This is a genomic window from Streptomyces sp. NPDC059166 (assembly GCF_042755185.1).
In the GTDB taxonomy this organism is placed as follows: Bacteria; Actinomycetota; Actinomycetes; order Streptomycetales; family Streptomycetaceae; genus Streptomyces.
Window position 1 is genome coordinate 1 of sequence record NZ_JBHZCI010000021.1, and the last position, 91,954, is coordinate 91,954.

Consider the following 91,954-nt stretch of genomic DNA (forward strand, 5'->3'; position numbering starts at 1 on the left):
CCCACTCTTTCCGCCTGTGGTGGTGGGCGCCCCGGGGGGGGGGCCCCCCCGGGGGGTGGTTTGCGGTGGGGGGGTGTGCGCGGGGGGGGGGGGCGGCCCCGGGGCCCGCCCCCACGGGCGGGTCGTCCTACAGGTGCGTCGGCTCGAACATCCTCAGCAGCGCCGGGAGCACCACCACCGAGGGGCCGGGGGAGGCGAGCGCCTTGCCGAGGTCGGCGGCCAGGGAATCGGGCGTCGTACGGACGGCGGGGACGCCGAAGGACTCGGCGAGCGCGACGAAGTCCGGGCGGGACAGCTCGGTCGCGGTGGCCTCGCCGAAGGCGTCCGTCATGTACTCGCGCAGGATGCCGTAGCCGCCGTCGTCGACGATCAGCCAGGTCACCGGCAGGTCGTACTGGCGCGCGGTGGCGAGCTCGGCGATCGAGTACATCGCGCCGCCGTCGCCGGAGACCGCGAGCACGGGCCTGGTGCGGTCGGCGGAGGCCGCCCCGATCGCGGCCGGGAAGCCGTAGCCGAGGCCGCCGGCGCCCTGTGCCGAGTGCATGGTGTTGGGGTGGCGGGCGTCGAAGGCGGACCAGGCCCAGTAGGCCAGGATCGTCATGTCCCAGAAGCTGGGCGAGGTGTCGGGCAGCGCCTCGCGTACGGAGGCCAGCACCTGCTGCTCCAGGGTGAGGTCCTGGGCGGCGATGCGGTCGCGGACCTTGCCCAGCAGGGTGCTGACCTGCTCGGCGGCCTGCGGGTCCTCGCGGCGCTCGACGGTCTCCAGCAGGTCGGCGAGTGCCTCGCGGGCGTCGGAGTGGATGCCGAGCGCGGGGTGGTTGGACTCAAGCTTCCCGGCGTCGGCCTCGATCTGGATCACCCGGCCGCGCGGGGCGAAGGTGTGGTAGTTCGAGGAGAGCTCGCCGAGTCCGGAGCCGACGACCAGCAGGACGTCCGCGGACTCCAGGAAGTCCGTGGTGTAGCGGTCCTCCAGCCAGGACTGGAGCGAGAGCGGGTGCTCCCAGGGGAAGGCGCCCTTGCCGCCGAAGGTGGTGACGACGGGGGCGTCGAGCTTCTCGGCGAGGGCCAGCAGCTTTCCGGCCGCGTCGGAGCGTACGACTCCGCCGCCCGCGATGATCGCCGGGCGTTCGGCCTTCGAGAGGAGGTGAGCGGCCGCGACGGTCAGCTCGGGGCGCGGGTACAGCTCGCGCGGGGTGGCGTCGAGGGCGCTGACGACGGGCAGGGTGGTCTCGGCGAGCAGCACGTCCTGGGGGATCTCGACCCAGACCGGCCCGTGCGGGGCGGTCAGCGCGGACTCCCAGGCGGCGGCGATCGCGGAGGGGATCTGCGAGGCGGTGCGCACGGTGTGCACGGACTTCACGATGTCCCGGAAGGACGCCTTCTGGTCGCGCAGCTCGTGCAGGTAGCCGTGGCGTCCGCCGCCGAGCCCTGCGGTGGGGATCTGGCTGGAGACCGCCAGCACGGGGGCGGAGGCGGCGGCCGCTTCCTGGAGCGCGGCCAGCGAGGTCAGTGCGCCGGGGCCGGTGGAGAGCAGCAGCGGGGCCACCTCGCCGGTGATCCGCCCGTAGGCGTCGGCGGCGAAGCCCGCGTTGTTCTCGACGCGCAGCCCGACGTAGGAGAGGGAGGAGCGGCGCAGCGCGTCGAACATGCCGAGCGCGTGCTGGCCGGGCAGTCCGAAGACGGTGGTGGCGCCGAGGCCCTGGAGGGTCTCGACGACGAGGTCGCCGCCGTTGCGTCCGGGCGGAGGGTTCAGCGCGGCCTCCGCCTGGGCGGCGGTGAGCTGAGGCCGGTCGTCGTGGTCGTGGCTCACTTGGTGCGGCCTTCCGCGATCTGGCGGGACATGATCGTCGTCAGCTCGTACGCGGTGTGCGAGGCGGCGACGGAGGTGATCTCCGCGTGATCGTACGCCGGGGCGACCTCGACGAGGTCCGCCGAGACGAGGTGGCAGGAGGAGAGTCCGCGCAGGATCTCCAGGAGCTCGCGCGAGGTGAGGCCGCCTGCCTCGGGGGTGCCGGTGCCGGGGGCGTGCGCCGGGTCGAGGACGTCGATGTCGATGGAGATGTACAGCGGCCGGTCGCCGATGCGCTGACGCAGCTGGTCGGCGATCTCGTCGACGCCGCGCCGCATGACGTCGGCGGAGGTGACGATGCCGAAGCCCATCTTGGCGTCGTCGGTGAGGTCCTGCTTGCCGTAGAGCGGCCCGCGGGTGCCGACGTGGGACAGCGCCTCGGTGTCGAGGATGCCTTCCTCGACGGCGCGGCGGAACGGGGTGCCGTGGGTGTACTCGGCGCCGAAGTAGGTGTCCCAGGTGTCCAGGTGGGCGTCGAAGTGGAGCAGGGCGACCGGGCCGTGCTTCTTGGCGACCGAGCGCAGCAGCGGCAGCGCGATGGTGTGGTCGCCGCCCAGGGTCATCATGCGGGCGCCGGTGGCCAGGAGGTCGTCGGCGGCGGCCTCGACGGTCTCGACGGCCTCGTTGATGTTGAACGGGTTCGCGGCGATGTCACCGGCGTCGGCGACCTGGGCGAGGGCGAAGGGTGAGGCGTCCTGCGCCGGGTTGTAGGGGCGCAGGAGCCGGGAGGCCTCGCGGATGGCGTTGCCGCCGAAGCGGGCGCCGGGGCGGTAGGAGACACCGGTGTCGAAGGGCACACCGACGACGGCGACGTCGGCGGTGCCGACCTCGTCGAGGCGGGGCAGCCGGGCGAACGTGGCGGGCCCGGCGTAGCGCGGGACGCGGGAGGAGTCGATGGGGCCGCGCGGCGCTTCGTTGCTGCTCATGGGTGCGGGTGCCTTTCGTTCAGCCATGCACGCCGGGTGGGCGTTCATACGTTGATCAGTCTGTCAGGAGCCGCCTGGTGGCCCGGGTCGGCCGAGTGACCACGAGGCGGCGCGGGTGCCGGGGTCAGGCGGTGACCGGGGTCAGGCGGTGACCGGGTCCGGGGTGGCCGGGTCCTCGGTTCCGCGTCCGGCCAGCCGCTCGCGCCAGGCGCTCAGCACGGCCGGGTCGGTCGGCTTCGTGGCCAGTGAGACGACGACGTACGTCGCGAGCGAGGCGAGCAGACCGTAGTAGATGGGCTCGTTGGCGAGGATCCCGTACCCCGCCATCAGCCCGATGACGGCGACGCCGCCGACGGCCACGGAGGCCAGGGCTCCGGCGGCCGTGCCCCGGCGCCACAGCAGCCCGCCGAGGATCGGCACCAGCAGGCAGCCGACCAGCAGGTTGTAGGCGACGGTCAGGGCCTCGACGACGTCGTTGAGCGCGATGGAGATCACGATCGTGGCGGCGCCCATCACCAGGATGAAGGCCCGGTTGCCCTTGACCTCGTCCCGCTCGGCCTCGCCGTGCCCGTCCTTCGCGACGACGCCCCGCAGCCGCGACCAGATGTCGTTGTTGGCGACGGTGGCGCAGGCGATCAGCGCGCCGGACGAGGTGGACATCACCGCGGCGAGCGCGGCGGCGAGCACCAGCCCGCGCACCCCGACCGGGAGCTCGTCCTTGACGATCGTGGCGAAGGCCGCGTCCGCGCTGGGCAGCTTCGGGTACATCACCTTGGCGGCGGTGCCGATGACGGCGCCGGCGATCGCGTAGACCAGGCAGTAGGTGCCGGCGACGGTGCCGCCCCAGCGGGCCGTGCTGTCGCTGCGGGCGGTGAACACCCGCTGCCAGATGTCCTGGCCGATGAGCATGCCGAAGGTGTAGATCAGGACGTAGGTGAAGATCGTCTCGCCGCCGATGCCCAGCGGGTCGAAGTACTCGGTGGGCAGCTTCGCCTTCATCTCGCTGAAGCCGCCGGCCTTGACCACGGCGATCGGCAGGAGCAGGAGCAGGACGCCGATCGTCTTGACGACGAACTGCACCATGTCGGTGATCGTGATCGACCACATGCCGCCGAGCGTCGAGTACGCGACGACGATCGCGCCGCCGAGGATGATCGCGACGGTCCGGTTCACGTCGAAGAGCACGTCGAAGATGGTCGCGTAGGCGATCGTCGAGGTGACCGCGAGCATCAGGGTGTAGGCCCACATGACGACACCCGAGATGACTCCGGCCCTGCCGCCGTAGCGCAGGTCGAGCATCTCGGAGACGGTGTACACCTTCAGCCGCGCGATGCGCGCGGAGAAGAAGACGGAGAGCGCGAGCAGCCCGAGGCCGATCGTGAAGACCATCCACGCGCCGGAGAGCCCGTACTGGTAACCGAGGCCCACGCCACCGATCGTCGAGGCACCGCCGAGGACGATCGCGGCCATGGTGCCGGAGTACATCCAGGGGCCGAGCCGCCTGCCGGCGACCAGGAACTCGCTCTTGGACTTGGCGCGGCGCATGCCCCACCAGCCCATGGCGAGCATGCCGGCCAGGTAGACCACGATCACCGCGTAGTCGACAGCCATGGGCTTTCCTCCGTCTCGTTTCTGCTCAGGGGTCGGGGGTGTCCTGAAGACGGTAGGTGGCCTGAAGCCGACGCTGAAGTGTACGTTTTCTCCATCCTCACCCCGACGAATGGATGGATCGTCCATGCCCGACTCCCCTGCCGGGCCGCCCACCCCGCCGGTCTCCCTGGCCGAACTGCTGGGCAGCCAGGAGCTCGGGCTTCGGCTGCTGGCCGGCCCCGGTCAGGCGGAACTGCTCTGGGTCCACACCTCGGAGATGGCCGACCCGTACCCCTATCTCCTCGGCGGGGAGCTGCTGCTGACGGCCGGCGTCCAGCTCAGCGACGCGGACACCTACGTCGCCCGGCTCGTCGAGGCGGGTGCCTCGGCACTGGGCTTCGGGGTGACCCCGGTGTACGACACCGTGCCCGACACCCTGGTGGAGGCGTGCGAACGGCACGGCCTGCCGCTGGTCGAGGTGCCGCCGGAGACCCGGTTCACCGCGATCGCCCGGGCGGTCTGGCGGCTGATGGCGGAGGCCCGCCACCGCGAGCTGCGCCGGGTGACCCGGGCGCAGCAGGCGCTGGCCACGGCGGCGGCCCGCCCCGACCCGGTGCAGGCGGTACTGCGTCAGCTCGCCGTGCACCTGGAGGGGCGGGTCGCGCTGCTCACCGCGGACGGCGGGGTGCTCCACGCGGCGGGCGGCCGCACCGCCCCGGACGTGCAGACCGCCCTGGCCAGGCTGGCGCGGGTGGTGGTCCCGGCGCCCACGCAAACCGGCGCGGTGGCCGGGACGCCCGGCGGCCGCAAGCCCAGCCCGTCCTCGGCCGCCGAGTCCCGGGACGGCGTCCACCTCTTCGCGTACGCCCTGGGCGGCGGGCAGGGGCTGGCCCTCGCCCTGGCGACACCCCGGCGCGACGCGGGCGACCACACCGTCGCCGGGATCGCCGTGGTGCTGCTCTCCCTCCTCACCGCCCCTCACCAGGGCGCGGACGCCGCGGGCCGCTCGGCGGCGCTCGTACGGCTGCTGCTCGGCGCCGCACCGGGGGAGGTGGCTCCGCTGCTGGGCGACGAGGACTCCTGGACGGTGGTGCACGCCCGCCGCGCCGACGGCACCCCGGCGGACCGGCTGACCGCCGGCGCACTGGCGGCCGCCCTGGGCTCGGCCCTGTCCGACGCCGACCGGGAGACCGTACGGATCCTGCTCCACGGCCCTCGTGCGGTGCCCCCGCAGTCCGGCTGGAGCATCGGGGTCTCGGAACCGGCCGCCGTCACCGCCCTGCCCGACGCCGACGCGCAGGCGGCGCGCGCGCTGGGGCACGCCGAGGCCACCCGTGTCCCGGTGAGCACGCACCGCCCGGGACTCGGCGGGCTGGCCGGCCTCGTGGCCCCCGACCGCGCCGAGGCGCACGCCCGCGCCCTGCTCGCTCCGCTCACCGTTCCCCTGGCCGAGACCCTGCGCTGCTGGCTCGGCCTCCACGGCAGCTGGGACCGTACGGCCGTGGCGCTCAGGATCCACCGCAACACGGTCCGCCAGCGCATCGCCCGGTGCGCGGCGCTGCTCGACATGGACCTCGACGACATGGACGTGCGGACCGAGCTGTGGTTCGCCCTGCGGAGCCGCATGTAACCCGATCCGGGATGCGCCCCTCCCGTCCGGCCCCCTCTCACCTCCCTCCCGACCTTCCGCCCCTCGCTCATCCGTGCGAGGGGCGGAAATGTATCCGCCGTGTATGCCCGGCCCCTTGAATCGCCGCGTCACCCGACGACGGGTCGTCCGACGACAAGGGGAGCACCATGCACAGGAATGTCCGCCGTGCCCTGACCGGCCTGAGCGCGTTCGCCGCCGCCATGGTCATCGGCCCGGTCGCGGTCGCCGCGCCGATCGTGGGCGCCTCGGAGGCCGCCGTGGCCGCGCGGCCCGCCTTCAAGATGCCGTTCGACTGCGACCAGGTGTGGACCGGCAGCAACTGGGACGGCCACAGTCCCGCCCACTCGATCGACTGGAACCACTACGACGCCAACGGCACCCCGGACGACCTGGGCCGCCGGGTGTTCGCCAGCGCGGGCGGCACCGTCCTGGAGTCCTACTACTCGACGGGGGCGGGCTACGGAAACACCATAGTCATCGGCCACGGTGGCGGCTGGCAGACCCGGTACGCCCACCTCCAGACCCGCGAGGTGCAGGCCGGTGACACGGTGAACGTGGGTCAGCTGATCGGCAAGGTCGGAGCCACCTCCGCCCTCTACGACCTCTCCCCCCACCTGCACTACGAGCAGAAGCTCAACGGTTCGGTCGTCGTCGCCGTCGTCCAGGGAGTGACGTGGAGCGACTTCACCAAGCGCACCCAGAAGAGCAACAACAGATGCTGACCCGTGCCCGGTCCACCACCGGACCGGGACGGCGTTGAACACGGGTGCGGGTGCGACGGCGGTCGCACCCGCACCCGTGTGTCGCACCGGCTCAGCGCAACGCGCGTAGCTTCGCGTCCATCAGCCCCGCCTCATCGGGTACGTCGAGCCGCCGCCAGGTCGCCAGCGAGCGGTGGAAGTAGTGCCGGGCCGTCTGCGTACGCCCCGTCGCGTCGTGCAGCTCCCCCAGCAGACCGGCCACCCGCGCCTGCGCCCGGCGGTCGCCCAGCTGCTGCTGCACCGCCAGCGCGCCCACCAGCAGCGCCGACGCCTCGCCGGACTCGCCCTGCCGCAGGCACAGTTCGGCGATGCTCTGCTGCACGTACGCCGCGCAGTGCAGATCGGCGAGCTCGTCGAAGATGCCGAGCGCGTGCTCCAGTTCACCGCGCGCCGCCTGCGGCTCACCCCGCAGCTCGTGCAGCACGGCGACCCTGCGTCGTACCTGCGCCTCCCGGTGCCGGTCGCCGACGACCAGGGACAGCTCCAGGGCGCCTCGTAACCAGTCGGCCGCGACCTCCGGGTCCTCCCGCTCCAGCCACACGGAGGCGATCGCGTTCCGCGCCACCGCCTCGCCGTGCGGGTCGCCTGTGGCCGCGAAGTGCCGCAGGGCGACGGTGAACATCTCCAGCGCGGTACCGAGTTCACCCACCACCCGGTGCACCGAGCCGGCCCCCACCGCCGCGACCGCCTCCCCCGTCCGGTGGCCGAGCTCCGCGAAGAGGGCGCGGGACCGGTCGAAGGAGGCGAGCGCGTCCTCGTAGCGGTCCTGGTAGAGGTGGAGCTGACCGAGGTTGCGCAGCAGGGCGGCCGCCCCGGATCCGTCGTGGGACGGCATGGCGTCGAGGACGAGCCGGTGGGTGCGCAGCCAGTCCCCGTAGTAGCCGCGCATGTCGAAGAAGCCGGCCAGTTCGACGGTGAGCGCCGCGGCCAGGTCGGTCCTGCCCAGGCGCACCGCCGCGTCCACGGCGGCCACCAGGTTGCGGTGCTCGCTCTCGAACCAGTCCACCGGCCGCTCCCGCACCAGGGCGGCCACCGCGGCCGGCGGACGTCCACCCTGGCCGCCGGGGTCACCCAGCACGCCCAGGAAGCGGGTGGGCATCGCCGCGTTGGCGGTACGGGCCAGAGCCGTCAACGCCTCGATGACCGCGAGGCGGCGCCGCATCCGGGTCTCCTGGTGGTCGGTCAGGGCGAGTTCGCGGGCGTAGGACCGCAGCAGGTCGTGCATCCGGTAGCGGTTCAGGCCGAGATCGTCCCTGCCCACCACCTCCACCAGATGCTCGTCGAGCAGGGTCTCCAGCCCTCCGGCCGCCTCCTCGCCCGCCTGGCCGCCGCTGCCGGTGGCCACCGCGACGAGCCAGCCGGGGACGGCGTCGTCGGGCAGATCCCCGAAGCTCCGGAAGGCGAGGGCCGCGGGCTCCGGGAGATGGCGGTAGCTGAGTTCGGCGCCCGCGCGTACCTCCAGCTCACCGGAGCGGACCGCCCCGAGCCTCCCGCGTTCGTCACGCAGCGAGTCCGCCAGGGTGGAGACGCTCCACCCCGGACGGTTGACCAGCCGGGCGGCGGCGATCCGCACCGCCAGCGGAAGCGATCCGCACTCGGCGAGGACCCGGTCGGCGTCCGCGCCCTCCCGGAGCAGCCGCTCCGCGCCGACGATCGCCCCGAACAGCGCACGGGCGTCGTCATGCCGCATCAGCCCCAACGGGCAGGCGTACGAGGGCAGTCCGGGCATCCGCCGCCGCGAGGTGACCAGCACGGCCGAGCCGCCGGTACCCGGCAGCAGAGGGCGCACCTGGGTGTCCCCCACCGCGTCGTCCAGCACGATCAGACAGCGCCGCTGCGCGAGCCGGGAGCGGAACATCGCGGCCCGCTCACCGGGTTCGCCGGGTATCGCGCTGTCGATGACGCCCAGACCACGCAGCAACTCGGCCAGCACCTCGGCCGGTTCACGCGGGCAGTCACTCGTCCCTGCGAGGTCGGCGAAGAGCTGCCCGTCGGGGAACGCCGTACGCACCCGGTGGGCGACGTGCACCGCCAGGGTCGACTTCCCGGCGCCCGGCGGTCCGGAGACGGCGGCCACCACGGGGTGCCGTCCGGCGGTGGACAGCAGCGCCTCCAGGTCCGCGACCTCGACCGCACGCCCCGTGAAGTCCGGTATGTCCATGGGTAGTTGGCACACCGGTGCCGGGGCCGCGGACCGACGGTGGCCGGCATACCCGTTGACCTCGGCGCCGACGGCCCGCAGCGGCGCACTCGGCTCCACCCCGAGCTCGGCGGCTATCACCCTCTCCGCCTCCGCGTACGCCGAACGCGCCTCGGCGCTCCTGCCGGAGTCCCGCAGCGCGTGCACCAGCATCCGCCACAGGTCCTCCCGCAGCGGGCTCTCGGCGAGCCGGGAGCGCAGCCCGGAGACCAGATGGGCGTAGTCACCCAGCCGGAGCCGGACCTCCAGGCACTCGTCGGCCGCCAGGGACCGCAACTCCTCGATCCTTGCGACGGCCGGGTCCCACACCACGCTGGACCGCACGTCCTGGAGCACCCCGCCGCGCCACAGCCCGAGGGCCGCCTCGTAGGCGCGCACCGCCCCGGCGTCGTCCGCGCCGTCGCGCGCGGCACGGGCCTGGGCGAGCCGCCGCTCGAAGAGCAGCGAGTCCAGTTCGCCCGGTGCGACGTCCAGCGCGTACCCGCCGGGCTCGGTGCGCAGCCCGGCGACCGCAGCCGGTGGCAGCAGTTGCCGCAGGGTGCGCACATGGGTCCGTACGTTGGCGACGGCGGAGCGTGGTGCACCGCCGGGCCAGAGCACCTCCGTCAGCAGGTCGACCGAGACGAAACCGTTCGGCTGGAGCAGCAGCGTCGCCAGTACGGCACGGGGCTTGGCCCCTCCGACCCGTACGGCCGCTCCGTCCGCCTTCACCCGCAGCGGCCCCAGGACCCCGAACACCGGCTCCCCCACAGCGACCCTCCGCGACTTCTCATGACTCCGCGAACACTCGGCAACTGCGTTGCAGCGTAACGATGTCCGAGTCCCGTGAAGCGGAAACCGATCCACCGCCACCGCCCGTTCACGGAAGCGTCCGGCAGGGCCTCGCCGGCGTACGAGGCGCACCGTTATTCGGAGGCGACGGCGAACGTCCCCTGTGAGGATCGGAGCCGCCCCACCACCAGCCCACCCCGAAGGACGTGCACCATGGCCCGCCGCGCCGTCACCCTCATCCGCTCCGCCACCCTGTCCGACGTCGCCGACTACGCCTACGCCGCGACCGCCCCCGCCGAGGCCCGGCTGATCTTCCTCGCCGGGTCCTGCCCGCTCGACGAGGACGGTGCGACGGTGGCGGTCGGCGACTACGCCGGCCAGGCGGCCAAGGCCCTGGAGAACCTGCGCACCGCCCTGGCCGACGCGGGAGCGGACCTGGAGGACGTCATCAGCACCCGGGTGCTCGTCGCCTCCACCCGCCAGGCCGACCTGGTGACCGCCTGGGACGTGATCCGCGCCGGCTTCGGCGACCACGACGTGCCCAGCACCCTGCTGGGGGTCACCGTCCTCGGCTACCACGACCAGCTGGTGGAGATCGAAGCCGTCGCGGCCGTACTGGACTCCTGACCGGGGTCGCCCGGCCCGCGCGCCGTCCGGGGAGTCCTGCCGAGGCCGGCGACACCACGAGGCTGATCACGGCGGGCGTCCATGCCACACGTGCAGCACCGGCAGGTGGTGCGGAGTCGGTTGCCTCACGTGCGGAGTCGGTTGACTCAGGTGCGGACGTCCTTGACGGTGAGCTGACTGAGCCTTTCCCGCCCTGGCCGGTCAGTAGTGGTCGCGGGCCTGGATGATTTCCAGGCCGCCGGAGTCGGTGACGCGGTAGACCAGTCGGTGTTCCTGCGTGATGCGACGGGACCACCAGCCGGACAGGTTCCCCTTCAGCGGCTCGGGCTTGCCCCTGCCTTCGAAAGGGGTCCGTTTGATCTCCTTGATGAGGTCATTGACCCGGCGGAGCGTTTTGCGGTCGGTGTCAGCCCAGTGGGTGTAGTCCTCCCACCCGTCGTCCGAGAACGACGTCTTCACACGTCCTCCGTGTCGATCAGGTCTCGCACGGTGCCGCGTCCGGCGTCCATCTGCTCGATGGAGCGCATGAGGCGGGCTGCATTGCGGGGGGAACGCATCAGGTACATCGTCTCCTCCCAGGCGTTGTAGTCCTCCTCGGACATGATCACGACGGTGCCCGCCTTCGACGTGACACGCTCCGGCGCATGATCCTCGGTGACGCGACGGATCAGACCGAAGAAGTCCTTCCGCGCTTCACTTGCGTTGATGGTCATGAGTTCCTCCCACGCATATCACTAACGTACTGAAAACGGTACCACAAGCGTACGCTATTTGGTACGGTCAGCCGCCCCGGGCCGTTCAGGGCTTCTCGCTGGTTCAGGAGCGTGACTCCGCCGCACACCCCCCGGCCCGATGCGACCAGGCCGCGCGCGAGCTGCGCCCGATATGCCCCTTCCTCCAGCATGTGCAACCAGGGGTTGACCGATCCCAGATGCGCACCTAGGTTTCTCGCAACCCACTGGTACATCGATTAACCACCCTGGTTAACGTCCTGGTTGGAGACATCCCGCTGTGCGCTCACCGTTGAGTCGGCGCGGTTTCCTTGCTGCTGGTTCCGGCTTGGCCGCCGCTACCGCGCTGCCCGCAATGTCCGGCTGCTCCACCCTCGCCTCGGCCGATTCCGACCCCGGCACGCTCGTCGTCCACACCCAGCTCGGCACCACCGCGCCCGGCTCGCCCACCTACACGGCCGCCGTGAAGGAGTTCGAGAAGGAGAACCCGGGCCTCCGGGTGAAGAACCTGGTCAACGGCGACGACCTCCCGCAGGTGTACGAGACCTCGCGGCTGGCCCGCAAGGAGCCGGACGTCGTCATGGTCAACCTGTACGACAAGACGCTGGCCTGGACCGATGTCGGCGCGACCGTCGACGTCAAGGGCTATCTCGACGACTGGGGGCTCAGGGACCGCGTCCTGCCCCAGGCGCTGAAGGAGTGGACCGACGACAAGGGCAGGCTACGGGCCTTCCCGTACTTCGCCACCAACTGGCCGGTCGCCTTCAACACGCATCTGCTGGACCGTGCCGGTGTCGGCTCCGTCCCCACCACCGGGGACCAGCTGATCGGGGCGGCGCGGAAGCTGCGGGCCAAGGGCATCGCGCCGGTCACCGTCGGCGGGAACGACTGGACCGGGCAGAAGCTGCTGGCCCAGATCATCCAGACCTTCCTCACCCAGGACGAGGCCCGGCAGGTCTACACGACCGGCGACTTCAGCGGCAGCCGCGGCGCCCGCGAGGGCATCGACTACTTCGTGTCGCTGCGGGACGCCGGGGTCTTCGCCGACAAGGCGCAGGGCCTGACCTCCGACACGATGACCACGCAGTACAACACCGAGCAGGCGGCCGTGCAGTCGGCGATGTCCTCCGCGCTGGCCAAGGTGCCGGCGAGGACCGCCGGGCACACCGAGGTCGGTGGCTGGCCGCTCGCACCGGGCGCGTCGCACGGGAAGCCGACCATCCTGCGCTCCTACACCCTGGTCGCCTTCTGGATCAGCCCCAACGGGGTCCGGAAGCTGGAGCAGGTGGAGAAGTTCATCCGCTTCATGTACCGGCCGGAGACCGTGTCCCGCTTCATCACCGAGAGCGGACGTGACATGGCTCTGGTGACCGACACCGTCAGCAAGGACTTCCCGCTGGTGGCCGACGCCCAGCGGCTCGGCGACTCGGTCGGCCAGGTGCTGCTGCCCGACCTGTACGTCCCGCCGACCGCGACCCAGCCGCTGATCACCGCGACCAGCACCGCCTTCACCCGGGGCAAGAGCGCCGCAGCCGTGCGCTCGGCCCTGGAATCCGCCTACCGCACGGCCTGATCCGCGCGCCCGAGCCTTAGCGAGTACTTCAATGACGATGCTCTCGTCCGCCCAGGGCGGCGCCTCGGTCCGTGGGCCGGCCCGTCCCCCGCTGCCCGGACGCGGCGAGGCGGACACGACCGCCACCACCAGGCGCCGCACGCAGGGCGGGACGATCCTCGCCCTGCCCGCGCTGGCCTGGTACCTGATCTTCATGGTCGGCCCGCTGGTCGCCATCTTCGTGATCGCCCTGCTGCGCTGGCCCGGCATGCTCCAGCCGGTCTCCTTCGCCGGAACCTCCAACATCAGCGCGGTCCTCGGCGACCCGGTCTTCTGGGACGCGGTGCGCAACACCGCCGTACAGCTCGCGGTGGCCCTGCCGCTGATGATCACCGGCGCGTACATGCTCGGCTACTACGTCGCGCAGAAGCCGCCCGGACACCGCGTCCTGCGCTATCTGCTGTTCATCCCGGGACTGATCTCCACCCCCGCGAAGGCGATGGTGTTCTACGCGGTCCTCTCGCCGGACGGCCTCCTCAACGGCGCCCTGGACAAGGTGGGTCTGGGGTCGCTGACCGACGCCTGGCTCGCCTCCCCTTCCACCGCGCTGGCCTCGCTGATCGTCCTGGACGTGTGGAGCGGTATCGGTTTCACCGCCGTGCTGTTCGCCGCCCGGCTCGGGAGCGTGCCGGACGAGATCGGTGAGGCGGCACAGCTCGACGGCGCCGGGCACTGGCGGACGATGTGGCGCATCCACTTCCCCGTCATCCGGGACTTCGTGGGCGTGACGACGATGCTGCAGTTCCTCTGGACCCTGTTCGGCTCCGCCCAGAACGTACTGCTGCTGACCCAGGGCGGCCCGGGGAGCTCGTCGACGACGCTCTCCTTCCTCGTCTACCAGAAGGCCTTCATCGCGGCCGACCTCGGCTACAGCCAGACGGTGGGCGTGGTGCTCTTCCTGGTCGGTCTCGTCGGCCTGCTCACCATCCGCCGCGTCTTCCGCCAGAACTACTGATCGGAACGGTTCCATGAAATTCGGAAGGTCCTGGCTGCCGGCGCACATCCTCGCCTGGCTGTACATGGTGCTGCTGGTCGTCCCGCTGTACTACCTGCTGGTCTCCGCGTTCAAGACGAACGACCAGATATTCGGGAGCCCGTTCTCCCTGCCCACCTCGCTCTCCGCGCACAACTTCACCGAGTCGTTCTCCTCGGCGCACCTCGGTCCGGCGATCCTCAACTCGATGCTGGTGACGGCGCTCGCGCTGCTGCTCACCCTGGTGCTGGCGATACCCGCGGCCTTCGCGATCGCCCGCGCCGAGGGCCGGATGGGGGCCTTCGTCGAGCGGGTCTTCTCCCTGGGCTTCCTGATCCCCACCTTCGCCGCGCTCTTCCCCACCTTCCTGCTGGCCGCGGCGACCGGGCTGTTCCACACCCGGGCTTTCATGGTGCTGTTCCTGCCGGCGACCGCGATGCCGCTGTCCGTGGTGATCCTGGTGCAGTTCATGCGGACGATCCCGCGGGAGATGGAGGAGGCCGCCCGGATGGACGGCGCGTCCACCTTCGCGGTGCTGCGGCACGTCTACACCCCGATGTGCATGCCCGGCATCGCGACGATCCTGCTGCTGAACTTCCTGACCTTCTGGAACGAGTACCTCTACTCCCTCGTCATCGTCGGCCCCGACCCGGACGTGCGGACCGTGCAGGTCGCGCTGCCCACGCTGAAGTCCCTGACGGGGACGGACTACGGCATCCTTACGGCGGGCACGGTGCTGACCCTGGTCCCGGTCTGGGTGGTCTACACCGTGCTCCAGAAGCGGATGCAGCAGGCCCTCGTCAGCGGAGCGGTGAAAATGTGACCCAGTCCCAGGAAACACGTGCGGCGGTTCGCCCCACCATCAAGGCCGTAGCGGCGGCGGCCGGTGTGTCCACGGCGGCCGTGTCCCAGGCCGTCAACGGCACGGGCCGGATCTCGGAGGCGACCCGGCGCCGGGTGCTGGAGGCGGCTGCCGAGCTGGGCTGGTCGCCCAGCGCCTCCGCGACGGCGCTGCGCCGGGCCCGTACCCGCACGATCGCGCTGGTCGTCCGGCGGCCCACCGATGTGCTGGGCTCCGACCCGCACTTCAGCGAGCTGATCACCGGTCTGGAGGGCGAACTCGCCCCGCGCGGCTACGGTCTGCTGCTCCACCTGGTCGCCGGCATGGAGCAGGAGAGCGCGCTGTACGAGCGGCTGGTTGCCGAGGGGCGGATAGACGGCGCGGTGCTGACCGACGCACGCGCCGACGACCCGCGCCCCGCCCTGCTGCGGGGTCTGGGGCTGCCGGCGGTGCTGCTGGGCGCTCCCGACGCCGCGTCCCCGGTGCCCCGGGTGGGGCTCGGCCGGCAGGACGCCGGTGTACGGGAGGCCGTCGCGCATCTGCTGGAGCTCGGCCACCGGCGTATCGCCTATGTGGCGGGCCCGGCGGAACTGCTGCACACCCGGCTGCGGCTGAGCGCGTTCGAGGACGCGCTGGCCGGGGCGGGGCTCGTCCCCGCGGCCGTACGGCACAGCGACTTCACCGAGCGGGCGGCCGTCGAGGTCACCGAGGAGCTGCTCGCCCTGCCGGACCGGCCGACCGCGCTCGTCTTCCCCAACGACTCGATGGCGGTGTGCGGCATCGGCACCGCGCAGCGCGCCGGACTGCGGGTGCCGGACGACCTGTCGGTGGTCGGCTACGACAACCTGCCGCTCGGCCGATGGCTGCACCCCCGGCTCACCACCGTCGACCAGCAGGTGCAGCAGGTAGGCGCGGCAGCCGCCCGCGTCCTGCTCGCCGGGTGCGGGGAGGACGTTCCCCCGCCCGCGCTCGACGGACGCCCCCGGCTCGTCGAGCGGGAGTCCACCGGGCCCGCGCCCTGCCCGCCGCCCTGATCCACCCGTACCACGCAGCACACCCCCGCACCGCGAAGAGGAACCCGGAAACACCATGCGACGCCACAGCGCCCAGCTCACCCACGACTCCGCCGTACTCCCGTGGCTCGGGACCAACTTCTGGTCCCGTACCGGTGGTCCGCTGATGTGGCGGAACTACGAGCCGAAGACGGTGCGGGAGGAACTGGCGGTGCTCCGGGAGCACGGTCTGAACATGACCCGCTCGTTCTTCTACTGGCCGGACTTCCACCCAGAGCCGGGCAGGATCGACGAGGAGCTCTGCGACCGTTTCCGGGACTTCCTCGACGCCCACCGCGAGCTGGGCATGGGCACGGTCCCCACCTTCATCGTCGGCCACATGTCGGGCGAGAACTGGGACCCGGTCTGGCGTGGTGACCGCGACCTGTACGAGGACGTGTGGCTGGTCGGCCGGCAGGCGTGGTTCGTCTCGCAGATGACCCGCCGCTTCAAGGACCACCCGGCCGTCACCGGCTGGCTGATCACCAACGAGATGCCGGGCTACGGCCGGATCTACCAGGTGGACCCGCCCTCCAGCGATGTCGTCACCGCCTGGGCCCAGTTCATGTGCGACGCCGTGCGCGCCGCGGGCGGCACCCAGCCGGTGTCGCTCGGCGACGGTGCCTGGGGCATCGAGGTGACCGGCCGGGACAACGGCTTCTCGCTGCGGGAGACCGCCGAGTACGTCGACTTCGTCGGCCCGCACGTCTACCGCTCCGACACCGACCGGCCGCGCCAGCACTACCGGGCGGCGTTCGAGTGCGAGCTGGCCTCCGTCACCGGGCAGCCCGTCGTCCTGGAGGAGTTCGGGCTCTCCACGGACACGGTGTCGGCGGCGAACGCCGGGATCTACTACCGCCAGACGCTGCACAACTCGCTGCTGGGCGGGGCGACGGGCTGGATGGCGTGGAACAACACGGACTACGACGACCTGTGGGAGCAGTCGCCGTACGACCACCACCCCTTCGAGATGCACTTCGGGATCACGGACAGCGCCGGCCGCCCGAAGGAGCCGCTGCGTGAGCTGGCCGCCTTCGCGAAGGTGCTGGAGCAGGTCGACTTCGCGCGCTGCCGCCGCTCCGACGCGGACGCGGCGCTCGTGGTGCCGGCCTTCCTGGAGCGGGGCTACCCGTACAGCAGGCCGGCCGACCGCCCGCTGATCTTCACCTCGTTGCACCAGGGGTACGTGGCCGCGCGCGGCGCGGACCTGCCGGTGGCGTTCGCCCGCGAGGCGGACGGGCTGCCCGGCGACGCCTCGCTGTATCTGCTGCCGTCGACCCGGCAGCTGACCACCCGTACCCGCCGTGACCTGGAGCGCCGGGCGCGGGAGGGTGCCACGGTCTACCTGTCGTTCTGCTCGGGCGAGTACCCGACGACCCGCGGCCCCTGGTTCCATGACCTGGACGGGCTGTTCGGGGTGGAGCTCCAGCTGTCGTACGGGGTGGCGGAGCCGATCGAGGACGACGTCCTGGAGATGACGTTCACCGAGGACTTCGGCTCGATCGCGGCGGGCGAGGTGCTGACCTTCCCCGTCGCGGGCAACGAGGACAGCCGGGCCTACCTGCCGGTCGTCCCGGACGGGGCCCGGGTCGTGGCGACCGACGCGCACGGCCGTCCGGCGCTGCTGCGGTACGAGACCGGCGCGGGACGGACGGTCCTGGCCACCTACCCGCTGGAGCACATGGCCGCCCGTACGGCCCGGGCCAACCCGGAGCAGACCCACCGGCTGTACGCGGCGCTCGCCGAACTGGCCGGGGCGGCGCGACCGGTGACGGTGGACACCCCGCACGTCGCCGCCGACTCCCTGGTCCGCGAGGACGGCGCCCGCTTCGTGTGGCTGGTGAGCCAGTCTGACGAGGAGCTGACCGTACGCCCGGCGGTGGACGGCGAACTGCGTGAGCTGTCCGGCGGGGCCCCGGTGCGGGACGTGACGCTTTCCCCGTACGGGGTGCGCGTCCTCGAACTGCGCTGACCGCGCCCGCCCGTCCCGCCCTCCGTCCTTGAGAAATGAGCCGCCGCACCATGTCCGAACCGCTGTTCCGTGACCCCGCGATGCCCGTCGCCGACCGGGTGCGCGACCTGCTGTCGCGGATGACGCTCACCGAGAAGGTGGGCCAGGTCAACCAGCGGATGTACGGCTGGGACGCGTACGAGCGCACCCCGTCCGGCCACCGGCTGACGGACGCGTTCCACGCGGAGGTGGCCGCGTACGACGGCATGGGCGCGCTGTACGGGCTGCAGCGTGCCGACCCGTGGTCCGGGGTGACCGCGGAGACGGGCATCGGCGCCGGGGACGGGGCGGGGGTCTCCGACGCCGTGCAGCGGCATGTCGTGGAGAACACCCGCCTCGGCATCCCCGTCCTGATGGTGGAGGAGATGCCGCACGGACACCAGGCGCTGGACGGGACGGTCCTGCCGGTCAATCTGGCGGTGGGCGCCACCTGGGATCCGGAGCTGTACGAGGAGGCCGCCGCCGCGGCCGCCGCCCAGCTCCGGGCCCGGGGCGGCCACGTCGCCCTGGTCTCCGCCCTCGACCTGGTGCGGGATCCGCGCTGGGGCCGGGCGGAGGAGTGCTTCGGCGAGGATCCGTATCTGGCCGCGCGGTTCACCGAGGCGCTGGTGCGCGGTGTGCAGGGCGGTCCGGCCGGGGAGGGCATCGGTCCCGGCCGTGCGGCGGTCGTCCTCAAGCACTTCGCGGGTCAGGGCGCCACCGTCGGCGGCCGCAACAGCGCGGCGACCGACCTCGGGCTGCGGGAGCTGCACGAGATCCATCTGGTGGCGGCGCTGGCGGGGGTGCGGGCGGGGGCCGCCGGTGTGATGGCGGCGTACAACGAGTTCGACGGTGTGCCGTGTGCGGCGAATCGTGAGCTGCTGACCGGGATCCTCCGGGAGCGGTGGGGTTTCGACGGCCTGGTGATGGCCGACGGGCTCGCGGTCGACCGGCTGGTCCGGCTGGCGGGTGATCCGGCTGCGGCCGGCGCGATGGCGTTGCGGGCCGGGACGGACCTGAGTCTGTGGGACGACTGCTACCCGCGGCTCGCGGACGCGGTCCGGCGCGGCCTGGTCGACGAGGCGACGCTGGACCGGGCGGCCGGACGCGTCCTGGCCCTGAAGTTCCGTCTCGGGCTCTTCGAGCAGCCGTACACCACCGCGCGTCCCCCGGCGCCGGAGGACGTGGAGCGGCTGAGTGAGCGGGTGGCCCGCGAGGCGGTCACGCTCCTCACGCACGACGGTGCCACGCTGCCGTTGGCCGGGCGGGGACTCGGGACCGTGGCGGTGATCGGCCCGAACGCCGACTCCGTCCCGCAGCAGATCGGTGACTACACGGCCCCGCAGCGGCCGGGAGCCGGCCGCACCGTGCTCGCCGGTGTCCGGGCGGCCGCGCCGGAGGGCACCGAGGTGACCCACGCCCGGGGCTGCGAACTGGTCGGCGGCGACACCTCGGGCCTTCCCGAGGCGGTGGCCCTCGCGACCGCGGCCGATGTGGTGGTCCTGGTCCTCGGCGGCTCCAGTGCGCGCGAGCCGGACACCCGCTTCGACGCCAACGGCGCCGCGGTCGTCTCCACCGGCAATCCGGTGGGGATGACCTGCGGCGAGGGTGTCGACCTGGCCGAACTCGGTCTGCCGGAGGGCCAGTCGGCGCTGCTGGACGCGGTCGCGTCGACCGGCACCCCGGTCGTGGTGGTACTCGTCCAGGGGCGTCCGCACGCGTTGCCGGATCTCACCGGCCGGGTGTCGGCGGTGCTGTCCGCCTGGTATCCGGGCCCGTGGGGCGGGCAGGCCGTCGCGGACGTCCTCTTCGGAGCGGCCGAGCCGCAGGGGCGGCTGCCCGTCTCGGTGCCCCGCTCGACGGGCCAGCTGCCCGTGTTCTACAACGTCAAGGACCACGGGTACCGCGGCTACGTCGACCGGCCCGCGACCGCCCGCCACCCCTTCGGCCACGGGCTGAGCTACACGTCGGTCGAGTACGGCGCCCCCGTGCTGTCCCGCTCGGAGGTGGCGGCCGGCGAGTTCACGCCGGACGGCGCCACCGCGCCCGTCAGTTGCGTGGTGCGGGTCGCCAACACGGGGAGCCGTCCGGTGGCCGAGACCGTCCAGCTCTACGTACGCCGGGTGCTGGGCGGGACCGCGTGGCCGCGGGTGCGTGAGCTGCGCGGCTTCGCGAGGGTGGACCTGGCGCCGGGTGCGGTCGTCGAGGTCACCTTCGCTCTGGACGCGGGGACCCTGGCGTCGTTCACGTACGAGGGCGAATGGGCCGTGGAACCGGGCGAGTTCGCCATCGGCACCGGCCCGTCGTCCGACCGGACGGAGACCGCCGGGCTGCTGGTGAGGGAGTCCGGCGGGCGCTGACCGCGGGCCGGACGGGGTGCGCCGGCGCCTCGGTGGAGGGGCGTCCGGGCGCGCGGCTCACCGCACGCGTGCGGTCGAGCCCTCGTCCTCCTCGTCCTCGTCCTCGTCCGGGACGTGGACGTCGAAGACGTTGATGTTGATCTCGACGACCTCCAGGCCGGTCATCGACTCGACCGCGTCGGTGGCGTTGGTCCTGATCCGGTCGGCGAGCTTGTGGATCTGGACCCCGTACTCCACCTCGACGTCCACGTCGATCGCCGTCTGCTTCTCGCCCACCTCGACCTTGACGGCGCGTCCCGCCCCCGAGGAGCCGGAGCGGCGTCCGGTGACCGCGCCTATCGCCTTCGACGCCCCCCGGCCCACCGAGTGCACGCCTTCGGTGTCGCGGATGGCGATTCCGGCGATGGTGGCCACGACCCCGTCCGCGATGGTCGTCGTGCCGCGTCCGGTCTGTTCCGTGTTACCGCCCACATCAGCCATGACTGCCTCACAGAGAGTTCGGTGCGACGGGCCGGCCCGTTCCTCACCGGCCCCTCGTCTCACTGTGCGCCTGCCCGCGCCGTGCCGCCATCGGGGTGACAGGGCGCTCCGGACCGGCACTCTCCGCCACCTGGCTTCCTGGCCGGACCGCCGGGAAGCGGCACCCTCCGCCACCTGTAACCCGGTCCGGACCTTCGGCCGGAGCCGGACGGAACCGCCGCGCGCGACCCGGACCAATCCGGTGCCACGTCGGCTCCGAATCATCGGTGAGGGTCCGGAACCAGCCCTCACCTCCCTGTCCTGGGGCGTGGTCCGCCCACGCCCCAGGACAGCACCTGGAGCGCGCGGTCCCGCCGCTCCCCGTCGCCGGCACGGCCGCCTCCACCGTCCGCAGCCTCCATGCCGTGGGCCGGGGTGAGTGAGCAGTAACCCTCGGCGGACTCGTGGTGAGCCACCCGCACCGCTCCCTCCCGGGCTCCGCCCGCCTCGCGTGGGCGGCGGCGTGCTCAGCATCACCCTGGACAGCCACCATGACCGCCGGGTAACTTCGGAAGGGTCTGAGCAAGCGCTTAGCCACCGCGACCGAAGCCGAAGCTGACACCAGGAGGCACCCCGTGCGCCGTACGGTTTACAACGAGGACCACGAGGCGTTCAGGGAGACCATCCGCGCCTTCATCGAGGCCGAGGTCGTCCCCGTCTACGACGAGTGGTTCGCCGCCGGCCAGGCGCCCCGCGACTTCTACTACAAGCTCGCCGAGCTCGGCATCTTCGGCATCGAGGTGCCCGAGGAGTACGGCGGCGCGGGCATCGACAGCTTCAAGTTCGAGGCGATCCTGTACGAGGAGACCGCGCGCGCGGGCATCTCCTTCGGCGGCTCCGGTGTGCACGTCCTGCTCTGCCTGCCCTACATCAAGGCGTACGCGACCGAGGAGCAGAAGAAGCGCTGGCTCCCGGACTTCGTCTCCGGGAAGACGATGTACGCGATAGCCATGACGGAGCCGGGCACCGGTTCCGACCTGGCCGGCATGAAGACCACCGCCAAGCTCTCCGAGGACGGCACGCACTACGTCCTCAACGGCGCCAAGACCTTCATCACCGGCGGTGTCCACGCCGACAAGGTCATCGTCTGCGCCCGCACCGACTCCCCCAAGCCCGACGACCGCCGCCACGGCATCTCGCTCCTGGTCGTCGACACCAAGTCCGAGGGCTACTCCGTCGGCCGCAAGCTCGACAAGCTGGGCCTGAAGGTCTCCGACACCGCCGAGCTGGCCTTCGTGGACGTCAAGGTCCCCGTCGAGGACCTGCTCGGCGAGGAGAACAAGGGCTTCTCCTACCTCGGCCAGAACCTCCCCCAGGAGCGCCTGGGCATCGCCGTCGGCGCCTACGCCCAGGCGAAGGCCGCGATCCGCTTCGCCCAGCAGTACACCCAGGACCGCACGGTCTTCGGGAAGTCCGTGGCGTCCTTCCAGAACACCAAGTTCGAGCTGGCCGCCTGCAAGGCCGAAGTCGACGCCGCCGAGGCCGTCTGCGACCGGGCGATCGAGGCGCTGGACGCCGGCGAGCTCACCCCCGCCGAGGCCGCGTCCGCGAAGCTCTTCTGCACCGAGGTCGCGCACCGGGTGATCGACCGCTGCCTCCAGCTGCACGGCGGCTACGGCTTCATGAACGAGTACCCGATCGCCCGCCTCTACACGGACAACCGGGTCAACCGCATCTACGGCGGCACCAGCGAGGTCATGAAGTCGATCATCGCCAAGTCCATGGGCCTCTGAGAACGGCTACGTTTCTCCTCCATGAGCGAAGCACTCGACTCCCTGCTCGATCTGCTCGACCTCGAGCGGATCGAGCAGGACATATTCAGGGGTCAGAGCCGTTCCGCGGTCGTGCCCCGCGTCTTCGGCGGCCAGGTCGCCGCCCAGGCCCTGGTCGCGGCCGGGCGGACCGTCCCGGCCGACCGGGGCGCGCACTCCCTGCACTCCTACTTCCTGCGTCCCGGCGACCCCGGGGCGCCGATCGTCTACAACGTGGACCGGATCCGCGACGGACGCTCCTTCACCACCCGGCGGGTGGTGGCCGTCCAGCACGGTAAGCCGATCTTCCATCTCTCGGCGTCGTTCCAGGTCCACGAGGAGGGCATGGACCACCAGAGGGTCATGCCGCACGCCCCGGACCCCGAGACCCTGGAGACGACCGAGGAGATGCTCCACCGGTACGTGGACCGGTTCGCCGATCCGCGGCTCGCCGACCGGCTGGTGGAGGCGCGGGCCGCCGTCGACCTGCGCTATGTGGACGCCCCGCCGTTCGCCACCGCCGGCGAACCCCGCGAGCCCCGCTCGCAGGTGTGGTTCAGGACGCGCGGCAAGCTGGCCGACGACCCGCTGCTGCACGTGTGCATGGCGACGTACGTCTCCGACATGACGCTGCTGGACTCCGTGCTGCTCGCCCACGGGCGCGGCGGCTGGTCGGTCGGCGACGTGGTGGGCGCCAGCCTGGACCACGCGATGTGGTTCCACCGCCCCTTCCGGGCGGACGAGTGGCTGCTGTACGACCAGGAGTCGCCCTCCGCGTCCGGCGGGCGGGGTCTCGGCCAGGCCAGGATCTGGACGGCCGACGGGAAGCTGGCCATCACGGTCATCCAGGAGGGGCTGGTCCGCGTCCCGAGGGCCTGACGGTGCGTATTCGGACATACTGCCCGTCATGAGTGACGACCGGTCAGGCGGCAGCGAGTCCACGTTCACCGTCGTCGTCGCGGCGGCAGCCAATCTCGGCATCGCCGCCGCGAAGCTGGTGGCGGGTCTCATCAGCGGTTCGAGCGCGATGCTCTCGGAGGCGGCGCACTCGGTCGCCGACACCGTCACCGAGGTCATGCTGCTGACCGCGCTCAAGCGCGGTGCGCGGCCGGCCGACGAGGACCACCCGCTGGGCTACGGCCCCGAGCGGTACATCTGGGCGATGCTCGCCGCCGTCGCGACGTTCGTCGGCGGGGCGGTGTTCTCGCTGTACGACGGCATCCACACCCTGGTGCGGGGTGAGGAACTGGGCGATCCCCTGGTCTCCTACGTCGTCCTCGCGGTGGCCTTCCTGCTGGAGGGCTTCTCCCTGCGTACGGGGCTCCGCCAGGTGCGCGGGGAGGCCGCGCGGCTGCGCGTCACGGCGCCGCGCTATCTGCGCCGGACCCCCGACACCGCCGTCAAGGCGGTCGTGCTGGAGGACTCCGCGGCCCTGGCCGGACTGGTGCTCGCGGCCGGCGGCCTGCTCGGCGGGCAGCTCACCGGTTCCGGGGTATGGGACGGCGTCGCCTCGGTCCTCATCGGCGTCCTGCTGGTGTACGTGGCCTGGGTGCTCTGCCGCTCCAACGCCCAGCTGCTGATCGGCCGGCCGCTGCCGGCCGGGATGCGCGCCGGGGTCCGCGAGGAACTGCTGTCCGTGCCGCACGTCCTGGAGGTCCTGGAGCTGACCACGCTGATCCAGGGGCCCGAGGAGGTGCTCGTCGCCGCGAAGATCGACTTCCGGGACGCCGCCACGGCCGGCGAGATCGAGTGGGCCTGCGAGGAGGCGGAGCAGCAGCTGCGGGAACGCTACCCGGCGATCCGCCGGGTGTACCTCGACCCGACGCCGGGGCGCGGCCGGAGGGCGCCCGGGAGCGACGTCGGGTCGTAGACATCCGGTGCCGGGTCGGACGGTGGGGCGTCCGGGGCCCGGAAGCTGGGTAGCCCGGTCTCGCACACCGAACCCGACCCGGGAGTGACGCCGTGACCGAGCAAGCGACGCCCATCGTCCTCGACCCCACAGCCCGCGACGCGGACGCGGAGCACGAGCTGTTACGCGCCCAGGGGCCGGCGGTGCGCGTCGACATACTGGGGGTGGAGGCCTGGTCCGTTACGGATCCCGCCCTTCTGAAGGAACTGCTGACCAGCCCCGCCGTCTCGAAGGACGCGCGCCGGCACTGGCCCGGCTTCGACCGTGCCGTGCGGAGCTGGCCCCTGGCCCTGTGGGTGGCGGTGGAGAACATGTTCACCGCGTACGGGGGCGACCATCGCCGCCTGCGCCGGATCGTCGCCCCGGCGTTCGGCGCCCGCCGGATGTCCGCGCTGAGACCGACGGTCGAGGCGATCGTGGAGAAGCTGCTGTCCGGCCTGGAGTCCTCCGCCCCCGGCGAGGTCACCGATCTGCGGGACACGTTCGCGTATCCGCTGCCCATCGCGGTCATCAGCCACCTGCTGGGAGTGCCCGACGAGCGGGCCGTCGAGTTCCGCACCCTCGTCGACGGTGTCTTCGACACCACCCTGGACGCCCAGGAGGCCGCCGCCAACACCACGCGGCTGTACGCACTGCTCGAAGGTCTCATCGACGCGAAACGGGCGGCCCCCGGCGACGACCTGGCCTCGGTGCTGATCGCGATGGGAGAGGAGGGGGCCCAGGGGCCGGGGCTGTCCGCGCAGGAGCTGCGCGACACCCTGCTGCTGGTGATCAACGCGGGATACGAGACGACGGGCAACCTGATCGACCAGGCCGTACACGCCCTGCTCACGCGGCCCGGCCAGCTCGCACACGTCCGGGAGGGCCGGGCGTCCTGGGCGGACGTCGTGGAGGAGACCCTGCGCCACTCACCGCCGGTCAAGCACCTGCCGTTGCGGTACGCCGTCACCGACATCGCCCTGCCCGACGGGCGGACCATCGCCGAGGGCGAGGCCATCCTCGCCTCCTACGCGGCGGCCAACCGCCATCCGGACTGGCACGAGGACGCCGGCACCTTCGACGCCACCCGGGTCACCAAGGACCATCTGGCCTTCGGTCACGGCATCCACTTCTGCCTCGGCGCCGCTCTGGCGAGGATGGAGGCGGAGGTGGCGCTCGGCGCCCTCTTCGACCGCTTCCCGGACGCACGGCTCGCCCCGTCGGAGGGGGACATGGCGCCGGTGGCCTCGCTGATCAGCAACGGCCACCGGACCCTGCCCGTCAGGCTGCGTCCCTGAGGACACCGCCCGTGAGGTCGACCGCCCGGACCGGCCTCGCGGGGCGCCGTCCGCCTCAGCGGAGGCCGGCGAAGAACTCCCGTACGTCCTCGGTCAGGAGCTCCGGCTGCTCCAGGGAGAGGAAGTTGCCGCCCTCGTCGAACTCGGTCCAGCGCACCACGTCGTGGTCGCGTTCGGCGAAGCGGCGGATCGCGACGTCGGAGGGCAGGGCGACGGCCACGGCGGTGGGGACGGTGCCGCGCTCCTTCGGAGCCCAGGCAGCGGGGTCGTGGGCCATCTCGTAGTAGAGGTGGGCCGACGATCCCGCTGTGCCGGTGAACCAGTACACGCTCACGTTGGTGAGCAGGGTGTCGCGGTCCACCGCGTCCTCGGGGAGGTCCTTCGCCGGGTCGGTCCATTCCTTGAACTTCTCGATGATCCATGCGAGTTGGCCGACGGGTGAGTCGTTCAGGCCGTAGGCCACCGTCTCGGGGCGGGTGGACTGGATGACGTTGAAGCCCATCTTGTCGTCGCGGAAGTGCTGGAGGCGCTCCAGCCGGGCCTGCTCGCCCTCGGTGAGTCCGGCGAAGTCGGCCGGGTCGTCGGAAGGGAAGGTGACCAGCCCGTTGACGTGGACGCCGATGACCTGTGCGGGGGCGATACGGCCCATCTCGGCGGCGGTCCAGGCGCCGCCGCCGTTGCCCTGGACGCCGTAGCGGTCGTAGCCGAGGCGGGACATGAGCTCGGTGAAGGCTTCGGCGATCCTGCCGGTGTTCCAGCCCTGCGACGACAGCGGGCCCGAGAAGCCGACGCCGGGTGTGGAGGTGACCACGACGTGGAAGTCGCGGGACAGGGGCTCGATCACGTCGGCGAACTGGACGAACGAGCCCGGCCAGTCGTGGATCAGCAGCAGCGGGGTGGCGTCGGCCCGGTCACTGCGGACGTGTGCGAAGTGGATGTCCTGGCCGTCGATCTCCGTGAGGTACTGCGGGAACGCGTTCAGCCGGTCCTCCGCCCGGCGCCAGTCGAAGCCGTCCGCCCAGTACGCGGCGAGTTCCTTCAGATAGCCGGAGGGCACACCTCGCGACCAGTCGTCGAGCCCTCGCACCCCGGTGTTCCAGCGGGTCCGGGCGAGACGGTCGCGGAGGTCGTCGAGGTCGGCCTGCGGGATGTCGACCTTGAAGGGGCGGACGGACGTGTCTGCTGCGGTCTTGCTGCTGTGCTCCATGGGTGAAACCATAGGAGGGATATAGGCACGGTTCATTCCTATCGGGACGGCGGGTCGCGAGCGATGCTGGAGACGTCGGCACGTCTGCTACGCCTGCTGTCCCTGCTGCAGACCCCGCGCGAGTGGCCGGGCTCGGAGCTCGCCGAGCGGCTCGGGGTGAGCGGCAGGACCGTACGCAACGACATCGAGCGGCTGCGCACCCTGGGGTATCCGGTGGACGCCACCCGCGGCACCACGGGCGGCTACCGGCTGGCCGCCGGCAGTGCGATGCCTCCGCTGCTCCTGGAGGACGACGAGGCCGTCGCGGTGGCTGTCGCCCTGCGCAACGTACCGGGGAGCGCCCTGGCGGGGGCGGAGGAGACCGCGCGGCGCGCGCTCGCGAAGCTGGAGCAGGTGCTGCCGTCACGCCTGCGGCGACGCGTCCGCACCCTCCAGGAGTACGCCGTGCCGGTGCCGGCGGACCGGCCCGCGCGGGGGGCGGACACCGAGCTGCTGATGACGCTGACCGCCGCGTGCCGGGACCACGAGCGGCTGCGCCTCGACTACCTCGGGCACACCGGGGCGTCGTCACGCCGGCTGGTGGAGCCGCAGCGCGTCGTCAACTGGGGCCGCCGCTGGTACCTGGTGGCCTGGGACGTGGACCGCGAGGCCTGGCGCACCTTCCGGGTGGACCGGCTCACTCCCCGGCTCCCGGCCGGCCCCCGGTTCGCCCCGCGCGAGGACCCGGAGGGCGGAGCCGCCGCGTACGTCGCGGGGAACGCGTCGGCGGCGGCCTGGCGCCACCGCGCACGGGTGACGGTGCACGCTCCGGCCGAGGCGGTGCTGGAGCGGATCAACCCGGCGGTGGGCACCGTGGAGACCGTCGACGCCGGCACCTGCGTCCTGGACACCGGGGCCGATTCCCTGGAGTCGCTCGGGGTGCACCTGGGGATGCTGGGCCTGGACTTCACGGTGACCGGCCCGCCGGAGCTGGTCGGGCACCTGCGGGAGCTGGCCGGGCGCTACGCGCGGTCGACCGAGGGCGCCAGTCCCGCCGCGTCCAGCAGGTAGTCCGTCATCGGGTCGTAGTAGCGCGGGTCGATGACGTGGTCGTCGAGGGGCACGGTGACCTGGAGGGTGCCCTCCGCCTCCCCGAGGAAGAGCGCGGGGTCGTTGCAGTCGGCGTATCCGACGGAGTCGACGCCGTACCGGCCGGCGCATCCGGCCCAGCCGTGGTCGGCCACCACGAGGTCGGGGCGGGGCCGGCCCTCGCGCTCCATGGCGTCGAGGATCGCGGCCATCGGCGCGGGCGAGTGGGTGTGCCACAGGGTGGCGCCGCGCTCCAGCACGGCGACACCGGCGAACTGGAGGACCCGGCCCTCGTCGGTCGTCAGGCCCTGGGGGATGCGGACGATCTCGCACCCGGCGGTCCGCAGCGCCTCCGCGGTCTCGCGGTGCACGTCGAGCAGTCCGCCGGGGTGGCCGGTCGCGAACAGCACCCGCTCCCCGCCGGCCGCCGCCTTGCGCAGCCGGGCCGCCATCCGGTCGAGGGCGTCGACGGTCAGCTCCGGGTCGATGGTGTCCTGCCCCTGCCGGTGCTCCGGATCGTCGTTGACCCCGCATCGCTCGGCCATCACGGCCAGGACGTCCTGCTCGTCGGTCCACCGGTCGCCGAGCTCCAGCCCGAGCCAGAAATGGCGGTTGCCGTTGGCGAGCTGGCGGTAGTGGGAGAGGTTGTTGTCGCGGGGGGTGGCGACGTCGCCCGCGATGCGCGTACGGACGAGGTGCTCGACGAGGGCGGCGCGGCTGGGTATCGGCATGCGCCCATTGTGCCGTGGGCACCTCGCCGCGCGCCCGGCGTCTCGTACGGCGGAACGCCCGCGGGCCCGCCCGCGGCGCGGCGCGGCGTCCTGCTCACGGGCCGCCGCAGGGTGTCAGCCCGCGCGGCCCGCCGCCTCGAACGCCCCCCGCGCCAGCCGGTGCAGCAGCGCCGCCGTGGCGGCGCGGTCCGGGAGGGCACCCGGACGGGTGAGGTGGGGGGTGGAGTTCAGCAGCCCGAACACCGCGTGGACGGTGACCCTGGCCTCACCCTCCGGGAGGGAGGGGTAGAGGGCGCGCACGACGTCCACCCAGACCTCGACGTACTGGCGCTGGAGCTGGCGGACGCGCTTGCGGTCGGTGTCACGCAGGCGGTCCAGCTCTCGGTCGTGCAGGGTGATCAGGGGGCGGTCGTCCAGGGCGAAGTCGATGTGCCCCTCGATGAGCGCGTCCAGGAGGGCGTCCGGGGAGTTCCCGGAGGCGCCGTCCTCGGTGACGCGCAGCCTGCCGCCCGCCAGCAGGCGCTCGCTGATACCGACGAGCAGCTCGGCGAGCATGGCGTCCTTGCCGGGGAAGTGCCGGTAGAGACCGGGACCGCTGATACCGACCGCGGCCCCTATCTCGTCGACCCCGACACCGTGGAAGCCGCGCTCGGCGAAGAGCCGGGCAGCCTCCCGGAGGATCTGCTCGCGGCGGGTGGGAGCCGCGACACGGGCGGCGGCATGGGTGCTCATGGGGATTCATTCTAGACAGGGGGGTTAGCGCTCGTTAACCTGAGCCTCACACGTTAACGCTCACTAACGTCATCCGACTACCGCGGTACGGGCAAGGGGGCTCGACAGGATGCAGCAGGCACCGGTCCTGGTGAGTGCGGCCGATCCCGCCTCGGAGGCCTGGCAGGCCAACGAGGCGGCGCATCACGCGCTCGCCGAGGAGCTGCGCACGCGGCTCGCCACGGCTCGTCTCGGCGGGGGTGAGAAGGCCCGCGCCCGGCATGTGGCGCGCGGCAAGCTGCTGCCAAGGGAGCGGGTGGACGCCCTGCTCGACGCGGGCTCACCCTTCCTGGAGCTGGCGCCGCTCGCCGCCGAGGGGCTGTACGACGGAGCCGCGCCGGCCGCCGGGGTGATCGCCGGGATCGGGCGGGTCAGCGGCCGGGAGTGCGTGATCGTCGCCAACGACGCGACCGTCAAGGGCGGCACGTACTACCCGATGACGGTGAAGAAGCACCTCCGGGCCCAGGAGGTCGCGCTGGAGAACCGGCTGCCCTGCCTGTACCTGGTGGACTCGGGCGGCGCCTTCCTCCCGATGCAGGACGAGGTGTTCCCCGACCGGGAGCACTTCGGCCGGATCTTCTACAACCAGGCGCGGATGTCGGGCGCCGGCATCCCGCAGATCGCGGCGGTGCTCGGTTCCTGCACGGCGGGCGGGGCGTACGTCCCCGCGATGAGCGACGAGGCCGTCATCGTCCGGAACCAGGGCACGATCTTCCTGGGCGGTCCCCCGCTGGTGAAGGCGGCCACCGGCGAGGTCGTGACGGCGGAGGAGCTGGGCGGCGGCGAGGTGCACTCCCGCGTCTCCGGGGTGACCGACCACCTCGCCGAGGACGACGCGCACGCGCTGCGGATCGTGCGCAACATCGTCGCGACGCTTCCGGAGCGCGGCCCCCTCCCCTGGTCGGTGGAGCCGGCCGAGGAGCCGAAGGCGGACCCGGCGGGGCTGTACGGCGCGGTTCCCGTCGACCCGCGCACGCCCTACGACGTGCGGGAGGTCATCGCACGGGTGGTGGACGGCTCGCGCTTCGCCGAGTTCAAGGCGGAGTACGGCCAGACGCTGATCACCGGCTTCGCCCGGATCCACGGCCACCCGGTCGGCGTCGTCGCCAACAACGGCATCCTCTTCGCGGAGTCCGCGCAGAAGGGCGCCCACTTCATCGAGCTGTGCGACCAGCGCGGCATCCCGCTGGTGTTCCTCCAGAACATCTCCGGCTTCATGGTCGGCCGCGACTACGAGGCGGGCGGTATCGCCAAGCACGGCGCCAAGATGGTGACGGCCGTGGCGTGCACCCGGGTCCCGAAGCTGACGGTCGTGGTGGGCGGGTCCTACGGCGCGGGGAACTACTCCATGTGCGGCCGGGCCTACTCGCCCCGCTTCCTGTGGATGTGGCCCAACGCCAAGATCTCCGTCATGGGCGGCGAGCAGGCCGCCTCGGTGCTGGCCACGGTCAAGCGCGACCAGATCGAGGGCCGGGGCGAGGAGTGGCCCGCCGCGGAGGAGGAGGCCTTCAAGGCCCCGGTCCGCGCCCAGTACGAGCAGCAGGGCAACGCCTACTACGCGACCGCCCGGCTCTGGGACGACGGAGTGATCGACCCCATGGAGACCCGGCAGGTGCTGGGGCTCGCCCTGACCGCGTGTGCCAACGCCCCGCTGGGCGAGCCCAGTTTCGGCGTCTTCCGGATGTGATGTGAGGACTTCCATGTTCAGCACTGTTCTGGTCGCCAACCGTGGCGAGATCGCCGTCCGGGTCATCCGGACCCTGCGCGAGCTCGGCGTGCGGTCGGTGGCCGTCTTCAGCGACGCGGACGCGGACGCCCGGCACGTGCGCGAGGCGGACACCGCGGTACGGATCGGCCCCGCGCCCGCCGCGGAGAGCTACCTGTCGGTGGAGCGGCTCCTGGAGGCCGCCCGGCGTACGGGCGCGGAGGCCGTCCACCCGGGGTACGGCTTCCTCGCCGAGAACGCCGCCTTCGCGCGGGCCTGCGCGGAGGCCGGGCTGGTCTTCATCGGCCCGCCGGCCGAGGCCATCTCGCTGATGGGCGACAAGATCCGGGCGAAGGAGACCGTCTCGAAGGCCGGTGTCCCGGTGGTACCGGGCTCCTCCGGGAGCGGCCTGACCGACGGCCAGCTGGAGGCGGCGGCGCGGGAGATCGGCATGCCCGTGCTCCTGAAGCCGTCGGCGGGCGGCGGCGGCAAGGGCATGCGGCTGGTGCGGGAGGAGGCGCTGCTGGGCGACGAGATCGCGTCGGCCCGGCGCGAGGCGCGCGCCTCGTTCGGCGACGACACCCTGCTGGTGGAGCGGTGGATCGACCGGCCCCGGCACATCGAGATCCAGGTGCTGGCCGACGCGCACGGGACGGTGCTGCACCTCGGCGAGCGCGAGTGCTCGCTGCAGCGCCGCCACCAGAAGATCATCGAGGAGGCGCCCTCGGTCCTCCTCGACGAATCGCTCCGGGCGTCGATGGGAGAGGCCGCGGTCCAGGCCGCCCGGTCCTGCGGATACGTGGGCGCGGGTACGGTCGAGTTCATCGTCCCGGGCGACGACCCCTCGTCGTACCACTTCATGGAGATGAACACCCGCCTCCAGGTGGAGCACCCGGTCACCGAGCTGGTCACCGGGCTCGACCTGGTCTCCTGGCAGCTGCGGGTCGCCTCGGGCGAGCCCCTGCCGTACGCGCAGGGCGACATCACGCTCACCGGGCACGCCGTCGAGGCCCGGGTCTGCGCGGAGGACCCCGCGCGCGGCTTCCTCCCGTCCGGCGGCACGGTGCTGGCGCTGAGCGAGCCGCAGGGCGGCGGGGTGCGCACCGACTCGGGGCTCAGCGAGGGTGTGCCCGTGGGCAGCACCTACGACCCGATGCTGTCGAAGGTCATCGCCCACGGCCCCGACAGGGCGACCGCCCTGCGCAGGCTCCGGGCGGCACTGGCGGACACGGTGGTGCTGGGCGTCCCCACGAACGCGGGGTTCCTGCGCCGGCTGCTGGCGCATCCGGCGGTGGCCGCGGGTGAGCTGGACACCGGTCTGGTGGAGCGCGAGGCTGACGGCCTGGTGCCGGACGGGGTCCCGGAGGAGGTGTACGCGGCGGCGGCGCTGCTGCGGCAGGCGCGGCCCGCGCCCACCGGAGGCTGGGTCGACCCCTTCTCGGTGCCCAGCGGCTGGCGCCTCGGCGGCACGCCCGCGGAAACCTTCCACCACTTCCGCGTGCCCGGCCTCGACCCGGTGCGGGTGGGGGTGCGGGCGGAGCCGGGTGGCACCGCAGCGCTGACCTTCGGTCACGCCGGGGACCGGGAGGAGCGCGACGACGCGTGCGGCCCCGTGCCGCCGCTGCCCGGCCCTTCGTCGTCCCGGCTGGTGGAGGACTCCGGTATGCGGGTGGTCGTCGAGTACGGCGGTCTGACCCACACGTTCAGCCGGGCCGGATCCCCCGACGGCGTCTGGCTCGGCCGGGACGGCGACACCTGGCACGTCCAGGACCACGATCCGGTGGAGGCGTCCCTGAGCGGGGCCGCCCGGTCCGGGGCGGACACCCTCGCCGCGCCGATGCCGGGGACGGTCACGGTGGTGAAGGTGGCGGTCGGCGACGAGGTCGTGGCCGGGCAGAGCCTGCTGGTCGTCGAGGCGATGAAGATGGAGCACGTCATCTCCGCCCCGCACGCCGGCACCGTCACCGAACTGGACGTCTCGGCGGGCAGCACGGTCGCCATGGACCAGATCCTGGCCGTGGTGGACCGGAAGGAGGAGTCGTGAGCGGTACCGGACTGCCCATGACCGTGCCCGCGCGGGGGCTGCCCGCCCGGGTGCGCGTCCACGAGGTCGGCGCCCGCGACGGTCTTCAGAACGAGAAGGGCGTCGTCCCCACCGAGGTGAAGGCGGAGTTCGTCCACCGCCTCGCGGCGGCCGGGCTCACCACGATCGAGGCGACCAGCTTCGTGCACCCGAAGTGGGTGCCCCAGCTCGCCGACGCCGAGGCGCTGTTCCCGATGCTCGACGGCCTTGCGGCGGCCGGGGAGGTGGAACTGCCCGTGCTCGTACCGAACGAACGCGGCCTGGACAGGGCGCTCGCGCTCGGCGCGCGCGGGATCGCGGTGTTCGGCTCGGCGACCGAGACGTTCGCCGCCCGCAACCTCAACCGCACGGTGGCCGAGTCGCTCGCGATGTTCGAGCCGGTCGTGGCCCGTGCGAAGGACGCCGGGGTGCGGGTGCGCGGCTATCTGTCGATGTGCTTCGGCGATCCGTGGGAGGGCGCCGTGCCCGTCCCCCAGGTGGTGCGGGTCGCGAAGGCGCTGATGGACCTGGGCTGCGACGAACTCTCCCTCGGGGACACGATCGGCGTGGCCACCCCCGGCCACGTGGGCGAACTCCTGACCGGGCTGAACTCCGAGGGGGTGCCCACCGACACGATCGGGGTGCACTTCCACGACACGTACGGCCAGGCGCTCTCCAACACCCTGGCGGCGCTGCAGCACGGGGTGACGACGGTCGACGCGTCCGCCGGCGGGCTCGGCGGCTGCCCCTACGCGAAGAGCGCGACCGGAAATCTCGCCACCGAGGATCTCGTGTGGATGCTCGACGGCCTCGGCGTGGAAACCGGGGTCGATCTCGGCGCACTCACCGCCACCAGCGTGTGGATGGCCGAACAACTGGGCCGCCCGAGCCCGTCCCGTACCGTCCGCGCGCTGTCCCACAAGGAGTGAAGCACCCATGTCCCTTGACCACCGGCTGACCGCCGAGCACGAGGAACTGCGCCGCACCGTCGAGGAGTTCGCACACGATGTGATCGCCCCGAAGATCGGTGACTTCTACGAGCGCCACGAGTTCCCGTACGAGATCGTCGCCGAGATGGGCCGGATGGGCCTCTTCGGCCTGCCCTTCCCCGAGGAGTACGGCGGCATGGGCGGGGACTACCTCGCCCTGGGGATCGCCCTGGAGGAGCTGGCCAGGGTCGACTCCTCCGTGGCGATCACCCTGGAGGCCGGGGTCTCGCTCGGCGCCATGCCGGTCTACCGCTTCGGCACCGAGGAGCAGAAGCAGCGGTGGCTGCCGAAGCTCTGCTCCGGCGAGGCGCTCGGCGCGTTCGGCCTGACGGAGCCGGACGGCGGTTCGGACGCGGGCGGCACCCGGACGACGGCCGTGCTGGACGAGGCCGCGGGTGAGTGGGTGATCAACGGCTCGAAGTGCTTCATCACCAACTCGGGCACGGACATCACCGAACTGGTGACGGTGACGGCGGTGACCGGGCGCAAGGAGGACGGCTCCCCGCGCATCTCCGCGATCATCGTCCCGTCCGGCACCCCCGGCTTCACGGTGGCCGCCCCCTACTCCAAGGTCGGCTGGAACGCCTCGGACACCCGGGAGCTGTCCTTCTCCGACGTCCGCGTCCCCGCGGCGAACCTGCTGGGCGAGGAGGGCCGCGGCTACGCGCAGTTCCTCCGGATCCTGGACGAGGGGCGGATCGCCATCTCGGCGCTGTCGACGGGCCTGGCGCAGGGCTGCGTGGACGAGTCGCTGAAGTACGCGCGGGAGCGCCACGCCTTCGGGAAGCCGATCGGTGCCAACCAGGCCATCCAGTTCAAGATCGCCGACATGGAGATGCGGGCGCACATGGCCCGGATCGGCTGGCGCGACGCGGCCTCCCGGCTGGTGGCGGGCGAGCCCTTCAAGAAGGAGGCGGCGATCGCCAAGCTCTATTCGTCGACGGTCGCGGTGGACAACGCCCGCGACGCGACGCAGATCCACGGGGGCTACGGCTTCATGAACGAGTACCCGGTGGCCCGGATGTGGCGGGACTCCAAGATCCTGGAGATCGGCGAGGGCACCAGCGAGGTCCAGCGGATGCTGATCGCCCGGGAGCTGGGCGTGGGCGCCTGAGGCAGGAAGGGGGACGGGTATATACTCGACGCTACACGTATATACCCATCGGCCCCAGGAGGTCCACCATGACGAAGACCCTCGTGGATGTGGACGACCGGATGCTGGCGTTCGCCCAGCAGCAGCTCGGCACCTCGACCAAGCGGGAGACGATCAATCGGGCGCTGACGATAGCTGCCGCGGTGAGCGCGGACGACCGGGCCCGGGCCTTGCGCTGGCTGCAGGACAACGCGGACCAGTTCCTGGACTTCGACATCCTGGAAGAGCGGGAGCGGTCAGGGCTATGACGTATCTCGCCGACACATCAGCGGTCTGGCGACTGCTTCGGCGTCAGGTGGGCGAACCCTGGCCGAGGCGCGTCGCCCAGGGTCTCGTGTCGCTGTGCCCGCCCGTGGAGTCCGAGCTCATGCTGGCGCTTCGGTCGGACCGGGACCATGAACCGTTCTTCACCATGCTCGGCCAGACCTTCGGATGGGTCCCCGCGCTCGAAGATCCCTGGCCGAGGATCATCGAAGTCCAGCGAGAGCTCGTGCGGATCGGTCACCACCGGGGGCCCTCGCCCATCGACATCCTCATCGCCCTCACGGCCCGTCGGCACCGGCTCACCGTGCTGCACGTGGACGACGACTTCGGCGCCATCGCGAAGGTGTGCCCGGACATCGACATGCTGCGCCTCCAGACGGCAGCGGGCTGAGCCCGACGCCGGCCTGACAGCCGCTCTTCCCGGCAGGGGAGGGCGGCTGTCGTTCGCCCGGGTAACGGATCAGCCGCTCCCCCTTGCCCCGCCCACCAGCGGTGTGTGAAGTTAGGCTAGCCTTCCCTTTGAATCGGCATCGGTTACTTCGGCGCGCACGAAAGCAGACACACTCATGCCCAACCTCCGGACCAGCCCCCTCTCCCGCCGCGGCCTGCTGGCCGCCGGTGGCGCCATCGGCCTGGGCGCCGCCCTCACGGCCTGCGGCGGCAGCGACGAGAAGGGCTCAGCCTCGGATTCGGGCGCGAAGGGCTCCGGCCCCTGGTCCTTCGAGGACGACCGCGGCCAGACGGTCAAGGCCGACTCCGTACCGAAGAACATCGTCGCGTTCGTCGGCGTCGCCGCCGCGCTCCACGACTACGGCGTCGAGGTCAAGGGCGTGTTCGGCCCGACGAAGACCTCCGACGGCAAGGCGGACGTCCAGGCCGGCGACCTCGACGTGAACAAGGTCGAGGTGCTCGGCAACGTCTGGGGCGAGTTCAACGTCGAGAAGTACGCGGGCCTCGCCCCGGATCTCCTCGTCACCGCCATGTGGGAGAAGGACGCCCTCTGGTACGTGCCGGACCAGTCCAAGGACAAGATCCTCGCGCTGGCACCGAGCGTCGCCCTGTGGGCCGCGCAGACCACCATGCCGAAGGCGATCCAGCGCCACGAGGACCTGGCCGCCTCCCTCGGCGCCGACGTCAAGGCCAAGAAGGCCACCGACGCGAAGGCCGCCTTCGAGAAGGCCGCGGCCCGGCTGCGGGCGGCCGCCAAGTCGCAGCCGAACATCAAGGTCATGATCGGCTCGGCGAGCCAGGACCTCTTCTACGTCTCCCTCGCCAAGACCTCCGCCGACACCCTGTACTTCCAGGAGCTCGGCGTGCAGTTCGTCGAGCCGAAGGTCAACTCGGCCGGGTTCTTCGAGGAGTTGAGCTGGGAGAACGTCGACAAGTACGACGCGGACATCATCATGATGGACAACCGCTCCTCGGCTCTGCAGCCCGGCGCCCTGACCTCCAAGCCGACATGGGCGAAGCTCCCCGCGGTGAAGGCCGGCCAGGTCATCCCCCGCACGACGGAGCCCATCTACTCCTACGACAAGTGCGCACCGATCCTCGACGCCCTCGCCGAGGCCATCGAGAAGGCCAAGAAGGCCGGCTGACACCTCCGGGTCCGGCCCGGGTCGTCCTCCGGGCCGGGCCTCCGCCGTTCAGGTTCCCGGGAGGACCCTCCGCATGACGACCGCCGCCGCACCCGCCGTCGCCCCTTTCCGGTTCTTCGACCTGACGGTCCTGAGAACCGCCCGGCTCAGCCCGTCGATGCTGCGCATCACCCTCGGAGGCCCGGGCGCCGACGGGTTCACCGCGGGAGGCCGTGACCAGAGCCTCTCGATCTTCCTCCCGCATCCGGGCCGGACCGAGGCCGTCGTGCCGGTCGACGAGAACGGCGAGTGGTTCCCCGCGTGGCGGGCCCTGCCCCCCGACGTCAGGGCGGTCATGCGCTCGTACACCGTGCGGGCCCAGCGCCGCGCCGCCGACGGCTCGACCGAGGTGGACATCGACTTCGCCGTGCACGAGCACGGCGGACCGGCCTGCCGCTGGGCGGAGGCCGCCGCGCCGGGACAGCGGCTCAAGGTGCTGGGCCCCACCGGCGAGAACAACAGCGGGCTCCGCTTCAAGCCCCCGCAGGACACCGGGTGGGTCCTGATCTGCGCCGACGAGACGGCCCTGCCGGCCGCGTCGGCCGCCCTCGAATGGCTGCCCGCGGGCACGAAGGCCCACGTGTGGCTGGAGGTTCCGCACGCCGGGGACCGGCTGGAGCTGAGCACCGAGGCCGACGCACGCGTCACCTGGCTCGTACGCGACGAGGGTGCACCCTCGGCCGTGGAGGCCGTGCGCGCCGCCGAACTGCCGGACGGCACCCCGTACGCCTGGCTCGCGGGCGAGGCCTCCGGAGTCCGCGCGCTGCGCCGCCACCTGGTCGGTGAGCGGGACTTCGACCGCAGTCGCGTCACCTTCGTCGGCTACTGGCGTCGGGGCATGAGCGAGGAGGAACTGCGGGAGGAGGCGGCGCGGGTCTCCTCGTGACGCCCTCGCGCGTCTTGTGGGGTTCGTGTGACGGTCCCCAGGGGGGCGGGAGTCGCGACTTTTATTAGGTTAGGCTTACCTAACCAAACGTCGCGCCCCCGTCCCCCTCGCTGTACCCGGAGGGCGCGACGACGCCCTACCCGGGAGGCCCCCCACATGCGTTCCCACCTGCTCAATCGCACGACGGCGGAGGACTACCGTCACTCCGTCCACGCGGGCGTGGACCAGGTAGCCGCCAGACTCACCTCCGTCACGCGGCCGTTCAGCGGCACGGACGCCGACGCGCTCACCCCCGTCGTCGGCTCCGTCGATCTCGACCGGCCGCTGGGCGACACCACCGCCGCCCTGGACGAACTCGAGGACGTCTACCTCCGTGACGCGGTCTACTTCCACCACCCCCGCTACCTCGCCCACCTCAACTGCCCGGTGGTCATCCCCGCCTTGGTCGGCGAGGCGGTACTCAGCGCCGTCAACTCGTCCCTGGACACCTGGGACCAGAGCGCGGGCGGCACCCTGATCGAGCGCCGGCTGATCGACTGGACCGCCGGACGCATCGGGCTGGGCCCGGCGGCGGACGGCGTCTTCACCAGCGGAGGGACCCAGTCCAACCTGCAGGCCCTGCTGCTCGCACGCGAGGAGACCAAGCTCCGCCCGGAGGAGTTCGGCCGGCTGCGGATCCTCACCTCCGAGTGCAGCCACTTCAGCGTCAGCAAGTCGGCGAAACTCCTCGGCCTGAGCCCCCGCGCCGTCGTGTCCGTCCCCGTCGACCGCGAGAAGCGCATGCAGACGGTCGCCCTGGCGGCGGCCCTGGAGCGTTGCGAGGCCGAGGGCTCCGTACCGATGGCGGTCGTCGCCACGGCGGGCACCACCGACTTCGGCTCCATCGATCCGCTCCCCGGGATCGCCGCCCTCTGCGAGCGGTACGCCACCTGGATGCACGTGGACGCCGCCTACGGCTGCGGACTGCTCGCCTCCCGCACCCGGCGCGCACTGCTCGACGGCATCGAGCACGCCGACTCCGTCACGGTGGACTACCACAAGTCCTTCTTCCAGCCGGTGAGTTCGTCCGCCGTGCTGGTCCGGGACCGGGCCACGCTGCGTCATGCGACGTACCACGCGGAATACCTCAACCCCGAGCGGGCCGTCACGGAGCGCATCCCCAACCAGGTGGACAAGTCGCTCCAGACCACCCGCAGGTTCGACGCCCTCAAACTGTGGATGACGCTGCGCGTCATGGGCGCGGACGGCATCGGTGAGCTGTTCGACGAGGTGTGCGAGCTGGCCCGCGAGGGGTGGCGCCTGCTCGCGGCCGACCCGCGCTACGACGTCGTGGTGGAGCCCCGCCTGTCCACCCTGGTCTTCCGCTACGTCCCCGCGCGGGTCGCGGCACCCGGCGACATCGACCGGGCCAACCTCCACGCCCGCAAGGCCCTCGCCGCCTCGGGGGAGGCTGTGGTCGCGGGTACGGAGGTGGGGGGCCGCCAGTACCTCAAGTTCACCCTGCTCAACCCCGGGACGACCACGGCCGACATCGGCGCCGTCCTCGACCTGATCGCCGGCCACGCCGAGCAGTACCTGGGAGACTCCCTTGACCGCGCTTCCTGAGACCACCGCCACCACGTACGACTTCATCGGCATCGGGCTCGGCCCGTTCAACCTCGGACTCGCCTGCCTGACCGAACCCGTCGACGAGCTGAACGGCTTGTTCCTGGAGTCCAAGCCGGACTTCGAGTGGCACTCGGGCATGTTCCTGGACGGCGCCCATCTCCAGACGCCGTTCATGTCCGACCTGGTCACGATGGCCGATCCGACCTCGCCGTACTCCTTCCTCAACTACCTGAAGGAGCGGGGCCGCCTCTACTCGTTCTACATCCGGGAGAACTTCTATCCGCTGCGGACCGAGTACAACGACTACTGCCGGTGGGCCGCGGCCGAACTGAGCAGTATCCGTTTCAACCAAACCGTACAGTCGGTTACGTACGAGGAGCGCGAGGGCCTCTACACCGTCCGCACCGCCGACGCCGCCTTCCGGGCCCGCCACCTGGTGCTCGGCACCGGCACCCCGCCGCACGTCCCCGAGGCGTGCCGGGGCCTGGGCGGGGACTTCCTGCACAACTCCCGCTACCTCCAGGAGAAGGCGAACCTGCAGGCCAAACGGTCCATCACCCTGGTGGGCAGCGGGCAGAGCGCGGCGGAGATCTACCAGGACCTGCTGTCCGAGATCGACGTGCACGGCTACCGGCTGAACTGGGTGACGCGCTCCCCGCGCTTCTTCCCGCTCGAGTACACCAAGCTCACGCTGGAGATGACCTCCCCGGAGTACGTGGACTACTTCCACGCCCTGCCCGAGGACACCCGATACCGGCTGGAGTCCGGCCAGAAAGGGCTGTTCAAGGGCATCGACGGGGAGCTCATCGACTCGATCTTCGACCTGCTCTACCGGAAGAGCCTGCCGGGCCCCGTCCCCACCCGACTCCTCACCAACTCAAGCCTGGAAAGCGCGCGTTACGAGGAGTCGACCGGCACGTACACCCTGGGACTGCGCCAGGAGGAGCAGGGCAGGGACTACGAGATCGACACCGAGGGCCTGATCCTCGCCACCGGCTACCGGTACACCACGCCCGCCTTCCTGGAACCCGTCATCGACCGGATCCGCCACGACAGCCGCGGCAGGTTCGACGTGGCGCGCAACTACAGCATCGACACCACCGGACGCGGGATCTTCCTGCAGAACGCCGGGGTGCACACCCACTCGGTCACCTCGCCCGACCTCGGCATGGGTGCCTACCGCAACGCGTACATCATCGGCGAGCTGCTCGGCCGCCCCTACTACCCGGTCGAGAAGTCCGTCGCCTTCCAGGAGTTCGCCGTATGAGCAGCAGTGAACCGCTCGGGACGTTCAGCGTCCGCCCCCTGGACCCCTCCCCCGCCCGGCCGGGACACCGGTCGGACGCGGAGCTGGTGCACGAGTGGGTGACCCACCCCAGGTCCTCGTTCTGGATGATGGAGGACGCGCGGCTGGAGGACGTCGAGCGGGAGTACACGGGGATAGCCGCGCACCCGCACCACGACGCCTTCATCGGCCTGCACGACGGCCGGCCGGCCTTCCTTATGGAGCGCTACGACCCCACCGAGGTCGAGCTCAAGGGCCTGTACGAGGCGGAGCCCGGCGACGTGGGGATGCACTTCCTGGTCGCCCCGCCCGAGACCCCGGTGCACGGATTCACCCGGGCCGTGATCACGACCGTCATGGAGACGCTGTTCGCGGACCCGGACGTGCGCCGGGTCGTCGTCGAGCCGGACGTCACCAACACCGCCGTGCAGGCGCTGAACGAGGCCGTCGGCTTCGAGGTGGTCCGTGAGATCACCAAACCGGAGAAACAGGCGCTGCTCAGCACCTGCACCCGCGAGCAGTTCGCGGCCGCGACCACTGGAGAGGACCGATGACCACGACGACCCCGCACCCCGCCACCGCTCCCGAGGCCGCCGCGACCGGGCATCTGGCCCCCGGGCACTGGGCGGCGGCCGGCCGGCTGCTGATCCGCAAGGCCCTGGCCGAGTTCTCCCACGAGCGGCTGCTGACCCCCGAGCCGCTCGGCGACGGCCGGTACCGCGTGCACGGCGACGACGGAAGCGTGGAGTACCGCTTCGCCGCACGCCGGTTCGCCCTGGACCACTGGCAGGTGGACGCCGCCTCGGTCACCCGGCACCGGCACGGTACGGAGCTTCCGCTGGACGCGCTGGAGTTCTTCGTCGAGCTGCGCTCCACGCTGGGGCTGTCGGCGGAGATCCTGCCGGTGTACCTGGAGGAGATCTCGTCCACCCTGGCCGGAACCGCGTACAAGCTGACCAAGGAACCGACCACCTCCGCGCAGCTGGCCGTGGCCGGTTTCCAGGCGATCGAGACCGGGGTGACCGAGGGTCACCCCTGCTTTGTCGCCAACAACGGCCGTCTCGGCTTCGGCGTCGGCGAGTACCGGGCGTACGCCCCCGAGGCGGCGTCCGGGGTCGCGCTGGTCTGGCTGGCCGCCCGGCGTGATCGCGCCACCTTCACCGCGGGCGCCGGACTGGACTACCCCACGCTGATCGCCGGCGAGCTCGGCGAGGAGACGCTCCGCCGGTTCGCCGCGCGGATGACGGACCTCGGCCTCGACCTCGACGACTACCTGCTGATCCCGGTCCACCCCTGGCAGTGGTGGAACAAGCTCGCCGTCACCTTCGCGGGCGAGGTGGCGCAGCGGTATCTGGTCTGCCTGGGCGAGGGCGACGACACCTATCTCGCGCAGCAGTCGATCCGGACCTTCTTCAACACCGACCACCCGGACAAGCACTATGTGAAGACGGCTCTGTCCGTGCTGAACATGGGGTTCATGCGAGGGCTGTCCGCCGCGTACATGGAGGCCACCCCCGCGATCAACGACTGGCTGGCAGGGCTGGTCGAGCGGGACGGTCTGCTGCGGGGAACGGGTTTCTCGGTCATCCGGGAGCGGGCCGCCGTCGGATACCGCCACCGGACGTACGAGGCGGCCACCGCCAAGGGCTCCCCGTACCGGAAGATGCTCGCGGCGCTCTGGCGGGAGAGCCCGGTACCCGGGCTGTCCGGCGGGGAGCGCCTCTCGACGATGGCCGCGCTCATCCACACGGACGCCGAGGGGCGTTCGGTGGCGGGCGCGCTGATCGCGGAGTCGGGGCTCGCGCCGGCCGAATGGCTGCGGCGCTACCTCGACGCGTACCTGGTCCCGGTACTGCACTGCTTCTACGCGTACGACCTGGTGTTCATGCCGCACGGCGAGAACGTGATCCTGGTGATCGAGGACGGTGTCGTGCGGCGGACGGTGTTCAAGGACATCGCCGAGGAGATCGCGGTGATGGACCCGGAGGCGGTCCTGCCGCCCCAGGTCGAGCGGATCCGCGCCGACGTCCCCGAGGACATGAAGCTGCTGTCGGTCCTCACCGACGTCTTCGACTGCTTCTTCCGCTTCCTGGCGGCGGACCTGGCCACGGAGGGCGTCCTGGACGAGGAGGTGTTCTGGCGGACGGTCGCCGAGTGTGTCCGGGGCTACCAGGACTCGGTGCCGTACCTGTCGGAGAAGTTCGAGCGGTACGACATGTTCGCGGAGGACTTCGCGCTGTCCTGCCTGAACCGGCTGCAGCTGCGGAACAACCGGGAGATGGTCGATCTGGAGGACCCCGCGGGCGCGCTCCAGCTGACCGGGAGGCTGCGGAACCCGCTCGCCGGGCTCTGAGGCCCCCGTCCGCCCGCCCCGGGGCGCGGGGCGGGCGGACGGGCGGACCGGCGGACGGGAGCGAAAGGGGGCGCGCGAAGATCTCGATATTCGCGACAATTCCGCCATATCAACCCAGCCACGCTGGGATCCTGCCCGAAATCGGGCAGATTTCTTGCGTAACCCACGCCGCCCACGCAGTATCGACGGGTGCTCGAACGCCGCCAGCCGCATGACGACCTGATCGACCACCTCGTGCGCTCCACCACGCTCCAGCGCGGGGAAGCCGCCCGGGTGGTCCTGGACGTGCTGGCGTACTTCGACGAGACGGCCGAGGCCTTCGTCCGGCGCCGCCACCGCGAACTGCAGGCGGGCGGCCTGGTCAACACGGAGATCTTCGAGCGGATCGCGGCCGAGCTGCCGCACCGCGCGGTCGCGCCGCAGGAGCTCTCGCTCCGCCAGCTGCGCCGCATCGTCTACGGCTGAGCCGTGCGGACGGGCACACGGGACACTTGTACGTCGTCGGAGGGGCAGAGACTCTATGTGCGGGATCGTCGGATACATCGGCAGGCGTGACGTGGCTCCGCTGCTGCTGGAAGGACTGCAGCGGCTGGAGTACCGGGGTTACGACTCCGCGGGCATCGTCATCACGGGCAAGGCTGCGGCGGGCAAGCCGGGCGCCCTGAGGACCGTCAAGGCCAAGGGGCGGGTCCGCGACCTGGAGGCCCGGGTCCCCAAGCGTTTCGCGGGCACGACCGGCATCGCCCACACCCGCTGGGCGACCCACGGCGCCCCCAGCGACGAGAACGCCCACCCGCACCTGGACGCGGAGGGCAAGGTAGCCGTCGTCCACAACGGGATCATCGACAACGCCGCGGAGCTCCGCGCCAAGCTGGTCGCGGACGGCGTCGCGTTCCTCTCCGAGACCGACACCGAGGTCCTGGTCCACCTGATCGCCCGCTCGCAGGCGCTCACCCTGGAGGAGAAGGTCCGCGACGCGCTGAAGCTCGTCGAGGGCACGTACGGCGTCGCCGTGCTGCACGCCGACTTCAACGACCGCATCGTCGTCGCCCGCAACGGCTCGCCCGTCGTGCTCGGCATCGGCGAGAAGGAGATGTTCGTCGCCTCGGACGTGGCCGCCCTGGTCGCGCACACCCGCCAGATCGTCACGCTGGACGACGGCGAGATGGCCACCCTGAAGGCCGACGACTTCCGCACGTACACCACCGAGGGCTCGACCACGACGGCCACGCCGACCACCGTGGAGTGGGAGGCCGAGTCGTACGACATGGGCGGCCACGACACGTACATGCACAAGGAGATCTCCGAGCAGGCCGACGCCGTGGACCGGGTGCTGCGCGGCCGGATCGACGACCGTTTCTCCACCGTGCACCTCGGCGGCCTCAACCTGGACGCCCGCGAGGCCCGCGGTGTGCGCCGGATCAAGATCCTCGGCTGCGGCACCTCGTACCACGCGGGGCTGATCGGCGCCGGCCTCATCGAGGAGCTGGCCCGCATCCCCGCGGACGCGGAGCCCGCGTCCGAGTTCCGCTACCGCAACCCGGTCGTCGACCCCGACACCCTGTACGTCGCCGTCTCGCAGTCCGGCGAGACCTACGACGTGCTGGCGGCGGTGCAGGAGCTCAAGCGCAAGGGCGCACGCGTCCTGGGCGTCGTGAACGTCGTCGGCTCGGCCATCGCCCGCGAGGCGGACGGCGGGATGTACGTCCACGCCGGCCCCGAGGTCTGCGTCGTCTCCACCAAGTGCTTCACCAACACGGTCGTCGCGTTCGCCCTGCTCGCCCTGCACCTGGGCCGCATCCGCGACCTGTCGGTCTCCGACGGCAAGCGGATCATCGAGGGGCTGCGCAGGCTTCCCGCCCAGATCAGCGAGATCCTGGAGTCCGAGGGCGAGATCAAGAAGCTCGCCGAGGAGTACGCGGGCGCCCAGTCGATGATGTTCATCGGGCGCGTCCGGGGCTACCCGGTCGCGCTGGAGGCCTCCCTGAAGCTCAAGGAGATCTCGTACATCCACGCCGAGGCGTACCCCGCCTCCGAGCTCAAGCACGGCCCTCTCGCCCTCATCGAGCCCGCCCTGCCGACCGTGGCGATCGTCCCCGACGACGACCTGCTGGAGAAGAACCGGGCCGCGCTGGAGGAGATCAAGGCGCGCAGCGGACGCATCCTCGCCGTCGCGCACCGTGAGCAGGAGAGGGCCGACCACACGATCGTCGTCCCGAAGAACGAGAACGAGCTGGACCCGATCCTGATGGGCATCCCGCTGCAGCTGCTCGCCTACCACACGGCGCTCGCCATGGGCCGCGACATCGACAAGCCGCGCAACCTGGCGAAGTCCGTCACCGTGGAGTAGCCGCACCCCTCCCCGTCCGCGCGGACGGCCGCGCGAAAGACCCCTGACGCCTCGTCAGGGGTCTTTCGCGGTTCAGGGGATGACGATGACCGGGCGCTGGGCGCGACGCGCCAGACGGCCGGCCACGGATCCGAAGATGCGGCCGACGATGCCGTGCGTCGAACCGACCACGATGGCGTCGGCCGAGTACTCCCGGCCGACCTCCTCCAGCTCGTGGCAGATGTCGCCGCCGCGCTCCACGAGCACCCAGGGCACCTCGGCGAGGTAGTCGGCGCACGCCAGCTCCAGGCCGAGGACCTCGGTGCGGTGGTCGGGTACGTCGACGAAGACCGGCGGCTCGCAGCCGGCCCAGACCGTTGTCGGCAGGCGGTTGGCCACATGGACGATGATCAGACCGGCACCGTGGCGGTGGGCCATGCCGATCGCGTAGGCGAGAGCTCGCTCGCTTGACATGGAGCCGTCGAAGCCGACCACGACGCCATGCCGGAAGGCTGGATCGCAGGAAGGGCGCGACTCTCCGACCGTCAGCGGTTCCGACCCGGGGTCGGCTACCTGCTTGCGGTCTGCGGGTTCAGGGATTTCGTGACCGGCCATCGGTGTCTCGGCGAAGAGAGTCCTCGTGAGGAGGGAGCGGTTTGGAGGTGTACCTGTGTGCGGCGAAGCTGTGTCCGGGAAACATCTTCCCAACCCCTTACCCCCAAGGGTACGGCGCCACTCCTCAACTGCCCAGCCTTCGCACGGCGCCTCCGGTGATGGAGGGAGCATGCCGGACGCCGCCCCTCATGGCAATGCCGGTTGCGTCGTACATCCAGCTGGTGCCCCCACCGGTCCGGAGGGGACGGCTCCGGACCGCCGCCTCCGCCGGCCCGCCGCAAGACGGCCGAATCCGCCACCCGCCCGCCGGGCCCGAGGCGGTCACACACCGCCAGCGGGTCGTCGCGCGCCGTCCATCACCGGAGTCCGGACGCTCGTCAGGGGCATCTGAGGCGCGTGGAAGCTTGTGGGCTCACGGGGCGCACGCCGGTCGTATGACTTGAATGTGCGCACGCGACCGTCGGTTTTCAGCCAACTTCATTCACCCCCCGTCCCCTTGGCGTCACGGCCGCTCAACCCGCATGCCACCAGGCAGGAATAGACCGCGCGGTACGCTTTGACCCTATGGGGACGGGCCATGATCGCGACGCGCACTTCCCTGCGGCGCCCGCGGGTGAAACCCTTCGTGATCGAACGCTTCGCGCCAAGTTGCCTTGTCGACATAGTGCCGGTGGGGGAACGTGTCACGTCGGCGTCACGGGACGCAGTAGATTCGATCATGAGTGTCGAGGACTGGGGACGCGTGCGAGACCGAGGGGAAACGTGCAGGAGCGACAGGCCCGTAGGGACCAGGAAGACGCGAACACCGAGGGGGGCTTAGCGTCATGAGCCAGGACTCCGCCACCGCGACGGAGGCTGCACGGAAGCTGACCGGGCGGCGACGGCGGGAAGTCGTAGCCGTACTGCTGTTCAGCGGCGGCCCTATCTTCGAGAGCTCCATTCCGCTCTCGGTTTTCGGAATCGACCGGCAGGACGCGGGCGTTCCCCGCTACCGGCTGCTGGTCTGCGGGGGCGAGGAGGGCCCGCTGCGCACCACGGGCGGGCTCGAACTCAGCGCACCCTACGGCCTGGAGGCGATCAGCAGGGCCGGCACCGTGGTGGTGCCCGCCTGGCGGTCCATCACCTCTCCGCCGCCCGCGGAGGCACTGGACGCGCTGCGCCGCGCCCACGAGGAGGGTGCCCGCATCGTCGGTCTCTGCACGGGCGCCTTCGTCCTCGCCGCGGCCGGACTGCTGGACGGCCGCCCGGCCACCACCCACTGGATGTACGCGCCGACGCTCGCCAAGCGCTACCCGTCGGTGCACGTCGATCCGCGTGAGCTCTTCGTGGACGACGGAGACGTGCTCACCTCGGCCGGCACAGCGGCCGGAATCGACCTGTGCCTCCACATAGTCCGCACCGACCACGGCACGGAGGCGGCCGGGGCACTGGCGCGCCGGCTCGTCGTGCCGCCGCGGCGCAGTGGGGGGCAGGAGCGCTACCTGGACAGGTCTTTACCGGAGGAGATCGGCTCCGACCCGCTCGCGGAGGTCGTGGCCTGGGCGCTGGAGCATCTCCACGAGCAGTTCGACGTGGAGACGCTGGCGGCGCGCGCCTACATGAGCAGGCGGACCTTCGACCGCAGGTTCCGTTCGCTCACCGGCAGCGCGCCGCTCCAGTGGCTCATCACCCAGCGTGTCCTGCAGGCACAGCGGCTGCTGGAGACCTCGGACTACTCGGTCGACGAGGTGGCGGGACGCTGCGGCTTCCGGTCGCCGGTCGCGCTGCGCGGGCACTTCCGCCGCCAGCTGGGCTCGTCCCCCGCCGCGTACCGGGCCGCCTACCGGGCCCGCCGCCCGCAGGGGGCGGGGCTGGAGAGCGTCACGGCTGTGCTGGAGACGTCCGTGCCCACCCAGGGCACGCCGTCGAGCCGGCGTGCGGCGGCGGCGTCCTCCCCCGGGCCCTCACCGGTCACCGCGTCGGCCGTTCCGGGCGGCCACACGGACCGGCTCGCGGCGGGCTCCGAGGCGTATGTTCCGGGGCGCCCGACCCTGCCGGGGCAGCGCAGCGCCCCGTAGGGTGGGGCGCATGAACGACCGCATGGTGTGGATCGACTGCGAGATGACCGGGCTCTCGCTGACGGACGACGCACTCATCGAGGTGGCCGCGCTGGTCACCGACTCGGAACTGAACGTGCTCGGTGAAGGGGTGGACATCGTGATCCGCCCGCCGGACGCGGCCCTGGAGACCATGCCCGAGGTGGTGCGGCAGATGCACACCGCCTCGGGCCTCCTCGACGAGCTGGCCGGGGGCACGACCCTGGCCGATGCCGAGGAGCGGGTCCTGGCGTACATCCGCGAGCACGTGAAGGAGCCGGGCAAGGCCCCGCTGTGCGGGAACTCGGTCGGTACCGACCGGGGCTTCCTCGCGCGGGACATGCCTTCCCTGGAGGGTTACCTCCACTACCGGATCGTCGATGTGTCCTCGGTCAAGGAGCTGGCGCGCCGCTGGTACCCGAGGGCGTACTTCAACAGTCCGGAGAAGAACGGCAACCACCGGGCGCTGGCCGACATCCGCGACTCCATCACGGAGCTGCGGTACTACCGGGACGCGGTCTTCGTGCCGCAGCCCGGCCCGGACTCCGCGCACGCCAAGGAGATCGCGGCCCGCCACTCGGCCCCTACGGGGCAGTAGCGGACACCCCCTGGTCACGGGCCCCTCGGGGCCCGTGCACCGCGCCCGGGAAACGCGTGCGCGAGCACCCTCCCGGACCCTGTACACTTTTTCTCGGCCGGTCAGGAAAAAGACCGGGCGACTTGGTGGGTATAGCTCAGATGGTAGAGCACCTGGTTGTGGTCCAGGATGTCGCGGGTTCAAGTCCCGTTACTCACCCTTTCAGGGAAGCCCCTGACCTGCGGAAGCGCAGGTCAGGGGCTTTTTGTCGCCAGAGCACGGGCTGCATCGACCCGAACACCTCCGTCGTGCTGAACCCGTCGATCTGCCCACCCCCCCGACGACGTGGGGCAGAGCGACGGGCCGCCCTTCAGCTCACTCGCCTCCGGCTACCGCCTCCGCCGCGTGCCGGCGCAACGCCACACGGGCCGGCAGCACCGTGGCCGCCATGGCCAGACCGGCCGCCACGGCGAGGACCGCCGCATAGGTGGCCGGGGGAATGTAGGGGGCGGCCCCCGTCATCCCGCTGCTGAACGCCGTCAGGGTGATCACCGACAGGGCCGTACCGAGCACAGCGGCGATGACCAGTGCCGTCAGGGTCTCCATGCGCAGCATCCGCAGGACCTGCCGTCGTGTGGCGCCCACCAGCCGCAGCAGCGCCAGCTCGCGAGTGCGGTCGCTGATCGACATCGCGAGGGTGTTGACCACGGCGATCGCGGTGAAGGCGATGATCAGCCCCATGGCCACGTAGTTGACCTCCGAGTCCGGGGCTGCCGCCTCGACTGCCTCTGCCCGGTCGAGGACCGAGGCTCCCGGCACGGCCGCCGTCAGGTCCTCACGGCTCAGCTTCGGCGCGGCGACGAGCAGCGTGCCTGTCGGATCGTCCACGTGGCGCGCCATGAGCCCGTGATCCAGGGTCAGGTCACCGAATCCGAGGCCCCGTGCGTACGCGGCGATCACCCGCATCCGGACCGGGGTGCCGTCTCCGAGGGTCAGGCTCACCTCGTCGCCGACGGCGACATCCAGCCGGCGGGCCGCGTTCTCGCTCACGGCGACCGTGTCCGGGCCGAGCTCGTCCAACGATCCAGAGGTCACGCCGAGGTCCGACGTCCGGGTCAGGCCCTGCCGGGTCACTCCCTGCGCCCCGTACTTCGTCAGCCCCACACGCACCGACGTGTGCAGTACCTCGGTCACCGCCTCGACCCCGGCCCGCTCCCGCAGCCTTGCCGCCGACACGGAAGGGACATGCGGGCCAAGCACGAAGTCCGCACGGTTGCCCGCCTCGGCCTCCGCCCGCGAGGCGTGCCCCGTCGTCGTCGGCACGAACAGGATCGTGCAGCTCACTCCGATCATCAGGGTCAGCGGCGCCACCACCGAAGCGAGCCGGCGCGCCCGCGCCCGCAGATTCGCGGCAGCGAGGTAACCGCTCGTCCGCGAGGCCCGCAGTGCCACCCCGAGCAGTGCCACAGCCGCCCGCACCACCAGCGGTCCCAGTACGGAGACCGACACGGTCCACAGCAGAGCGGTGACCATGGTCAGGGGCCCCGATGCCGCCTCGGTCGTCAGAGTGGACAGGACGATCGTCAGCGTCACGGCCCCTGCCGTCACCAGGACCCCCGCCAGCAGCCGTGACCAGGGCAGCCGGGCGGTCGGCATCGCCGCTTCACCGAGCGCCTCGACCGGCCGGATCCGCGCCGCCCGCCGGGCCGACAGACGTGCCGCGGCCCACGACGCCACCAGCGTGGCCAGCACAGCGGCCACCGCCGGGAACGGGCTCACGACCAGCTGCAACTGCTCCGGCATCGCCCCCAGCTCCACGAACTTCGACCGCAGCCAGAATCCGACCCCCAGCCCGGCCCCCGCTCCGCACACCGAGGCAACGGCGGCGACCAGCAGCGCCTCGCCGCCCAGCAGTCTGCGCAGCTGCTTCGGTGTCGCCGCGACGGCCCGCAGCAGCGCGATCTCCCGCTGCCGCTGCTGCACGGACAGGGCGAACGTGCCGACCACCACGAGCACAGCCACCAGCAGCGCCGTCCCGCCCAGCGCGCCGCCCAGACTGATCAGCTTGATCCGTGCCTGCTCCGCGTCGAAGAACTCGGCCTTGCCCCGCTCCTCGCCCGAGTACGCGACCACCTCGCCGGACCGCTCGATCTTCGAGACGTTCACCCGAGGGAAGACCCCGAACGCCGTGACCTGCCCGGGCCGCCCGGCCAGCAGGGCGGCCCGCGCCGGGGAGAAGAACACCGTGCGCTGACTGCTCAGGTGCTGCCGTGTCACCCCCACGACCCGGTACGAACCGGGGCCCGCCGGAGTCTGCGCCTCGAGTCGCGAACCCACGCGCAGCCCGGACGCGGCGTCGACGACGACCTCGTCGTCGGCTCTCGGGGCCCGGCCGGCGGCCAGCGTGAACGGTGTGAGGACCGCGGAATCCCATCCATGGCCCAGCGCCTCACGCCCGCCGCTCCCATGAACCGGAAACGTCACCTCGGCGACAACCTCCTGGACGCCTGGCAGCTTGCGCAACTCGTCCGCCAGCGAGGCGGAGATCCAGCGCCGCTCGGCGATCTGCTTCGCCTTGTGCTTCTTCTTGCCCTTCTTCTTGACGGTGGTCTGGTGCACATACTGATCACCCGCGACGACGACCGGTGCGCCCGCGTACCGCTCGGGTGCCACCTTGCCCCGCATCCCGGTCTCCAGCAGCATCCCGCAGCCCGTGACCAGCGCCGCGGCGCACAGCAGGGTGACGAACGCACCCACGAACGCTGCCTTTCGGTGCCGCAGCGTCTTCAGAGCGAAACCCGCCATCATGTCCATGCCCCCAGTCGCGTCATCCGCTCGGCCACCCGGTCCGCGGTCGGTTCCGTCATCGCGTCCACGATCCGGCCGTCGGCCAGGAACAGCACGGTGTCCGCGTACGAGGCCGCCATCGGGTCGTGCGTCACCATCACGACCGTCTGCCCCATCGCATCGGTCACGCCGCGCAGCAGGGTCAGCACCTCCCGGGCGGTCACCGTGTCCAGCGCACCGGTCGGCTCGTCACCGAAGACCACTTCGGGCCGGGTGACGAGCGCCCGCGCGATCGCCACACGCTGCTGCTGACCGCCGGAAAGCTGAGCGGGACGATGTTCCACGCGGCCCGTGAGGCCGACCCGCACCACGATCTCGTCCAGCCATTCACGCTCCACGCGGTTCTTGGCCAGTCGCATCGGCAGAGTGATGTTCTCCAGCACGTTCAGCGACGGGACGAGATTGAACGACTGGAAGACGAACCCGACCCGGCGGCGCCGCAGTTTCGTCAGCCTCGTCTCGTCCATACCGGCGAGCTCCGTGTCGCCGAGCCGCACCGACCCCGACGACGGGGTGTCGAGCCCGGCCGCACAGTGCAGAAACGTACTCTTGCCCGACCCTGACGGTCCCATCACGGCCGTGAACGAACCCGCGGGGATCCGTACAGACACCTCACGCAGAGCGGCCACCGCGCCCTGCCCCTTGCCGTAGACCTTGCTCACGGCCTCCAACTGCACTGCGTTCGTCATGGGTTCAACTCTGCTGACCTGCGGGGATCACCACCATGGACGACGTCCGGGATCTACCATGATCTCGTCATGATCCGGACACTGCCGCCCGTCACGCCCCGCCGAGGAGAGGTCCGAAGGTGATCCGCGTACTGCTGGCCGAAGACCAGCACGTGATCCGCACCGCGCTTGCCATGCTGCTCGGCATGGAGGACGACATCGACATCGTCGCGGAAGCCGACACGGGCGCCACCGCCCTCGCCAAGGCCATGGTCCACCAGCCCGACGTGGCGGTGCTCGACATCGACATGCCCGGCGACATGGACGGCCTGGACGCTGCGGCCCGCATCACAGCGCAGGTCCCCGGCTGCCGGCTCCTCATGCTCACCGCGTACGGCAAACCCGGGCACTTGCGCAGGGCGCTCGCCGCCCAGGTCCACGGGTTCGTCCTGAAGACCGCACCACCCGACGAACTCCTGACCGCCGTCCGCAAGGTCGCGGGCGGCGAACGGGTACTCGACCCCTCGCTGGCGGTCACCGCCTGGGATCTGGCCGACAACCCTCTCACCGCCCGTGAGGCAGCCGTGCTCCGTCTGGTGGCGGCAGGCGCGGAGGCCACCGAGGCCGCCGCCCAGCTGCACCTCTCAGCCGGCACCGTACGCAACTACCTCACCGCGATCGTCGCGAAACTCAACGCACGCAACCGCACGGACGCAGCCCGCATCGCCTCGGAGGCAGGCTGGATCTGACGGACGAGATGCCCCGCATCGCACCTCACTCACGATCCGCGGCGGCCGGAAGCCTCGCTTCCAGCGTGAACCAGCCGTCCGCCGCCCCAGCGCTCAACGTGCCGCCCCGAGCAGCCAGACGCGTCGTCAGGTTCCCGATTCCGGACGATCCGGGCCGACCGCCGAGGCCGGACGCCCCGTCGTTGCGGACCCGCAGCACAGTGGCCCCGTCCGTGCACTCCGTACTGATCTCGCAGAGCGCGGCGGAGCTGTGCCGCAGGACGTTCGTCACCGCCTCGCGTAACCCGGCGCTCAGCACTGTCTCCGCTGCCGGGGGCAACACACCGTGCCGCAGGCACACCTTCACCTCGATCTCGGCCGCGTTCAGCACCGCCTTCGCCGACTCCGCCTCCGAAGCCAGCGCCATCCACACCTCCCCGCCCGAAGCCGACCGCAGATCCGCTTCCCCACGCGCCGTCATGGCTACCACGTCGGCCAGTTCCACCCGCGCACGCTCCCACGGCAGCCGACGGGCCAGTTCGCACTTGAGGAGAATGGCCGCCAGGCTGTGCCCCAACAGATCGTGCAGGTCACGGGCTGCTCGCAGCCGCTCCTCGACCAGAGCGGCCCGCACCTGGCGACCCTGGTCCCGGTGCAGCTCCCTGATGATCTGCGCCTGCCGCAGCAGCCCGTGCACCACCAGGCCCGTCACCACGCACGACACCGTGAAGTTGACTACGGCTCCCGTCGAAAGCCCGAGGCGCACCGCCATCCAGGCCACGGCTCCGGACACGGCGACCACCGACGGCCACGCCAGCCGCCAGGGCAGAGCGAGCAGCAGAGGTCCCACCACGAATCCGGGAACACCCAGCCAGGCCTGGCCGAACACCGGCACGGGAACGAAGGCGAGCAGCGTCATCACCGTCAGCTTGTAAGGGTGGCGCCCGTGCACCGAAGACATCTGGAGGTACACGATCAGCGCGAACACACTCGCCGCGGGCAGCATCAGCCGAGGCGCATCAAGCATCAGCAGCGACTTGACACAGAACCCGGTGAGGACGACCGCGAGCAGGACGATCGACAGCCGGTACGCCCAGCCGTCGTTCCCGGGCTCCGGCACGCCGGAGACCGCTCCAGGAAGGACCGCCTCGGTGAAGTACCGGCCCTCCGGGGTCAGCCCGGTCCTCACACTGCCCCCGGCCTCGGCCACACGGAGTGGTATGTCCCCCAGGATCTCGTCATCGGCTGTCCGCACGGAGTCGCTGACGACGCGCAACCCCACCCGCCCATGCCCCGCCCAGGTCTCGATACGGCATGCGGTGGCACCCCGGCGCACCACACCGGTCACCGCCTCACGCAAGACGTGAGCCAGCAGAGCGCCGGAGGAACCCAACGGCTCCGCATGGCCGGTGAGCACGTCCACCTCGATACCCGCGGCCTCCAGCAAGGCGCGAGCGGTTGTCAGTTCCGGGGCGAGCGACATGGCTCTGTACGACGCTGCCGACTGCCGGGCGGACGCGAGGCAGGCCCGTGCCGAATCGGTGACCTCGGCGAGCACTGCAGCAGCGCGGTCGGGGCGGTCCAGCACGGCCCGCGCGCCGGTCCCGATCTCGGCGAGACCGCGTCCCAGACCGTCACCGAGTTCGACGGACATCTGCAGCCGCTCCTCGGCGACGGCCGACACCACACCGCCGACACGCGCGGCATCCGCCTCCTCGGCTCGAACGGTGAGCGTGGTCAGCCCGTACACCACCAGGCTGATCAGAACCATGCTGATGGCTTCGTCCGCGGAGCCGAGAAACACCGCGCTCGCCACGACCGGCAGAGCCATCAGCGGCCAGGGACGACGGCACAGCAGCAGCGAACCACCGAGGAATCCCAGAATTCCCACGGACGCCCCGGAGCCCAGCACCGCACCGTAGCCGGCGCACGCCTGTGCGAGCAGCAGCCGTCGGCCCCGGTACCGGCCCAGCGCGTGCGGGAGTTGCAGCCCGAACACGAGGACGGCCACGACGGAGCCCGCGAGCACGTAGATGGACGCGAAGGCGGCCAGCACGGCCACCGTGCTCGCCCTTGCAGATCTCGTCACAGCGCCCCCGCCCCCAACGACCCAGCGCATCCTACGTCGGCGCCATGTCCTGGTTGTCCGGCACCGCCGGCTCGACCACCCACCGTGGCTGACGGATCGGAATCGTGGCCGGCGCCGTGAGTAGCCGGCAGCCACTCGCGGATCCCACCGGACCCCGGCACGCCACGACCCTGTCCTGGTCGAGGCCGGGCGCAGCCGATGCACGATCCGGCGTCGGCTCGGCATGCGGCACCGCACCGTCCGGCGTCTCGCCGACGCGACAGAATGAGGTTTGGGTGGAGTGCAGCACGGAGGGACGTAGCCCTGGCGCGCCCGCTCGACGCGGCTCCGCCGGGCCGGGTGCCGTGCCCGGTCCTCGGGTGTCGGCGCACACCCGTGTCGATCCATCGGCGTCCCGGAGCCGGGACCTCGCGAAGGGAGCACCAAGGCATGTCGACGTTCATGACGCTGCCCGATGACTGGCGTTCTGTACACGGCAGTTGGGATGAGCTCAGGCACGGGTATCACGCCGGGGACAAGGACGGCACGGTGCGTGCCTGCGCCCGTCGACTCGATACGACGACGCCCGGGTCGGACAGCGATCCCGTCCTGTTCTGGACGCTGGGTCTGCTGACGCTCGCCCCCTACGTGGCATTCGGCTCCCCCGGGCCGGGAGTCGAGGACGAGGTCGTTGCCGTACTGAGCCGGGTCGTGCGGCGCGACGACGGCGGAATGTGCGCGCACGGATGGCATCCCTACGAGGCCGACGTGGACGACGTGATCGAGCGCCTTCCCGCCTACCTGGAGGTACTGAGTTCCCCGGTGGACCAGGCTCTCGACGACCTGCTTCCGGAGGATCTGCTTCCGGAAGACCATGTGGACGAGTTCGACGGGAAGGCCGAACCCGCGAACCTTTCGGGGCCCGAGGTCCTGGCCCGCTGGCAGTGCCCGCGTACCGCCCCGGGATTCGCCCGCGCGGCCCTCGACTACCTGGGCGCGGAACCGTCCACCGAACGCGACGGCTCCTCGGGAGTGAGCCGTTGAGCGGCGTCCACCAAGTGCGGCCTCCGCCCTGTTGAGGCGGGAGGTCGATCTCCCGCTCCCCCGGAGCTTCGGCCGTCCCGTACGCGGACGGGTGCCGGTCGGCCCCCGTGCGGGAAAGGGCCGCGTGTCGCCGGGACCCCGGGACACGTGCGATGCGGCGCACATGTCCCGGTTACCGAACGCCCTACGCCTGGTTGCCCATCGGGAGGTTCGCGCCGCCCGTGCAGTCGAGTACGACTCCGGTGATGAATCCGTTCGTCGCCAGTGAGTGGATAGCCCCCGCCACGTCGGTGGCGCGGCCGACCCGGCCCGCCGGGGTCGTCTTCGCGAGGCCGTCGAAGAGTGCCGTGCGTTGCTCCACCGGGACGCGGTCCCACCACGGGGTGTCGACCACGCCGGGAGAGACAGCGTTGACCCGTAGAGGGGCCAGTTCGACTGCGAGGGGCGGAACCATCGCCTCGAGGGCGCCGTTGATCGCGGCGAGGCCGGACGTGCCCGGGAAGGCGGCGCGAGCAGAGGCGGCCGTGATCAGAGTGACGGAGCCGTGCCGGCGGTCGAGGCGCGGGAGCGCGGCCTGGAGGATGCGGACCTGGGGCCAGAACTTAGCGTCGAAGCCCGTGGCGAGGTCCGCGAGGTCCAGTTCCGCGAAGGGACCGCTGCCCGCGGCGCCGCTGACCGCGATGACCAGATGGTCGATGGGGCCGGACACGGCGAAGAACTCCGCGATGTCCTCCTGTGACGTGGCATCCATCCGATGGGTGAGCGTCTTGCCGCCGATACGGGTCGCCGCCTCGTCCAAGCGGGCCTGCGAACGCCCGGTGATCGTCACCTCCGCCCCTGTCGCGGCGAAGAGCGCCGCTGTGGCCTCGCCGATACCGGAGCTGCCGCCCATGACGACGACGCGGGGGGCGGGTGTGTGGTCCGTGGTCATGATGGCGTCCTCCGTAAGCGTTGTGCGCGGTTGTCGTTCATGCCTTGCCTTCGGTCTTCCGCGAGCTTTGACGAGACCACTGGTCTCGGTAAGATGAGTCTTATCGAGACTGCCGGTCTCGTCAAGTGGTTCGAGTCCAGGAACTCGGAAAGGATGTGTCCCATGGGTCAGCCGGAAGCGGACAAGGACGCGGACGCGGGCATGGGTGGTGCGCGACCGCACACCGGGCGCCGGCGCAATGAAGCGGCCCGACGGGCCATCCTCGACGCCGCGCTGCGGCTGCTCGGCGAAAGCGACGGGGACCCTGTGACCGTCGAGACCATCGCGCGGGCGGCCGGGGTCGGCAAGCAGACGCTCTACCGCTGGTGGCCCTCGAAGGGTGCCGTGCTCCTGGAGGCCCTGGCGGAACGCGCCCAGCAGACCGTCCCCGCACCGGACCGCGGGAACCTGCAGGGTGACCTCCGGACGATGGTCGCCGACACCTTCGCCGGGGCTCAGCGGCCCCCCGTGGGCCCGGCGCTGCGAACACTGGCCCTGGAGGCGGCGCGCGACCCCCAACTGGCCGCGCTCATGCGTGAGTTCACCGAGTCCCGCCGCGCCGCCCTGCGGGCGGTACTGGAGCGGGGGCGGGAGCGCGGCCAACTGGAGCCCGGACGGGACCTCGACTTGATGGTCGACCAGATCTACGGGGTCTTCTGGTACCGCTTCCTGCTCGGCCACGCACCCCTCGACGACGCCACCGCCACGGCCCTCGCGGACTCGCTGCTGCGGTGACGTCGGCTCACGGGTTGGCACGTACGCCGGCGCCGAGGCCCCGCGCGACCCGGCATCCACGGTTACGGAGCCTCGAACGGCGACACCGCCCACGCCCCGACCACGCCGGACGGAGGTGTGGCATTTCAACGGCTGATCCTGGTTGTTGAGGCCCAGTTGACAAGGCCTCGGCCTCCGAAGGGAGGCGCCCCGGGCCGCGAACGGCCTGGCTTGTCCGCGCGTCGAGGCTCTCGATCGCGTTCGTCGAGCAGACGGCCTCGCGCACCTCGACGTCGCAGGAGAGGAAGGGCGCGCAGGGCTTCACCCACCCGCCCGTGACGCGCCCCGCAGCCGTGACGCCCGACACAGTTCCGGTCGGACCGCATGGACCGACCGGTGCCGGGCACCCGACAGGACGGCCCCGCCGCGCATTCCCCCGACGCGGCGGGGCCGTCCTCTCGCATCTTCAGGCCACCACCGGACGCTCCTGGAGGCCGCGGGCGAGTCAGCGGGCGGTATCCGCCCTTCCCCCGGCACGGCGCGCTCCACGCGGGTCCAGTTGAGCGACCACCAGGGCGTGGAAGCGGTCCACCGCCTCGTCCACGCTGCGGATGAAACCGGATTCGGCACTGCCGCGCCCGTTGCCCATTCCCTTGAACAGTGAGAGACGGAAGCCCACGATCTCCGCGCCCGTCGCGAGCCCCCTGGGCACGGGGCGGTGCCGGGCCGGGGGAAACCCTGCCGAAGCCACGCCGGGCGGCCCACCGGTCACTCATGCGGGCTGCGGGCCCCAGCGCGGCTCAGGACGACTCCCGCACCACCAGCTCCGTCGGCAGGACGATCCTCGGGCGTTCGCGGGCGGTGTCGCCCGAGGAGCGGTGGGCGATCTCCTGGAGGAGGACCCGGGTCATGGTGCGGCCCATCTCCTCGATCGGCTGGCGCACGCTCGTGAGGGGCGGGTCCATGTGCCGGGCCACGGCGGAGTCGTCGAAGCCGATCAGGGCGACGTCGTCCGGGATGCGCCGGCCGGACTCACGCAGGACCTGGCGGGCACCGGCGGCCATGACGTCCGAGGCGGCGAAGACCGCGTCCACGTCCGGGCGGCGCTCCAGCAGCTCGCGCATGGCGCGTGCGCCGCCCTCCTCGCTGAAGTCGGCGGGCGCGATCAGCCGTTCGTCGGGGTCGAGCCCTGCCGCGGCGACCGCCTTGCGGTAGCCGTCGAGACGGCGCTGGGCGCCGTAGACGTCGAGCCGGCCGGTGATCGTGGCGATGGAGCGGCGCCCGCGCGCGATGAAGTGGTCGACGGCCGAGCGGGCGCCCTCGAAGTTGTCGGAGTCGACGGAGGGGAGCGTCTCCGTGGCGTGCCTGCGGCCGCTGATCACCGAGGGCATTCCGAGCTGCTCCAGCAGGTCCGGGAGCGGGTCGTCGGCGTGGACGGACACCAGGATGACGCCGTCGACACGATGGGCGGTCAGGTACTGGGCCAGCCTGCGCCGCTCGCGGTCGTTGCCCGCGAGGGTCAGCAGGAGCTGCATCTCGGTGTCGGCGAGGGCCGCGCCGACACCCCGCACGATGTCGGAGAAGTAGGGCTCGGCGAAGAACCGGGTCTCGGACTCGGGGACGACGAGGGCGATGGCGTCCGTACGGTTGCCCGCGAGCGCCCTCGCCGCACGGTTGGGCACGTACCCCAGCTCGGCCACGGCGGCCTCGACGGCCTCCCTGGTCTGCGCGCTGACCCTCGGCGAACCGTTGATGACGCGCGAGGCCGTGCCCCGCCCCACCCCTGCCCGGGCCGCCACCTCTTCGAGCGTGGGCCGCCCGCCACTCCGTACTCGTGCTGCCGCCATGGCTGCCTCCCGTTCGCGGTCAATTTCTCACAGCGCCTCGGCCAGGCCAAGTCCCGCCGTCCGATCCCTCGACGCCCGTCCGGCCTACCGGCTCCATGAACGCCATATATTTTTGGGAGCGCTCCCAAGCGTACGGGCCGAGGCCCCGGGACGGTGAGGCGGGCAGCAGAAAAAAGCGGGACCCGGCGTGTGCCGGGTCCCGCTCCTCGTACGAACAGGTCAGACGGTGCCCTCCGCGGGCAGTGCGTTGCGGCGGATCACGTCGGAGTACCAGTGGGCACTCGACTTGGGGATGCGGCGCTGGGTGGCGTAGTCGACGTAGACGGCACCGAAGCGCCTGCCGTAGCCGTACGCCCACTCGAAGTTGTCCATCAGCGACCAGAGGAAGTAGCCGCGCACGTCGGCGCCGTCGGCGAGGGCCCGCTGGACGGCGTCGAGGTGGCCGTGGAGGTAGGCGACCCGCTCGGGGTCCTGGACCTTGCCCTCGGGCGAGACGTAGTCGTCGAAGGCGGCGCCGTTCTCGGTGACCATCAGCGGCAGGCCCGGGTGGTCGCGGGTGACGTCCATGAGCAGGTTGTAGAGCCCGTCGGGGTCGATCGACCAGTCCATGGCGGTGCGCTCCTTCCCCTCGGCGAGGTGGAAGGCGACGTGCTCGGAACCGGGCCACGGGGAGTGGTCGCTGGCACCGTGAGCGTCGCTGCGCGCGTAGTCGGCGCCGTCGACCGGGGTGGAGACGAGGGTCGGCGTGTAGTAGTTGATGCCGAGTGCGTCGACGGGACGGGAGATGGTGGCGAGGTCGCCGTCCTTGACCAGCTTCGACCAGTCCACCAGGTGCGAGGTGTCGGTGATCAGGTCCTCGGGGTACTCCCCGCGCAGCATCGGGCCGGTGAAGACCCGGTTGCCGACGGCGTCGATGCGGCGGGCGGCGTCCGCGTCGGCCTCGCTGCCGGTGAGCGGACGTACCTGGTGGAGATTGAGGGTGACCGAGGTCTGCGCAGCAGCGGGGAGTTGGGCGCGCAGTACCTCGATCGCCCGGCCATGGGCGAGGTTGAGGTGGTGGGCCGCCTGCAGCGCCGCCGCGGGCTCGGTGCGGCCGGGGGCGTGCACCCCTGAGCCGTAGCCGAGGTAGGCCGAGCACCACGGCTCGTTGAGGGTGGTCCACATGCCGACGCGGTCGCCGAGGGCGCCGGAGACGATGGCGGCGTAGTCGGCGAAGCGGTCGGCGGTGACGCGCTCGGGCCAGCCGCCGGCGTCCTCGAGCTCCTGGGGCAGGTCCCAGTGGTAGAGGGTCGCCACGGGCATGATGCCGGCGTCGAGCAGCTCGTCGACGAGCTTGCGGTAGAAGTCCAGGCCCCGCTCGACGGCCGGTCCGCGGCCCGTGGGCTGGACCCGGGACCAGGAGACGGAGAAGCGGTAGGCCTTCAGCCCGAGCTGCTTCATGAGCGCGACGTCGTCGCGGTAGCGGTGGTAGTGGTCGGCGGCGATGTCGCCGGTGTCCCCGTTGCGGACCTTGCCGGGGGTGCGGCTGAAGGTGTCCCAGATGGACGGTGTGCGGCCGTCCTCTGCGGCGGCGCCCTCGACCTGGTAGGAGGCGGTCGCCGCTCCCCAGATGAAGTCAGTGGGGAACTGGACCCCGGGCGCCTGCTTCGGGGTGGTGTCGGGTCGTACGGCAGTCATGCGGGAGCGCTCCCATGGGTGGAGGGACAAGGACGGGAAGTGCGGGGGCCCCGGCCCCGTACGGCCTGTGGTCAGGTACAGGCCGTACGGAACGGCCGGAGGCCGGACCGGGGGAGGGACGGGCGGGCCGGAGTGGGGCCGGGTACCGCGCAGCCGGGTTCGGACCGGGGGTCGCGGCGGTCCGGGGTCAGCCCTTCACGGCGCCGGACATGATTCCCCCGACGATCTGCTTGCCGAAGATCACGAAGACGACGAGCAGCGGGAGGGTGCTGATCAGCGCGCCGGCCATCACGATGCTCTGGTCGGGCACGTAGGACGCGCTCAGCTGCCCGAGGGCCACCTGGAGCGTGGGGTTCTGCTGGTTCAGCGCGAGGTAGGGCCAGAAGAAGTCGTTCCAGGCCTGCACGAAGGTGAGCATGCCGAGCACCATCATCGCCGGGCGGGCGACGGGGAGCACGATGCTCCAGACGATGCGTAGGTTGTTCGCGCCGTCCATGCGGCCGGCCTCGATGAGTTCGTACGGCAGCGCCTCGATGAGGTACTGGCGCATGAAGAACACACCGAACGCGCTGACCAGGGTCGGGAAGATCACCGACTCCAGCTGACCGCCCCAGCCGATGTCGGACATCATCATGAAGAGCGGTACAACGCTCAGCTGCGGGGGGATGGTCAGGGTCGCGATGACCATGGTCATCAGGACGTTGCGGCCCTTGAAGCGCATCTTGGCGAAGGCGTAGCCGGCCAGGGTGCAGAAGAACAGGGTCGCCAGGGTGATGCTGGCGGAGACGATGAGCGTGTTGACGATCGCCTTGCCGAGGTTGGCCTGCTCCCAGGCCGCCTGGAGGTTGTTGAACAGATTGCCGCCGGGGATGAGCGGCGGCGTCGTGTCCAGTACCTCGTCCTGCGTACGGGACGCGGCCACGAGGGTCCAGTACAGCGGGAACAGCGAGCCGATACCGACCACGACGAGGGCGAAGTAGGCGAACGGGCCTGCGTGGTGCTGGCGTCCGGCACCGGGCTGGAAACGGCGGCGGCGGGCCGGCGGCTGGTCACGGACGGCCGACTTGGTGACGCGACGGTGGTCCGGAGCGGTGATGGGGCTGGTGGTGGTCATGGTTATCGCTCCCCGTCAGGCCGCGGTCTTGCGCCCGAGGCGCCCGACGAGCCAGTTGATCGCGGCAATGAGCAGCAGCAGCACGAGCATGGCCCAGGCCACCGCGGCGGCCGGACCGAGGTGTCCGAGGTTCCAGCCGTAGTTGTAGAGGTAGATGCTGAGCGTCTCGTACTGGTTCTCCGTACCGCCCTGCGCCCCGATCTGTCCGCCCTCGAGGAGCAGCGGCTCACCGAAGAGCTGCATGGACCCGATGGTCGAGATGACGATCGTGAAGAGGATCGTCGGCCGGAGCGCGGGGATCGTCACGTTGCGGAACTGCTGCCAGCGGGAGGCTCCGTCGAGCGAGGCGGCCTCGTAGAGGTCGGACGGGACGGCCTGCATGGCGGCCAGGTAGATCAGGGTGTTGTAGCCGGTCCAGCGCCAGATCACGATGACCGCGATGGCGATGTTGGACGTCCAGTGGCCGTTCGCCCAGTTCGTCTCACCTGCTCCGAAGAAGCCGAGGACCCAGTTCAGGAGGCCGCCGTCGGCACGGAACACCAGGGCGAAGACCAGGGCGGCGGAGGCGACCGAGGTGGCGTACGGGGTGAGGATCACGGTGCGCCAGAAGGTGCTGGCCCGCAGCTTGTAGTTCAGCAGGTGCGCCAGGCCGAGCGCCATCATCAGCTGCGGCACGGTCGAGATGACGCCGATGACGAACGTGTTGGAGACCGCGGTCCAGAACTCGGAGTCCTGGAGGATGTTGCTGAAGTTCTCCCAGCCGACCCATTCCATCTGGTCGAGGTTGGTCATCTCCACGCGGTGGAGGGCGATCCAGCCGGTGTAGATCAGCGGGTAGAGCCCGAAGGCCCCGAAGACGAGGAAGAAGGGGGCGATGTAGGCGTAAGGAGAAGCCTTGTCGTCGAATCGCCACAGCCGGCTGCGCCAGGCCTGACGGCCGGGAGACAGGGGCTTCGGGGCGCGGCGGCTGGGCTTCGAGCCGTGTGCGCCCCGGGTGGGGGTGGTGGTTGCCACAGGTGGGAGTCCTTCCCTGGGGTGTGCCGACACCACAGGGTCAGGCCGGGCCTCGGTCGGGGCCGGCGGGTGTCGGAAAAGGTGCGCGGTGCCTGGGGGGAACCGGCACCGGTGCGGGCCGGCCGGGGCGTGTGGAAGACGCCCCGGCGGCCCGCACCGGCGAGGATCAGCCGATCACCTTGTCGATGGCCTCGGTGGCGTCGTTCCACGCCTTGTCCGGGGCGGTGCCTCGCTGCTCCATGTTGTTGATCTGGGTGGAGATGGTGTCCTTGATGATGCCGTCCTTCGGGCCGAGCACGGCCGCGGGGATGATCTGGGCCTCTTCGGCGTAGATCTCACCGATGGGGGCGTTGTTGAAGTACTCGAGCTTGGCGGCCTTCACGTCGGGGAGCTCGTAGGCGCCCTTGTTCGACGGGAAGACACCGACGGCCTTGAAGACGGCGGCCTGCTGCTCGGGGGCGGTCAGCCACTTGACGAGCTCACCGGCCTCCTTGACGTGCTTGCCCTTGGCGGGCACGGAGAGGAAGGAACCGCCCCAGTTGGCCGCGGTGTCACCCGGGGTCTTGGCGATGTCCCACTTGCCCTTGAACGCGTCACCGGCGTAGGTGGAGATCTGCGCCGCCATCCAGGCGGGGCAGGCCACGGTCGCGACGCTGCCCTTGCGCAGGGCCGCCTGCCACGGCGGGCTGAACTGGGCGAGGCCCTGGGTCAGCTTCTTGTCGACGGCCTCGGTGGCGAGCTTCCAGCCCGCCTTGACGCCGGCGCTCTCCTTGTAGATCGGCTTGCCGTCCTTGGCGTAGTACTGCTCCTCGTCGGAGCTGACCACGCCGTTGTACATGGCGCTGGCGGAGTCCATGAAGAAGGTGCCCTTCGGGGCCTTCTTCGCGTACTCCTCACCGAGCTTGAGGTAGTCCTCCCAGCCGCCGGCGTACTTGGCGGCGACCTCGTCGCGCTCGGTCGGCAGACCGGCCTGCTCGAACAGGTCGCGGCGGTAGCAGATCGACATCGGGCCGATGTCGGTGCCGGCGCCGATGACCTTGCCCTGGTCCGTGGTCGCCTGCAGCGCCTTCCAGTTCACCCACTGGTCGGGGTCGATGACCTTGGCGAGGTCGACGAAGGCGTCCGCCTTGGTGTCGACGAGCTCCTTGGCGCGGCCGACCTCGATGCCCTGCACGTCGGCCAGACCGCTGCCCGTGTTGAGCTGCTGGAGGAACTTGGGGTAGTAGACCTTCTCGTCGGCCGTGACGTTTTCCTTGACCGTGATGTTCGGGTGGAGCTCGTGGTACTTCGCGAAGAGCCCCGCCTCCTTGTAACCGAACTGCCCGAAGTCGGCGACGGTCAGGGTGATGTTGCCGTCCGCGTCGGCCCCGTCGGACTCGGAACCCGAGTCGCTGCAGCCGGTCAGCAGCAGGGCGGCGGCCGTGAGGCCGGTGGTGGCTATGACGGCGGTTCTGCGGCTTCGACCTGCGACGGTGCGGGTGATGCGCATTCCACTACTCCTTGTTCCAGGGTGGGACTGGCGTTCTATCTGCTCGGTAGTCGCACTGTGGGTGCGGGTCCCGGTGGTACGGAGAGGACATGGGCCGTGCCGTCCCCGTACGAGCGAAAAACCTCGTTCGATATGGGAGCGCTCCCATGCGCTGATGCCGGAAGATTGCTGCCTCAAGGGGGTGGGTGTCAAGAGTTGAAGACGCTTCCGTTGCCCGAGTGTGTCCTGCAAGTCACGCGACCGTGTCCGGCACAGGGCTTGTGTTAACCGGCACGTCCTGCATCGGCCATGGAAGGCCACCGGAGTAACCGCAGGTCAGGGGCCGTTGGAGGTGATTTCGCCCCGCCGGGAACCCGGTCCGCCCGGACCGGCGCGCTCCGGTGACCGCCGAGATCCGGACGGTGCGTGCGGGGGTGGCGGGGTGGATCACGCCCACCGGAAGATGAACGGGCCGGAGGCCAGGGAGGCCGCACAGAGGGGCCGCGAGGCGATTCCGCGTTCTTTCCCCGAACTTGACTCAGGAACGGAGCGTGACGAAGCCCCGCCCGGTGGCGGAGGCGTCGTGCGCGAGGCGTCCGGCGCACCGCTGAGGACGGGGAACGGGGCGCGCGCCCCGGCCGGGTGTGGGGGGATGTGGGGCCGGCCGGAGCGCGCGGTTCGGGGTGGTGGTCGGGTGCCCGGCGTGCGGGCCGGTACGGCTACCCCAAGGCGCCGAACGCCTTGGTGAAGGCCAGGGGTTCCTGGACGATCGAGCTGCACGTCGGGTCGGCGGACGGCTTCGCGCCTCCCGGGCACGGCGCGTCGCGGGTGCCCGACCACATCGCCAGCCGGCCGATGCCCTTCTCCCGGGCGAACCCGACCAGTTGGCCGGCGTCCTCGACCGTGAAGATCTCCGAGGCCACGTCGTTCACGCCGATCATCGGGGTGAGGGCCACCGTCTTCCAGGCCGCGGCGTCCGAAAGCCCGAGGACACCCTTGATCTGGGCCTGCGTGGCCGTGGCGGCCTGCACGGCGTAGTCGCCCATGTCCCCGCTGTAGGAGGGCCCGTAGTCCATCGCCATGACGTTGACCGCCCCGATGTCCACACCGTGCTCCGCCGCGTCGGCGATCAGGTCCACGCCCGGCTGGGTGAGCCCCTCCGGCATGACGGGCAGCGTGAAGGAGACGTCGAGCCCGGGGTGCTCCTCCTGGAGCCGGGCGATCGCCTGCGAGCGACGGGTGTTGGCCCCGGTGTCGGGCAGCGCCCCGCCCTCGATGTCGAAGTCCACCTTGGTCAGCCCGTACGCGTCGACGACCTTGCCGTACGCCTCGGCGAGCTCCGTGGCCGAGGCGCAGTTCAGCGCGAGTTCGGCACCGGCGGCCCCGCCGAACGAGACCCGCACGTCGCCTCCCTCGGCGCGCAGCGCGGGGATCTGGGCGGCCACCTTGTCGTCGGCGAGCCCGGTGACCCCTCCCCAGAGCGGGGCGCAGTCGCCGCCGGAGGTGACGAAGGCGAGGGTGAACTCCTTGACGCCCGTCCTGGACGCGGTGTCCAGGAGGTCGTACGCCGGATACAGCGAGGTGTCGACGTACGGGGCGAACCGGGCTACCCCCGTGGTGCCGCCGCTGCCTCCCCCGGGTGTCCCGGACGGCTCGGCCGTGGGCGTCGGGGTGGGCGTGGGCGTCGGGGTGGGCGTGGGCGTCGGGGTGGACGTGGGCGTCGGCGCCCCGGTGGGGCGGCCGCTGGGTTCGGGTGCGGCACCGCCGTCCGCCGAGCAGGCGGCGTCGTTGATGCGGCAGTTCTCCGGATCGGCTGCCTCGCCGGTGGAGGTGGTGACGAAGCCGACCGTCACGGAGGCGCCGGGGGCGATGTCCTTGTTCCAGCCGAGGGGCTTCACGGTGACATGGCGACCGCTCACGGTGTGTTCACCGTTCCAGAGGGAGTCGATCCTCGTCCCGGCCGGCAGGTCGAACTCGAGGGTCCATCCCGACCGGACCGTCGCGCTGTCGTTGGAGACGACGTACTGCCCGGTGTATCCCCCGTCCCAGCCGCTCGCCCTGGTGTACGTGGCGCCGACGGCCGCGGCCTGGGCCGTGCCGGTGAGCGCGAATACCGTGCCGCCCACGACGGCGGCGGCGACGAGGGCTCCGATCGCCTTCGTGCGGGTGCTCGTCGTGCGGCGGTGCGTGCTGGTGCCCATCGCGTCTTCCTCTGTCCGGCGGGGGGTGGCGTCTGCACGCTAGCCCCCGCCGACCGGGCGAAAGAGACGGATCGGACCTGCGCCGGAGTTCTTAGGACTGGCTTAAGGAGGGCATCGGCACCGGTTAAAGATCAGGCCCCCTGAGCCCTCCGGAACTCGTGTCCCCGCGTCCGGCTCCCCCGCGTTCCACGCCCTCCGGTGCGCCGGCCCAGGCGGTGCCCCCGGCCCGCCCGCGCGGCCGGTCCGCCGTCGAGGCCGATCCGGATGCGCACCTCGGTGCCCCCGAGCACCGAGCGGCCGATCCGCAGGTCGCCGCCGGTGGACTCGGCGACCCTTCGGACGATGTCGAGGCCCAGCCCGGTCGATCCCACCGCGCCGGCCGCTCCCCCGCGTCCGCTGGCGCCCCGAGCCAGCGCGGATTCCGGATCGGGTATGCCGGGCCCGGCGTCCGAGACCAGCACGAGCACGGCGTCACCGGCGTGGTGGACGTCGACCGCGAAGGAGGTGCCCTCCGGGGTGTGCCGGAAGACATTGCCGAGCAACGCGTCCAGGGCCGCGGCCAGTTCGGTCCTCGCGACGGGTATCCGGACCGTGCGGTCCACCCCCGCCAGGCGCACCGTGCGACCCTCGTCCTCGGCGAGAGCCGACCAGAACGCCATCCTCTCCCGGATGACTTCGCAGGCGTCGCATCCGGCGCCCGCGCCCGGAGGCCCGCCCTGCGTCTGCGGGCGCTGCTGCCTGGCCGTCCTGATGATCGTGTCGACCTCGTGCTCCAGCTGCTGCACGGCCGCCCTGGTCTGCTCCGCCGCCGGGCCCTCCCCCAGCGACGCGGCGTTGAGGCGCAGGACGGTCAGCGGGGTACGCAGCCGGTGGGAGAGGTCGGCCGCGAGCTCGCGCTCGTTGGCCAGCAGCCGCACCACCTGGTCCGCCATGGAGTTGAACGCGACGGCCGCGGAGCGGAGTTCGGTGGGCCCGGCCTCGGGGACCCTGGTCCCCAGCCTGCCCTCGCCCAGGTCGTGGGCGGCACCCGCGAGCCGCTGGGCGGGCTCCACCATGCGTACGCCGAGCCGGTCGGCGACGGCCACCGAGCCGACGATCAGTGCGATCCCGACGCCGGCGAGGACCAGCCAGGCCGTCCCGACACCGTTGGAGACCTCGTCCTCGGGCACGAACACCTCGACGACGGCGATGCCTCCGGATCCGAACGCGGTGGGCTGCAGCAGCACCGAACCTCCTCCGACCTCGGCGATGGAGGCGCGCCCGGAGACCCGTACGGTCTCCACGTCCTCCGCGGTGGCGCGCCGGACGCCGATCTCCAGCGGGGTGCCGCCGGGTTCGAGGGCGGGGACGTGCACCGCGAGCCGTCCTCGGCCACCGGGCTCGGTGGAGAGGGCGGCCTTGGTCAGTTCCGCGCGGTCGGTGGTGATGGTGAGGGTGGGGCCGATGGTGGCCGCCTGCCGTTCGGCGTCGGTGAAGGCCCGGTCGCGGGCCATCTCCCTGACGACGAGTCCGAGAGGCACGGCGAACGCGATCACGACCATGGCCGTCACGGCCAGGCAGACCCTGACCAGGGCCCATCTCATGCGGGCTGCCCCGGTGCACCGGCCGGTGGTTCCAGTTTGACGCCGACTCCGCGCAAGGTGTGGAGATAGCGCGGCCGGGCCGCCGTCTCGCCCAGCTTGCGGCGCAACCAGGAGAGGTGGACGTCGATGGTCTGGTCGTCCCCGTATGCCTGCTGCCACACCTCGGCCAGCAGTTCACGACGCGGGACGACGACGCCGGGGCGGCCCGCCAGGAAGGCGAGCAGGTCGAATTCGCGGCGGGTCAGGTCCAGTGCGGTGCCGTCCAGTTCGGCCTGCCGGCGCAGCGGGTCGATGGAGAGACCGCCGACCTGGAGGACGCGCGGCGGCGGTGCCTGGGCCCCCGGCCCCCGGGTGCGCCGCAGGACGGCCGCGATGCGGGCGGAGAGGTGCTCCACGGAGAAGGGCTTGGTGAGGTAGTCGTCCGCGCCGTCGTTGAGCAGCCGGACGATCTCGGCCTCGTCGTCCCGCGCGGTCGCGATGATCACGGGCACGTCGGTGATGGACCGCAGCATCTTGAGCGCCTCGGCGCCGTCGAGGTCCGGGAGCCCGAGGTCGAGGACGACGACGTCGAAGCGGTGGTGGGCGACCTCGCGCAGTGCTTCGAGGGCGGTGCCGACGCTCCGTACCGTGTGCGAGGCCTCGGTCAGGTGCCGGATGAGGGCGGAACGTACGAACTGGTCGTCCTCGACCACGAGCACACTAGGCATGGGCGGCACCGTAGCCCATCCGGAGGAACCCGGTCCCCTCCGGGACGAACCCCTGCCCCGTGGTGCAGGATGTGCCCGATGCAACGAGGACTCGTACACGTGATCGCCTGGTCGCTCGCGACGGGGGCGGCGGTCACCCTCTCCTGGTGGGGCGTGCACACCGTCATGTCCGGGACGGCGTACGACCCGCCTCGTGCCGTGCCGATCTCGGTGGGGGCGCGCGGCGGGCAGGAGACGGACGTGCCGGTGTCGTCGTCGACGCACCGGGCGCGGCCGACGCCGTCGGCGGGCTCTCCGGCTCCCGCGGACACGCCCTCGCCCTCACCTTCGTCCGCGCCTTCCCGGCGCCCTTCGTCCCGGCCCGCGGCCACACGTCCGAGCCGGCCGGAGCCTTCGGCTCCACGGGCGGCGGCGGACGATGTGAAGAGCTATCCGACGCGCGGCGGGAGGGTCGTCCTGGAGCTCGCGGACGACTCGGCGAAGCTCGTCTCGGCGACTCCCGAGCCCGGCTGGTCGATGCAGGTGTGGACCGAACCGGAGTGGATCCGGGTGGACTTCGGCGACGGGGCGGGCTCCACGGTCTCCGTCTTCTGCACCTGGAACGGCCATCCGCCGATGGTCGAGACCGTGGAGCAGTAGGCCGGTCCGCCCGCGGGGCACGCCCTCAGGTGAAGGCGTCCGGCGGCGGGGCCGGGGACGCCTTGGCCGAGGCGTCGGTGACGACGGCGGCGCCGCCGGTGAAGTCGGCCAGGGCGCGGCCGTGTTCGACCCTGCCGGGGTGCGGGTCGCTCGCGACCCTGCGGGTGAGTTCCGCGACCGCGATCGGCAGGTCGGAGGCGACCAGCACGGCGTTGCCGAAGCGCCGCCCGCGCCAGACGGTCGGGTCGGCGGCGAGGGCGAGTTCGGGGAAGAGCGAGGCGGCGGTGGCGACCTGGCCGCGCAGATGGGCGAGCGGCGGGCCGTCGGCGAGGTTGGCGGCGTACTGGCCGCCGGGCTTCAGCACCCGGCGTACCTCTCCGAGGAATTCGGCGGAGGTGAGGTGCGCGGGGGTACGGGCGCCGCTGAAGACGTCGGCGACGACGAGGTCCGCCCAGCCGTCGGGGACCTTGCCGAGGCCGGCCCTGGCGTCCACCGATCTGACGCGTATCCGGGCCTGCGGGTCCAGCGGCAGTTCCCGGCGTACGAACTGGACGAGGGGCGCGTCGATCTCGACGACCTGCTGGGTGGAGCGGGGGCGGCTCGCGGCGACGTACCGGGCGAGGGTGAGGGCCCCGCCGCCGAGGTGGACCGCCTGGAGGGGGCGTCCGGGCGGTGCGGCGAGATCGATGACATGGCCGAGCCTGCGCTGGTACTCGAACGAGAGGTACGCCGGGTCGTCCAGGTCGACATGGGACTGCGGGGCGCCGTCCAGCACCAGGGTCCAGGCACGCGGACGGTCGCGGTCGGGCACGAGTTCGGCGACGCCGCCGTCCACCGTCGCGGTCAGGGCTTCCTGCCGGCGTTCGGACCGGTCCCGGCCGCCGGCTCCCCTGGCCGTACCTCGACGTGCCACGCGTTCGCCCTCGCTCACCGTGCGGGTACGCCGGCGTCCCGGGCCGGCGGTGGCGGAGGCTCCGCCCACCTGCCCATTATCGCGTCAGCGGCGGTCGTCGGCCGCCTCGATGAGCCGGGCCGCCTGGTCGAGGGCCGCCCTGAGCACGGCGGGGTCGGTGACCGGGGCCTCCGCGACCGGCGGAAGGAGCCAGCCCCCGCCGACCGAGGGCGGATCGGCCGGGATGCGCAGGCCGCGCCCGTCGGTCCTGGTACACGCGCTGCCCGGTACGTCCCAGCCCTCCGCGGTGCCGGAGGGGACCAGGAAGCCGAGGACCGCGCAGGCGCCGTCGTGGAGGACCGGGCCGACGCAGTCCTGGTCGGCGCCCCTGCGCAGGATGTCCACGGCCTCCAGCCCTTGACGTGCCGGGACGGTCACCAGGTCGCACGGTGCGGTTTCCGGGCCCATGTGAGGCAAGGGAACCCCTCCTCTTCGTCTCGACGAGACGGGACCACGCCCCGTCTCCTCATGGACCAACGCTCCGACGGCGTCAAGGGCTACGGCGGCATGCCGCCGCAAAGGGTGGCAGTTCATGGCGGATCACGGGTGAGATGTCTGATTTATTGGCAAACGCAGCGTGTGCGCCCTGTCACAGAAGGTACGTTCTTGCTCCGCCGGGGCACCGGAAGCAGGAGCCCGGCTTGCACCAGAGAGGGCCCAGCCATGGTGTCGACACGGGCAGTTCCCAACCTCGCCTTCCGGCGGCTGCGCGGACAGCGCTCCGCCGGGGAGTTCGCGGCCGCGGTCCGCCGGGCCGCGCGCGAGATCGGTGAACAGGTCGCGTGCGACGCCCGGTACGTCGGGCGCGTGGAGTCGGGCGAGATCCGCTGCCCCAACTACGCGTACGAACGGGTTTTCCTGCACATGTTCCCCGGGGCGAGCCTCGAGGACCTGGGTTTCCTCGCCCGCGAGAGCGTGCGCGGGCGGGGGGCCCGCACGGTGCCCCCTCCCACCACACCCCCCACGCTCGACAGTGACATCCACGAGGAGAGCGACGTGCTGCGTCGCGTGTTCATGACCAGCGGCACCGCCACGGTGGCAGCCGCGTCCCTGGGCCTGTCAGGCCGTCCCGCCGCCGCGGGTCCGCTCGGCGTCCCATCGCAGCGCCGCGTCGGCGAGGCCGAGGTGGACGCCGTCGAGAAGGCCGTGCGCCGGATCCGTCTGCTGGACGACCGGCACGGTGCGGACGGCCTCTACCGGCGGGCCTTCCAGCCGCTCAGGGCGGCGTACGCCCTACTCGACACCGGCACCACGACCCGGCGCGGGACGGCCGACCGGCTGCACGCGGGTGCGGGCGAGCTGGCGATCTCGGTGGGCTGGCTGGCCCACGACTCGGGGCGGTTCGAGGACGCCCGCTCCCACTACGCGGAGGCGCTGGCCACGGCTCGGCTGTCGGGCGACGCCGCGCTGGAGGCGCACGCCTTCTGCAACGCCTCCTTCCTCGCCCGGGACACCGGACGTGCCCGCGAGGCGGTCCGCGCCGCGGAGGCCGGGCAGCGGGCGGCCCGGCCGCTCGGCTCACCGCGGCTGCTCGCCCTGCTGGCGCTGCGGGAGGCCGGGGCGCGGGCGCTGCTGGGGGACCGCACGGGGTGCGAGCTGGCGATCGGCCGCGCGCAGTCGGCGTTCGGGCGGGGGCCCCGCGACGCGGACCCGGAGTGGATGAGCTTCTTCCGCGAGGCGGAGCTCGAACTGCTGGAGGCGCAGTGCTGGTCGGCGCTGGGCGACTGGCCGCGGGCGGCGCTGCACGCCCGCCGGGCCACCCGGCTCCAGGATCCGCACTTCACCCGCAACCTCGCGCTCTACCGAGCGCAGCTCGCGAACGACCTGGCCCGGGCCGGTACGGCCGACGAGGCCGCCGCCGCCGGGCACGCGGTGCTGGACCTGCTGGACCGGGTCCGGTCCTCCCGCATCCGGGGGATGCTGGCGCACGCCGTCGGCGCACTGCGACCGCAGGGCGGCCCGGAGGTCGCCGCACTGCTGGAGCGCTACGAGGAACTGCCGCCCGTCGCCTGAGGGCGCACGGCCGAGGCCGGTCCCGTCCCCCGCCCCGCCGCCGTTGCGGGGACGGGAAGCCCCTAGCGGTCCAGGTGGCCCGTGTCGTTCCACCGCTCCAGGGCCGGGAGGCCGTACGCCCATCCCAGCACCGACAGGGACGTCGGCTCCAGGCGGATCCGCGCCGCGAAGGACACGTCCTCGCCCAGCCAGCGCGCCCCGAGCGCCCGCAGGACGTGTCCGTGGGCGAAGACGAGGACGTCACGCTCGGCGGACCTGGCCCACGCCACGACCTCGTCGACGCGTTCCGTGAGCTCGGCGAGGGTCTCGCCGCCGGGGACGCCGTCACGCCAGATGAACCAGTCGGGGCGCTCCGCCTTGATCTGTGCCGGGGTCAGGCCCTCGTAGTCCCCGTAGTCCCACTCCATCAGCGCGTCCCACGGCTCGGCACGGTCGCCGAAGCCGGCGAGCGAGCAGGTCTCGGACGCCCGGACGAGCGGGCTGGTGCGCACCTCCACCCCGGGCAGACCGCCCCACGGCTCCCGGTGCAGCCGCTCGCCGAGCAGCTTCGCGCCCTCGCGGCCGGTGTCGAGCAGGGGAATGTCGGTCCTGCCGGTGTGATTGCCCTGGACCGACCACTGTGTCTGGCCGTGCCGGGCGAGCAGGATTCGCGGTGCCATGACGGCTCTCCCTGAAGAAAACTCTGAGATCCGGTGATCCGGTGACCCTAGGATCTGATGGGTCCGGGACAGCGGTGTCCGGGACGGCTCCTCGGTGGCGGACGCGGCCGGCCGGCCGGTGACCGGTGCGGACGCGGAGCCCGTCCCATCATCCCGCACCCCCTCGCCGGGCAACCTGCGGGGCGGGGGCCGCGTCCCTCTCAGGACCAGGGGACCGGGCGGGCGCACGGGGTACGTGCCCCCGGAGGAAAAGCGGGCACACGACCGCCGTACGGTTGAACGCCCGCCGTCGACCGCATGAACAAGGGGAGAGCCACCGGATGCCGTACGCCACCGCCGGGACACCGATCTCGGGTCACCGGCCGCGCTGGTGGACGGAGCTCCCGCTGATAGCCGTGGTCTACGGGCTGTACTCCCTCGGGCGGCTGCTGGTCCGGGAGGACATACCCGGGGCGGTGCGGAACGGGCTGGCGATACTCCGCTTGGAGAAGGCTCTCCACATCAACGCGGAGCACCCGCTCAACCGGCTCCTCACCGCCCACCCCTCGCTCGGCGTGCCCGCCGACTTCGCCTACGCCTCCCTGCACTACGTGGTCACCCCGGCGATCCTGATCTGGATCTTCCGCCGCCGTACCTCCGTCTACCGCGCGGCCCGTACCTGGCTGATGTCGTCCACCCTCCTCGGGCTGATCGGCTTCACCCTGCTGCCGACCTGCCCGCCGCGCCTCCTCGAGGCCCACCACGGCTTCGTCGACACCATGGCGCAGTACAGCTCCTACGGCTGGTGGGGTGCGGGCGCCAGCGCCCCGCGGGGCCTCAGCGGGATGACCAACCAGTACGCGGCGATGCCGAGCCTCCACGTCGGCTGGGCGGTGTGGTGCGGGGTACTGCTCTGGCGCCACGGCCGCCATCCGCTCGTCCGCGCGGCGGGCGTCGCCTACCCCCTGACGATCGTGTTCGTCGTGATGGGCACGGCGAACCACTATTTCCTCGATGCCGTGGCCGGGGCGGCGGTGATGGCCGTCGGCGCCCTGCTGACCAGGCCGTTCATGCGGATCGCCGACCGCGTCAAGTACCGGATGGGCAGGGTGTTCGCGCGTACGCCCGTATCCGCCGCGCCCTCGAGATCCACGATTGTCAGTGACGGATGCAAGACTTCCGCGGGTGAGCGAATACCCGGCCGGCGGACCGCCTCCGCAGATTCCGGCGACGCGAGCGCCCGCTCCGCGGCCGCAGCCGACGACACTCCGGCAGCGGCTCGCTGAGCTGCGCGGGCCGACCGTCGCGCCGCACCCGCTCGACGCGCGCGCGCTCGCGGCTCTCGCCGCCAACCCGGGGTGCAGACGCCGTGCCCTGCTCGACGGCGCGGGCGTCGACAAGGCCGCCCTGGCCACGGCGCTCGGATCCCCCGCGGCGTTCGGGCAGTCCCAGTTCGCCTTCGTCCGCGGCAACGCCTTCGAGGCGCGCGTCAAGGCCGACGGCGGCACCGAACTGCTGCGCCTCCTCATCGAGCACCTGGGCGAGGGCGCCGAGGCACCCTCCGCCGCGGAGGTCCCCGACCTGACCGCAGCCGGACCCGAGGGCCGCGCCGCCCGTACGGCGCTGGCGCTGCGCGAGGCCACCGCTTCGGGGCGCTGGACGCTGCTCGACCACCCGATGCTGGCGCTGGAGGTCGCGGGCTCGCCCGCCTATCTGGAGCCGGACGCCGTGGTGGTGCACCCGGACGGCACCTGGACGGTCGTCGAGATCAAGTCCTTCCCCATGATCGACAGCTCCGCGGACGCCGCGAAGGTCGGCGCCGCGGCCCGCCAGTCCGCGGTGTACGTCCTGGCCCTGGAGCGCACGGCCGCGGTGACCGAGGGCGCACGCGTCGCGCACCGGATCCTGCTGGTCTGCCCGAAGGACTTCTCCAACCTGCCGGCCGCCTCGGTCGTCGACGTACGCAGGCAGCGCGCCGTCACCAGCCGCCAGCTCACCAGGCTGACCCGGGTCGAGGACATCGCCGCGGCGCTGCCCGAGGGCACCACCTTCGACCCGTGCCGCTCCCCCGAGGAGCTGGGCAGCGCCGTCGAGGCGGTCCCCGCCGCGTACGCCCCCGAGTGCCTGGCGGCGTGCGAGCTCGCCTTCCACTGCCGGGCGAAGGCCCGCGCCGAGGGTGCGGTGGAGTCCCTGGGCCGCGGTGTGCGGGGTGAGCTCGGCGGTCTGACCACCGTCTCCGGGGTGCTGGCCGCCGCGGCCGGCAAGGAGGGCGACCCTTCGGACCCGACGGTGGCCGCCCTGCGCAGGGCGGCCGCGCTGCGCGCCGAGGCGCTGGCGGGTGCGACGGGCGGCGTCCCATGTCACTGATCACCACCCTGGCCCGGCTGGAGGCGGTGGAGAGCGGGCGGGCACAGCCGCTGGCCACCGTGCGGCACCGGCACCTGACGGCCGGTCCCCTGGTCCTGGTGCCGCTGACCACCGCCGGTGAGGCGGGCGCCCCGCTGGGAGCGCTCGTCGGCACGGACCGCACCGCTCCGCGTCTGCTGGTCGTGGCCCAGCCGCGCGACCGGGATCTGAGGTCCGCGTTCCTGGCCGAGCTGGCGGAGGCGGTGCTGCCGCACATCGAGTCGTACGCCGACGTCGTCGAGCCGGCGGAGCGCAACGAGACGGACCCCATGACCGGGAAAAAGGTCAAGGTCGAGGTCGAGCTGTGCGCGGACGCGGCGCAGCTGATCGTGCCGAGCAGGGCCGGTGTCGACTTCGTACGGCTGCTCGGCCGGTCCATGCGGTTCCGGCGCACGGCCGAGGACGACCCGGACACCCCTTACCCGGCACCGGCCCGTGTGCCGCTGCTCGGCCGCTGGCTGACGCACTACGGGGAGCGGGCGAGGGTGCCGGGGTCCTCGCTGCTGCTGGCCGCGACGGATCTGCTGAACCGCCACTGGGCGACGGGGCAGAGCAGTCTGGAGGACCAGCACCTCGGGGCGCTGCTCGCCTGGCTCGATCCGCCGGGCGGTATGGCGGGTGCCGAGGCGGCCCTCCGGGCGGAGCTGGAGCGGGACGCGGCAGGTCAGCTCCTGTGCCCGCCCGCCGGACCGGCGACGGATCCGGCGTTCGACAACAAGCTGCTGGCTCCGGCGATCGAGCGCTTCGACCGCGCCCGCACGGCGCTGGCCGCGGCGGAGGACGGGCTCGACGCCGACACGCGGCTCGGCGAGCTGGGCGACGCCGAGAGGGCGGTCAGGGAGCTGCTCGCGGGGGTGATGCTGCCTACCTGGCATGCGGTGTGGCGGGGCCTGGACCTGCTGCGGGAGCTTCCGGAGGGTGCGAGGGCCGAGGACCGCTGGAGACGCGACCGGTGGTCCTTCACCTCGCACCGGGACCGGGTGCGGGCGGGCGAACCCCCGCAGCCCCGCAGGGACGACGCGGTGACGGCGGCACAGAAGCTGGCCTCGCGCGAGACGGCCCAGGCGCAGCTGGACGCCCAGGAGGCTCTGGACGATCCGCTGGTCCTGGCGGGCCGCAGGCTGGCGGGTGAGGCCTTCGTCGCGGAGGTCACCGAGGTCGAGATGGCGTACAGCGAGTCGAAGCGGCCCTCTCCCCGCCCGCTGGTCACGGTGCTGACGGGCGAGCGCCCGCACCTGGGGGAACGGACGAAGGTCTACCGGTCGCTGGACGGCAAGCCGCAGACGGCCGAGTTCGTCGGGTACGCGCCCGGCGAGGGTGCGGCCGGGCCCTCCGGCCCCGAGGATCCGGTCCGTCTGGTCCTGCGGATCACCGACCGCATGGGCCGCGGCAAGGAGCCCGCGCCGGGGTCGGTGCCCGCCGCCGGGGACCGCATCGCCTGGACCCTCTTCGAACACGACCAGCGGAGCGGTCCCGGGCTGCCCGCCCCCGAGGACACGCCCTGGACCCACGGCGGCCCGCCGGGCGGACCTGCCGAACTGCCCGATCCCGTGACCTCGGAGGACCTGCTGTGACAGCCGTGACCGACCCGGGCGCCGCGGCGGCGCGGGCGACCGACGCGATCCTGGAGGACACCTTGCGCTCCCCCGCGCGGGGCGTGGTGGTGGACTCCCCGCCGGGCGCGGGGAAGTCGACGCTGGTGGTGCGGGCCGCGCTGGAGCTCGCCGCGGCGGGCCGGCCGCTGATGGTCGTCGCGCAGACCAACGCCCAGGTGGACGACCTGGTGGTGCGCCTCGCCGAGAAGGCGCCCGGGCTGCCGGTTGGCCGGCTGCACAGCAACGACTCCGATCCGTACGACAAGGTCCTGGACGGTCTGGACCACGTACGCAAGTCGGCGAAGGCGGCCGATCTGGCGGGCCTGGACATCGTGATCTCCACGGCCGCCAAGTGGGCGCACGTGAAGAACGTCGAGCCGTGGGGCCACGCGATCGTCGACGAGGCCTACCAGATGAGGTCGGACGCGCTGCTGGCCGTGGCCGGGCTGTTCGAGCGGGCGCTGTTCGTGGGTGATCCGGGGCAGCTCGACCCGTTCTCGATCGTGGGCGCCGACCAGTGGGCCGGTCTCACGTACGACCCGTCGGCGAGCGCCGTCTCGACCCTCCTCGCGCACAACCCGGAGCTGCCGCAGCACCGGCTGCCGGTGTCCTGGCGCCTCCCCGCTTCGGCGGCGCCCCTGGTCTCCGGCGCGTTCTACCCGTACACCCCGTTCCGCAGCGGTACGGACCACGGTGAACGACGCCTGTCGTTCGGCGTTCCCTCGGACGGCTCCGGGCCGGACCGGGTGCTGGACGAGGCGGCCGAGTCGGGCTGGGGGCTGCTGGAGCTGCCCGCCAGGCACACCCCGCGCACCGATCCCGAGGCGGTCCGTGCGGTGGCCCTGGTGGTGCGCCGGCTGCTGGACCGGGGCGGCGCCGCGACGAGCGAGCGGGCGGAGGGCCCCGTCCCGGTGACGGCGGAGCGGGTCGCGGTCGGCACGGCCCACCGCGACCAGGCCGCCGCGGTCCGCGCCGCCCTGGCGGAGCTGGGGGTGACGGGTGTGGCGGTGGACACGGCGAACCGGCTCCAGGGCCGCGAGTTCGACGTGACGGTCGTGCTGCACCCGCTGTCCGGGCGGCCGGACGCCACGGCGTTCCATCTGGAGACGGGCCGCCTCTGCGTGCTGGCCTCCCGGCATCGCCACGCGTGTGTGGTGGTCTGCCGTGCCGGGGTGGCCGAGCTGCTGGACGAGCACCCGTCGACGGAGCCGGTCCAGCTGGGTGTGACGGTGAAGTTCCCGGACGGCTGGGAGGCCAATCACGCGGTGCTGTCGCATCTGGCCGAGCACCGCGTGCATTGGACGCCCTGATCCTGGGCAGCGCTCTCCTGGTCCCGTCCGCCGTGGACGACACGGACGTGGCCGTCCTGCCGGGCTGGACAATGGAAGGTGGCCGTCCGGCCGTACGAGGAGGGAACAGCACATGGCACAACCCGAACGGAACGAGCGGCAGAGGCTGCGTCCCGCGCCGCTGCTCTTCGAGCCGTCGGAGGCGGTGGCCGATCCGGAGCACTTCTTCGACCTGGAGTCGATGGAGGACCCGAAGGAGTTGCTCGCCCGCGCGACGGAGCTGACGCTCGCCTTCAGGGCGGCGACGGACCGGGCGGTGGAGTTCCAGGCGGTGGCCGCCGCCCAGCTCGCCGATCCCCGCCGGTTCGACCGGCTCACCGCCGCGGACATAGCGGCGCGCGCCGAGTGGACCGAGGACTACGCCAAGAAGATGATCGAGTTCGGCCGTTCCCTGCTGAACGACCCCGCGCCCTGACACCGGTTCCCGGGGCCGTCCGGAGTCCGGCGCGGCGGGCGGCCCGGTCACCACGGGTACACCTGTGGCATATGCCGCCGGGCAAGATACCTCTCCGGGGTCCGTCCCGTCAGACGTTTCGGCAACTCCGCGGAACAGTACCGTCACCGCCGGTAGACATGACTCCATGAGCGTATGGCTGAACGACGAGACGACCTTGCGGGCCGGTGCGGGCGCGAGCCACGGCGGCGGCCTCTTCGCTCTGCTGCGGGACCGGCCCGAGGAGGGGGCCGGCGACAGGGCCGCTCATGTCACCTCGTCCGGGGCGGCCTGGCTGGCGGGCGCGACCGCGCATCCCCGCAGCACCCTGGCGCAGTGGGAGGACCGGCCCGCCTCACCCGGCGTGCTGCCCTGCGGCACCGCGTTCGACATCGTCAGCGTGCCCGCGCTGTTCGGACGGCGGATGCTGGAACGGCTCTGGGCGGAGGGGCCCGGATCCGGCCCGGTCGCCGTCCACCGGGGCCGGATGCTGCTGTTCGCCTCCCCCGGCACCGCGCAGCGGCTGCCGTCGCTGGTGGCCTGGGAGGAGTGGGGCACGGGGTGCCCCGACGGCCCGGGCGGGCACCGGGGAGCACTGCCGCCGGTGCTCTGCCACGGCCTCGGTGACGCCGTCACGGTACCTCCCCTGACCGGCGGGTCCGGCTCGGACGGTCCTCGCTGGGTCGTCGCCCCGGACACCCGGAACCCATGGCTCCCGGGCCCCGACGTGCTCCTGTGGGCCTGCGTGCGAGTGGGCAGGTCGGCGGCACCGTCGGCCACCGGGAATTCGATTTTTCCTCCCGCCGATCCGGGTGCTAATGTCTACGACGTCAGCAGGCGCCGTTAGCTCAGTTGGTTAGAGCAGCTGACTCTTAATCAGCGGGTCCGGGGTTCGAGTCCCTGACGGCGCACCGACGGAAGAAGCCCCCCTCGCGTTTGCGAGGGGGGCTTCTTCGTCTGTCCCGCGCCCTGTCAGGGGCCGATGGTGATGCGGACGGTCCAGGCCCCGGACCGGGTCCGGTCGGCGACGTCGATGCGGACGCGCTCACCCGGGACGGTGTAGCGCTCGCCCTCCCGGAGCGGGGCGTCGGCGAGAGGCGGGTAGACCGACCGGTCCCAGCAGGCGTCGGAGTCGGGGTGGGCGTCCAGGACCTCGACCGGGCCGCCTCCGGAAGGAGTGGTGTTGCGGATGCGGTAGACGAGCACGCCTTCGCTGCAGGTCGTCCGGTCGTTGCCGGTGGCGCCGCGGGCCTCGACGGCGAGCGCGGTGTCGGCGCCGGTCCTGATGACCGCGAGACGGGTCCCGAGGGAGGCGCCCGGGACGGGCACCTCGGCCATGGGCTCCAGCGTGAGGTCCGAGTCACCCTGTACGCACACGACCTGTGAGCCGGAGAGCCAGCCGAGCTTCCACTTGTGCCAGCCGAACAGATCCGGGGCGAGTCCGAACTGGCTGCCCATCACGTCCCAGTCCCCGACGTAGGTGTCCCAGTCCCCCTTGCCGTCCTCGGGCCGGTGGTAGAGGTCGGCCAGGTCGAAGACGTGCCCGGTCTCGTGCGCGAGGACGTTCCGGTCGGGCGGGTGCTCCTCGAACACGGTGACCACCCGCCTGATGTCGGCCCCGTCGGCGCGCAGCGGGCGGTCGAAGTTGACGACCTTGGTGGCGTCGGAGTCCACTCCGGGCGCGTCCGGGTCGGCGACGAGGTAGACGATGTCGTAGTCGGAGAAGTCGGTCTCCTCGTCCGCCGCCTCGATCGCGTCACGCAGGTAGGCGCTGCGCCGCTCCGACCCCCAGTCCCGCTGTATGCCGTACCAGGTGGAGGGGTGGGGCATGCGGGTCCAGTGCCGCTGGGGTTCGGCGCGCAGGGTGAACCTCCCGTAGGAGGCCCGCTGGAAGAACTCCGTGGTCGAGGGGAAGTAGTCGGCGGCGAGGACCTGCGGCGACACGACGGGCTCGGCGTCGGGGAACGAGAGGAAGACCATGACGGCGTCGAGGCCGCGGTCGGGGCGCGGGTAGGCGTCGTTCCACGTGTCGAGGCCGAGGGAGTGGTGCGCCCCGGTGCGGGGCAGTGCGCACGGTCCCGCGTCGCGCGCGGCCGCCACCGCGGGGCCGGCGACGAGCCCGGTGGCGGCGAGCGCCATGAGGGAGGTCAGAGCCGCGGCCACGCCGCGCAGGCTCGGCCTCTCCACTCCCCCGGATCCGTGCTGACGCGGCACATCTACCTCCGGGTGGCGAGCGCGGGACATCCCCTTCACCCTGTTCCGATTCCGCCTCGCACGCCCTGTTGTGCTGACCCGCACGGGTCAGCACAACAGGGCGTGATCATCCGCACCGGAGCAACCCTCATCACGTAAAGTCACATTCGCTCACTCGGGATCTTGAAACCGTCAGATCAGCGCAAAGGAGATCAACCACCGTCAAAACGCTTACGGGTGGTGCCTGCGGGCCGGACTCCGATCGGGCGCGGGCCGGGTGCGTGCCGCGGGCCCGAAACGCCGAACGCGCTGGAACGCCGGGGGCCCCAGCCTCTATGCTTCACCTCGCTTTCCTGCGTGGTTCCCGCCTCCTGCGCGGCGCTCCACTCCACGCCCCCCCCGACCGTCCACACGTGTTCAACCGATCTGCACAGCGGGAGCGAGCGGTGAGCGGAACATCCGAAGAGCCGGCGCCCCGCGCCGGGGCGTCCCCCGGCACCGGGCCACCGGAGGTCACACAACGTGACCGCCCGGGCTCGGTACTCTCGGAGCTGCGCGACTACCGCGCCGCGTTCGCCGCCGCCGCCCTGCCCATGGCCGTCGTCGACCACCTGGGGCGGATCGTCAGTCCGAACGACGCGCTGGGCGGCCTCCTCGGCACCGATCCGGCCACCCTCACCGGGCAGTGCGCCGCCGACCTCGTCGGTCTCGCCCCGGAGAGTTCCGCCCGGCGCGCGTACACCGAGGTGCTGCGCGGCGCCCGCCCCCGCATGCGCTCCACCCGCCGGCTGAAGCACGCCGACGGCCGGCCGCTGTGGGCCGAGGTCACCGTCGTACCGATGGGTGGCGGGGAGACCGGTCCGGACCGGGTGCTGCTGTCCGTCGCCGACGTGAGCGACCGGCGGGAGCTGCGGGAGCGGCTGCGCCATCTGCGGATGCACGATCCGGTGACGCGGCTCCCCAACCGCACCCTGTTCTTCGAGCGGCTCACGGCCGCTCTCGGCTCTCCCCCGCTCCAGGACGGTGCGCCGCCCTTCGATCCGGCGGACGGCGGGCGGATCGGGCTCTGCTACCTCGACATCGACGGTTTCAAGGCGGTCAACGACACCCTGGGGCACCACACCGGCGACCGGCTGCTGGCCGCGGTCGCGGGCCGGCTCACCGACTGCGCCGAGGCCGACGACCACCGCACCGGAGCCCATCTGGTGGCGCGGCTGGGCGGTGACGAGTTCGCGATCCTGGTGGACGACTCCTCGGGAACGCACCAGCTCACCGAGCTGGCCCGCTCGGTGCTGACCGCCCTCCAGCAGCCCTTCGACGTGGCGGGCCACCGGCTGTCCGTCTCGGCGTCGATCGGGGTGGTGGAGCGCTCCGTGGCCGGCACCTCGGCCACGGACCTGATGCAGGCCGCGGACACCACGCTGTTCTGGGCGAAGGACGACGGCCGGGCCCGCTGGACCCTCTTCGACGCGGAGCGCAACGCGAACCGGATGACCCGGCAGGCGCTCTCCTCCACGCTCCGTCCGGCCGTGGAGCGCGGGGAGTTCACGCTGGAGTACCAGCCGCTGGTCGGCATGGCGGACGAGGTCGTACGGGGTGTGGAGGCCCTGGTGCGGTGGAACCACCCGCGGTACGGGCTGCTGGCGCCGAGCCGGTTCGTGCCGATCGCCGAGGAGGACGGCACCATCGTCGAGCTGGGCCGCTGGGTGCTGCGCACGGCGTGCCGCCAGGCGCGCCGCTGGCAGCTGGAACACCCGGACGAGCCCGCCCTGTTCATCAGCGTCAATGTCGCGGTGCGCCAGCTCAGGGACTCCGACCTGGTCGCCGACGTGGCGGAGGTCCTCGCCGAGACCGGCCTGGAGCCCGGTCTGCTGCAGCTGGAGCTGACCGAGTCGGCGGTCATGGGCTCGTCGGGCAGGCCGCTGCGGGTGCTGGAGGCGCTCAGCGCGATGGGGGTCAGGATCGCGATCGACGACTTCGGTACGGGCTACTCCAACCTGGCCTATCTGAGCCGGCTGCCCGTCTCGGTGCTGAAGCTGGACGGATCCTTCGTGCGCGGTTTCCGCTACGAGGACGGCGCCCACCCCAGCCCCGCCGACGAGACGATCGTCGAGGCCATGGTGCAGCTGGCGCACCGCCTCGGTCTGACGGTCACCGCGGAGTGCGTGGAGACCTCGGGGCAGGCGGAGCGGCTGCGGCGGATCGGGTGCGACACGGGGCAGGGCTGGCTGTACTCGCGCGCGGTGGCTCCCGAGCGGATCACGGAGCTGATCGGTTCGAGGTCTCCCGGGGGCTGACACGTGGGTCCCGGCGGCCGGCGGTCGGCGGGGACAGCGATCAGCCGTCGACGGGGGCGGCGATGGGCGGGGACAGCGGTCAGCCGTCGCCGTCAGCGATGACTGCGCGGTCAGGGGCAAGGCGGGGCCCGGCGGGGCCGGGCCCCGGGGCCTCAGGCTCCGCCGGGAAGTCCGTAGGCGTCCGCGATGAGTTCGTAGGAGCGGAGGCGTGCCTCGCCGCCGTGCGCGTTGGCCGTGATCATCAGTTCGTCCGCGCCGGTGCGCTTGGCCAGGTCGTCCAGGCCGGTGCGGACCTCGTCCGGCGTGCCGTGGACGATGTCCTTCAGCCAGCCGTCGACGAACTCGCGCTCCATGGGGCTGAAGTCGTACGCCTCGGCCTCCTCGGGGGTGGGCACGAGTCCCGGGCGGCCGGTCCGCAGCCGGACCATGGACAGGGCGCCGGTCAGCACCTGGCGCCTGGCCTCGCGCTCGTCGTCGGCGGCCAGCGCCGCGACGCCGATGAGGGCGTAGGGGGCGTCGAGCACCGCGGAGGGCTTGAACGACTCCCGGTAGAGGTCCAGGGCCGGCACGGTGTTGCGGGCCGAGAAGTGGTGGGCGAAGGCGAAGGGCAGACCGAGGACGCCGGCGAGGCGCGCGCTGAACCCCGAGGAGCCGAGCAGCCACACCGGCGGCCGGCCGGGCGACTGCACACCTCCGGGCGAGGTGGCCTGCACGGGACCGGGGACGGCGTGGATACGGGCGTAGGGGTGGCCGTCGGGGAAGTCGTCGTCCAGGAAGCGGATCAGCTCGGCCAGCTGCTGCGGGAAGTCATCCGCTCCCTCGTTCAGCCGGTCGGTACGGCGCAGGGCGGCGGCGGTGGCGCCGTCCGTACCCGGGGCCCGGCCGAGGCCGAGGTCGACGCGGCCCGGGGCCATCGCCTCCAGGGTGCCGAACTGCTCGGCGATCACCAGCGGGGCGTGGTTGGGGAGCATCACTCCGCCGGAGCCGAGGCGGATGCGCTCGGTGTGGGCGGCGAGGTGCGCGAGGATCACGGCGGGGGACGAGGAGGCGACGCCGGGCATGGAGTGGTGCTCGGCGACCCAGAAGCGGTGGAAGCCACGGTTCTCGGCCAGCTTCGCGATGTCCACGCCGGTGCGCAGGGCCTGCGTGGCGGTGCGGCCCTGCCCCACGGTCACCAGGTCGAGTACGGAGAGGGGTACGGGGGCCGTTCCGCCCGCGGTGCCGCGAATCTCGTCGCCTCGGTTCTCGTCCACGTCTTCCGACCTCTCCGGTGCTGCGTATCTGTACCGGAGAGTGCGAACAGGAGGGGGGCTCCGCTTATTCCCGTGGGCACCCCGGCGTCCTGCCCCGGAGGCTACTCCCGCACCTCGATGCCCCGGGGCTCGGCGGCGCCGGGCGGGGGTTCGCGGGTGGCGAAGAGGGTGCCCAGGGTGGGGGCCCAGACACGGCGGTCGGTGAGCCGGAGCCCTTCCCAGACGGCCACCTGGTTGGCGGTGAGGATCGGCTTGCCGACGAGTTCCTCGAGTTCGGGGACGTGCGCCGCGGTGTGCAGGGCGTTGTCGGGGAGCAGCACCACCTCGGCGTCGGGGTGGTCGCCGGCCACGGCGAGCTCCTTCAGGAGCTCCACGTCCGCTGCGGCGGCCTCGGACGCGGAGATGATGCCGCCTCCGCGGGTGGCGACCACGTCGACGCCCCCCTCCTCCAGGAATCCGGCGAAGAGCGCGGCGACGTCCTCGGAGTAGGACGCGGCGACGGCGACCCGGGAGGCACCCAGCTCCCGCAGGGCCTGGACGAAGGCGACGGAGGTGCTGGAGGCGGGGAGCCCCGCGGTCCTGGCCAGCCCCGCGGCCTGTTGGTGGGCGCCGTCCCATCCGTAGGAGAAGCTGCCGCCCGAGCACGCCCAGACCAGCGACTCGGCGCCGGCCATCCGCAGTTCCTCGACTCCGGCGGCCAGCCGCTCGGGGGTGCCCGCCTCCCGGAGGCTGCCCGTGCGGCGGGTGTCCTCGTCGATGTCGGTGTGGAAGAGCGGGACTCTGATGTCGCTGTCCAGCATGACCTCGATCCGCGGGAAGTCGTCCTCCGCGGCGTGGCCCGGGTAGAGAAGTCCTACGGTCGTCATGTCCATCCTTCCCGTGTGTCCGGATGTCCTGCGTCGCTCGTGTGACCGGTGCCCCTGCCTGGGACAAGTATTCCCCTTGTGCCCCCGGCTCGTCGCCCGCAGAGGGCCTGACCTGCGGTTCCTCCCGCGGCCCCGGCTTCCTGTTGACGGCTTCCCGCCCCGGTGCGAGCGTGGTGATCTCCGATGAACGCTCCCGTGATCCTCGTCCTGGACGCCGACCCGCCGCCCCGGCTCGGCCGGCTGACCGGCAGGGCCGTGGTCCGGCACGCCGACGAGCGGACACTGGCCGGGATGCTGCCCGAGGCGGATGTCCTGCTCGTCTGGGACTTCGCCTCCGACGCCGTCCGCGCGGCCTGGCCCGGCGAGGGGCCGCGCCCCCGCTGGGTGCACACGGCGAGCGCCGGCGTGGACCGGCTGCTGTGCCCGGCGCTCGCCGGCTCCTCCACGGTGGTCACCAACGCCCGCGGGATCTTCGAACTGCCGATCGCCGAGTACGTCGCCGGGCTGGTGCTCGCCTTCGCGAAGGACCTGCCCCGGACGCTCGGGCTCCAGCAGCGCCACGTATGGCGCCACCGGGAGACCATGACGCTCGCCGGGAGCCGGGCGGTGGTCGTCGGCGCGGGGCCCGTGGGGCGGGAGATCATGCGGCTGCTGCACGGCCTGGGCGTCCGGGTGGCGCTGGTCGGACGTACGGCCCGGCGCACCATCCACGGTGTGGAGGACCTGGGGCGGCTGGCATCCGGCGCGGACTGGGTGATCTCCGCGGCCCCGCTGACGCCCGAGACCCGCGGGATGTTCGACGCGCGCTTCTTCGGGCTGCTCCAGCCCTCCGCCCACTTCGTCAATGTGGGACGCGGCGCGCTGACGGTCGAGGAGGACCTGGCGGAGGCGCTGGGCAGGCGCTGGTTCGCGGGCGCGGCGCTCGACGTGTTCCAGGAGGAGCCGCTGGGGCCGGGCAGTCCGCTGTGGGACGTGCCGGGCCTGCTGGTGTCCCCGCACATGAGCGGGGACACGGCCGGCTGGCGGGACAGGCTGGGCGAGCAGTTCGTCTCGATGTACGAACTCTGGGCAGAAGGAGCACCTTTGCCCAACACGGTGGACATGCGGCTCGGTTACGTACCTTCGACGGACATCAGCCACTGAACCCGTACATGACGGACAGTCATGAATACGCCCGGGCAGGGGAACACGCCCCGCACACCCGCCGTCGCCCTGCGCCCAGGCCGGGACACGGGAGGGTCACCCTCCGGCCACCGTTCGATCACATGGCAGCGCTTGCTGCATAAGGCGCCGGGATCGGGCAGGTGCTCACCCTGTCCGGACTGTTCGACCACCCGAGTTCTTCAGGAGACCGCGAACCATGGCTGACTTCCCTCACCTGTCCCGTCGGAGCTTCCTCAATCGATCGGCGGCCGTGGGAGGTCTGCTCGTCGTCCCCGGCCTGCTGTCGGCGTGCAGCAAGACCGACGCCGGCGCCGCGGACGGTGAGGGTGCGCTCGACAAGCTCCGCAAGCAGGGCTTCGTCCGGGTCGCCTACGCCAACGAGGCCCCGTACGGCTACATGGAGGGCAAGGAGCTCAAGGGCGAGGCACCCACCCTGCACCGCGAGATATTCAAGGCGCTCGGCGTCGAGGAGCTGAAGCCGACGCTCTCCGAGTGGGACGGCCTGATCCCCGGCCTCCAGGCGGGGAAGTACGACGTGGTCAGCGCGGGCATGGCCATCACCCCCGAGCGGTGCGCCAACGCCATCTTCTCCGAGCCGGAGTTCATCTCGCCGACTGCCCTGATGGTGAAGAAGGGCAACCCGAAGAAGCTCACCGACCTGGCGTCGGCGAAGGAGGCCGGCGTCACCGTCGGTGTGATGTCGGGTGCGGTCGAGGCCTCGTACGCCGAGGGCGCCGGGATCCCCGAGAGCAGGATCAAGACGCTTCAGAAGCCGCAGGACGGTGCGGACGCCGTGAAGGGCGGCCGGGTCGACGCGTTCCTGCTGACCGGCATCTCGCTGCGCTGGCTGGCCAAGACCAACCCGGAGACCGAGGTGACCGAGGCCTTCGTCCCCGAACTGGACGGCAAGCAGCAGTTCTCCCCCGGTGGAGCGGTGTTCCGCCAGGGCAACGAGGATCTGCGCGACGCGTTCAACCGGGAGCTCAAGAAGATCGTCTCGGACAGGTCCCGCTATGTGCAGCTGCTCCGGGAGTACGGCTTCGGCGAGACCGAGGTGCCCCCGGCCACGCTGAAGACCGCAGACCTGTGCAAGGGCTGACGGGGACGGACCACACCGTATGAGTGACTTCTTCTCCACCTTCGGCGACGAACTGCCGCAGATCTCGTCCGGCCTGTGGGTGACGGTCGAGGCGACCGTCCTGGGCTCCCTGCTCGCCCTCGCCCTCTCGTTCGTCCTCGGCCTCATGGCGGGCACCCGCCTGCTGCTGGTGCGCGGGGTCTCACGCACCGTCGTCGAGTTCTTCCGGGGCACCTCGCTCTACGTCCAGCTGTTCTGGTTCTACTACGCGATGCCGCAGCTGACGGGGTACGAACTGACGCCCCTGCTCTGCGGGGTGGTGGCGCTGGGCCTGAACTTCGGCGCGTACGGCTCCGAGGTCGTGCGGGGCGCGGTCAACTCCGTGCCGCGCGCCCAGTACGAGGCGGCGGTCGCGCTGAACATGTCCCCGTTCCACCGGATGCGCAGGGTGATCCTGCCGCAGGCCTGGGTCCAGATGATCCCCTCCTTCACCAACCTGCTGATCCAGCTGCTGAAGGCGACCCCGCTGCTGTGGCTGCTCTCGGCGGCGGACCTGATGACCGCGATCGAGCACGTCCGCAGCCTGACCGGTGAGAGCCTCATCGCCTATCTGCTGCTGCTCGCGGTCTACTTCGTGCTCGCCTACGCGATGACCCTGCTGATGAACCTGCTGGAGCGGGCCGCCAAGCGGCGGCTCGGTCTGCACACCGGCGCCCGGGGCCTGTTCAGGACCCGCAGCGCCGGACCCGTACCGACGGCCGGAGGTGCCCGGTGAACCAGACGTTCGACTGGGACGCCGCGGGCGAGGCCCTCCCCCTGCTGCTCGAGGGTTTCCGGGTCACCCTGCTGGCGACCCTGCTCGGCACGCTCCTCGCGGCGGTGCTCGGCCTGGCGATCGCCGTGGCGGGCCGTGCCCCCTCGCGTCTCGTCACGGTGCCCGTGAAGGCCGTGATGGAGTTCGTGCGATCCACCCCGCTGCTGGTGCAACTGGTCGGCGCGGCCGCCGTCTTCACCTCGGTGGAACCGCTGACCGTCGGCATCGTGGTCCTGGGCGTCCACTACGCCACGTACACCTCCGAGGTCTACCGGGCGGGCATCGACGGTGTGCCCAGGGGGCAGTGGGAGGCCTGCCGTGCGCTCTCGATGTCGCCCCGCCGGACCTGGCAGGCGGTGATCCTTCCGCAGGCGGTTCGCAACGTGCTGCCGGCGCTGGGCAACTACGCCGTCTCGATGTTCAAGGAGACCCCGTTCCTCGCCGTGATCACCGTGCAGGAAATGGTCTTCGAGGCCCGGAAGTACGGGGCCGACCACTTCGCCTACACGGAGGCGTGGACGCTCGCGGGCCTGGTCTTCCTGGTCGCGAGCTACCCGACCTCGCTGCTGATGAGAAAGCTGGAGAAGCGCCTTGGCCACTGAACCCGCCCCCCTCAGGAAAGTCACGGAAGCGGCGGTGGACCTCCCGGCCGCCGGGGTCGAACCGCTGGTCCGCTTCGACAGGGTCGTCAAGCGCTACGGCGACCATGTCGTCCTGGACGAGCTGGACTTCACCGTGCGACGCGGTGAACACGTCACGCTGATCGGGCCGAGCGGCTCGGGGAAGACCACCATCCTGCGTCTGCTGATGACCCTGGAGAGGGTCAGCGACGGCGTGATCTGGGTGGACGGCTCCCCGCTCTCGCACGTGCGGACGCCGTCCGGCGCGCTGAAGCCCGCCGGCGAGAAGGAGCTGCGGGAGTCCCGGAAGAAGATCGGGATGGTCTTCCAGCAGTTCAACCTCTTCCCCAACATGAAGGTCCTCCAGAACATCACCGAGGCACCCGTCAACGTCCTCGGCATGGACAAGGACGAGGCGGAGGTCCGGGCGAGGGAACTGCTCGACCTCGTCGGGCTCTCCGGGAAGGTCGACGCCCACCCGTCCCAGCTCTCCGGCGGCCAGCAGCAGCGGGTGGCGATCGCCCGCGCGCTCGCGATGCGCCCGGAGATCCTGCTGCTCGACGAGGTGACGTCCGCCCTGGACCCCGAACTCGTCGCCGGGGTACTGGATCTGCTGACCGACATCGCCAGGACGACCGACATCACGATGCTCTGTGTGACCCACGAGATGAACTTCGCCCGGGACGTGTCGGAGAAGGTGCTCATGTTCGACGCGGGACGGGTCGTCGAGTCGGGCTCCCCGGAGAAGATTTTCACCGCGCCCGAACACGAACGTACGCGCGAGTTCCTCAACGCGGTGCTGTGACCTTGCCTTTGGCATGAAGCCCGTGACCTTGGCATATGCCAGAAGGGTGCGCCCCAGTTGACGGGACGGGGGCGCACCCGCAACTCTCGGACACCCCCCTCCAAATGAGCCATCCGGCGACTATCGTGGGAACGAGCTTGGTGGTCACAACCTCGTAGAGGCCCTAAAGGGGGGAATCGTGGCGTTGAAGCCCGAGCCGAAGGCGCCGTTCCACTCGGTGCAGTACGCCCTGCGCGTGCTCGAGTCCGTGTCCACGCACGGCAGCGGCGTGACCGAGGCCCGGATCTCCAGGGAGACCGGGCTGCCGCCCGGGCACCTCGCCCCCCTTCTGCTGACACTGCGCCGCGAGGGATACGTCGAGCAGGTAACCGACGGGGCGTACGTCATCGGCTCCTCGCTCCTGGAGCTCGGCTCCGGAGCCGCCCGCAGAAGAGCCCTGGAGGCGAAGCTCCAGCAGACGCTGGCGCAGTTGCGGGACTCGCTCGGCGCGGCGGTCTACGTCAGCCGTTACGTCGACGGGGAGATCCGCGTCACGCAGGTGGCGGACGGGCCGCGCACGCCCGCGGTGAACGAGTGGGTGGACTTCCGCTCGGCGGCGCACGCAAGCGCGATCGGCAAGTGCCTGCTGACCCAGCTCGACCAGAACGCCCGGCGCGACCACCTGTCCCGGCACCGGATCGCACGTCTGACCTCGCGGACGATCACCAGCGAGAAGGTGCTCTTCTCGAAGCTGGACAGCCAGCCGGCGACGGTGCCGGTGCTGGACCTGCAGGAGTACGCCGTGGGCACGGTGTGCGCGGCGGTCCCGCTGACCGCGGGCTCGTCGGCGGGCTGCCTGGCCCTCTCGCTCCCCGTCGAGCACGCCCACCGGCTGCGCGCCGCGGCGGCGACACTGAACCGGCGCGCGGCTCCGGTGCTGCTGTCCCTGTCCCTCTGACCTGTGGTCCCGGGAGCACGGTGCCCCCGGCCGCTTCGGCGTCGGCGAAGCAGCGGACGCAGATCCGGTGGATCGCGGCGCGCCCCGGCAGTGGGTGGCCACTGAGACTCCTTGCTCTGTATATATGAGGTGCTGCGGGCCCGCAGGTCAGGGGCGGGCCCGCACACGCCGGTGCCGCCGGCCGGTGTTCCCGGCCCCTCGGACGGCCGGGAGGCCGCCTGTTCCGGAGAGCCCCGGGGAGGCCACGACGGCCTGGGACATCGCCTGGATCGGCCGCCGGCGGTGGTCAGCAGCGGATCCGTGGCCGCCACCGGCGCCGGCCGGCTGTGGCGAGGGCCACGCGGCGGAGGGGCGGGCACGTGTCATCAGCACCCCCGGACACCAGGTATTATTTTCGAGTCAGCAGGCGCCGTTAGCTCAGTTGGTTAGAGCAGCTGACTCTTAATCAGCGGGTCCGGGGTTCGAGTCCCTGACGGCGCACAGACACCACAGTGGCGGGGGTCCCGGTGGGGTGGGGGGCCCCAGGTGGTTGTGGGGCGGCGGGGCCGCG

At 71.8% G+C, this 91,954-nt stretch carries 78 protein-coding genes, 3 tRNA genes and 2 pseudogenes; 51 read left to right on the plus strand and 32 right to left on the minus strand.

Annotation, left to right across the window (positions count from 1 at the left end; translation table 11 throughout):
- Positions 1–127: 127 nt before the first annotated feature.
- The 3 genes from ACFXOA_RS17445 to ACFXOA_RS17455 all read right to left on the minus strand — a co-directional run bounded on the left by ACFXOA_RS17445 (position 128) and on the right by ACFXOA_RS17455 (position 4,386).
- Entirely contained in the window at positions 128–1,810 is a 1,683-nt protein-coding gene (locus ACFXOA_RS17445; protein ID WP_385028505.1) for a thiamine pyrophosphate-binding protein, read from the minus strand.
- Positions 1,807–2,775 (minus strand): agmatinase, encoded by a 969-nt coding sequence (speB, locus tag ACFXOA_RS17450; RefSeq protein WP_385028508.1) that lies wholly within the window; start codon positions 2,773–2,775, stop codon positions 1,807–1,809. Before speB ends, ACFXOA_RS17445 begins: the two co-directional genes overlap by 4 nt.
- A gap of 141 nt (positions 2,776–2,916) precedes the next feature.
- On the minus strand, positions 2,917–4,386 hold the full coding sequence (locus ACFXOA_RS17455) for a sodium:solute symporter (protein WP_385028511.1): 1,470 nt from the start codon (positions 4,384–4,386) through the stop codon (positions 2,917–2,919).
- A gap of 124 nt (positions 4,387–4,510) precedes the next feature.
- Between ACFXOA_RS17455 and ACFXOA_RS17460 the strand changes: the two genes are divergently transcribed.
- Together ACFXOA_RS17460 and ACFXOA_RS17465 are read left to right on the plus strand one after the other, a co-directional pair.
- Positions 4,511–5,995: a PucR family transcriptional regulator ligand-binding domain-containing protein gene (locus ACFXOA_RS17460; RefSeq protein ID WP_385028514.1), complete on the plus strand. Its 1,485-nt coding sequence runs from the start codon at positions 4,511–4,513 to the stop codon at positions 5,993–5,995.
- A gap of 167 nt (positions 5,996–6,162) precedes the next feature.
- On the plus strand, positions 6,163–6,738 hold the full coding sequence (locus ACFXOA_RS17465; protein ID WP_385028517.1) for a M23 family metallopeptidase: 576 nt from the start codon (positions 6,163–6,165) through the stop codon (positions 6,736–6,738).
- 91 nt (positions 6,739–6,829) lie between these two features.
- Here the strand turns inward: ACFXOA_RS17465 and ACFXOA_RS17470 are convergent, their stop codons facing one another.
- Entirely contained in the window at positions 6,830–9,727 is a 2,898-nt protein-coding gene (locus ACFXOA_RS17470; protein ID WP_385028520.1) for a BTAD domain-containing putative transcriptional regulator, read from the minus strand.
- A gap of 234 nt (positions 9,728–9,961) precedes the next feature.
- Between ACFXOA_RS17470 and ACFXOA_RS17475 the strand changes: the two genes are divergently transcribed.
- Complete coding sequence (locus tag ACFXOA_RS17475; protein WP_385028523.1) at positions 9,962–10,375, plus strand: RidA family protein; 414 nt, start codon at positions 9,962–9,964, stop codon at positions 10,373–10,375.
- 201 nt (positions 10,376–10,576) lie between these two features.
- Here the strand turns inward: ACFXOA_RS17475 and ACFXOA_RS17480 are convergent, their stop codons facing one another.
- On the minus strand, positions 10,577–10,834 hold the full coding sequence (locus ACFXOA_RS17480) for a Txe/YoeB family addiction module toxin (RefSeq protein WP_365686838.1): 258 nt from the start codon (positions 10,832–10,834) through the stop codon (positions 10,577–10,579).
- Positions 10,831–11,088: a type II toxin-antitoxin system prevent-host-death family antitoxin gene (locus ACFXOA_RS17485; RefSeq protein WP_365089311.1), complete on the minus strand. Its 258-nt coding sequence runs from the start codon at positions 11,086–11,088 to the stop codon at positions 10,831–10,833. The genes ACFXOA_RS17480 and ACFXOA_RS17485 overlap by 4 nt, the downstream gene beginning before the upstream one ends.
- Positions 11,089–11,386: 298 nt before the next feature.
- On the opposite strand from ACFXOA_RS17485, the gene ACFXOA_RS17490 reads away from it, so the two are divergent.
- The 6 genes from ACFXOA_RS17490 to ACFXOA_RS17515 are packed head-to-tail and all read left to right on the plus strand — an operon-like array spanning position 11,387 to position 19,934.
- Entirely contained in the window at positions 11,387–12,679 is a 1,293-nt protein-coding gene (locus ACFXOA_RS17490; RefSeq protein WP_385028528.1) for an ABC transporter substrate-binding protein, read from the plus strand.
- 31 nt (positions 12,680–12,710) lie between these two features.
- Positions 12,711–13,673: a carbohydrate ABC transporter permease gene (locus tag ACFXOA_RS17495; RefSeq protein WP_385028531.1), complete on the plus strand. Its 963-nt coding sequence runs from the start codon at positions 12,711–12,713 to the stop codon at positions 13,671–13,673.
- Positions 13,674–13,686: 13 nt separating this feature from the next.
- Positions 13,687–14,514, plus strand: coding sequence for a carbohydrate ABC transporter permease (locus ACFXOA_RS17500; protein ID WP_385028534.1), 828 nt, complete (start codon positions 13,687–13,689; stop codon positions 14,512–14,514).
- Positions 14,511–15,566, plus strand: coding sequence for a LacI family DNA-binding transcriptional regulator (locus ACFXOA_RS17505; protein WP_385028537.1), 1,056 nt, complete (start codon positions 14,511–14,513; stop codon positions 15,564–15,566). The genes ACFXOA_RS17500 and ACFXOA_RS17505 overlap by 4 nt, the downstream gene beginning before the upstream one ends.
- 55 nt (positions 15,567–15,621) lie before the next feature.
- Complete coding sequence (locus tag ACFXOA_RS17510) at positions 15,622–17,556, plus strand: cellulase family glycosylhydrolase (protein ID WP_385028540.1); 1,935 nt, start codon at positions 15,622–15,624, stop codon at positions 17,554–17,556.
- A gap of 50 nt (positions 17,557–17,606) precedes the next feature.
- Positions 17,607–19,934 (plus strand): glycoside hydrolase family 3 N-terminal domain-containing protein, encoded by a 2,328-nt coding sequence (locus tag ACFXOA_RS17515; protein WP_385028543.1) that lies wholly within the window; start codon positions 17,607–17,609, stop codon positions 19,932–19,934.
- 57 nt (positions 19,935–19,991) lie between these two features.
- On the opposite strand, the gene ACFXOA_RS17520 is transcribed toward ACFXOA_RS17515, so the two are convergent.
- Together ACFXOA_RS17520 and ACFXOA_RS17525 are read right to left on the minus strand one after the other, a co-directional pair.
- The gene (locus ACFXOA_RS17520) at positions 19,992–20,414 is read right to left on the minus strand and encodes an Asp23/Gls24 family envelope stress response protein (RefSeq protein ID WP_385028546.1); all 423 of its coding nucleotides are present in this window, start codon (positions 20,412–20,414) and stop codon (positions 19,992–19,994) included.
- Positions 20,415–20,701: 287 nt separating this feature from the next.
- On the minus strand, positions 20,702–20,869 hold the full coding sequence (locus ACFXOA_RS17525) for a hypothetical protein (RefSeq protein WP_385028549.1): 168 nt from the start codon (positions 20,867–20,869) through the stop codon (positions 20,702–20,704).
- A 159-nt stretch (positions 20,870–21,028) separates the two neighbouring features.
- On the opposite strand from ACFXOA_RS17525, the gene ACFXOA_RS17530 reads away from it, so the two are divergent.
- The 4 genes from ACFXOA_RS17530 (at position 21,029) to ACFXOA_RS17545 (ending at position 25,390) form a co-directional block, all read left to right on the plus strand.
- Positions 21,029–22,186 (plus strand): acyl-CoA dehydrogenase family protein, encoded by a 1,158-nt coding sequence (locus tag ACFXOA_RS17530; protein WP_385028552.1) that lies wholly within the window; start codon positions 21,029–21,031, stop codon positions 22,184–22,186.
- Positions 22,187–22,207: 21 nt separating this feature from the next.
- Positions 22,208–23,083 carry an acyl-CoA thioesterase II gene (gene tesB, locus ACFXOA_RS17535; RefSeq protein WP_385028555.1) on the plus strand — a complete coding sequence of 292 codons (876 nt, stop codon included), beginning with the start codon at positions 22,208–22,210 and terminating at the stop codon, positions 23,081–23,083.
- A 28-nt stretch (positions 23,084–23,111) separates the two neighbouring features.
- Positions 23,112–24,074, plus strand: coding sequence for a cation diffusion facilitator family transporter (locus tag ACFXOA_RS17540; protein ID WP_385028558.1), 963 nt, complete (start codon positions 23,112–23,114; stop codon positions 24,072–24,074).
- Positions 24,075–24,166: 92 nt separating this feature from the next.
- Entirely contained in the window at positions 24,167–25,390 is a 1,224-nt protein-coding gene (locus ACFXOA_RS17545) for a cytochrome P450 (RefSeq protein ID WP_385028561.1), read from the plus strand.
- A gap of 55 nt (positions 25,391–25,445) precedes the next feature.
- Here ACFXOA_RS17545 and ACFXOA_RS17550 read toward each other — a convergent pair whose 3' ends face one another.
- Positions 25,446–26,597, minus strand: a complete 1,152-nt coding sequence (locus tag ACFXOA_RS17550; RefSeq protein WP_385028564.1) for an epoxide hydrolase family protein — start codon at positions 26,595–26,597, stop codon at positions 25,446–25,448.
- Between the two features lie 63 nt (positions 26,598–26,660).
- Here ACFXOA_RS17550 and ACFXOA_RS17555 point away from each other — a divergent pair, with 63 nt between their 5' ends.
- On the plus strand, positions 26,661–27,647 hold the full coding sequence (locus ACFXOA_RS17555) for a helix-turn-helix transcriptional regulator (protein WP_385028572.1): 987 nt from the start codon (positions 26,661–26,663) through the stop codon (positions 27,645–27,647).
- Here ACFXOA_RS17555 and ACFXOA_RS17560 read toward each other — a convergent pair.
- Positions 27,599–28,396 carry a phosphatase gene (locus ACFXOA_RS17560; RefSeq protein WP_385028575.1) on the minus strand — a complete coding sequence of 266 codons (798 nt, stop codon included), beginning with the start codon at positions 28,394–28,396 and terminating at the stop codon, positions 27,599–27,601. The two genes, ACFXOA_RS17555 and ACFXOA_RS17560, sit on opposite strands and share 49 nt — an antisense overlap.
- A 114-nt stretch (positions 28,397–28,510) precedes the next feature.
- Positions 28,511–29,128 (minus strand): TetR/AcrR family transcriptional regulator, encoded by a 618-nt coding sequence (locus ACFXOA_RS17565; RefSeq protein WP_385028578.1) that lies wholly within the window; start codon positions 29,126–29,128, stop codon positions 28,511–28,513.
- A gap of 109 nt (positions 29,129–29,237) precedes the next feature.
- On the opposite strand from ACFXOA_RS17565, the gene ACFXOA_RS17570 reads away from it, so the two are divergent.
- The 14 genes from ACFXOA_RS17570 to glmS all read left to right on the plus strand — a co-directional run bounded on the left by ACFXOA_RS17570 (position 29,238) and on the right by glmS (position 45,456).
- Positions 29,238–30,854: a carboxyl transferase domain-containing protein gene (locus tag ACFXOA_RS17570; protein ID WP_385028581.1), complete on the plus strand. Its 1,617-nt coding sequence runs from the start codon at positions 29,238–29,240 to the stop codon at positions 30,852–30,854.
- A 13-nt stretch (positions 30,855–30,867) separates the two neighbouring features.
- Positions 30,868–32,916, plus strand: coding sequence for a biotin carboxylase N-terminal domain-containing protein (locus tag ACFXOA_RS17575; protein WP_385028584.1), 2,049 nt, complete (start codon positions 30,868–30,870; stop codon positions 32,914–32,916).
- Between the two features lie 17 nt (positions 32,917–32,933).
- Positions 32,934–33,863 (plus strand): hydroxymethylglutaryl-CoA lyase, encoded by a 930-nt coding sequence (locus ACFXOA_RS17580; RefSeq protein ID WP_385028823.1) that lies wholly within the window; start codon positions 32,934–32,936, stop codon positions 33,861–33,863.
- 7 nt (positions 33,864–33,870) lie between these two features.
- Positions 33,871–35,037, plus strand: coding sequence for an acyl-CoA dehydrogenase family protein (locus ACFXOA_RS17585; RefSeq protein WP_385028586.1), 1,167 nt, complete (start codon positions 33,871–33,873; stop codon positions 35,035–35,037).
- A gap of 68 nt (positions 35,038–35,105) precedes the next feature.
- A complete protein-coding gene (locus ACFXOA_RS17590; RefSeq protein WP_362664032.1) occupies positions 35,106–35,324 on the plus strand; it encodes a type II toxin-antitoxin system VapB family antitoxin in 219 nt (72 codons plus the stop codon).
- Entirely contained in the window at positions 35,321–35,731 is a 411-nt protein-coding gene (locus tag ACFXOA_RS17595) for a PIN domain nuclease (protein ID WP_385028589.1), read from the plus strand. Before ACFXOA_RS17590 ends, ACFXOA_RS17595 begins: the two co-directional genes overlap by 4 nt.
- 175 nt (positions 35,732–35,906) lie before the next feature.
- Positions 35,907–36,935, plus strand: coding sequence for an ABC transporter substrate-binding protein (locus tag ACFXOA_RS17600; RefSeq protein WP_385028592.1), 1,029 nt, complete (start codon positions 35,907–35,909; stop codon positions 36,933–36,935).
- A 73-nt stretch (positions 36,936–37,008) separates the two neighbouring features.
- Positions 37,009–37,860, plus strand: a complete 852-nt coding sequence (locus ACFXOA_RS17605; protein ID WP_385028595.1) for a siderophore-interacting protein — start codon at positions 37,009–37,011, stop codon at positions 37,858–37,860.
- Between the two features lie 156 nt (positions 37,861–38,016).
- Complete coding sequence (locus tag ACFXOA_RS17610; RefSeq protein WP_385028598.1) at positions 38,017–39,465, plus strand: pyridoxal phosphate-dependent decarboxylase family protein; 1,449 nt, start codon at positions 38,017–38,019, stop codon at positions 39,463–39,465.
- Positions 39,449–40,735, plus strand: a complete 1,287-nt coding sequence (locus tag ACFXOA_RS17615) for a lysine N(6)-hydroxylase/L-ornithine N(5)-oxygenase family protein (RefSeq protein WP_385028601.1) — start codon at positions 39,449–39,451, stop codon at positions 40,733–40,735. Before ACFXOA_RS17610 ends, ACFXOA_RS17615 begins: the two co-directional genes overlap by 17 nt.
- On the plus strand, positions 40,732–41,307 hold the full coding sequence (locus tag ACFXOA_RS17620) for a GNAT family N-acetyltransferase (RefSeq protein ID WP_385028603.1): 576 nt from the start codon (positions 40,732–40,734) through the stop codon (positions 41,305–41,307). The genes ACFXOA_RS17615 and ACFXOA_RS17620 overlap by 4 nt, the downstream gene beginning before the upstream one ends.
- Positions 41,304–43,106 carry an IucA/IucC family protein gene (locus ACFXOA_RS17625; RefSeq protein WP_385028606.1) on the plus strand — a complete coding sequence of 601 codons (1,803 nt, stop codon included), beginning with the start codon at positions 41,304–41,306 and terminating at the stop codon, positions 43,104–43,106. Before ACFXOA_RS17620 ends, ACFXOA_RS17625 begins: the two co-directional genes overlap by 4 nt.
- Before the next feature lie 189 nt (positions 43,107–43,295).
- The gene (locus ACFXOA_RS17630; protein ID WP_385028609.1) at positions 43,296–43,571 is read left to right on the plus strand and encodes a hypothetical protein; all 276 of its coding nucleotides are present in this window, start codon (positions 43,296–43,298) and stop codon (positions 43,569–43,571) included.
- Between the two features lie 55 nt (positions 43,572–43,626).
- Positions 43,627–45,456 (plus strand): glutamine--fructose-6-phosphate transaminase (isomerizing), encoded by a 1,830-nt coding sequence (gene glmS / locus ACFXOA_RS17635; protein WP_385028612.1) that lies wholly within the window; start codon positions 43,627–43,629, stop codon positions 45,454–45,456.
- 72 nt (positions 45,457–45,528) lie between these two features.
- On the opposite strand, the gene ACFXOA_RS17640 is transcribed toward glmS, so the two are convergent.
- Positions 45,529–46,050, minus strand: a complete 522-nt coding sequence (locus ACFXOA_RS17640) for a universal stress protein (protein ID WP_385028615.1) — start codon at positions 46,048–46,050, stop codon at positions 45,529–45,531.
- 824 nt (positions 46,051–46,874) lie between these two features.
- Between ACFXOA_RS17640 and ACFXOA_RS17645 the strand changes: the two genes are divergently transcribed.
- The 3 genes from ACFXOA_RS17645 to ACFXOA_RS17655 all read left to right on the plus strand — a co-directional run bounded on the left by ACFXOA_RS17645 (position 46,875) and on the right by ACFXOA_RS17655 (position 48,921).
- Positions 46,875–48,107 carry a helix-turn-helix domain-containing protein gene (locus ACFXOA_RS17645; RefSeq protein WP_385028618.1) on the plus strand — a complete coding sequence of 411 codons (1,233 nt, stop codon included), beginning with the start codon at positions 46,875–46,877 and terminating at the stop codon, positions 48,105–48,107.
- A gap of 10 nt (positions 48,108–48,117) precedes the next feature.
- On the plus strand, positions 48,118–48,723 hold the full coding sequence (orn, locus tag ACFXOA_RS17650) for an oligoribonuclease (RefSeq protein ID WP_385028621.1): 606 nt from the start codon (positions 48,118–48,120) through the stop codon (positions 48,721–48,723).
- 125 nt (positions 48,724–48,848) lie between these two features.
- Positions 48,849–48,921, plus strand: a tRNA-His gene (locus ACFXOA_RS17655).
- Between the two features lie 156 nt (positions 48,922–49,077).
- Here the strand turns inward: ACFXOA_RS17655 and ACFXOA_RS17660 are convergent.
- Positions 49,078–51,516: an FtsX-like permease family protein gene (locus ACFXOA_RS17660; RefSeq protein ID WP_385028623.1), complete on the minus strand. Its 2,439-nt coding sequence runs from the start codon at positions 51,514–51,516 to the stop codon at positions 49,078–49,080.
- Positions 51,507–52,238, minus strand: a complete 732-nt coding sequence (locus tag ACFXOA_RS17665) for an ABC transporter ATP-binding protein (RefSeq protein WP_385028626.1) — start codon at positions 52,236–52,238, stop codon at positions 51,507–51,509. Before ACFXOA_RS17665 ends, ACFXOA_RS17660 begins: the two co-directional genes overlap by 10 nt.
- A 119-nt stretch (positions 52,239–52,357) precedes the next feature.
- Between ACFXOA_RS17665 and ACFXOA_RS17670 the strand changes: the two genes are divergently transcribed.
- Positions 52,358–52,966 (plus strand): DNA-binding response regulator, encoded by a 609-nt coding sequence (locus ACFXOA_RS17670; RefSeq protein WP_385028629.1) that lies wholly within the window; start codon positions 52,358–52,360, stop codon positions 52,964–52,966.
- A 25-nt stretch (positions 52,967–52,991) separates the two neighbouring features.
- Here ACFXOA_RS17670 and ACFXOA_RS17675 read toward each other — a convergent pair whose 3' ends face one another.
- The gene (locus ACFXOA_RS17675) at positions 52,992–55,034 is read right to left on the minus strand and encodes a sensor histidine kinase (protein WP_385028632.1); all 2,043 of its coding nucleotides are present in this window, start codon (positions 55,032–55,034) and stop codon (positions 52,992–52,994) included.
- 429 nt (positions 55,035–55,463) lie between these two features.
- On the opposite strand from ACFXOA_RS17675, the gene ACFXOA_RS17680 reads away from it, so the two are divergent.
- Positions 55,464–56,057, plus strand: coding sequence for a hypothetical protein (locus ACFXOA_RS17680; protein WP_385028635.1), 594 nt, complete (start codon positions 55,464–55,466; stop codon positions 56,055–56,057).
- A 184-nt stretch (positions 56,058–56,241) separates the two neighbouring features.
- On the opposite strand, the gene ACFXOA_RS17685 is transcribed toward ACFXOA_RS17680, so the two are convergent.
- Positions 56,242–56,988, minus strand: a complete 747-nt coding sequence (locus tag ACFXOA_RS17685; protein WP_385028638.1) for an SDR family oxidoreductase — start codon at positions 56,986–56,988, stop codon at positions 56,242–56,244.
- 162 nt (positions 56,989–57,150) lie between these two features.
- On the opposite strand from ACFXOA_RS17685, the gene ACFXOA_RS17690 reads away from it, so the two are divergent.
- Positions 57,151–57,762: a TetR/AcrR family transcriptional regulator gene (locus ACFXOA_RS17690; protein ID WP_385028641.1), complete on the plus strand. Its 612-nt coding sequence runs from the start codon at positions 57,151–57,153 to the stop codon at positions 57,760–57,762.
- Between the two features lie 160 nt (positions 57,763–57,922).
- On the opposite strand, the pseudogene ACFXOA_RS17695 reads toward ACFXOA_RS17690, so the two are convergent.
- The 10 genes and pseudogenes from ACFXOA_RS17695 to ACFXOA_RS17740 form a co-directional block, all read right to left on the minus strand.
- Positions 57,923–58,051, minus strand: a pseudogene (locus tag ACFXOA_RS17695) (IS256 family transposase); the annotation flags it as partial.
- A gap of 195 nt (positions 58,052–58,246) precedes the next feature.
- Positions 58,247–58,465 (minus strand): annotated as a pseudogene (locus tag ACFXOA_RS17700) (TerD family protein); the annotation flags it as partial.
- 76 nt (positions 58,466–58,541) lie between these two features.
- Positions 58,542–59,588 carry a LacI family DNA-binding transcriptional regulator gene (locus tag ACFXOA_RS17705; RefSeq protein ID WP_385028644.1) on the minus strand — a complete coding sequence of 349 codons (1,047 nt, stop codon included), beginning with the start codon at positions 59,586–59,588 and terminating at the stop codon, positions 58,542–58,544.
- Positions 59,589–59,807: 219 nt separating this feature from the next.
- A complete protein-coding gene (locus ACFXOA_RS17710; protein ID WP_385028647.1) occupies positions 59,808–61,265 on the minus strand; it encodes a GH1 family beta-glucosidase in 1,458 nt (485 codons plus the stop codon).
- 187 nt (positions 61,266–61,452) lie between these two features.
- Positions 61,453–62,379: a carbohydrate ABC transporter permease gene (locus ACFXOA_RS17715; RefSeq protein WP_385028650.1), complete on the minus strand. Its 927-nt coding sequence runs from the start codon at positions 62,377–62,379 to the stop codon at positions 61,453–61,455.
- Positions 62,380–62,394: 15 nt separating this feature from the next.
- A complete protein-coding gene (locus ACFXOA_RS17720; protein ID WP_385028653.1) occupies positions 62,395–63,393 on the minus strand; it encodes a carbohydrate ABC transporter permease in 999 nt (332 codons plus the stop codon).
- Between the two features lie 166 nt (positions 63,394–63,559).
- On the minus strand, positions 63,560–64,882 hold the full coding sequence (locus ACFXOA_RS17725) for an ABC transporter substrate-binding protein (RefSeq protein WP_385028656.1): 1,323 nt from the start codon (positions 64,880–64,882) through the stop codon (positions 63,560–63,562).
- Positions 64,883–65,580: 698 nt separating this feature from the next.
- Positions 65,581–67,062 (minus strand): cellulose binding domain-containing protein, encoded by a 1,482-nt coding sequence (locus tag ACFXOA_RS17730; protein WP_385028659.1) that lies wholly within the window; start codon positions 67,060–67,062, stop codon positions 65,581–65,583.
- A gap of 131 nt (positions 67,063–67,193) precedes the next feature.
- Positions 67,194–68,645 (minus strand): sensor histidine kinase, encoded by a 1,452-nt coding sequence (locus ACFXOA_RS17735; RefSeq protein ID WP_385028662.1) that lies wholly within the window; start codon positions 68,643–68,645, stop codon positions 67,194–67,196.
- Entirely contained in the window at positions 68,642–69,352 is a 711-nt protein-coding gene (locus ACFXOA_RS17740) for a response regulator transcription factor (protein ID WP_385028665.1), read from the minus strand. The genes ACFXOA_RS17735 and ACFXOA_RS17740 overlap by 4 nt, the downstream gene beginning before the upstream one ends.
- Positions 69,353–69,430: 78 nt before the next feature.
- Here ACFXOA_RS17740 and ACFXOA_RS17745 point away from each other — a divergent pair, with 78 nt between their 5' ends.
- A complete protein-coding gene (locus ACFXOA_RS17745; RefSeq protein ID WP_385028668.1) occupies positions 69,431–69,991 on the plus strand; it encodes a hypothetical protein in 561 nt (186 codons plus the stop codon).
- Between the two features lie 25 nt (positions 69,992–70,016).
- On the opposite strand, the gene ACFXOA_RS17750 is transcribed toward ACFXOA_RS17745, so the two are convergent.
- Positions 70,017–70,904, minus strand: coding sequence for a spermidine synthase (locus ACFXOA_RS17750; protein WP_385028825.1), 888 nt, complete (start codon positions 70,902–70,904; stop codon positions 70,017–70,019).
- Between the two features lie 84 nt (positions 70,905–70,988).
- Complete coding sequence (locus ACFXOA_RS17755) at positions 70,989–71,351, minus strand: hypothetical protein (protein ID WP_385028671.1); 363 nt, start codon at positions 71,349–71,351, stop codon at positions 70,989–70,991.
- Positions 71,352–71,606: 255 nt separating this feature from the next.
- On the opposite strand from ACFXOA_RS17755, the gene ACFXOA_RS17760 reads away from it, so the two are divergent.
- Positions 71,607–72,956, plus strand: a complete 1,350-nt coding sequence (locus tag ACFXOA_RS17760) for a tetratricopeptide repeat protein (protein ID WP_385028674.1) — start codon at positions 71,607–71,609, stop codon at positions 72,954–72,956.
- A gap of 62 nt (positions 72,957–73,018) precedes the next feature.
- Here the strand turns inward: ACFXOA_RS17760 and ACFXOA_RS17765 are convergent, their stop codons facing one another.
- The gene (locus ACFXOA_RS17765) at positions 73,019–73,615 is read right to left on the minus strand and encodes a histidine phosphatase family protein (RefSeq protein ID WP_385028677.1); all 597 of its coding nucleotides are present in this window, start codon (positions 73,613–73,615) and stop codon (positions 73,019–73,021) included.
- A gap of 320 nt (positions 73,616–73,935) precedes the next feature.
- Between ACFXOA_RS17765 and ACFXOA_RS17770 the strand changes: the two genes are divergently transcribed.
- The 7 genes from ACFXOA_RS17770 to ACFXOA_RS17800 all read left to right on the plus strand — a co-directional run bounded on the left by ACFXOA_RS17770 (position 73,936) and on the right by ACFXOA_RS17800 (position 80,288).
- The gene (locus ACFXOA_RS17770) at positions 73,936–74,880 is read left to right on the plus strand and encodes a phosphatase PAP2 family protein (protein ID WP_385028680.1); all 945 of its coding nucleotides are present in this window, start codon (positions 73,936–73,938) and stop codon (positions 74,878–74,880) included.
- Positions 74,780–75,961, plus strand: a complete 1,182-nt coding sequence (locus tag ACFXOA_RS17775) for a hypothetical protein (RefSeq protein ID WP_385028683.1) — start codon at positions 74,780–74,782, stop codon at positions 75,959–75,961. The genes ACFXOA_RS17770 and ACFXOA_RS17775 overlap by 101 nt, the downstream gene beginning before the upstream one ends.
- The gene (locus ACFXOA_RS17780) at positions 75,952–77,574 is read left to right on the plus strand and encodes a hypothetical protein (protein ID WP_385028687.1); all 1,623 of its coding nucleotides are present in this window, start codon (positions 75,952–75,954) and stop codon (positions 77,572–77,574) included. The genes ACFXOA_RS17775 and ACFXOA_RS17780 overlap by 10 nt, the downstream gene beginning before the upstream one ends.
- Positions 77,571–78,905, plus strand: a complete 1,335-nt coding sequence (locus ACFXOA_RS17785) for an AAA family ATPase (RefSeq protein ID WP_385028690.1) — start codon at positions 77,571–77,573, stop codon at positions 78,903–78,905. The genes ACFXOA_RS17780 and ACFXOA_RS17785 overlap by 4 nt, the downstream gene beginning before the upstream one ends.
- 112 nt (positions 78,906–79,017) lie before the next feature.
- Complete coding sequence (locus ACFXOA_RS17790; protein ID WP_385028693.1) at positions 79,018–79,359, plus strand: hypothetical protein; 342 nt, start codon at positions 79,018–79,020, stop codon at positions 79,357–79,359.
- A gap of 166 nt (positions 79,360–79,525) precedes the next feature.
- Positions 79,526–80,224 carry a hypothetical protein gene (locus ACFXOA_RS17795; protein WP_385028696.1) on the plus strand — a complete coding sequence of 233 codons (699 nt, stop codon included), beginning with the start codon at positions 79,526–79,528 and terminating at the stop codon, positions 80,222–80,224.
- Positions 80,215–80,288: transfer RNA gene (locus ACFXOA_RS17800), tRNA-Lys, on the plus strand. The genes ACFXOA_RS17795 and ACFXOA_RS17800 overlap by 10 nt, the downstream gene beginning before the upstream one ends.
- A gap of 61 nt (positions 80,289–80,349) precedes the next feature.
- On the opposite strand, the gene ACFXOA_RS17805 is transcribed toward ACFXOA_RS17800, so the two are convergent.
- Positions 80,350–81,621, minus strand: a complete 1,272-nt coding sequence (locus ACFXOA_RS17805) for a M6 family metalloprotease domain-containing protein (RefSeq protein WP_385028699.1) — start codon at positions 81,619–81,621, stop codon at positions 80,350–80,352.
- 395 nt (positions 81,622–82,016) lie between these two features.
- Here ACFXOA_RS17805 and ACFXOA_RS17810 point away from each other — a divergent pair, with 395 nt between their 5' ends.
- Positions 82,017–83,867 carry a putative bifunctional diguanylate cyclase/phosphodiesterase gene (locus ACFXOA_RS17810; protein WP_385028702.1) on the plus strand — a complete coding sequence of 617 codons (1,851 nt, stop codon included), beginning with the start codon at positions 82,017–82,019 and terminating at the stop codon, positions 83,865–83,867.
- Between the two features lie 152 nt (positions 83,868–84,019).
- Here ACFXOA_RS17810 and ACFXOA_RS17815 read toward each other — a convergent pair whose 3' ends face one another.
- A complete protein-coding gene (locus ACFXOA_RS17815) occupies positions 84,020–85,120 on the minus strand; it encodes an LLM class flavin-dependent oxidoreductase (RefSeq protein ID WP_385028705.1) in 1,101 nt (366 codons plus the stop codon).
- A 101-nt stretch (positions 85,121–85,221) separates the two neighbouring features.
- The gene (locus tag ACFXOA_RS17820; protein WP_385028708.1) at positions 85,222–85,986 is read right to left on the minus strand and encodes a decarboxylase; all 765 of its coding nucleotides are present in this window, start codon (positions 85,984–85,986) and stop codon (positions 85,222–85,224) included.
- A gap of 183 nt (positions 85,987–86,169) precedes the next feature.
- Here ACFXOA_RS17820 and ACFXOA_RS17825 point away from each other — a divergent pair, with 183 nt between their 5' ends.
- The 7 genes from ACFXOA_RS17825 to ACFXOA_RS17855 all read left to right on the plus strand — a co-directional run bounded on the left by ACFXOA_RS17825 (position 86,170) and on the right by ACFXOA_RS17855 (position 91,884).
- The gene (locus tag ACFXOA_RS17825; protein ID WP_385028711.1) at positions 86,170–87,129 is read left to right on the plus strand and encodes a D-2-hydroxyacid dehydrogenase; all 960 of its coding nucleotides are present in this window, start codon (positions 86,170–86,172) and stop codon (positions 87,127–87,129) included.
- Positions 87,130–87,346: 217 nt separating this feature from the next.
- Positions 87,347–88,249 carry an ectoine/hydroxyectoine ABC transporter substrate-binding protein EhuB gene (ehuB, locus tag ACFXOA_RS17830; RefSeq protein WP_385028714.1) on the plus strand — a complete coding sequence of 301 codons (903 nt, stop codon included), beginning with the start codon at positions 87,347–87,349 and terminating at the stop codon, positions 88,247–88,249.
- Between the two features lie 19 nt (positions 88,250–88,268).
- Positions 88,269–89,003, plus strand: coding sequence for an ectoine/hydroxyectoine ABC transporter permease subunit EhuC (gene ehuC, locus ACFXOA_RS17835; RefSeq protein ID WP_385028717.1), 735 nt, complete (start codon positions 88,269–88,271; stop codon positions 89,001–89,003).
- On the plus strand, positions 89,000–89,644 hold the full coding sequence (gene ehuD, locus ACFXOA_RS17840; RefSeq protein ID WP_385028720.1) for an ectoine/hydroxyectoine ABC transporter permease subunit EhuD: 645 nt from the start codon (positions 89,000–89,002) through the stop codon (positions 89,642–89,644). The genes ehuC and ehuD overlap by 4 nt, the downstream gene beginning before the upstream one ends.
- Positions 89,634–90,467 (plus strand): ectoine/hydroxyectoine ABC transporter ATP-binding protein EhuA, encoded by an 834-nt coding sequence (ehuA, locus tag ACFXOA_RS17845; protein WP_385028723.1) that lies wholly within the window; start codon positions 89,634–89,636, stop codon positions 90,465–90,467. Before ehuD ends, ehuA begins: the two co-directional genes overlap by 11 nt.
- Positions 90,468–90,645: 178 nt before the next feature.
- Positions 90,646–91,404 carry an IclR family transcriptional regulator gene (locus ACFXOA_RS17850; protein ID WP_385028726.1) on the plus strand — a complete coding sequence of 253 codons (759 nt, stop codon included), beginning with the start codon at positions 90,646–90,648 and terminating at the stop codon, positions 91,402–91,404.
- A gap of 406 nt (positions 91,405–91,810) precedes the next feature.
- Positions 91,811–91,884 (plus strand) — tRNA-Lys (locus ACFXOA_RS17855).
- Positions 91,885–91,954: the final 70 nt, after the last annotated feature.

Coding starts and splice junctions, on each gene's coding strand:
- speB (WP_385028508.1), bottom strand. CDS start 2,775: ATGAGCAGCAACGAAGCGCCGCGCGGCCCCATCGACTCCTCCCGCGTC.
- ACFXOA_RS17455 (WP_385028511.1), bottom strand. CDS start 4,386: ATGGCTGTCGACTACGCGGTGATCGTGGTCTACCTGGCCGGCATGCTC.
- ACFXOA_RS17460 (WP_385028514.1), top strand. CDS start 4,511: ATGCCCGACTCCCCTGCCGGGCCGCCCACCCCGCCGGTCTCCCTGGCC.
- ACFXOA_RS17465 (WP_385028517.1), top strand. CDS start 6,163: ATGCACAGGAATGTCCGCCGTGCCCTGACCGGCCTGAGCGCGTTCGCC.
- ACFXOA_RS17475 (WP_385028523.1), top strand. CDS start 9,962: ATGGCCCGCCGCGCCGTCACCCTCATCCGCTCCGCCACCCTGTCCGAC.
- ACFXOA_RS17485 (WP_365089311.1), bottom strand. CDS start 11,088: ATGACCATCAACGCAAGTGAAGCGCGGAAGGACTTCTTCGGTCTGATC.
- ACFXOA_RS17495 (WP_385028531.1), top strand. CDS start 12,711: ATGACGATGCTCTCGTCCGCCCAGGGCGGCGCCTCGGTCCGTGGGCCG.
- ACFXOA_RS17500 (WP_385028534.1), top strand. CDS start 13,687: ATGAAATTCGGAAGGTCCTGGCTGCCGGCGCACATCCTCGCCTGGCTG.
- ACFXOA_RS17510 (WP_385028540.1), top strand. CDS start 15,622: ATGCGACGCCACAGCGCCCAGCTCACCCACGACTCCGCCGTACTCCCG.
- ACFXOA_RS17515 (WP_385028543.1), top strand. CDS start 17,607: ATGTCCGAACCGCTGTTCCGTGACCCCGCGATGCCCGTCGCCGACCGG.
- ACFXOA_RS17520 (WP_385028546.1), bottom strand. CDS start 20,414: ATGGCTGATGTGGGCGGTAACACGGAACAGACCGGACGCGGCACGACG.
- tesB (WP_385028555.1), top strand. CDS start 22,208: ATGAGCGAAGCACTCGACTCCCTGCTCGATCTGCTCGACCTCGAGCGG.
- ACFXOA_RS17540 (WP_385028558.1), top strand. CDS start 23,112: ATGAGTGACGACCGGTCAGGCGGCAGCGAGTCCACGTTCACCGTCGTC.
- ACFXOA_RS17550 (WP_385028564.1), bottom strand. CDS start 26,597: ATGGAGCACAGCAGCAAGACCGCAGCAGACACGTCCGTCCGCCCCTTC.
- ACFXOA_RS17555 (WP_385028572.1), top strand. CDS start 26,661: ATGCTGGAGACGTCGGCACGTCTGCTACGCCTGCTGTCCCTGCTGCAG.
- ACFXOA_RS17560 (WP_385028575.1), bottom strand. CDS start 28,396: ATGCCGATACCCAGCCGCGCCGCCCTCGTCGAGCACCTCGTCCGTACG.
- ACFXOA_RS17565 (WP_385028578.1), bottom strand. CDS start 29,128: ATGAGCACCCATGCCGCCGCCCGTGTCGCGGCTCCCACCCGCCGCGAG.
- ACFXOA_RS17570 (WP_385028581.1), top strand. CDS start 29,238: ATGCAGCAGGCACCGGTCCTGGTGAGTGCGGCCGATCCCGCCTCGGAG.
- ACFXOA_RS17575 (WP_385028584.1), top strand. CDS start 30,868: ATGTTCAGCACTGTTCTGGTCGCCAACCGTGGCGAGATCGCCGTCCGG.
- ACFXOA_RS17580 (WP_385028823.1), top strand. CDS start 32,934: ATGACCGTGCCCGCGCGGGGGCTGCCCGCCCGGGTGCGCGTCCACGAG.
- ACFXOA_RS17585 (WP_385028586.1), top strand. CDS start 33,871: ATGTCCCTTGACCACCGGCTGACCGCCGAGCACGAGGAACTGCGCCGC.
- ACFXOA_RS17590 (WP_362664032.1), top strand. CDS start 35,106: ATGACGAAGACCCTCGTGGATGTGGACGACCGGATGCTGGCGTTCGCC.
- ACFXOA_RS17595 (WP_385028589.1), top strand. CDS start 35,321: ATGACGTATCTCGCCGACACATCAGCGGTCTGGCGACTGCTTCGGCGT.
- ACFXOA_RS17600 (WP_385028592.1), top strand. CDS start 35,907: ATGCCCAACCTCCGGACCAGCCCCCTCTCCCGCCGCGGCCTGCTGGCC.
- ACFXOA_RS17605 (WP_385028595.1), top strand. CDS start 37,009: ATGACGACCGCCGCCGCACCCGCCGTCGCCCCTTTCCGGTTCTTCGAC.
- ACFXOA_RS17610 (WP_385028598.1), top strand. CDS start 38,017: ATGCGTTCCCACCTGCTCAATCGCACGACGGCGGAGGACTACCGTCAC.
- ACFXOA_RS17620 (WP_385028603.1), top strand. CDS start 40,732: ATGAGCAGCAGTGAACCGCTCGGGACGTTCAGCGTCCGCCCCCTGGAC.
- ACFXOA_RS17625 (WP_385028606.1), top strand. CDS start 41,304: ATGACCACGACGACCCCGCACCCCGCCACCGCTCCCGAGGCCGCCGCG.
- glmS (WP_385028612.1), top strand. CDS start 43,627: ATGTGCGGGATCGTCGGATACATCGGCAGGCGTGACGTGGCTCCGCTG.
- ACFXOA_RS17640 (WP_385028615.1), bottom strand. CDS start 46,050: ATGGCCGGTCACGAAATCCCTGAACCCGCAGACCGCAAGCAGGTAGCC.
- ACFXOA_RS17645 (WP_385028618.1), top strand. CDS start 46,875: ATGAGCCAGGACTCCGCCACCGCGACGGAGGCTGCACGGAAGCTGACC.
- orn (WP_385028621.1), top strand. CDS start 48,118: ATGAACGACCGCATGGTGTGGATCGACTGCGAGATGACCGGGCTCTCG.
- ACFXOA_RS17660 (WP_385028623.1), bottom strand. CDS start 51,516: ATGGACATGATGGCGGGTTTCGCTCTGAAGACGCTGCGGCACCGAAAG.
- ACFXOA_RS17665 (WP_385028626.1), bottom strand. CDS start 52,238: ATGACGAACGCAGTGCAGTTGGAGGCCGTGAGCAAGGTCTACGGCAAG.
- ACFXOA_RS17680 (WP_385028635.1), top strand. CDS start 55,464: ATGTCGACGTTCATGACGCTGCCCGATGACTGGCGTTCTGTACACGGC.
- ACFXOA_RS17685 (WP_385028638.1), bottom strand. CDS start 56,988: ATGACCACGGACCACACACCCGCCCCCCGCGTCGTCGTCATGGGCGGC.
- ACFXOA_RS17690 (WP_385028641.1), top strand. CDS start 57,151: ATGGGTCAGCCGGAAGCGGACAAGGACGCGGACGCGGGCATGGGTGGT.
- ACFXOA_RS17705 (WP_385028644.1), bottom strand. CDS start 59,588: ATGGCGGCAGCACGAGTACGGAGTGGCGGGCGGCCCACGCTCGAAGAG.
- ACFXOA_RS17710 (WP_385028647.1), bottom strand. CDS start 61,265: ATGACTGCCGTACGACCCGACACCACCCCGAAGCAGGCGCCCGGGGTC.
- ACFXOA_RS17715 (WP_385028650.1), bottom strand. CDS start 62,379: ATGACCACCACCAGCCCCATCACCGCTCCGGACCACCGTCGCGTCACC.
- ACFXOA_RS17725 (WP_385028656.1), bottom strand. CDS start 64,882: ATGCGCATCACCCGCACCGTCGCAGGTCGAAGCCGCAGAACCGCCGTC.
- ACFXOA_RS17730 (WP_385028659.1), bottom strand. CDS start 67,062: ATGGGCACCAGCACGCACCGCCGCACGACGAGCACCCGCACGAAGGCG.
- ACFXOA_RS17735 (WP_385028662.1), bottom strand. CDS start 68,645: ATGAGATGGGCCCTGGTCAGGGTCTGCCTGGCCGTGACGGCCATGGTC.
- ACFXOA_RS17740 (WP_385028665.1), bottom strand. CDS start 69,352: ATGCCTAGTGTGCTCGTGGTCGAGGACGACCAGTTCGTACGTTCCGCC.
- ACFXOA_RS17745 (WP_385028668.1), top strand. CDS start 69,431: ATGCAACGAGGACTCGTACACGTGATCGCCTGGTCGCTCGCGACGGGG.
- ACFXOA_RS17755 (WP_385028671.1), bottom strand. CDS start 71,351: ATGGGCCCGGAAACCGCACCGTGCGACCTGGTGACCGTCCCGGCACGT.
- ACFXOA_RS17760 (WP_385028674.1), top strand. CDS start 71,607: ATGGTGTCGACACGGGCAGTTCCCAACCTCGCCTTCCGGCGGCTGCGC.
- ACFXOA_RS17765 (WP_385028677.1), bottom strand. CDS start 73,615: ATGGCACCGCGAATCCTGCTCGCCCGGCACGGCCAGACACAGTGGTCG.
- ACFXOA_RS17770 (WP_385028680.1), top strand. CDS start 73,936: ATGCCGTACGCCACCGCCGGGACACCGATCTCGGGTCACCGGCCGCGC.
- ACFXOA_RS17780 (WP_385028687.1), top strand. CDS start 75,952: ATGTCACTGATCACCACCCTGGCCCGGCTGGAGGCGGTGGAGAGCGGG.
- ACFXOA_RS17790 (WP_385028693.1), top strand. CDS start 79,018: ATGGCACAACCCGAACGGAACGAGCGGCAGAGGCTGCGTCCCGCGCCG.
- ACFXOA_RS17795 (WP_385028696.1), top strand. CDS start 79,526: ATGAGCGTATGGCTGAACGACGAGACGACCTTGCGGGCCGGTGCGGGC.
- ACFXOA_RS17805 (WP_385028699.1), bottom strand. CDS start 81,621: ATGTCCCGCGCTCGCCACCCGGAGGTAGATGTGCCGCGTCAGCACGGA.
- ACFXOA_RS17820 (WP_385028708.1), bottom strand. CDS start 85,986: ATGACGACCGTAGGACTTCTCTACCCGGGCCACGCCGCGGAGGACGAC.
- ACFXOA_RS17825 (WP_385028711.1), top strand. CDS start 86,170: ATGAACGCTCCCGTGATCCTCGTCCTGGACGCCGACCCGCCGCCCCGG.
- ehuB (WP_385028714.1), top strand. CDS start 87,347: ATGGCTGACTTCCCTCACCTGTCCCGTCGGAGCTTCCTCAATCGATCG.
- ehuC (WP_385028717.1), top strand. CDS start 88,269: ATGAGTGACTTCTTCTCCACCTTCGGCGACGAACTGCCGCAGATCTCG.